The organism is Paraburkholderia sediminicola (assembly GCF_046026855.1).
GTDB lineage: Bacteria > Pseudomonadota > Gammaproteobacteria > Burkholderiales > Burkholderiaceae > Paraburkholderia > Paraburkholderia sediminicola_A.
Genome location: NZ_JAQQET010000021.1, coordinates 1 through 115,343 on the forward strand (window position 1 = coordinate 1; position 115,343 = coordinate 115,343).

Here is a 115,343-nt window from a genome sequence, read left to right on the forward strand (position 1 = left end):
GCAAAAAAAGCTGCGTCCGTACTGGACGCAGCTTTTTAGTGCAACGGTTGCCGGGACCGCCGCCGGGTCGATCGCGACCCCGCCATTACGCGGTCGTTCGTGACCCGGTCATTCGTGACCCGGTCGTTCGCGACCCGGTCATTCGTGACCCGGTCATTCGTGCCCCGATCGATCCTGATCCCGCCAATCGCTGCACGATTCGCTCACGACAACCGCGAAAGCCAGATTACTTCGGCAGCGAACCGTCCACGCCTTCCACATACCAGTTCAGGCGTTGCAGTTCCGGATCGGTCAGCGTCTTGCCTGCCGGCACCTTCACTGCGCCGGACTGGTCCTTGATCGGACCGGTGAACACGTCCCACTTGCCGCCTGCCAGCTCATCGCGCTTCGCTGCGACCTGCTTCTGCGCATCAGTCGAAATCGCCGACGTATTCAGGTCTTCAAGATTGACGGCCTTCTGCGGAATACCCCACCACACCGGATCGTTTTTCCACTTGCCGTCCAGTACCTGCTGGATAGCCGCGTTGTAATACACGCCCCAGTGCGCGACCACCGACCCGAGATGCGCCTCAGGACCGAACTTCTTCATGTCCGAGTCCCAGCCGAACGCATGCACATGCTTTTCCGATGCGGTTGCGAGCGTCGCGCTCGAATCGGTGTTTTGCAGCAGCACGTCGGCGCCCTGGCCGATCAGCGTTTCAGCGGCCTGCTTTTCCTTGCCCGGATCGAACCAGCTGTTGATCCAGATGACCTTGGTGTGAATCTTCGGATTCACCGAACGCGCACCGAGCGTGTACGCGTTGATGTTACGGATCACTTCAGGAATCGGCACCGACGCAACAAAGCCGAGCGTGTTGGTCTTCGTCACATAGCCCGCGGCGACGCCGGCCAGATACGCGCCCTGATACATGCGCACGTCATAGGTACCGAAGTTCGGTGCCTTCTTGTAGCCGGTTGCGTGCAGGAACACCGTGTCCGGGAAGTCCTTCGCGACCTTCAGTTCGAAGTCCTGATAGCCAAAACTCGATCCGATAATGATCTTGTTGCCCTTGTTCGCCAGATCACGGAACACGCGTTCCGAGTCGGCCGATTCCGGCACGTTCTCGATGCGGGTGATCTTGATCTTGTTGCCAAACTTCGCTTCCGCTTCCTTCGAGCCCTGATCGTGCGCGAAGGTCCAGCCGGCGTCGCCAGGATTGCCGAGATAGACAAACGCAACGCCCGGTGCGTCGGCAGCTTGCGCGGTTTGTGCGAGCGGCGCGGCGAGCGCCAGTGAGGCCGCGCCCCAAGCGAAAGCGGTCAGCAAATTTCTTCTCTTCATGTTCTCTCCTGTCGTGTTTGTCGATTGATTTGAAACGTGTGGTCGGTCATATGAAACGGCAACCCTGTCAGCCCGCCGAGAAAAACGGCTTGCCGAGCGATGCGGGTGCATTCAGACGAATCGTGTTCGGGTTGCGCGAAATCAGTACGAGCACGACGATGGTCGCGACATACGGCAGCATCGCGAGAAACTGCGTCGGCACCGGCACGCCGATGGCCTGCGCGTAAAACTGCAGGCCGGTCACGGCGCCGAACAGCAGCGCGCCAATCAGGAGGCGCCCCGGGCGCCATGTCGCGAACACCACCAGCGCGAGCGCGATCCAGCCGCGGCCCGAGGTGAGTTGCTCCTGCCACAAGTGCAGGTTGACGATCGAGTAATAACCGCCTGCGAGACCCGCCATGCCGCCGCCGAAGGCCACCGCGCCGTAACGCACGCCGACCACCGGAAAGCCGACCGAGTGCGCCACTTGCGGCGATTCGCCGACAGAGCGCAGCACGAGGCCGGCACGCGTGCGGTACAGGAACCACCAGATCACCGCGAACATCAGGAACGCGAGGTAATCGAGCGGTGTGAGGCTGAAGAATGCGGGGCCGAGCACCGGGATCTTCGAGAGCCCCGGAATGGTCCACGTGTCGATCGTGGCGCGCACGGCCGCCGACGTGTACGGCTTGCCGACATAGGCCGACAGGCCGATGCCGAAGATCGTCAGCGAGAGGCCGGTGGCAACCTGGTTGGCGAGCATGGTCAGCGTGAGGAACGCAAACAGCATCGACATCGCGAGACCCGCGCCGATCGCGGCGACCACGCCGAGCCACGGGTTACCGGTAATGGCGGTGACCGCGTAGCCGGTCACGGCGCCCATCAGCATCATGCCTTCGACGCCGAGGTTGAGCACCCCCGACTTCTCGGTGACGAGTTCGCCCGCGCCCGCGAACATCAGCGGGATCGCGGCGGAGACGGCGCTCGAGGTGAGCGCGCTGGCTTGTTGAATATCCATGGAGATCCGGCGAGAAAATCAGTGGGCTTGCGCGGCGACTGAGCGCCGGCGCACGCGATAGTTCACGAACAGGTCGGCACCCAGCAGGCAGAACAGCAGCAGCCCCTGGAACACGCCAGAGAGCGCCTGTGGCAATTGCATCGAGGTCTGCACCGCTTCGCCGCCGAGGTACAGCAGCGCCATCAGGAGGCTCGCGAGCACGATGCCGACCGGATGCAGCCGCCCCACGAACACGACGATGATCGCCGTGAAGCCGTAGCCCGGCGACCATGTCGCCTGCAACTGACCGATCGGACCAGCGATCTCACCCATGCCGGCAAGGCCCGCCAGGCCGCCGCTGATCAGCAGCGACGTCCAGATGGTTTTCTTGTCGGAGAAACCGGCGTAGCGCGCGGCGAGCGGCGCCAGACCGCCGACGTTCATCCGGTAGCCCGCGAAGCTCTTGCGCATGAAGAGCCACACACACGGAATCGCGATCAGCGTGACGAACACCGATGCGTTCAGCCGCGTGCCGCGCAGCCATTTCCAGTGCCAGTCGCCGGAAAATGTCGGATACAGCGCGTCGCCGCTGAACATCTCCGAGAGCGGAAAGTTCATGCCCTGCGGATCGCGCCACGGGCCGCTCACCAGATAGATCAGCAACTGCGTGGCCACATACGTGAGCATCAGGCTGACGAGAATCTCGTTGGTGTTGAAGCGGCTTTTCAGCAGCGCGGGAATCGCGGCCCACGCCATGCCACCGAGCACGCCGGCGACCATCATGGTCGGCAGAATCCACCAGCCGGTGGCCTGATCGAAGTAGATTGCGACACCGCTGGCGGCGATGCCGCCGAGCAGCATCTGCCCTTCAGCGCCGATATTCCAGACGTTGGCGCGATAGCCGATCGCGAGACCAAGACCGATCAGACAAAGCGGCGAAGCCTTCAGCAGCAGTTCGGACCAGCCGTTCACGCTGGCGAGCGGTTCAATGAAAAACGCATGCATGGCTTCGAGTGGATCACGGCCAACCAGGCTGAAGATCAGGAAGCCGATCGCGAGCGTGAGCAACGCGGCGATCAGCGGCACGGCAAGCTGCATCGTGCGCGAGGGCGTCGTGCGTGCTTCGAGTCGATACGGAAGAATCATGGGAGCGTGTGCTTATGTGTGTGCTTGTGTCTGGTTCTGGTGCTTATGGTGCTTTAGCGTCGATCAGCTATCCGATCGCGCATTTATTGGGTCAGGCATGCGCCGGCTGCTCCGCCGACGGCGCCGCGCCCTCGCGGTCGCCGAACAGGCCCGCCATCCAGCGGCCGATTTCCTCGGCGTTGGTCGCCCCCGTGGCACGCACCGGCGAGAGTCTGCCGCCTGCGAGCACCGCGATGCGATCGCAGATGTCGAACAACTCTTCCAGTTCTTCGGAGATCACCAGAATCGCCACGCCGCGTGCGGACAGGTCGAGCAACTGCTGACGAATAAAAGCCGCCGCGCCGACGTCGACGCCCCAGGTCGGCTGTGCGACCACCAGCACCTTGGGCGCCTGCAGAATCTCGCGGCCCATGATGTATTTCTGCAGATTGCCGCCGGAGAGACTTTGCGCCAACGCTTCAGCGCCACCGCAACGGACGTCGAAGGCTTCGATACACCGCTTGGCGAAGGCGCGCATCACGCCCGCCTTGATCCAGCCGGAATTCACCATCTGCTGACGATGCGCCGTGAGCAGCGCGTTTTCCGACAACGTCATTGCAGGCACCGCGCCGCGGCCCAGGCGCTCTTCCGGCACAAAACCGAAACCAAGCGCGCGCCGGCCGCCAGCGCCGAGACGACCTGCCGCCTTTCCGCAGATCGTGACAGCATCGGCACGCGTGCCGCGCTTTTCACCCGAGAGTGCCGACAGCAATTCGGCCTGCCCGTTGCCCGACACGCCCGCGATGCCGAAGATCTCGCCGGCATGCACGCCGAACGACACGTTATCGAGCGAGGTGCCGAACGGGTCGTCGCTCTCCACCGACAACTGCTTCACGTCGAGCAGCACGTCACCCGGCTTATGTTCACGTCGCGTGTAATCCGGCAGCGAATGGCCGACCATCAACTGCGCGAGCGACGCATGCGTCTCTTCTTTCGGCGTCACGTGACCGGTCACGCGGCCGCCGCGCATCACCGTGGCGGTGTCGCACAACTCCTGGATTTCGTCGAGTTTGTGGCTGATGTAGAGAATGCTGCACCCTTCTGCAGCGAGACGCCGCAGCGTCGCGAAGAGCTTGCGGACCGCTTGCGGCGTGAGCACCGAAGTCGGTTCGTCCATGATCAGCAAACGCGGGTTCTGCAGCAGGCAGCGCACGATTTCGACGCGCTGCCGCTCGCCCACCGTCAGGCTGTGCACGTGACGTTGCGGGTCGATATCAAGGCCATAGTCGGCGGAGACTTCGCGGATACGCCTCGCCAGCGTCTTCAGATCGAACGGTTCGTCGAGCGCGAGCGCGATGTTTTCACCGACCGTGAGCGTCTCGAACAGCGAGAAATGCTGGAACACCATGCCGATGCCGAGCTTGCGCGCCGCAGCGGGGCTCGCGATCTCGACCGGCTGGCCTTCCCATTGGATCTCACCGGCGTCGGGACGCACCGCGCCGTAGATGATTTTCATCAACGTGCTTTTGCCGGCGCCGTTTTCGCCGAGCACGGCATGGATTTCACCCGGCGCGACGATCAACGTGACGTCGTCGTTGGCGCGTACGGCCGGATATTGTTTGGTGATGCCATGAAGCATCAACCGGGGCGCCGCCTGTTCCGGCCTGTTTGCCGGCTGCGCGGCGGCGCCGTCGCTATAAGAAGAGTCGCTCATGTGATTCCGTAGTACGTCAGAGACTGCCGGTTACAGCGCGTCCGCCCGCCCTGTCAGCGAGCGATCCGTCACCACAACCGGATGACAATACCTAAATCGACCGGCCCAGTCGAGCCGTCAAAATTCCCCGCAAACCCCCGTCGCAGCGTGCTCTGCGGGTATCCCACTCTTGACGTGGCTTTGTGTTCATATTAAAAGCCATATATACCCACGCCCGTTCGATCAGCCAGAACATATATTTCGGAGAAGTCATGAGTCAGCAACGCGAGGCGATCGATACGTATCTATTACGCGTCTTGCACACCCTGTTGATGGAACGCAGCGTCACGCGCGCGGCCGTCAAACTGAATCAATCGCAACCCGCCATCAGCGCGGCCCTGCGCCGTTTGCGCGACATCACCGGCGACCCGCTGCTGGTGCGCGGCAAATCCGGCATGGTGCCGACCGAGTACGGCCTGCGCCTGCTCGAACCGGTGCAAAACGCGCTGCGCGAGATCGAACGCATCAAGTTCCAGCAGCACAACTTCGACCCGGCAACCTCGATCCGCTGCTATCGGATCGGTTGCCCGGACTACCTGAACGTGCTGTTCGTGCCGACGGTGGTCGAACGCTTTCGTCAAGCCGCGCCGAACGCGACGCTCGAATTTCACTCGCTCGGGCCGGCTTTCGACTACGAACTCGCGCTCGAGGACGGCAAGCTCGACACCGTGGTCGGCAACTGGCCCGAGCCGCCGGAGCAGTTGCACCTGTCGAATCTGTTCGTCGATCAGATCGTCTGCCTGATGAGCAACGCGCATCCGTTCGCCAAACGCGGCGGGTTGACGCTCGACCAATACCTGAATGCCCCGCATCTTGCGCCTACTCCTTACTCGGTGGGCCAGCGCGGCGCGATCGACGTGCATCTCGCGCGCGAGCGCTTAAAACGTCATGTGGTCGTTACGTTGCCATACTTCAATCTGGCGCCCTACGTCCTGATCAAGTCCGATTTGATCTTCACGACCACGCGCCTGTTTGCCGACTACTACGCCAAGTTCCTGCCGCTGACCGTGGTGCCCGCACCGCTCGACTTCCCGCCGATGCAGTACTACCAGTTGTGGCACGAACGCGTGCATTACTCCGACGAAGTCCGCTGGCTGCGCAGTCTGGTTGCCGAAGCCACCAAGACGTTGATCGACAAGCCTTGATCTTTGTGCTGCGGTCTGTCGGCATCCCGTTTTTGTGGATGCCGACAGACCGCCTTCTTCTGTTTCGCCCTTATTCCGTCGTTACTGCAACGTTACGCTGCCGCTTCGTAAAGCGTCTTCGCCAACCGGTTGTGCTGCTCAATGACCGGTCCGAGCTCCAGCGTCGTCAACTGACCATTCTTCACCACCACCTTGCCGCCGATCACGCTATGGCTCACCTGCGACGGCGCGCAGAACACCAGTGCCGCGACCGGATCGTGCAATGCGCCCGCAAACAGCGGCTGACGCAGATCGAAGGACACGAAGTCCGCCGCCATGCCCGGCGCCAATGCACCGATGTCGTCGCGATTGAGCACCTTCGCGCCGCCTAGCGTCGCAATCTCCAACGCTTCACGCGCGGTCATCGCGTCCGGCCCGAAGCCGACCCGCTGCAACAACAGCGCCTGGCGCACTTCCGCGACCATTTGCGCACCGTCGTTCGACGCCGAACCGTCCACGCCCAGGCCCACCGGCACACCGGCAAGCCGCATCCGCTTGACCGGCGCAATCCCCGAGGCGAGCCGCATGTTCGAACACGGACAATGCGCGACGCCGGTGCCGGTGCGGGCGAACAGTGCAATGCCCGCGTCGTCCAGTTGCACGCAGTGCGCGTGCCATACATCGTGACCGACCCAGCCGAGGTCTTCCGCATACTCGGCCGGCGTCATGCCGAACTTCTCGCGGCTGTATGCGATGTCGTTGACGTTCTCCGCCAGGTGCGTGTGCATCGACACGCCGTAATGCCGCGCCATCACCGCCGATTCACGCATCAGGTCGCGGCTCACCGAGAACGGCGAGCACGGCGCCACCACCACGCGCAACATCGCGTAACGCCCTTCGTCGTGGTACGTCTCGATCAGGCGCTGCGTGTCCTTCAGGATGTCCGGCTCACGCTCGACCACCGAATCCGGCGGCAAACCGCCATCTTTCTGCCCCACGCTCATGCTGCCGCGCGCTGCGTGAAACCGCATGCCGATCCGCTGCGCCGCGACGATGCTGTCGTCGAGGCGGCTGCCGTTCGGGTAGATATACAAATGGTCGCTCGAGGTCGTGCAACCGGACAGCAACAGCTCGGCCATCGCCGTCAAGGTAGAGACTTCGATCATCTCCGGCGTGAGGTTCGCCCACACCTTGTAGAGGTTGGTCAGCCAGCCGAACAGTTCGGCGTTCTGCGCAGCGGGAATCGCACGCGTCAGGCTCTGATACATGTGGTGGTGGGTGTTCACCAACCCTGGAATCACCAGATGGCCGCGCATGTCCAGCACTTCGTCGGCCGTTTGCGGCAATTCCGCGGTCGGTCCGACCGCGACGATGCGGTTGTCCTCGATATACAGACCGCCGTCGCGCAGTTCGCGCCGGGCGCCGTCCATCGTGACCAGCACGTCAGCGTGCTTCACCAGCATCGTTTTTTTCGGCTTCGTAGCCGCCTGCTCCATCGTCATTCGTTTCTCCGCTTCATTGCTTCCGTGCAAAGCCGTTCGAACGCGATGTGACAGCACGCCAACCGTGCCGCCGCGTCCCGTCGAACGCCGTTGGCCCGGTTACCCAGCGCATTTCCGCCGTCTTCGGGGTGTGCCGCGCTTCACTCGTGTTTGCTGCAGCGCACAGGTGTAACCTTCGACGGCCAAAATAATGCTGACAACTCGCGCCAGTGCGATACCCAACCTCACGCTGCCGATATAGTGGGCCTTTTTTGGCGCCGGTACGATCGAATCGCACGGCAATAGTCGAACAAATCGACTCGATGTGGCTTTCAGCAGGCTGTCTGTCATGCGCCAGGTATTATCTTTCCTATCTCGCGCGCGCTTAGGTGAACATCCTTTTTACAATGGCTGCCACGGCGCTCGCTTCAATTCGCCGACGGGTATGTAGCCACTGACGTGGAGCCTCGATCCGCCGCAACGTATTCTGGATCGGGCCGCCGCCGAAACCTCGCATTCACATAAGGAAAATTGCGAATGGGAAAGCTCACTACCCACGTGCTCGACACCGCGAACGGCCGTCCCGGCGCGGGCATCAAGGTCGAACTCTTTGCGCTCTCCGGCGACACTCGCCACGCGCTCAAAACCACCACCACCAATGACGACGGCCGCTGCGACCAGCCGCTGCTCGAAGGCGACGCATTGGTCCCGGGCGAATACGAACTCGTGTTCGGCGCCGGCGACTACTTTGCATCGATCGGCACGAAGGTGCCGGAGCCGCGTTTTGTCGACCGCGTCGTGTTGCGCTTCGGCGTGGCCGATGCCGCTGCGCACTATCACGTGCCGCTGCTGGTGTCGCCGTGGTCGTACAGCACCTATCGGGGCAGTTAAGCTGCACCGAGCGTATCGATAGGCGTTGGAGGAAGACGAGGTTGAAGTCGCGCTGGATTTGCGAGCGCGCCCGATTGCACTGTGCGGATCCTTGGAGACACCTGCGAAGCGCAATCGAACGCGAGCGACTCGACCCGAAGTTCCAATAAAAAACGGCGCTGTGCGAACTGAGCGCACCGCGTCTCTCACCCCGCAGTCTGCGCAGCGACACCGTGCATGCCGACAACCCATCAACCGGGTCCCGAAGGCGCAATCAAGGCACAGGTGTCGTTGCGCGTACAACGAATCAGAAGTGGAGGAGTTTCATGGAAGGCTTTATCACTGACTGGCTGAACCTGGCATTGCGCTGGTTTCACGTCATCGTCGCCATCGCCTGGATCGGCGAATCGTTCTATTTCGTCGCGCTCGACAACAGCCTGAAACCGCCTACGGACCCGAACCAGCGCAAGCGTGGCGTGTTCGGCGAGTTGTGGCACGTGCACGGCGGCGGCTTCTACAACATGCAGAAGTACACCGTCGCGCCGCCGGAAATGCCGGACGATCTGCACTGGTCCAAGTGGCCGTCGTACACCACGTGGCTGTCGGGCGCGAGCCTTTTCACGGTGCTGTATCTGCTCGCGCCGTCCACGTACCTGATCGACAAGAACGTGCTCGACATGGGTCCGGTGGTCGCGGTTGCTTCGGCGCTCGGCTTCCTCGCTGCAGGCTGGATCGTCTACGACTCGCTGTGCCGTCTGCTCGGCAACAAAGACAAGGTACTCGGCATCTGCGTCGGCGTTTATGTGGTGATCGCGGCGTACCTCGCGTGCCATATCTTCGCGGGCCGCGCGGCTTACCTGATCATGGGCGCGATGCTGGCAACGATCATGTCGGCGAACGTGTTCTTCGTGATCATCCCGGGCCAGCGCAAGATGGTTGCCTCGATGCTCAAGGGCGAAACGCCGAACCCGATCTACGGCAAGCGCGGTAAGCAACGCTCGGTGCATAACACGTATTTCACGCTGCCGGTGGTGTTCGCAATGCTGTCGAACCACTACGCGATGACATACACGAATCAGTACAACTGGGTCGTGCTGCTGATGATCATGCTGGCCGGCGCGCTGATTCGCCAGTTCTTCGTGATGCGTCACCGTGGCCAGGTGCTATGGTACTTGCCGCTGGTGGGTATCGTGCTGATGTTCGCCGCCCTCTTCTCGACAATGCCGAAGCCGGTCGTGCCGCAAGCACAAGCTGCGAATGCGCCGAGCATCAAGGTGGCCGATATTGCGCCGGTGCTGCGACAGCGCTGCGTGGCATGCCACTCCGCTCATCCGACGATGATGGGCAGTGCGCCGGCCGGCGTGTTGCTGGATACGCCTGACGAGATCTCGCAGAACGCACAGCGGATCTATCAGCAGGCGGTGACATTGAAGGCGATGCCGCTGGGCAACGTCACACACATGACCGACGACGAGCGGATGAAGATCGCCGCGTGGTTCGAAGGCGGTGCAGTGAAGTAATGAGCTCGCCGGGTGCGTTGCCCGGCTTGGCAAAGCAGCATGAAGCGGGCTTTTCGCATGAGCGGGAAGCCCGCTTTTTTGTTTGTCAGTCAGGGTTGCTTATTAAAAATGATAATTAAAATTGTAGCCCAAGAGATACAAATTAAAGTAATTTTGAGAAATTGTAGCCCATAAGGTACAAAACAATAAAACGATCTGTGCCTCATGGGCTACAATATGTACTTACAATTGAAAATTTGATGCCCTGGGGCTACAAATGACCAATCTCGCTGACGTATCGGACATGCTGAAGGCCGTTCGGCGCGAAAGCCGCCTGTCGCAAGAGGAATTGGCCCACCGCGCGGGCGTGGCTCGCACCACCGTCGCGCGTATGGAAACGCTCGCCAAAAACGATATGAGTGTGTCCGTGCTTGTGCGTCTGCTCGAAGCGGCCGGCTACGACCTCAAGTTTGTCGCGCACGGTCACGGGCGCACGCTCGAAGACATCCTGGCTGAACAACGCATGCCGGACACGGACTCATGAGGCTCGACGTTCAGGTACAGGGCAAGCACGTCGCTACGCTGTTTCGCGAGCGCGACGACTACGTCCTCAAATACGATCGTGACGCAACGGCGGCCGATTTCATCAGTCTGACCATGCCGGTACGCGAAGAAGCCTGGCGCTGGCCGCGCGACCTGCATCCGTTTTTCCGGCAAAATCTGCCGGAGGGCTACCTGCTCAATCTGATCCGCGAGCAATTCGGCCCCTTGCTCGACGGCACCGATCTGTCGCTGCTTGCCGTAGTCGGCGCCATGGGGATTGGCCGCGTCACCGTGACACCCGAAGGCGTCGCGCCGGGCACCGAACTGCAACCGTTAGACGTGCAGGACATCCTGCACGGTGACAACACCGCCGAACATTTCGCTGCGCTGGTTCGTGAATATGCGCGCGCGGCCATCTCGGGTGCCGTGCCGAAGTTCATCGCACCTCAAACTGAAGCTTCCAGCGCATCCACACCGACGCCGCTCGGCAAACCGACAATCCGAACCAGCCGCCACATCGTCAAAGGCTCCGACGACAGCACGCCGTTCCTCGGTTTCAACGAGTTCTACTCGATGCGCGTGCTCGAACGGCTTGGCGTAGCGCCGGTCGCGCGCACGCAGATGTCGGACGATGGCCGGGCGCTGATTGTCGAACGCTTCGACGTCGATGCGCATGGGCTGCCAGCCTATGGTGTCGAAGACATGTGCGGCCTGTTAGGTTTGCCGCCACACGAAAAATACAATTCGACCAGCGAAAAAATGCTCAATGCCGCGCGAGCCTACCTGCTCGACCGTGACAGCATGCGCCAGCAACTCGAGCATCTCGCCTGGCACTTGCTGACAAACTACGTCGTACGCAACGCGGACTGCCATACGAAGAATGTCGCGCTGCTCTACACGTCGGTGGATGACGTCGCATTCACGCCTGTCTACGACATCGTCACGACGCAGGCCTATCCGCGTTTCGCGGCCAATCCGCCGGGCCTGCCGATCGACGGCCGTAAGACCTGGGCGGCCGGCAAAACGCTCGAGCGATTTTTCAACACGCGCATGGGAATCGCGCCGCGGCAATACACGCAGATGGTCGAAGCGTTATGCGACTCGGCCGTCGCTGTCGGTCACGAGTTGATTGAAGCGGCGCGCAACGAGCCGCGGTGGCACCACGTCGCGAAACACATGCTCCACGCCTGGGACGACGGCATGGCATCGCTGCGATCGCTGAAGAAAAGCCTGCAGTTCAAAGGACTCAAACCGGCAATCGAAGCCGCGGGGTTCTCCGCGCCGGAGCCGGCGGAACGTGCGCGCGAAGTGATCGGGCACTCACCGCTCTTAGGCAAGCGTAGCTGAAAGATCAGTTGCCCCTGCCGTCGCCTTCCTTAAAAGAAAAAAGCCCACAGCATGTACTGTGGGCTTTTTTACAACCAACCGGCTCAACGTACTACGTTAAAGCAACGACCTCAAACGGTCACCGCACTCAACGCATCTTCAGTGAGCCAAAGCGACTCGGCCAGATCCTGCTCGTTCAGGTTCAACCCATCGCCGCCACGATCGACGACGATAAAGTCGCTCACGTCGCCCAATGCAATCAGCGGATGGTGCCAGACACCCTTCGCATAGTTCACACCTTGCCAGCCGCTCGTCACAAACGCACGGATCTGAGTCGGGTCCAGTTCGCCCGCCGGCGCCACGACCACCAGATACGGCTTGTCGTTCAGCGGCACAAAGGCCTGGCTACCCAGCGGATGCCGTTCAAGCATCTTCACTTCGAACGGCAGCGTGCGCGGCTGACCGCGAAACAGGTTCACCAGCGTACGGCCGTTCTCGTCGGTCACGTCCACCTTCGCGAGATCGTGATAACGGATCGTGGTGCCGAGGTTGATCGGAATCTGCTTCGCGCCTTCGAGTTCGATCACGTCGCCGAATGCGGCGAACGCTTCCTTTGTCAGCGGTTCGATAGCCAGCGTTTTCATTATGCGAGCGTGCCCCACAGACGCAGACGCGACACGCCACCGTCCGGAATGATGTTGAAGCGCACGTGCGTCACCGGACCCAATGCAGCGATTTCGCTTTCGAAATAGTGCTGGTTGTCCATCTTCAGCTTCTGCTCACCCAGCAGCACCGGCCAGAACATGGCCTGCGTGATCAGCGAGCTGTCCGTGCCGCCCGTTACATACGCGGCCTGGATCGAGCAGCGATCCGGATAGTTGCCCTTGAAGTGAGCCGTATCGACTTCGATCTTCTTGATCACACCCGGTTGTGCCAGCGCGACGATCGCCCAGTCATTTCCCGGTTCACGGCGGCGACGCGTTTCCCAGCCGTCACCCATGTTTACGCCGCGGCCCGGCATCAGAATCGTCGACGCTGCACCGAAGTGCTGGTTGTTCGCCGCGACCAGATACGCGCCGTTTTCCATCGCGGCCAGATCGAACTGCTCGGTACGGCTTGCTCCTGCCCAGTCGACTTGCGGCTGGCCATACACACGCAGACGCGCAATACCGCCGTCCGGGTAGATGTTCACGCGCAGGTGCGTGTAAGCGTTCGCGTCGCTGACTTCGTGATAGTGATGGCTATTGCCTTGCAGCGTGGTCGACGGAACGATTTCGGTCCATTGCGTCGACTGGTTCGGTACGCCGTCCACGACTCGCGCACCCTCAACCGAAGCCGCCGGCGGGAAATTACCCGTGAAGTGGCTGGTGTCGAGATCGAGACCCTTGATCACGCCCGGACGCGCGAGCTTCACGACGCACCAGTCGTAGCCGTTCGCGCGCTTGCGGCGCGTTTCCCAGCCGTCCATCCACTTACCGTTGTCGTCGTACTTGCCCGGAATGAAGACGGCCGGCTCCGGATTCAGCATGCGATCCTTCGGTGCGAAGAAATCGTCGCTGGCCTCGAGCGCCTGTGCGCCCAGACGCGGGTCCGCCAGATTCACATAGCGGCGCGTGAATTCCGGTGCGTTGGGGTCGAGAATCGGGAGTGCCATCTTTGTCTTCCTTAATGTTTGCTAGTGCTGAAAAAACGTTTCGGTTCGAGGTCCGCGACGCGTAGTTAAAGCCTTACGCGTCGACCAGGTCGTCGAGCCGGAAACGTGCGATGCGGTAGATCTGATCGAGGCTGGCGCGCAATTCATCCGCGCGGCCGTTGTTCACGCGCGCCTCGAAGTTCGCGATGATGCCGTGGCGGTCGTAACCGCGCACCGCGAGGATGAACGGAAAGCCGAACTTCTCGCGATAGGCGCTGTTCAACGCCACCAGCCTGTCGAATTCTTCCTGCGTGCACTGGGCAAGGCCAGCGCCGCTCTGCTCACGCGTGGATTCGGCCGTCAACTCGCCGCGCACCGCAGCCTTGCCGGCGAGCTCCGGGTGGGCGTTGATCAACGCCAGTTGCTTCTCTTCACCGGCAGTCTCGACGATGTACGACATCTTGCGATGCAATTCGTCGATGCTGGCAAACGGCCGTTGCTGGGCGGCGATTTCCGCAACCCACGGCGAGTGCTCGAAAATGCCCGACAGCGCCGCGACGAACGCGTCGGTCGAGGTGCTGTTGAGTTGGTCCAGAGTGTATTGCATCGCCTTCATGCCGCTGCCCCGCGGTTGTTTTGTTGGTAAGGGTGATGTTCGCGCCAGTGCCGCGCGATATCGACGCGCCGCGTCACCCACACGCGATCGTGCTGTTCGATATGGTCGAGAAAACGTTGCAATGCGCGGAAACGCCCGGGGCGGCCGAGCAGGCGGCAGTGCATGCCGATAGACAGCATCTTCGGTGCTTCGTCGCCTTCTTCGTACAGCACGTCGAATGCGTCGCGCAGGTACGTGAAGAAATGGTCCGCGGTGTTGAAGCCTTGCGGGCTCGCAAAGCGCATATCGTTAGTGTCTAGCGTGTACGGCACGATCAGTGAGGGGCTCTTTGCACCGCCCGTCACTTCGACATCCATCCAGAATGGCAGATCGTCGCCGTAGTAATCCGAGTCGTACAGGAAGCCGCCGTGTTCGGCGACCAGACGATGCGTATTGGGACTGTCGCGGCCGGTGTACCAGCCGAGCGGCCGCTCACCCGTAATGCGCTCGATCGCTTCCATGCCGAGGCGCATGTGTTCCGCCTCTTTTTCCGGCGACACGTCCTGGTAGTGAATCCAGCGATAGCCGTGGCAAGCGATCTCATGACCGAGCTCGACGAAGGCGCGCCCCAGATCAGGATGCCGTTCGATCGCCATGCCGACGCCGAACACCGTGAGCGGCAGGCTGCGCTTTTCGAATTCGCGCAGGATACGCCATACGCCTGCGCGCGAGCCGTATTCGTAGATCGATTCCATGCTCATGTGACGAGCCGGATAAGACGCCGCGCCAACGATTTCCGACAGAAACTGCTCCGAGCCCGGATCGCCGTGCAGCACGCAATTCTCACCGCCTTCTTCGTAGTTCAGGACGAATTGCACCGCGACGCGCGCTCGACCCGGCCAGTTCGCCTGCACCGGGTGGCGGCCGTAGCCGATCAGATCGCGTGGATAGTTCGAGTCGAGTGGCATGGTTTGACGAAAGCGTGATGACGGTACGTAAAATTCGCGTAGAACTCACGTGACATGCACGTGGGGTTTGCGTGGCGTTGCATGCGTTTGCGTGCGTTTGCGTTATTACGGCATGCCGGCGCGGGCGAAAACAGGCCTGAACAGCGGCACCAGAAACAGTAGCAAATCGTGTTCGGGTACCAACGCCGAGTGGGACCAGTGTAGCGAAAACACCCGGGTGCGCCCATACACCCGGGCAGATAGTGCGTGTCAGACGGGATGTATGTGCGAATCCGGTCCCACTGGGCGTTCTGTGGTGTTTACCCGCAGTAAACCGGTCGAATTTGCACTTTCCACGGCGCTTGCGGCCGAATCGCGAGGCGGCCGGGGATTTGGGTCCGCATCAGCCGGACTGAAGGCTTCCAGCGCGCCGTCGTAGCGCTTGGCCAGCGGCCGGGCATAGTCACCCCGCTTGGCCGTCGACAGCCGTAGCGCGACCAGCGCCTCGGTCCATTTGACTGCCGCCGTCACGCCCTCGATCACCGGCGCGCCCAAGGCATCTTCAATCTCCGCGCACAACTCGGCCATGCCGGCGCAACCGAGCACGATCGCATCCGATCCGTCCTCCTCCAGCGCGCGCCGGCATTCATCGAGGATGATGCGGCGCGCCGCCGAGCCGGGCTTGTCCAGATCGAGCACGGCGACGTCGGTGGCGCGCACGTTGCGGCAGAACCGCTTCATGCCGTAGCGCTCCGCGAGATGCCACGCCATGCCGCACGTGCGCGCCAGCGTGGTCACCACCGAAAATCCCGGCGCCAGCACGCTTGCCGCATGCATCGCCGCTTCGGCAATGCCGATCACCGGACCGCGCGCCAACTCCCGTGCCGCGTACAAACCGGGGTCGCCAAAGCAGGCGATCACGTAACCGTCGCAGCCCTCGCGCTCACCGGCGATGATCTCGGCCAGCAAGCCGGGCGTCGCGAGCGCTTCGTCGTAATAGCCTTCAATCGACGGCGGCCCCATCGTGGGATTCACCGCAATCACTTCAGTGCCGGGCGCGGCGACTTCGCGTGCGCAGCGGCCCATGGCGTCCGTCATGCGTTGCGTCGTATTCGGATTGATCAGTTTGATGCGCATATCGACTCCTGTTGCAGCACGGGCTCAGCGAGCCAGCACACGGTAGAACACTGCACCCAATCCAGCCCCGATGAACCACGAAAAATTGGCTAGCCCGTCGAGCGTCGGCACCATCACGCAGATCACCGCGATGAGCGCAGCCGGCAACAATGCAGCCACGGCTCGGTAGTTGACACCGTTGGTGTACCAATATGAACCAGCCGGCGAAACCGAGTAGAGATCATCAAGCACGACCTTCTGACGCTTCACGATAAAATAATCAACGATCAGGACACCATACAAAGGTCCGATGAAGCTGCCGAGCACATCGAGCGTGTAGTGAATCACAGCCGGGTTATTGAACAGGTTCCACGGTGTGATGAAAATCGACGCCACGGCCGCGAGCATGCCGCCCGCACGCCAGCTAATCAGACGCGGCGCGACGTTCGAGAAGTCGAAAGCCGGCGAAACGAAATTAGCGACGATATTGATACCGATGGTTGCGATCGTGAAGGTCAATGCGCCGAGAATCACCGCGGTCGGATAGTCGATATGGCCCACCGTTTCTACCGGGTCCGTGATCAATTCGCCAAATACCGGCAGCGTCGCCGCGGTCGTGATCACCGTCACCAGCGAGAAGGCGAGGAAGTTGACCGGCAGGCCCCAGAAGTTACCGCGCTGCACACTGCGAAAGCTCTTGCCGTAGCGGGAAAAATCGCCGAAATTCAGCATCGGTCCGGAGAAGTACGAGACCACCAGTGAGATTGCCGTGATCATCACCGGCACCACTTGCATGCCGTGGTATTTGACACCGCCCAGGTTGATGCCGATGTTTCGCCATCCTGCGCGATACACCATGTAGCCCGCGAGAATGAACATCACCACGTAGACCGCCGGACCGGCGAAGTCGATGAACTTCTTGATGGTCTCCATGCCGTGCCAGAACACGAGTGCCTGCAAGACCCACAGCAACATGAAACCGGCCCAGCCCAAGGTGGAGAGACCCATGAACCCATGGTGATGCACATCCGCGTACGGCAACAGTTGCGGAACGAACTTCAGCACCACGATCACCAGCGCGCTCGAAGCCAGATAAGTCTGGATTCCGTACCATGCTACCGCGATCAAACCGCGAATCACGGCAGGGATATTCGCGCCGAGCACACCGAACGTCGCGCGGCAGGCCACCGGATAAGGCACGCCGTTCGCCTGACTCGGTTTGGCAATCAGATTGCAGAGTACGTTGACAATGGCAATGCCGACCAGCAGCGCGATCAGGACCTGCCAGCTTGTCAGCCCAAGTGCGAACAGACTGCCCGCGAACACATAACCGCCGACGCTGTGCACGTCCGACATCCAGAACGCGAAGATGTTATAGGCGCCCCAGGTTTGATGGCGCAGCGGCGCGAGGTCTTCGTTGTACAGCCTCTCGCTGTAGCCTGCGGGCATCGACGGATCGCTGGGCGCGCCACCGTCTCCGTAAGTGGGAATGGCGGGATTGCCGGGCGCTACACTAAACTGAGCCATGTTTCCTCCTTGGGATAGGGACCATCGATAGCAAATCGAAGGACGTTGCATCGGCCAAGCCAGTTGCCTCTCCTCGATCTGGAAACAGGAGGTTCGAACCGACCAATTGACCGTGCCGCGGATGTCTCTGTACTTGATGTACTTGTGGTTATCGCACCGCCTGTAGCCGCGGATTCCCGGCGATGCGTTACTACTCCAAGGCTGTCATCCCATGACGGCCACGCGTGCGCAAGCCGGCAGCGCTCACGTCGAGCCGCCTTGCAACGCCTGATTCGGTTCAGTGCGGCGCGCACCAGCAACGAGCGCGCACCGGCCGCCTGCCTCAGCCTGGCGCGGACTTGGGTCCAGGTGCTTCCTTCGGTGCGCCGTTGAGTGCACCGAACACTTCATGCAGATCGGCCGCGCCACGTGCGGGGCGGTCCAGCATCTTCAACTCGACGCTTTGCAAATGGCGCGACATAAGTGCCGCCGCCTCTTTTGCATCGCCGGCGTCGAGCGCGGCGAGAATCGCTTCGTGGTCTTCGAACGAGCAAGGGCTGCGTCCGAGCGACTCGTATAGTGCCGAAATCAGCGTGGAGCGCGCCACCAGTCCGTTCAGGCAATCGCACAGCACCGTGTTGCCGGTGAGCCCGGCCAACTCGGTATGGAACTCACCCGACAGGCGAATCCATGCCGGAAAATCACGTGTTTCGAACGCTTTGCGTTCGCGGCCGATCATGCTGCCGATGCTCTTCAAGCGGCGCATGCCATGACCGCCGCAAATCTTTTCAACCACAGCCAGTTCAATAATCCGACGCATTTCGAACACTTCATGCACTTCCTGCAGCGACGGACTAGCGACGAACGCTCCACGATTCGGCTCGAGATCGACGAGATGATCGGTCGCCAGTTGCGCGAGCGCCTGCCGGATCGGGCCACGCTTCACACCGAATACTTCGCACAACTGTGCTTCTGTCAGTTTCGCGCCAGGAGCGAGCCGATGCTCGAGGATCGCGGCGCGGATGCGCTCGGCGATCGCTTCGGGTTTCGAACCATTCGCGGCTGCGGAGTCTGTGTCGGACATGATGTTCGTCTCTGTATGTTGGTCATCATAGGATGGACATAAAGATTGTCAACAATTTTTGCTTTGAATTTCGACAATCTACGTCGTTGGCCTGAGCTGCGAGTCCGCGGACACGCCGTGCAGGCTATGCTCAGCTTTACTACCAGTTTAATTAATCTATAGGGTGGCCGTCTATTGGAGACGATTTTTGTCAACAAAGTGGGAGACCTTCATGGGACTGATCTACTAGGAAGCGCCTTAATAAATTGACCGTTAGTTGCGTTATTGATTCGAAAAGAAAGCGGACAAACGCCCGCTTCATTGCCCCCCGCCGTTTCAGGCGAGGGTCGGATAGCCCGATAACGTCAGTTTGAATCCATGCGCGTGGGCGACGAGGTGCGCGTCCGCGCCAACCGGCAGCGTCAGCATGTTGGGAATGTGGCCGAATTGCAGACCGGTGATGACCGGAATTCCAATCACCGACCTCACCTGCTCGATCATCGTGTGCAGGTCGTAGCCGTTGTCGTACTCGTACGATTTACCGCCGGAGAAATCGCCCAGCACAAGCGCCTGCTGCTGCGCGAGAATGCCCGACAGGTGCAACTGATAAAGCATCCGCTCAAGCCGGAACGGCTGCTCGTTGACATCTTCGAGGAACAGAATGCCGCCCTGCACTGGCGGCATGTACGGTGTGCCGATCAGCGAAGTCAGCACTGCCAGATTGCCGCCCCACAACATACCCGTGACGTCGGCAGTCTGCGCTTGCGGCGCATTGCTCGTCACCGTCATGGTCGGCCTGGTCAGCGCGGACCAGAAGTGCTGCATGGTGAATTCGCTCAGATCTTCCGCGCCAAAATCGCTCATCAACATCGGGCCGCCGAAAGTTTTCACACCGGCGCGCGCCAGCAAAGCAAGCTGTATCGCGGTGAAATCGCTATGGCCCACCAGCGCAACCGGCTGATCGGCCAGCCGCCGTTGCAGCCCTTCGTAGTCGAGTCCGTGCAGGATACGCGCCGCGCCATAGCCACCACGCACGGCTAGCACGATGTCGGGCAACTCACGCGAGGGGTCGGCCAGCCGGTTCAGATCGGCGGCACGCTCGCCGTCCGTGCCGGCGAAGCGCTGGTAGCGGCGCCTTGTCGCCTCCACACCCTCAACGCGATGCCCCTGCGCATGCAAGCGATGCAATGCGCGATGCAGCACCTCGGCATCATGCGGATATCCGGACGGCGCGATCAACTCAATGGTGCGATGGACGGTCATTGGCAAGACCTGTTGGACGTTGTTGTTTTAGAGCGGCTCGGCCGATCCCGGTTCGCGGCGTGCTGCGCTGTGCGCTTCGGAGTCGCCGGTGCGTGCTTCACCATGCACTTCGACATGCGCTTCGGGGTGTGCTTCGCTGCTTGCTACGGGGTGTGCTTCGCCGCTTGCTTCGCTGCCTGCTACGACGTGTGCTTCGCCCCGTGCCGCCACGCGTGCCGCACGGCTTGCGCGCCGCCGCTCGGCAAAGAACGATTTGAGCGCGTCGCCGCATTCGGTTTCGAGCACACCGCCCGTCACTGTGGTGTGGTGATTCAACTGTGGATTCGCGAATGCGTCGACGACACTGCCGCACGCGCCGGTTTTCGGATCGCGCGCCCCGAACACGACGCGGGCGATGCGTGCGTGCATGATCGCACCGGCGCACATCAGGCAAGGTTCCAGCGTCACGTAAAGCTCGCAACCCGGCAGACGGTAGTTTTCGACGGCTTGCGCGGCTGCGCGCAATGCGATCATTTCCGCATGCGCCGACGGGTCGTGCGCACCGATCGGATGGTTGAACCCTTTAGCGATGACTTCGTCGCCCCGCACGAGAACCGCGCCAACCGGCACTTCGCCTGCGGCGCGGGCTTCTTCTGCGGCAGCCTGGGCGAGCGCCATGAAGCGACGATCGCGCTCCGAGACAGGCGGCGGTACGGGCGATTCGTCTGGTGTGGGTGTATCGATCAGCGTAGTGGCGGCAGCCGTGGGAGTCAGATCACTCACCACGGGTGCTGGAGTATCGGGACCAACGGTTCCGGCCTGAGCAGCCGAAAGTGTGACCGCCTCGGTCAATTCACCAGAGTCGCCCGGCTCCGGACCCGGCGCGGCGGGACGGGCAAGCGGCTCGCTCACTGCGAACCCGCATCGGCCATATTGAGGTTGCCGGCACGTTCCGACAGCCGCTCGGCAATGCGGCGGCAGTATTCGCGCGGCAGGACCAGCGGGCCGCCGCGCAGCGATTCAAGCGCCATATAGAGCGCCAGCATGCGCGCCTGAAGACGGCAGCGGGTGGCCTGATCGCTCACGGCATTCAGATCCGCTTGCAGGTCGCGCAAGGCGCGCAGCTGCTCGACAGCCGGCGGCACGAAGCCCGCATTCTTCAGAATCCGGTTGGCGACGCGCACTTCCTCAGGGACAAGTGCATCGTCCTCCAGAGGCAGCGGCGCACCCGCGCCCGGCAAATCATCGAACTCACCGCGCGCGGCTGCGGCGGCAATACGCTGTTCGACTAACGCATCAAGCAATTTCATCTGCAGTCCACTACGTTGCGGCCCAAGCATTCTATCAGGGAGCGCGCGCCGGTTCTGGCTGTCTGACCGACGAATCCCCCTGGTTTTCAGATTTTGCGTATTTGAGGGACACCTGGCGTGGATTAGGGTGGAGGGTTGCCGGCGCCGACGCTTCGTGCCGCAAAAAACTTACAATCATCTTTCACCATGCAGCGCAAAAACGGCCGCTCACAACTGCCCTGCTCCTTGAATTCCATTTAAGCCATGCAATCCGGAACCACTAACCACCGCTTCGACACTGCATTTCCCGCTTGCGCCAGACGCTTCGATCCGTGCCCCATCGTATCGGCTGCACGACCTCAAAATCCCGCTTTCAAGCGATATCTACGCGTGGCATTGGCGGCGTTTGCGATGTCGGCCGCGTTATCAGGCTGCGGCGTGTTCTGCGGTGGTGCGGGCGGGAGCGGTGGCGCATTCGCCGGCGGTTGCGCGACCGGCATGCGATTCTAGTCCAGCGCACCTCAACGCATGGGCTTCACGACAACCGCCGCGAAGCCAGTACTACGGTCATCCGGCCGCCAACCGCCAGCGCGCCAGAACGACATGTCGGGTCCGTCCGAGCAGGCTGTGGACCAGCGCAAACTCGCGCACATTCCAACTGACGGCCTCGACAGGACGCTTCGCGATCCAGGGCATGCCATAAGCGAGAGTCACGTGCGGGGTGTATGAGGTATTTGACGAGACCGCACGATTCCCAAATCCAGCGTCTTGCAATGCCACTGCAAGTGCCTCATGAAGCGTGTGGAGCCCAACGACACCCTCGCCTCCACTCAACACCAGCGGCCCCGGCCGTGGCCTCAGCGCAAAACTGAGGGCATTGTCGAACTCGACGCTAAAAGGCGCCATCCTGATCGACGCGGCCGCGCTCATGGCCGCATCTACCCGCGCCGACGGCAAACCGCCCGCGAAATTCCCGAGGTGCAGCAACGTGACGTGCAAACGGTTGGCCGCGAGAGGCTTGCTCTTCGAGCGCGTCTCCCCGCAGAGCTGTTGCGCCAGCTTCGAGATGCTCGCCGCAGTATGCGCATCTGGAAAGACGGCGAAGAACAGGCCGTCTGTCGGCACAGGTGGCGCCTCGAGTCCGGGCAGCCAGAGTTGCTCAGGCATGGCGCGCCTGAATCGGTGACGCAAACATTTAGAAGAATCCCCTCTCATCGATGTCGGCTTGCCCGCGCATCTGAAAATTTTCGCAGATCGACGGCACGACGCTCACCACGTCCGTTCACGCCCAAAAACGTTGCACTCACTGGGCGCACGCATACGCATACGCATACGCATACGCCCAATACTGTACATTCATACAGTAGTGTCGGCAACGTGGAATTTGCAGACGGTACAGTCGCGACGGTCGTAACGCGCGGCACCACGGCCACTCAACGCGGCGCTACTGAGTGAGAAAGTCCGTCTGGGGACGATTTGGACGCGCCGTTCGAAGTGGAAGGCGGTTGCGCGATCGCGACTTGTCATCCGTCGTTCGCGCTGAGGCAACAGGGCAGGACAGTGATAGGCGTCGCGGGTCGCTCCTATCCCGCATCACCGTGCGATTTCGACCGCGGGCTCAACCAGGAATGGAATCGACGTTAGCAACGCGCCCGCGCTCTCACAAGCATAAGTGCCCACGCAACACCCCGCCCCGGCAAACCCTCAAATCAACTCCATCTTCGAGGTCAGGTAAGTCAGCTCGATCCGGTTCGCCACGCCAAAGCGCTTACGAAGTTTGCGCAGGTGGTAATCAACGTTATGCGCGCTCGTGTCGAGTCTTCTGCCGATTTCCTTATCGGATGCGCCTTCGGCGATTCCGGTCAGCAGTTTCTGCTCGAATACGGTGAGCCCGTGCGCTGCGTGTTCGCGCGCTGCTGAGATCAACTTCGGCGAGCCGAACTTATGCACCGACAAACCGATCGACAACGCCTGCTCCACGGTGGCCCGTGTGATCCATTCGCGACTGCGGCGCGGCGCCGTAAAGCTCATGAAGGCGTGCAGCCGCGTGCCCGGCATCGCCATCGAATACATGATCCCGCTGCACATGCCGTCGTCGCGCATGGTGTGCAGAAAGTCGTCGAGTGCCTCGGGTGGAGCCGGCACATCTTGACCGCTATGCCCGCGCAAGTTGCGCAGATCCCACACGATCGCCATATTGCAGCGGCGTGCGCCGAAGGTGCGCGGATCGACATCCACGTGATGGCGATCCACATACTCGCCGCGATAAGCCGAGGGCGTGAACGCCTCGTGCAAAAAGAGCCGCTGCACGCCTTCGCGGGAATATTCGAGCGCGAAATAAGCAAACGTCGAGAAGCCCGTCAGATGTAGCAGGCTCGCGACGATGCGCGTGCGCTCCGCTTCGCTCTGCGCACTGGCCAGCATGTCGGCCACGCCGAGGCGCGGCGCATCTTTCTGTTCGACTGCCGCCGGTTTCGAGTCGTTGTACCAGACCACCGGAATCGAATTCGCGCGCTGCATCGCGCCGCGCGCAACGCTCCCGGCACCCGCAGCGCTCGCCGCCGGCAGGATGTCAACAGGGTGATCTTCGCTTAGCGCAATGTCGGACATCGGTTCCTCACCACGGCGGCGCAGCGACGCAGATTTCGCTCGGTACGAACTACGGCGCGAAAAATAGCGACGAGATGAATGGAAGAAAAACGTTGCGGCGCGCAGGGTTTTTAAATTGCCGCTGATCGTTCGTGAAACATATCGTAATATCAATGCCGAACGATAGCGCAAGCAAAGCGCGTGTGGAAGAAGCAATAAAAAAAGACCAGGGATGTGCCGGGGTTTGATTCGTAGTCCACTAGAAAAAGAGGAATCCCACCCCAATGACACCGTCAGACGGCTCTCCCGTGGTCGAATGGTTCTCGCAAGCCGATGTGCTTGCCTACCTGCAGCCGCATCACAATGCAGGTGTCGCCCAGGACACTACGAAAAATCGCACGCCTGATCATTTCGTTTTTACCGACCTCATTACCTCAGCCGGAAAATTCGACCCATCCCTGATCGACTTCAGCGAATATCGCACGCAGTTGCGAGACGCAGGCTTCAGCACCTTGAGCTACGGCGCCTTCGAAATGATCGGCCGCCGGGTGCTACACGCGCATCTGCTGCGCGACCTCGCGCCGGTCTCGTTCGCGCAGCCGTACTTCGAGGGCATGTGGTATGAGGTCGATCCACGCTTCGCCGAAGTGCAGCAAAGCGGTTTCCCCGTGGCGTGGCGGCTCGCCCGCATCGACGAAGACGCGCAACGCAGCGGCGACCGGCGCAAGCTCGCACTCGTCGCGGCACTGCGCGCGCATGCAATGAATAGCGGCGTGATCTTCAGCCTGTCGGCCCCGCAACTCGGTCTGAGCGTCGGTGTCGGGCTCACCTCCGAACTGCACGACTCCGACTGGATCAACGATCGCGTGATCGGCACGGCGCTCGCTGTCAGCCTCGCCGTGCATCGCTTCGCGCAGCCGTTTCTCGAGGACCGTGTACGTGCCACGCGCGTCATCGCGCTAGAACCCGAACAGGAAGCGGTCCTCCGGCGGCTCGTGCAAGGCCTGTCCGATCAGGAGATCGCCGACGCACTGCGGACCTCGCTGCACAAGGTCAGTTATCACATCCAGATGCTCGAACGCATCTTCAACGTGCAGAACCGCGCGCAACTCGCCTATCTGGCCGCGCGGCGCGTCGTAGTGTAGGCCTCTTTGCGACGGCGCTGCTGCGCCGTTTGGGCGTTTCGTAGTCGGGCGCGCCACGAACCGCCAAAGTGTCCCGAACGCTACGAGGTGCCCCCGATTCTCTCCTGACTGTCCCCGCTAAACTCGATCGCAACCGGATACCTGAGGGCGTCGGCTTGCGCGTGCTCCACGCAAGCCGTCCCGCTCTGTGCCGAGCGATGCACTCGCATCCACGCAACGCCGACGCAATGCGTTGCGTGGTCCCGAACCGGATACACGGCCGGGCTATAAACCAGGGAGTCGATACTCGACGATGGCAGATCTGAAGGCGCTTCCGCGCGACTGGCTGCGGCTATTTCCGGCTGGCGCAAATGCGTCCGGCATGCGCCGCGCCGCGTCGCCACGCGCCGATCTGTTCCTCGCGGCGTTCATTGTCGCCGTGATCGCGCTCTTCATCCTGCCGCTGCCGCAAGCCGCGCTCGACGGAATGATTTCGCTGAACCTCGCGATCAGCGTCGTGTTGCTGACAGTGTCGACCTATGTGCCTTCGGCGGTGAGCTTTTCGTCGTTCCCGGCACTGCTTCTGTTCACGACGCTGTTTCGCCTCGCGCTGAACATCGCGTCGTGCAAGCTCATCCTGCTGCACGCGAACGCGGGGCATGTGATCGACGCGTTCGGCCGGCTCGTCGTCGGCAACAACGTCGTCGTGGGTGGCGTGGTCTTTCTGGTGATCGCGGTCGTGCAGTTCATCGTCATCGCGAAAGGTTCGGAGCGCGTCGCGGAAGTCGGCGCGCGTTTTTCGCTCGATGCGATGCCAGGCAAGCAGATGAGCATCGACGCCGATCTGCGCGCCGGCATCATCAGCGCCGAAGAGGCGCGCGAGCGGCGCGAAAAGCTCGAGCAGGAATCGCAATTGCACGGCGCGATGGACGGGGCGATGAAGTTCGTCAAGGGTGACGCAATCGCCGGGCTCGTGATCGCGTTCATCAATATCGTCGCGGGTATCGCGGTCGGCACGCTGATGCACGACATGAGCATCGGCGAGGCGCTGCAGCGTTACGCGATCCTGACGGTGGGCGACGGCATGGCGTCGCAGATTCCCTCGTTGCTGGTATCGATCGCCGCCGGCATCGTGACGACCCGCGTCGCGACGCGCGACGCCCGTCAGCGTCAGTTGGGCGAGCAGCTTGGCGAACAACTCGGCGCGCACCCGCGTGCGCTGCTGATCGCCGCGCTCGTACTCGCCGGTTTCCTGATCGTGCCGGGCTTTCCGAAGTGGTCGTTCGCGCTGATCTCGGCGGCGCTCGGCACCTTCGCGATCGTTCAGATGAAGCGGCGCACCACGGCGCCGACCTTCAACCTGATCAGTATCACGGGCCGCGTCGGCGACGCGCAAGGCGAAGGGCAATCCGCGCGTGTGACCCATTCGGCGGGCGTCACGTCGCTGATCGCGGTGACGCTCGCGGCGGACCTGCGCGGCGCGCTGAACCTGGCGCAGTTGCAGACCTCGCTGTCGAGCGCGAAGGCGCGGGTTGACGCGGACATCGGCACGGTGTTTCCACGCATCTCGCTCGCCGACGACGAAACGGCGCCGGACGGCACCTACCGGATCTATCTGCAAGACGTGCTCGCCGCGCACGGTGCGCTCAAACCCGGCTGGTTCCTGTGGGATGGCGTGTCGCCGCTGCCGGAACAGGCCGAGCGGCAGCCCGCCGAAGCATTTGGCCCGTTTACAACGGCGTTGTGGATCAAGGGCGACACGGCGCAAGCCGAAGGCAAACCGCTCTCGAGCGAAGCGGCGCTCGGCGCGCATGTCGAACAGATCGTGCGGCAGCATGCCGACGAATTGCTCGGCATCCAGGAAACCCAGGCGCTCGTGCATCTGGCGCGGCGCGACCATCCGGAACTGGTCGGCGAACTGACCCGGCTCGTGCCGCTGCAGCGCGTCACCGAAGTACTGCGCCGCCTGCTCGCCGAACAGGTACCGATCCGCAATCTGCGCGTGATCTTCGAAAGCCTGATCACGTGGGCGCCCAATGAGCCCGACGACGTGATCGCGCTAGTCGAGCTGGTCCGCATCGACCTACGCCGGATGATCACCGACCGGCACGCGGGCGCGGCGCGCCAGCTGCGCGTCGTGCTGTTCGAACAGAACCTGCAGGAACGCATCGAGAAAGCGGTGATGCGTACCCGGCAGGGCAATTTTCTGGCGCTGCCGAGCGGCGTCAAGCAGGACATCTGCGAGCAGGTCCGCGCGATCGTCAATGCGTCGAGCGCGGCGCCGGGCGCGCACGGCAATGCACGGCTCGCGGTGATGATTGCGCTCGGCGCGCGCCGCTACGCGAAGTCGATTCTGCAGCCCGTACTGCCCGATCTGCCGGTGCTGTCGTATCAGGAGATCGAAGAGGACGTGCAGTTGCATACGGTGGGCTGGGTGAAAAATCCAGCCGACGACGGCACGCCAGGCGCGGGCGCCGACGTGCGGACGGCAACGGGGGCCACGCCATGACGAGCTCCACGATTCTCGACTTGACGCAGCAGGCGCTGATGCTGGTGCTGCTGCTGTCGCTGCCGATCGTGCTGGTCGCCACCGTCACGGGTCTCGCGGTCGCGGTGCTGCAAGCCGTCACGCAGGTGCAGGACGCAAATCTCGGCATCGCCGTCAGGCTGGTCGCCGTGATGGTTGCGCTGGTGGTGTTGTCGGGATGGCTGGGGGGCGAGGTGCTGCGCTTTGCGCAGCAAGCGCTGACGCGATTGTTTGTTTCCACAACAGGTGTTTTCTGATGCGCCGACGTGCAGTTCCGTTCTCCTTCGACAGGCGGCGTGCGCAAGCCGCCGCGACGCTGCTGTTCGCTACGGCCCTCCTCTCCATGTCGCTGTTCGCGGCGCTGTCGCAGCCCGCGCGCGCGGCCGAACTGCGCTGGCGCAACCGGCCCTTTACCATCGTCGCGAATGGCCGCAAGATCGCCGACTTCATCCGCGAGCTCGCGTCGTCGCAAGGCGTGACGGCGGTCGTCGATCCGAAGGTGGACGGCGTCATCAGCGGCCGCTTTTCCGGCACGCCGCAGCAAACGCTCGACACGATCTGCTCGACCTACGGCCTCACGTGGTACTACGACGGCTCGTTCCTGTACATCGATCCGGCGGATCAGTCGCAAAGCCAGGTGATTCCGATCCCGCCGAATTCGGCCGGCGAAATCGGCCGCGCGCTCGAGACGATGCAGATCACCGACAAGCGCTTCGCGCTTGTCATCAACGACCGCGCGAACAGCATCTATGTGTCCGGTCCGCGCCGCTATATCGAACTGGTGCGGCAGGCGGTCGGCTCGGTCGGCAATCCGTCGTCGAACGGCCAGCTTGCGGACGTGCGCGCATTCCGGCTGCACTACGGCTGGGCCTCCGACTTCACCGTGAACCGCTCGGGCAAGGAAGTCGTGATCCCCGGCGTCGCGACGATGTTGAAGCGCCTGTACGGCAAAGGCGGCAACCACAGCAACACCATGCCGGTGAATGCGACGCTCGGCGCGGCCGCACGGCAAATGAAGCTCGGCTCCGGCGTGACGATCGCGGTGCCGCGTATCGAGTTTCCCGATATCGCGGGCGGCCCGTCCGCCAACAGCGGCTACGGCGCCTCGGGTCTGTCGACGGATGGCGTGAGTCCGTTCGCGAACAACGCGGGCGGCGGCGACACGCTGCCGCAGATCGAAGCCGATCCGGCGATCAACGCGGTGCTCGTGCGCGACCTGCCGGGGAACATGTATCGCTACCAGTCGCTCATCAACGACCTCGACGTGCGGCCGCGGATCGTCGAGATCAATGTGACGATCATCGATATCGACGAGAACTCGCTCGACAGCCTGGGCATCGACTGGCGCCTGCATACGTCGCATGGCGACGTGCAGATCGGTAACGGCTCAAGCCCGCTGAACGGCAACACGCAATACAACGGCAGCGGCAACCCGCCGCTCACGTTCGGCGTCGGCACGAGCGAACAGGGCCAGACGGGCACTTTCCTGCCAACCGGTATCGCGCTCACCGCTTCGATCGGCGGCTCGTTGCGCGACTATCTGCTGACCCGCGTCAACGCACTCGCGCAGAACGGCAACGCGGAGCTGCATTCGAAGCCGAAGGTGCTCGCACTCGACAACACCGAGGCCATCCTCGAAAACCTCACGCAGTTCTACGTGCAGGTGCAGGGCTACCAGGATTCGTCGCTATACAGCGTGACGACCGGCACGAGCATCAAGGTGACGCCGATGATCGTCGACGACAACGCGGCGCAGCCCGCGAACGTGAGCGCAACGCCGGGCGCAAACCCGGAAAGCGTGATGATGTCGATCGACATCCAGGACGGCAATGTCGTACCCGGCCAGTCGGTATCGAACATCCCGGTCATCCAGCAACGCAACATCGTCACCAAGACGATGATCGATGAAGGCAAGAGTCTCCTGATCGCCGGCTTCAACAACGACCAGGTCCAGATCAACAAGAGCGGCGTGCCGTGGCTGTCGAACATTCCGTGGATCGGCAACCTGTTCAAGTACACCGACAAGACCGGCGACCACATGGAGCGTTTCTATCTGCTCACGCCGCGCGTGGTCAGCAACGCGTCGATGTATGCGCCGGACGGCGCGCCCATCAACCCCGGCGCGGGCAGCACGCCGGATGCGAACGGTATGTCGATGTACCGGCCGCCCGACAACGATATCGCCGTGCCGCTCACGCCCAAGCCGCTGCCCGGCTCGCGTTTCGGCCCGCCCCTGCCCCCGCCGCCGAAAGACCCGGCGTCGCAGCCGGCAGCGACGCAAAGCAGCGCCCAGCCAGGATCGCAAGCCGGTGCGCCGACCAGCCCGCCAACAGGATCGCAGGATCATGTCTTCAACCACCCTTGATCCGCACCGCACCGCGTTGAACGCGCCACCCGCGCCTGCGCAGGATGCCGCGGCGTCGCCGTGGAACCTGTGCTTTCTGAGCGGACCGATGTACGGCCGCACGATGTCGCTCGCGCGCGGCGCGAACTGGATCGGCACCTCGGCCGACTGCGAAGTCATCCTGCCCGATCGCGAGATCGGCGCGAAGCAGGTGTGCCTGCAGGTCGGTGCGCTAGCCGTGACCGTGCAAAACGTCGGCACGGAAAGTAGCGCGCCGGTGCTCTTCAACGACGAAGCGCTCGCCGCGGGCCGCCGTTCGCTGACGCCCGGCGACGTCGTGACAGTCGGCTCGATTCGCCTCGGCATTGCCCGCAATGCGCAGGCTGCCGCCGCGCTGCCCGCCGAAAGCGAGAAACCGTCTGCTGAACACGACACGGTGTGGCCCGGCTGGCTGGCCGGCGCGATGCGCCGCGTCGGCAGCCGCCGCTTCGTGCTGGTGCTGGCCGCACTGTGGCTCGGCGTGGCGCTGGGCGCGCTCGGCTACGGCCTGGTCGCGTGGTCGGGCAGTCTGCCCTGGCAGCAGGAATCGGCGCTTGCGCGCGTGCACCGGCTGCAGCAGGCGTTGCGCGTCTATCCGGAACTGAGCGTGGCGCCGCGTGACGACGGCGCGCTCGTCACTGGCTACGTGAAAGACGGCGCCGAGCGCGACAAGGTCGCGCAGATCGTCGCCGGTGTCGATAACGCGGCGCTCGGCAATCTGTATGTGGTGAGCGACCTGCTCGCCACCGCGCAAACCTATTTCAGCGATACGCCCCTGACCGTGTCGTATCTCGGCCGCGGCAAGATCGAACTCAGCGGCGACGCGCCGCGCACGCAGGTCGCACAGCGCATCCAGAACTACATGAAGGACGCGCGCCCCGCGCTCGAAGTCGTCGATCACGTGCATTACGACGACCCGGCGGCGCCGACGCACACCGGCATGCTGGGCGGCGCCGGTGGCATCCCCGAGATCGTCACCGTGTTCGCCGGCGACGGCGACCAGCGCTACATCGAGACCGCCGACGGCAGCCGCTATTTCGAGGGCGCGAAGATGAAACAGGGGCCGACCGTCGTATCGATCGGGCCGGATGAAGTGGTGTTCGACAGCGAAGGCCGCCGGATCACGATGCCGCTCGGCGGCAGTCGCGCCGGCGCCCCAACCGCGACACCGGACGGCGCCTCGACCGCGCTCGTGACGGGCGGCGCGGCGGCCGGCGTGGCGTTGCCGGCGGCCGGCTCGGGCGCGCTTCAAGCCAGCACGGCGGCACCCGCCTCGCTGGCGCCGAATGCCTCAGGCACACCCGCTTCAGCCGCACCGACGCGTGCGGCTAAAGCGCCGTAGGAGCAGCAGCACAGGTATCAACTATTCGCGTGCGGCGCGCCACGAGCGGCGCCTCACGCCACCCGACGCAGGCCGGCGCGTTCACCCGCAGCGCGGCGGCAGGCGAAAGCGGCGTACGGCATAAGGCCGTGCTGCCGAAGTCGTTGTTCACGCACCAAGGAGCTACACATGAGCACAACTCAACCCAGCGGCCCCGTCACCGATACCGGCGCCGTGCAGGACCAGGCCAACCAGTTGATCGAGGCACAGACGAAGCTGACCGAAATCCAGTTCCAGGTACAAAGCTCGACGAGCACCTTCCAGACCACCGGCGCGGTGACGTCGGCAGCCGGGACGGCCGCGTCGCAGGCAGCGGAGCATATCGGTTCGGCAGGCCGCTCCTGAGCCCGGGCGCTGGCCGCCCGCGCGTCGCGGGACCGCACCCGCCGGTGACAGTCATCGGCGGCGGGGTCGCGCACGTGCAGAGCGGCCGGTTGCCCGCGCTGTCCCATGCTATCCATAAGGAGAGCAGATCATGAATGTTTCAGGTGTCGCACCGCCCGCCACAGCAGCGCTCGCAAGCGCTGCGCAGACGGCTCAGACTGGCGCGCAGAACAAGCCCCAGGATGGGGCGCAGATCCGCCAGTTCGACGGCCTGATGCAGCCGTCCGATACGCATGCAGCCAATGCGTCGGCGGCAGCCGGCCAGCCCGCCGCGCCGGGCACGCCCAACGCCCCCACTCAGGCGGCGCAGACCGTGGCCCTCCAGTCGCCCACCACGGCAGTGCAGATGACGCCGCAGACGGCGCCCTCGTCGCTCGTCGAGCGTTTGCGCGATTTCACAACCGATCTCGACACGCGCTATTCGAAGCTGCAAAACCATCAGGTTCAGATGCTCACGTCGATGACGCAGAACGCCAACGATCCGATGATGGCGATGGCCCAGGCGATGGACTTCCAGTGGAGCGCGACGACCACGATCTCCGAATATCAGTTGAGCCTCGCGGTCGCCCAGGCAACCAACGGCTTGACCCACTCGATTCTGAAGAACCAGGAATGATGGCGCACCGTTTCACTAAGGGTTTCGGACGGCTCGCACATTGCGCGCGTGAGCACACTTCGCGCGCGCCATTCCGTCGTTGCGTGGCGCGCGTGGTGCTCGCCGGCGCGCTCGTGCTGCTGGCGGGCTGCCAGAAAGAGTTGTACTCGAGTCTGTCCGAAGCCGAAGCCAACCAGATGATCGACGTCCTGGGCGACGCCGGCATTTCGGCGTCGAAAGACAACGACGCGCGCGACGGATCCGACCAGCAGTCGTGGCAGGTCGAAGTGTCCGAGAACGACCTCCATGCCGCCTTGTCCGTGCTGCGCACCAACGGCCTGCCGAAGCCGCATTTCGCGAGCATCGGTGAACTGTTCCAGAAGCAGGGGCTGGTCTCCACGCCCGCCGAAGAGCGCATGCGCTATCTGTACGGCGTGTCGCAGGATCTGTCACGCACGCTGCAGGACATCCAGGGTGTCGTCATCGCCCGCGTGCAGGTGGTGATTCCGGAAAACGATCCGCTCGCCGACAAGATCAAACCGTCTTCGGCCGCGGTGTATATCCGCTACAAACCGGGTGTCGATCTGCGCGCGATGGCGCCGATGGTGAAGGACCTCGTCGCGCACAGCATCGAAGGATTGCAGTACGACAACGTATCGCTGTTTTTGCAGCCCGCGGCGGAACAGGCCCCGCCCGTCAACGGCATTAGCAGCGCCGTGAACGACATCGTGCGCCTGCGCTCGCCGCTCGGCTGGCTGGTCGGTGCGCTGATCCTGTTGACGCTCGCGGTGATCGCGCTGTCGGCCGCGCGGCGCGGTATGTTCGGCGGCCGTCTTGCCGGGCTGCTCGGCAGCGGCCGCGGCGGCGAAGCGGGTACGCGCAGCATGCGCGCGAGCGGCGCGCGGGACAGTGCCTAGCCCCCGCCGACGCCGTATGCGTGCCGCGCGTCGCGCCCCGCCCTTGTCGCTCTTGTGGCCGGCAACGCCATGGAGCGCTGCATGAGCACACCGTGGCTGCACGCACTCGACACGCCCGCGCCGCCGCGGCGCGTGCCGTTCTACCGGATGGTGTGCGAGTTCAACCTGCGCCCTGACCTGTACCTGCACGTCACACGCGTGCCGCCGGAGTGGCCCGCCGCCTACCGGCAACTGTCGCGCTTCGGCGATGCGGGCCGGCGCCTGATCGCGCGTCATCTGCTCGACGCGCAGGCCGTCGCGCGGCTCACCGACTTCGACGCCGCGACCCCGCTCGCACGGCTTGCACTATTGCCGGGCGCCGCGCTCGAACAGCTCGCGACGTACGCAGGTTTGCTGCTGCACCGGCACTGGCTGCGCGACGCGTTGCAGGTGCGCCGGGTGCGCGCCGAAATCGTCGCGAAAGTCGGCGCGGATGCGTTGGCGCTGACACTCGAACGCGCGCCCGAATTCGCCACGCTGGGCGACACGCTCGAGCCGTGGGCCGCCGATCCCGCCGTCCTGCCGGCATTGATTCGCGCGCGCGGCGGACGTCTGGTCGCCGACTTCATCGCGGCGGCCGGCGTGCCGGTCGAGCGCCGCGTGCGCCTGAAATTCAATCGCGCGATCGACGACGAAACGCCCTATCTGCTCAATCACGCACAGCGCGACCAGTTCGGCGAGCTGCTGTTTCTGTTTCTGATTCCCGAGAGGTTAGCGACATGGGATTGGCTTTTCTGATTACCAGCGACAACCTGCAATTGCTGTCTGAACGCAAGGTGCTCAAGGAACGCGAATACGCGGCACTGCTCGATGCATCGGCGGTAATCGCAACCGCGCGCGAGGAAGCCGAGCGGATTGTCGCCGCCGCGCAGCGCGAGTTCGAAGCACGCCAGGCGGCCGGCTATGAAGAAGGTCTGCGCCGCGCGCAAAAGGAATACGCGGCGCAGACCTATAGCCAGGCGTTGTCCGCGGCGAAAACCATGGAGTCGATGAAAGATTCGATGGCGGAAATCGTTGTCAAGGCCGTGCGCGCGATCGTCGGCGAAATGAAACCGCAGCAGCTTTACGAAGCCGCGCTCACCCGCATCATGCCGCTCGTGCGCGACGAAGCCTTTCTGATCGTGCATGTCGCGCCGGGCCGCAGCGACGAGATGAAGGAGGCGCTTGCCGGGGCATTCGCCGGACAGGCACTGTCGCAGAAGATCCGCGTCGTCGAAGACGCGCAGCTCGCAACCCGGGCCTGCATGGTCGAAACACCGTCCGGGCGTATCGACGCGAGCCTCGATCTGCAAATCGACGCGCTGCGCCAGGCGATCCGCCGCGAACCGCTCAAAGGCGCCGCGCGATGAACACCTATAGCGGCGGCGCCGCGCACCCCGAGGACGACGACGACGCGCTATCGCTCGACAGTGGCAGACTGGTCGGCGATCTGGATGCAGGACTCGCGTTTTTCTCGCCGGTGTCGGTGCAAGGACGCGTGAATCATGCGGTCGGGCAGATTCTGAACGCCACCGGCATCCGCGCGCGGCTCGGCGAAATCTGCGAATTGCGCACGCCCAATCAACCGACGCTGCTCGCCGAGGTGGTCGGCTTTTCACGGCAGACCACGCTGCTCACGCCGCTGGGCGAGGTCGCCGGTCTGTCGCCGGAAACCACCGTCGTGCCGTCCGGGCGCGAACATATGTTTCCGGTCGGCGCGGCGCTGTTCGGCCGCGTGCTCGACGGCCTCGGCCAGCCGCTCGACGACCGCGGCCCGGTGACCGGTGCGGCATGGGTATCGACCCAGCAGTCGCCGCCCAATCCGCTGGCGCGCCGGATGATCGACACGCCGTTCGCAACCGGCGTGCGGGTGATCGACGGCCTGATGACACTCGGCGAAGGACAGCGCGTGGGTATCTTCGCGCCCTCGGGCGTCGGCAAGAGTACGCTGCTTGGCATGATCGCGCGCGGCGCGAAGGCCGACGTCAACGTGATTGCGCTCGTCGGCGAACGCGGCCGCGAGGTGCGCGAGTTCATCGAACATGCGTTGTCGCCCGAGGTGCGCGCGCGTTCGATCCTCGTCGTCTCGACCTCGGACCGGCCGGCGATGGAACGCGTCAAGTCTGCGCTCGTCGCCACCGCGATCGCCGAGCATTTTCGTGATGCGGGCAAGCGCGTACTGCTGCTTGTGGATTCGCTGACGCGCTTTGCGCGCGCGCAGCGCGAGGTCGGCCTCGCGAGCGGCGAGCCGCCCACGCGGCGCAGCTTTCCGCCGTCGACCTTCGCGGTGTTGCCGCGTTTGCTCGAACGCGCGGGACAAGGCGCCACGGGCTCCATCACCGCGCTTTACACCGTGCTGGTGGAAGGCGATGAAGAGTCGGACCCGATCGCCGAAGAAGTGCGCTCGATTCTCGACGGCCATATCGTGCTGTCACGCAAGATCGCGCTCGCCAACCGTTATCCTGCGATCGACGTGCTCGCGAGCCTGTCGCGCGTGATGCCGCTCGTGACCACCGCGGCGCATCAGCGTGCCGCGGGGCGGCTGCGCGAACTGCTCGCGAAGTATCAGGAGATCGAACTGCTGGTGCAGATCGGCGAATACCGTGAGGGCAGCGACCGGCTCGGCGACCTCGCGCTGCGCGCCCGCGATGCGTTGAGCGCCTTCTGCGCGCAGCCCGCCACCGAGAACGCCCCGTTCGATGCGCTGCTCGCGCGTCTCACGCGCCTCGCCAACGATCATGTCTGAAGCCGACGATGCTGCCGTGCTCGCCACCCTCGCCCGTCTGCGGCGGGTACGCGAGATGCGCTCGCAACTGGCGCGCGTCGCGGCCGCGCGTCAGCAAGGCATCGCCGCGCAAAGCCGGCGTGCACTCGACGACGCGCAACAGCGCCTGAACCAGCAGATGGCGCTCAAGGCGGCGATCCAGCAGCGCCTCGTGGACGGTGCGGCCGGGCACATTCCTGCCGGCTCGGCCCGCGCCCTGCAGGAAGCGGCCGCCGACACGCGCACCGCGAATCTGCAGATCGGCACCGCCACGCAATCGGTCGAACAGGCCAACACGACCCACGACGGCCACGAAGCCGAACTCGCGCAACTGCAACGTGCTGCAAGGCGCGCAAAAGCCGCTGAAGACAAGCTCGAGAAAGCCGGTGAAAAAGCGCAACGCACGCTCGCCGCGCGCATCGAACGCGCCGCCGAAGAGGTCGCGGACAGTCACGCAATCCGCGGTTTTTCATCTGCGGCGCCTTTCGCGAGCGCCGCGGATCATGCAACGGCTGCACAGGCTGCCAGGCCTGTCGCCGAAGAAGAAGTCCCGCCACAATCCGACGCTCCGCCCTTCCCCCACCCCAACACCCGATGCTAGATCAGGCGCAGAATTTCACCGACATCGCCGCGAACGCGAGGCCGATCCTCTTCGTGATGCCGCGCCTCCTGCCAATCATGCTGATCGTGCCGGTCTTCAACGAGCAGATCGTGACGGGCCTCGTGCGCAACGGTCTCGCGGTTGTGATCGCCGCGTTCGTCGCGCCGGTTATCGACCCCGCGCAGATCGTCGATCTACCATTCCTGATCTGGTGCCTGCTCGCCGCGAAAGAGGCGCTGATCGGCATCCTGCTGGCCGGCGCGATGAGCGCGGTGCTGTTCGCGATCCAGGGCGTAGGCTATCTGATCGACTTCCAGACCGGCAGCGGCAATGCGGCCTTCTTCGATCCGATGGGCGGCCACGACGGCGGCCCGACCTCGGGCTTCCTGAACTACGTCGCGATTACGCTATTCGTCACGGCGGGCGGCCTGCAGATGATCGTGCAACTGTTCGCGCAGTCCTACACATGGTGGCCGATCGGCGCGCTGACGCCGAACCTGTCCGCGGTGCTCTCCACCTTCATCCTGCGCCAGACCGATGCGGTATTCGTGTGGATGGTCAAGCTCGCCGCACCCGTCGTGATCGTGCTCGTGCTGGTCGAAGCGGGCATCGGGCTGATCGGCCGCGCGGTGCCGCAACTGAATATCTTCACGTTCTCGCAGCCCGTGAAGAGCGCGCTCGCGATGCTGATGATGGTGATGTTCATGCCGCTCGTGTATGCGTCGCTGCACGCGCAGTTGAGCCCCGACAGCGGCATGATCGCGCTGCTGCGGAGTTTGCTGCAAAGCGCGCCGTGAAGCCACTTCCGTCAGGACAGACACAAAAGACGCACACACCATGGCCGAAAAGAGTCAGCAACCCACCGCCAAACGGCTGCGCGAAGCGCGCGAAAAGGGCGACGTACCAAAAAGCGCGGAGACGATTTCGACCGCGGTGTTTGTCGGCGTCTGTATTGCGGTGACGGCGGGCGGTGCGCAAATTTTCGCGTACGTGCAAGCGCTGTTCCGGCTCGTGTTCGAGGCGAGCGGCGCTGCCGATCCCGGCGCGCGTATCGCGGTGCTGCTCGACGGCGCCGCGCATGCGTGGCTGCAGGCGTCGCTCGTCTTTGTCGGCGTCGGCTTTGCCGCCGGCGTGCTCGCGGGTTTCGTGCAGGTCGGCGGCGTGATGGCATGGAGCCGGCTCGTGCCGTCGCTCGGACGCATCAATCCGGCTGAAGGGTTGAAGAACCTATGGTCGCTGCGCAACCTCGTCAATCTCGCGAAGATGCTGCTGAAGACCACGCTGCTGATCGCCGTGCTCGGCTCACTGATCTACGCGTCGCTCGATCCCTCGGTGCAGTCCGGCTTCACGCGGCCGCTGTCGATTCTCGCGCTGCTCGCGCATCTGCTGGTCATGCTGTTCGGCTGGGCCGCGCTCATCTTTATCGTGATGGCGTTGATCGATATCGTGCATCAGCGTTTCGAGTTCAGTCAGAAGATGAAGATGTCGATCGAGGACGTGCGGCGCGAACGCAAGGAAGACGAAGGCGACCCGCATATCCAGTCGCGGCGCCGCATGATCGCGATGGAAATGCAGCTCGCGTCGCTGAATGACAAGATCGGCTACGCCTCGGTGGTGGTGTATTCGTCGCGCGTGGCGGTGGCGCTCTATTATGGAGGACTCGGCACGCTGCCTTGGGTACTCGCGCGCGGCGAGGGCGAAGTTGCCGAGCGAATCGTCAAGCTGGCGCAGACTGAACTGAGGCCGACACTCGCAAACGTCGGGCTCGCTGAAGCGTTGTACGAAACGACGCGTGAGAACGGCACGATCGAAGCGCACCATTTCGAAGAAGTGGCGCGGCTGCTGAAGTGGGCGAAAGGCACCGGCTAGCAATGGGCCAGGAGCCGGCCCGACAAACGGGCGATGATCGCCCTGCCCGCTGCTCGCTGCTCACCGTTCACCGCTGGCTTCTGGCTTCTGGCTTCTGGCTTCTGGCTTCTGGCTTCTGGCTTCTGGCTCCTAGCCGACAATAATCAACTGCCCCGGATCGATCGACGCCGGATGTTTCGCCACCGACGGATTGAGCTGCAGAACCTCATCGAATGCCATTGCGTCCTGCCGGTTGCGCGACATCTTCTGCTGGTCAGCCGCCGGAACATGCGCGGCGTCCAGCAGCGAACGCCGGTTGCGATCGGCAATCACCCACAACGAATCACCCTCGACAACGAAGTACTGCTTCGGCTGATTCGACGGCGGAGTCGCGGACGGGGTGCCGGTCGGCGCCGGTTGCGTGGACGACGTCGAACCAGGCGCGGGCGCCGACTTCGATGACGACGGCGATGGCGACGTCGAAGTCACACCAGCCCCCGGAGTCGGACTGACCGACGGCGCCGTGGGCACGCCCGACGGCAGCAAACCTGGCGCCGGGCTGGCGGACGCCCCCGGCTGCTGCAGATGCTGCGTATTGCCTGGATTCTTCGTGTTCTGACTCGACCCGCCGGACAGGAAGCTCTGAATCAGCGTGCCCGCAAAAATACCCACCGGCGCGAGTGCCAGCACAGTCGGGAAACGCTCCATGCCCGGCGTCGCGTTAGGGAACTGGGTGTGCAGCCGCCCCGCGCCGAGAATCGTCGCGGAGGTGATCGCGAGGCCGCCCAGTACCGGATGCCCTTCGCCGATCTGCACGATGGCGCTCGCAAAACCGGCCGCCGAGGTCACGTAGTCGCTGGCCGCATCGACAAAACGGGTCACGCGGCTGCGTTTGTCGGCGTTCACCTCATGCGCGTTGCTGAGATAAACGAGACTCGTGTAAGTCATGCCGAGCGATGCCCCGAGCGTCGTCAACACCGGGGCGAGCACGCCGTGATGCGCAGTAATGGTCGCGATGTTGGTCGCAATCGTCGCCGAGTAGCCGACGATTGCGGCGCCACGCCCGATCAGGCCGACCGCATGACGCGGGCTGCCGTGATGCAGACGCTTCAGCGACGTGCCGCCCACCACGCCCTGCATCTGCGCGAGCATATCCGCCGCGACGGCTTTCGTGTGCGTGACCGTGTCGTCGAATGAAAGCTGGCCGTCGTTGTTCATCGCCCGCAGTTGCGCGGCTTTCAGCCGGCCTTCCTGCGCGATCAGCGACAACTGATTGACGCGCGCTTCGTCGAGACTGTTCGCGCCCAACTGCGAGCGCAAACCGCGTTCGAGCCGGCCGACCACCGCGTCGAACACGCGCGGGTCACCGTTTTTCAGACTGGCGACCGCGCCCTGATGCAATGCCTGAAACACCCGGCCCGCCCGCGTGCCGACGAACAGCGAGGTCGCCGTATGGTGCAGCCCCTCGCTGCCGAACGTATGCAACAGGTTGAGCGAATTGCCGCCGAGCACCAGTGCGGACGGCGTACCCACCGCGATCAGACCGCCCGAGCGGAGCCGGTTGCGCCAGCCGCGCGCGCGTGCGTGCACGCGCAGCGCATGCAGTTCGGCCTCGGCGCGCTGTTCCGGTGCAATCGGCTGCGGGCTGAGTTGCGCCGCGGCTTTGCGGCTTGCGCTGATCGGCTTGGAGCCATCGTTGCGTAATGCCGGATCGGCAACCACCGCGCGCCAATGCCCGGCCGGGTCCGCCGTGCCCGCCTTTTTCGCGGACAACGTCTTCACCTGCGGTGCGCTCACATGCGCGCCGATCTCATTCTTCCAGCGAATCGAGAACGCGCGCGCGAGTTTTTCGGTGCGGCCGCGCGGGGGGTTGCCACTGGCCGTCCAGCCCTTCTCGGCAGAGTCGATCGTCGCGAGGCGAGCGCGGTTCAACAACGCGGTTGTGTTGCCCTCGTAAAGCTGCCGATGCAGCGTGTCCAGTTGCTCCGGCGTCATGCCCTGAGCACGGCCGAGCCGTTCGACTTCGGTGAACAGCAACTGATGCTGGTCCGCAAGCGCCTGCGGACTGACGCGTTCGAACACGCGCGTGAGCGCATCGGCGCCATGCAGCCGCGCGAGCTTACCGGGCTCGCCGTGGTAGTCGACGATCAACTGCGCAAGCGCCGTAGTGAGGTCCTGGTTCGCGATAAAGTCGGCACCGTGCGTGCCGTACGACAAACCCATGTGAACCCATTCCAGGCTCGGCCGATCGAGCACGGCCTTCAGCAACTCCACATGACCCGCGCCCGGCACGGATTCGGGCACCGAGTCCCAGCCGTGGAACGTGACCATCACCGTCGGCGCGCGGCTCTTCGGATTGTCTTTCGCCCACTTGTCGAGCGCGCTGAAGGTCCGCACGAAGTCGTGGTACGTGTCGTTGGTGCCCGCCTGGAAGCGCTGGTCTTTGCCCGACACGAGCGCGCGCGACGGCGCGGTCTCAAGACGGATCGCAAAGCCCGCTTCCGCCGCCTCGTCGAGCCAGCGATGCAGATGATGCAGATCGTCGAGCGCGAGCGCCTCGCCGCCGGACCCCGCGGCCGGCTCGATCACGCCGTTTTCGCCGTCGAAGCTCGCGCTCGCCTGATCGCCGAGCGCTCGCACTTCTCGCAGGAAGGCCGGGTCGTGCGACTGTCCGAGCGCGGCCGCGAGCGAATGCGGATCGACCACGAGCGAAACCATCGGCATCACGCCGCCATACCGCCTGATCTGCGCGGTCATCAAGGCGGGATCGTCGCGCAACGCAAAAGCGCGCGACATCGGCGCGATGCGGTCCTGAATGGCCGGGTCCGAACGCACGAACATCTGGATCATGCGCAGGTCCGCCACGTTGGCGACGCCAAAGCGGCGCGCCAGGGTCTTGATCGGTATCGGCGCAAAACGCGACGGCGTGGTCGGGACGTCACGCGCGACGTAATGCCTGTTGCCGAGCGACTTCCACATCGTCGGGTCGGCCATCACCGTCTGCCGCCCAGCGGCGTTCAGTTGGAGCTGCTGGTCGGCCGGCCCGCGGCTGCGCGCGTTGAACGCCTTGATGCGGCCGAGTTCGGGGAACCAGCGTTCCAGTTTCGCCGCGCCATAGCGCAGATTCGATTCCACCACCGTGGTGGTCGACAGACCCGGCTGATACGGCTCGATCTGCAGCGACGCCGCTGCGGCGGCACGCGCCGTACGCTTTTTACCGCCGTTACCGCTTTTGTTCCCCGCCTGCAATTTCTGGGTGAGCGTATTGATTTCACCCTTGACGCCGTCATAGGTCGCCTTGATGCGGGTGGCCAGCGCCTCGAACTCCGGCGAATTCTTGCCGAGTATGTCCGCCTGCTTCCATTGTTTCTTCAGCACCCGCGCCCGTTCGTTCAATGTGGCAAGCCGCGTCGGCGCCGTATGCGCCAGAAACTCATCGGGCTTCAGACGCGTCAACAGAAAGTGCACGTTGGCGCCATACTGACCCCGGCCCACCGGCATTTCGTCGAGACTGACACCCGGCTCGTTGACATTGCTGGCTTGTTCCCGGTTGTCGAACCAGCGCAGTTCGCTGTCGCGTGTGGCGATGATTCCACGCGGTGTCCCGAGCGTTTCGGCAATCGGGCCTTCCGTGTCATACACGTAGATATAGTGCTCCGCTCCGATGCTTTTCTGGTCGATGGCGCGCAGCAGATGCAGTGCGTTATGGCCGCTGAAGTCGATCACGCTCATCGGCTTTTCCGGCGACGGCAGCAGATTCAACTCGACCAGCGGATTGCTCTCGCCAGCCGGTTGCGTGGGCTGCGCGAGCGCCTGCTGCCGACGCAGCAGGGTCACGGCCTTACGCGCCGCCGTGGAGACCCGCGACGCGCCGTTGCGCGCCCCTTCTCTGCCTTGCGCGAGCCTCAACTGCCCGACGTCGCCCGCCTTACGGCGCGGCTTCTTTTCCGGCTCGGCCGAATTCTTCTTCTCGGCCGGCTCGAAGCCGCCGACCCGCGCGACCGCCGCCGGCTCGCGATCGCTGACGATAAAGCTCACACCGCGCCGGCCCGCGCGGCCCACCGGAATGCGGCCCGCCCGGCGCCGGAACGCCGCGCCCAGTTCGTGTTCGGGGATCACAGTGTCGGCAACCGGCGTCGTCTCGTGATAGATCCATTGGTGAAGCGCATTGCGCTCGGCATAGCCGAGCACCTTGCCGGTTTTATTCTCGACTGCGTAAACCTTCTGTTGCGCATCGACTGCCTGTGCGGCGAGCTTGGGACGCTTGAAGCGGGGCGCGTCGGCCAACGCGGCAACGTCCTGTGTCAGTTGCGAATCGATCGGCTTGCCGGATGCGGCCACCTGCCAGGACTGCTTGTCGTTCGACGCCTCGATCTTTGCCGCGCCGCCAAAGCGCGCAAGTTCGTCCGCGGCGACCGGCGATACGTAAAAATCGTACTTCGCGCGTTCGGCAGCAGCATTGGGAGCGGACTGGTTCAGCGCTTTCGTCAGTGCGCGTGGCACGTTTTTGCGCTCCAATGGCTGCGGCTTCGTGAGCTTGCCATGCTCGTCAGTTGCAAGCCCGGCCACGAACTGCGGTTGCGGATGCTCCGCGTCCGCAACTGGCCTCGCTCCTTGCTTCGCGACCAGAATGTGCGCGCCGCGCCCCGCTTGTCGGGCCAGGTCCTCGAGTTGCGGCACGTGCGCGCCGTCGATCCGGCGCAGCGTCCGCAGGTCGTGTTCGTCGAGCCATGCCGCCGCGCGCGCTTCGTCGGGTGTCAGTGCGGGCGGCTGGGCAGCGGTAGCCGTAGCCGGCGTGTTCGGCGTGCCGGCATTCGGATTAGGTGCAGGCATCGCGTGCGGCGCGGCGCCGTTGGCCACTTCGGAGGCCTGCTGCTCATAGAAGGCCCGATAGCTCGGATGCCCAGGCAACGACGTGCGCACGTTGCCGAACACATTCGCAAGCCGTTCCACGGACGCGGGATCGTCTGCACGGGCACGGCCGTATTCGCGTTCGATCGCATCGGGTAGCTTGATCTGTGTACCGATATCGACGCGCCCATCGGTTGCGGCCTTGATCTCGTCGCGCACAGCGAAAGCGTTCAACTGTGCGCGTGCTTCCGCGCGCAGCGCGCTCTGCGCGAAGGCTGGTGTACTGCTGTAGTCGAGTGCGAGCTTGCCTTCAATGGCCTCGACCGCATGGCCCGCTTCGTGCGCGAGCACATAAACCATCGCGCCGGCCTGCTGGAATTTGCCGTCGGTGACGATACGCCGGTTATGCGCGTCGACCTTGCTGCCCTCGCCCGCGCGTCCGCGCACGACTTTCCAGCCGTCCTGTTTCCAGAGCCGCATCTGTTGCGTGAGCAGTTCTGAATGGCCGATCAGATCGAGCGCCGCGCGCGGCAGCGGTGCGCCGCCAAAGCGCATGCGAATCCGCGTAATAAGCGAGGGCTTTTGCGAGAACGCACCGGGCTGCGCGATCTCTTCGGCGTCGGGGTGCGCGAGTTCGATTTCGCCGCTATCGACGCCCGCCTGCACACTCTGCTGCACAGCGTCGATGTCGTCGAGCGTACTCAGATTGCGCAGCCGGTCGTTAAAGCCAACCTCGCCCGGGTCGCTGACCAGCACGTCGCCGTCGCGCGTGATCATCGCCTGGAAGTCGATATCGATCTCGTGCCGCGCGACCACGTCGCGAATCTGCTGCAGATGGGCGAGCCCCTGGCGCGAGATACGCGCCGGCAGTTCGCCGTCTTCGATTGCATGGGTATGCATGATGCCGAGCGGCCGGTACAGCACCGCGACGCGATTGAATGCCGAAAACGGACCGCTCATCGACAGGGTGCGCAAACCGAAACGGCGCAGCACCGCGAGCGCGTTCAACTCGGCCTCGGCCGCCTGACGATGGAAGTCGGCATCGTAGCGCGGGCCGCGTTCGAGGACGCCGAGCGCCGCATCATGGCCAAGTTCGAACACCATCTTCTCGGCACCGTAACCGAGCACAGCGCCGGCATGCTGTTCTGCATCGAGCCGCTGCGCCGGATCCCCGTCACGGTAGACACCGCGCCCGTCGGCGGCGAGCTCGCCCAGGTTCGGCGCGCCGAACGGCGCCGGGTCATAGCGGGTTAGCGCGCTGGCGTCGAGCAGCGTACCGTCGGCGGCGATCGCTTCGGCCGGCGGCACGTAGATCGGCTGTTGCCACAGATTCGCGAGTTCCGCCGCATGCTGCGGACTCGCGTGGCGAGCGGCGAGAATCACGCGCACGTCGTCGCCGGCAAACGTGCGGCCGAGATCGAGTGTGAAGCCGCGCGCGTCGACAGGTACGCCGTCGAGCAACAACGTACCGTCCGGCGCGGTTTCCGCATGCACGACGATCAGATCGCGATCTTCGTTCTTCGAAGCGCGGCCCGATGGCTCCCGTTGCAGCGTGCTCAGGTCCGGCACGTCTGCACCGAACGGCGACGCATGATAGGCACGGGCACGTGTCCACTCGATGCGCTCGGGGAATGAGGCGGTGTGGCCGCTTGTGTCGGCTGTGTCGCCCGCGTTGGCGATATCGCTGGTGTCGCTGACGTTGCCGGGATCGCTGGTGCGGGCCTGCGCCGTGGCCGCGGGCGTAACAGGTGCGGCCGGCCTCCCGGCGTCATCCGGCGTGCCGACGCGTGCGAGTCGCGCTTTCGCCAGCTCGATGTAATCGTCGATCATCTGCAGGCTGGTCGCACGAGGCTGCGCGCCCTCAGTGACCGATTCGAAGTCCGCCAGATAAAACGTCCCGTCGCGGCTGATCAGAAACTGCAAATCGCCGATCGCGACATTGCGCTCGACCATCCAGTCGCGCGTCGCGCTAAGGCTTTCGATCGACTTCGCATTAAAGAGGCTCGTGTCGTACACGGGTGTGCTCGGCGCACGCTCCCCATGCATCTCGGTCTCCCGTGTCAGCGGCCGGTCGGCGGCACGATATGAATCCATCACCAGCGCATCGTGCCCGTGGATACGCGCGACGCCGTCGATCCGTGCCACATACGGCGCGCCCAGCGCCTGGAGCTGCTGTGTCTTCGCGATCATGTCGTGCGGATCGTCGACCACTTCGGGCTCGTCGATATCGTCTTCGAGCCGCTCGATCGGGTCGAGCTCGCGATACACGACCACCGTCTTGTCGCCGAGCTGCAGCGCGGTCTTGTACGCGCCGATGCCGCGCAACTGCCCGAGATGCGCTTCGGGGTCGATCTGATTACGCGTGCCATCCGTACCGGTCACATGAAACGTGCCGCTTTGCGCATCGAACTCGACAGGCCCGTCGAGGCCCGAGCGGATCGGCCCGGGCGTCAACATTTCCCACTCGGTCGGCGCATCGATGCGCGGCGCGAACACGTGCACGCCGGTGATATCGGCGAGCTGCTGGGCACGCGCGCGCGTCACGTCACTCGGGCGCGAGAACGGCAACGCGATGGGGTCGCCGCCGCCCTCGAGGCGGCTGGAGAAGAAGCGGTCGTCGAGCACAAGCCGGTGCGGTTCGGTGTTCAGCAATTCCTCGGCAAAACTCAGGCGCGTGGCGCTCTCGAACGGCGAGCGCGCGAGCGCCCGGTCAAGACCCGCGTCAAGCGCACGGCCGTATGCTTCCAAGCCTTCGCGCGTCGTCGGCAATGGCTCAGGCACGTTGGGGCCTGCGCCGGGCTCGTGAGACTGCGGCGCGGGCATATGCCGCGCGGCGCGCGTCGGGAAGCCTGCCGGGTCTGGACGCGCGCGGTCATACGCTTCGTTGTAGAACTGCGCATACGTCTTGCCGGACGTGCCCGAGACGGGCGCTTCGGCGAACGCTTGCGTCAGACGCTCGACCGTGCCCGCGTAGTCGTCGGTCGGCGCCCATGCATCCGCCTCGCGCTGGATCGCGTCGGGCAGGCGCACGTGCGCGGCGATATCGCCGCCGCCCGCCATGTCGATTTCGTAGCGCGCTTCAAATGCGTTGATCTGCGCGCGCGCTTCGGCTTCGAGCGCTTTGCGCGTAAAGCGGCTGCGGCCGCTGTAATCGAGGCCGCTATTGCCATCGATTGCCTCGACCGCATGTTTTGCTTCGTGCGCGAGCGCATAGGTCATGCTGCCCGGCTCACGCAAGCCGCCATCGAGTGTCACGCGTTTTTTCTTCGCGTCGATCCGGCTGCCGCGACCTTCCCGGCCGACCTTCACACGCCAGCCTTCGTCGTTCAGCATACGCAGTTGCTGCGACAGCGTGCCCGACTGCTGGGCGAGCGCGCTCACTTCATTGGGCAGCGGCGCGCCGCCGAAGCGCATCTGCAGACGCGCAAGCAGGCCGGCCTTGTTGCTGTCAGCGGCCGGTACGGTTTCTTCCATTTCCGGATGTGCGAATTCGATGCCGTCGGTGTCGGCCTTCTCTGTCTCGGTCGGTTTCTGGCTATCGCGGGCCTTGCCGGCAGCCTGGGTGTTGGCGTCTTCGTCACTCGTGCGGCTCGGGTCTTTCGGTACATACAGACCGTTGCGATAGGTTTGCGGCGCATCGGTCGCGCGCGGCGCCTGCGCATCGGTGTGCGCCTCCGAACCCGCGACGTACAGACCGCTCTCGCGCAGCGTGAGCCCCTGTGCATCGGCTGGTGCACGCGGCGCGGGATCGAAACGGATAAAACCACTGGCGCCGCGAATCGTGCCGTCGGCTGCGAGCGTGTTGCGTGGTGCGACGAAAACCGGCTCATTCCACGCGTTCGCGAGCTCCGGTGCAATCTTCGCTTCCTCGCTGCCTTCGATCAACACAATGGGCCTCGCGGCGGGCGTCGGGGACAAACGCGCCGCCGGTGCCGCTTCGCTTTCCGAGAGCGGTTGCCCGTCCGGGCCGAGCAAGGTGTTGCTGCCCTTGCTCGCATCGTTGCGCACGACGTACAGCGTGCTGCCGTCATAGTCGCGCGGCTCGATCAGCGGTGCGCGTGTCAGCGGCTGGCCGCCCGGCGCCCCCGTGTCGGTTTCGGGTGCAAACGGCGACGCCTCGGTGGCGTTGAGCGCGGTCCACGCGACGCGCTGCTGGAAGGTCGTCGGACGCGCTTCGTCCACACCGTTTCCGGTGAGCGGATCATTCGCACGCCGCCATACGATTGCGTTGGTTTCGCTGCTGCGGCGATTCGCGCTGTCCGTCAGATGCGCTTCCTCGTTGGCCTGCTGACTACGCTCGCGGACTTCCGTCGAGCTGCGCAGTCCCTCGCTCATCGACTGCGCGGCGCCGACGGTGCTCTCCGTCAAGCTCGTCTCTGCATTCTGCGTAGCCTGGCGCGTCAGCGGATCGGTGGTGTCACTGGCGAGCGGCGTGGTCGTGCGCGGTGCGGTGGGTTCGACCGGCTCGCTGCTGGACGGCGTACCGGCATTGCGACCGGCCAGTTGCGCCACTGTGGCGGCCACTTCCTCCGGTGTTTTCAGCTCGCTGGGACGGCTGAGAGACAGATTGTCCGACAGCTCTAGGCCACCGGATTCGCCAACGGTGACGTGCTCGCCCGTGTCGTACGAAGTCAGCTTCACCTGCCGCAGCGGACCGCTCTTCGTCGGATCGACGACCGAAATGCTGCCATCATCGCCGAGCACCGCCGATGCGCCCGTTTCCTTGCCGCGGCCCGTATAGCCGTCCGCATTGCCGCGATTGAGCACACGTACCGCCATGCCATCGTAAGTCAGCACCTTGTTGCCGACTTGCAGCGTACCGTCGCTGCCGACCTTCACGGTTTTACCGTCGAGCGTGGCAAGATTGCGATTGAGCGTCAGCGCGTCGGTGCTCGTATTGGCGAGGCGCTGCACACGCACGGACTGATCGCCGAGCGTCAGATTGGTCTGGCCGTCTTCGGTGCGCGCCGCAAAGTCCAAACGGCTGCGCACGATGCCGGTCGAGGTTGCCTTCAGTACGTCATGCCCTTTGACCAGCGCCACGTTCATCACGAGCGACGAGACATCCTGCGCGATATTGCCGTGGCCCGTCACGACGTCGTAGCTGAGCTGTCCGCCGGCCTCGACGGCGCCGCCGAATGCACTTGCCTTGGCGCCGAACTCCGCTGTCTTGTTGACGATGCTGGCCGCCTTGCCGGAGTCCGCGCCGAGTGTGGTCGCAGCCTTGGCGAATAGTTCGGTGCCGGTGAACTTCGTGACCGCTTTCGCGGCGCCCGCCGCGCCGACCGGAATCAGGTTGATATAGTCGGCGCGCGCGCCGGCGTCGAACGGGCTGATGGTGCGATCATGATCGACCCGGTTCGCGAGGTCGTAGCCGGAGTTCGCCACGGCCGCCGCCGACGCGCCATAGATCATGCTCGTGCCGATCACGTTCAGCGAGACGCCGAACGGCAGTCCGACGCCCGTCGCATCGAGCACGCCACCAGCCACGTCGAGCACGACCCCGCCGATCAGTGTGCCGAGATTCAGATTGCTCGCGCCGAGCGTGTGCAGCGTGCTTTCCCAGAAGCTGTCGTGATGCGCGGCACTCGACTTCACCTGCAGCACGCCGTTGTTGTAGCCGGTCGCAATATCCACCGTGCCGTCGGACGACAACTGGTTGTTGTTGATGTAATCGTCGATACTCGAATACTTCGCACCGCCGTCGTCGACATAGTGTGCGTCGCCGCCGTCCTTGTTCGTGACCTTGAACAGCGCGGTCGTCGTCATACCGCTGTCTTTCGACGCGTAGACGATAGGCAGGATGCTTACCTGAGCGTCGTTGCCGCCCACCTTGTGAATTTCGTTGTAGACGGTATTGATCGTCTTCAACGCGTCGCCGTCGTACTGCACGCCGTCCGCGCCTGGCTGCTGCGCGGTTTGCAGGCCGAGCGCCTTGCCGATCAGATTTTTCTGGTCAGTCGCGCTGGTCGCGCCGAAGTTATAAGCCTGACCCTTGTTGGTGCTCGCACTCGCGTTACCAAGCATCGATTGCGACAATTCGCTGCGATGCGATTCGTAAAACTGGTCGAGCGCCTTGGCGTAATCGGCCTTGTCCGAATCGGTCACCGGGTTCAGCAGATTGTCGCTGAGACCCGCATTGAACTGGTCGAACAGCACCTGGTCGTGCGCGCCGTCGGACATCAGTTGCAACTGGTTGACCTTGTTGTTCGCCGCGTCCAGTGCGGCGCGCGCATCAGACAACTGTTGGGTGTACGGATTGATCTGATACGGGCCCACCGATGTGAGCAGCAAGTGACCTGGTCCGCCATGCTGGGCGACATTGACGAACGGCCCGTCGGCCGCGCCGCCGTGCTGGCTATTCCAGGCGTCGTATTGCTGCTGGACCGTCTGCAAAGTGCTTTTCGCGCCGGTCTGATCGCTTTGTGCCGCATTCAGTGCGAGTTTCGTCGCCTGGTCGTTGACCGAATCGGACAGCCGCCCGTCTGCCGCATGTAGCGCCGACGCCACTGTTTTCAGGCCCTTGATTTCGAGCGGCGTCGGATCGTTGACCGCACACATCGTACGATGGTCGTACTGGTTCTGCAGGCCATTCGCGGCATCGTCGTATTGCGATGCGAGCGAGTTGCCGTAGGCGGCCACGAAGCTGTCGTGCGCGAGACCCGCCTGGGTCTTGTCAGCAGAAAGCTTCGTGTAGGCGTTGCCCAGGGTGACATCGACTTGCGGGTCGATGAGCTGCGCGTTCGGATTGGCCTTGTGCCACTGATTCGACGCGCTCAGCGCGTTGTTGTAGTCCGTCTGGTCCTGATCCACCTGACGGTTCGCGGACAGCATCTGCAGATAGCCGCCGCTCGTCTGCGCAGCCGTTTGCGCGCGGGTCAGCAGATTCTGCTGCTGGGCCACCGTCGTGGCCATGACCGTCGGGCCGAACTTGCCGGACACCGCGTCGAAGGTCTGCTGCACGTCCGCGACCTGCGAGGCGTCGCTCGCGGCGCTCAGGCAGGCGTTCGCGTAGTTGGCATCGGCGGCGGCGCTATTCAGGTTGGTCTGCGCCGTGCTGGCGTCGATGGCCGGCGGTGCGCTGACCTCGAGGCCGAGCGGCGCGAGCTTGTTGTTCAGGTTCGCGATGCTCGTTTTCATCGCGTCGCCATAGTCCGGGTCCGACGCATGCGACTGCAGTTGCGCATAGGCCAGATTCGAATTGGCAACGTCGGCACTGTAGTGGCTATTGGCTTTGGCGAGTGAAGCGTCGGCTTTTTGCCAGGCGTCGTAGGCCCCCAGTTGCTGCGGCGTTTTGCACGCGCTGGCAGGCGGTGGATTCTTCGGATCGAAGCCCGGCATCAGCTTCTGCAGCGCCGTAGTCGCATTGTCCGCAGCCGTCTGCGCGGGCGCGATCGCCCCCTTGTCGGAGTCGGCCTGCTGCGCATACGCGATCATGTAGCCGGCGTCGGTCGTCACCTCGAGTTCGCGCCCCGCTTTCGCGGTGGCCGTCTGGGCGTTGGTGTAGTCGGTCTGCGCGCTCTTGAGGTCCGCCGCGCTCGTCGTCGGGTCCGATTGCAGGTTCGTCAGCGTATTCAGCCTGGTCTGCTGATTCGTGACCGCGTTGTCGTATTGGGTTTGCGAGTCCTGGATCGCCGCTTGCGCGGCCTTCGTAGTCGGGTCGTCGACGGTGATGTCGGGCGGCGGCGGCTGATACTGGCCGGCGAGCGTCTGGATCAGCGTGTTCGCGGCGCTGATGTCCTCGTTGGTCGGCTTCGACGGGTCGGAGTTCGCGTCGACCTGCACCGTGATCTGCGGCGGCATGACCGGCGTTTGCGAGCCAGTCTGACCTTGTGTCTGCGGGGGTTGGGGCGTGGGTTTGCTGAGCGTCTCGTCGAGAAAACGCATCCAGTTGACGCCCATGCCGACGCCGTCGATTTCCAGCATGCAAATCTCCCTGCCATCCAGCCTGTGCGCAGGCGTTGGGCGTGCGCCGCCCAGCGCCGCACAGGGCACTGATGCGAGTGTACGAAGCCAGCGCACCCTGGACACGGCGGGATCTCGTAGGCCGGCGCACGGCCTGGCGGACTTGCGTGACGCGGGCTACGAAACGATGGGGTTCAGCCGACGGGCCGCGCGCCGTGAGGGTGCTCCCAGGCGTTCGTACTGATCGTTGAGACGGCTTGCCGTTCGTGGACCGCGCTAGTGCGAATCCAGGCAGCGCACGCACAGCGCGCGTATCTGCGCGGCACTCAAGCCCCGGCATACGGTGACGAGCGGGTGCGCGTGACACGATGGCGCGCTGCGTTTCATGTCGCTGACCGGCTTGAACTGCGGCTGTGCAAGAGAAGCTTGAACCGACACCGCCACGGATTGCGGTACGCTCTGGCCGGGTCGATAGAACGCGTTCGCGCGTGCCGGTTCTTTCGCGTCACGCACCACCGGGATCGGCTCGATCCCCCCACGTAACGCATCGCGGCGCGCATTCACCAGGACCTGACGCACATAGCCGGTGGAAAACCCAGTGGTGAAATTGCCGCTGTAATAGCACGACAATGCGGCGCGCAACGCGGCCTGCTGATCGAGGGACGCACGGCTCGAACGGCTGAAGCATTCGCTCAGGATTTCCGCCCCGGCGCGCAGATTGCGGCACGGTTCGAAAAGCGTCGCCGGCGTTTCGCCGTACTTCGCGAAATTGCGGTTGTTCACCTGCGAGAGACCGACGCTATAGCTGTAGCCGAGCGTCTCGAGCTCGCGCACCGTGGCAAGCGCTTCGGCCAGCGACGCCGGCTGCCGTTCGAGATGCGCGCCCACCACGCCGATCGCGAACGGATTGAAGCCGGATTCGGTACGCACGAGCGCGGACAAGGTGTAGGGGTCGACGTTCGGCGCGCAGTCACGGGCGAGCTGCGTGAAGCCGACGCGCCGGTTTGTCGGCGTCGCACCGGCCGCGTCTGTGACTACGCCGCTTGCTATTGAAACGGGCAACAGCGCAGCCAGCAGCACGCCCACGAGCTGCGCGCCATATCGCCGCCACGCACCCGCGAACGGCGCGACGAACGCCAGGCGCGCCAGGCGTGTCATCCCGCCACCCTGTACGACAGCACGAGGCCGTGCACGAGCAGCGACCAGCCGTCGAGCGCAACGAACAGCAGGAGCTTGAACGGCACCGAGATCGTCGTCGGCGAAATCATCTGCATGCCGAGCGCGAGCAGAATGTTCGCCACCAACAGATCGACCACGATAAAGACGATGTAAATCACGAAGCCGATCTGGAATGCCTTGGTCAACTCGGCGAGCGTGAAGCTCGGCACAAGGACGAGCAGGTCGTCGTTCTGCAGACCGTCCGCGCGATTTTTCGGCCAGACGCTCGTTGCCGTTTTCACGAAAAATTCGCGGTCGCGCAGCCGCGTGTGCGCGACGAGAAAATCCTTGATCGGCGGCAGCGCGGCATCGGCGAGCGCGCCCAGGTCCGCGGTCGATAGCTGCGCCGAGGCGTTGAAGTTGCGCGCCTGCAACGCGTCGCGAATATTCATACCGACGGGCGCCATGATGAACAATGACAGGATCAGCGCGATACCGTTGAGCACCATGTTCGGCGGCACCTGCTGAATGCCCAGCGCCGAGCGCAGCAGGCCGAGCACGACCACCAGCTTCGTGTAGCTCGTTACCATCAGCGCCGCGAATGGCGCCACGCCGAGCGCGACAATGACGGCGATCAGCGAAACCGGATTCGGCAGATTACCCATCCTGCCGCTCGCGTGGCGCCTGGGCGGCCGGCGGCGTCAGCGTGGTGACGCGCACGCCGAGCTTCTGGCCGACCGCAATCAGATGGCCGGTGCCGACCAGCATCCCGTTAGCGACGATGTTGATCACGCTCTGGTTGATGCCCTGCTGCAGTTCGATCACGCCACCGGGTTGCAGCACACTGAGCTCGCCGAGCGGCATCGTGCAGGACGGTAACTGGAAGGTCACTTCGACGGCGAGCCCGTCGAAGTGACGCGCGGCCGACGTCGCGGCGCCGCTCTCCTCTGGACTGGCCGGCTGCGTGCGCGGGGCTTCGGACGATTGCGAAGGTTCCAACGGCATCTCCCTGATTCGTTCAACGACTAGCCGGTTGCCCGATGGGCGGCCGGTGATTTCCCACGCCGGTTCAGCGGGGACACGCGCGACGCACAGCAGGCTCTGGCCCTCCGCGCGCCAGTGTTCGATCGCGATGATGTCGCCGGCCAGCACGTCGGCCAGTTCCTGGGCCGTCAGGCTCGTGCGGCCGAGTTCGAAAGCGAGCGGCACAGGTAACACCGCGAATGCCGCTGCGTTTTTCTGCGCCGCGACGGCGCGCGACGCGGCGAAGCTCCCGGCCGCTTGCGGTGGCGCCGCGAAGAACACGCCGAGCGCATCGGGCGCATCGAACAGCAGCGCGCCGTGGCAACGCCACTCGTTATCGCTGCGGCGCAATTCAAAGCGCAACGTGGCAGGCGCACTGCGCAACCTCGACGACCCGGCGCCGTTGGTCCCCTCGGGATGCGACCCGACACTCGCGTCCGACCCGGCGGCCGGCGGCAATAGCTCGACACGCTGACGGGTCAGCGTTTGCAGCGTGGCGACGAGCGGTGCGCACAGGTCCGCGAGCAACGCCGCACGCAACACCGCCGGCACCGACGGGTCCGCGGCATCGCCCAGCCATGCCGCCTCGGCCGACGGGTCGATCCATAGCGTGCCGTACGCCGGGCCGACGACAAAGCGATACGCGTTCGCGTCGAGCACCGGCTCGGCATCGACGCGCCATCTCACCTGATAGTCGACACCGCCGAGCGTCAACGGCAAGGGCGCGAGGGCCGCATAGGCGTGCGTCAGTCCGCTCGCCGCGGCGGCGGACAGCCGCAGCAGATACGGCGAAGTATCGAGCGCGGTCGCAGCCACCGACGGCGCGGGGCTGGCTGCGGGCCGGCGGATCGCTTCCGGGTCGGCCATCACCTGATCTGTACAGTCGTCGATGTCGGCTCGCAAAAGAGGCAGCGCATGCACGGCGGGATCAAGTGGATTCGCGGGTTGACTTAATGGCGTGTCGGCCGGACGTCCCATTTCACATGGGATTGGGCAGGCTGGTTTGACGATTTTATGGGGCTTGGTTCGGGGATGCCGCGCGGGGAATCGTAGTTCTGGCGGTTGGCGGGGTGTTGCGGGGAGGGTTGGCTACGAAGAACTGCGCCGCCGGCACGATCGATTTCAACCACACTGACCGCAAGCCGGCGACACTGACCCGTTCAGGGAGTCTGCAGCGCGCCGTCCTTCAGGCGCGTTTGTGTCCACGTCGTCACGGTGTTTTCGCACGGATATTTCGCGGCCTCGGTTTCGTCGATATCGACGCCCAGCCCCGGTTTTTCATTGGCATAAACGTGCCCATTCCTGAACGCGGGCAAGCCTGGGAAAACATCCAGCAACGCCTCTCGCGGCCCTTTGAGTTCCTGGATCACGAAGTTAGGCGGCTCGGTCCCCGACCATTCCTGCACGCCGAAATTGCGTGCGGCGAGATCGATATGGATGTTCGCCGCATGCGCCAACGGCGACATGTCGCCCGGACCGTGCCATGCGGTCCTCACCCCGAATTGCTCGGCAAATATCTGCAGCTTGCGTCCTGCCGTAATGCCACCGATCTGGCTGAGATGCACGCGGATGAAATCGATCAGACGCTCGGTAATCAGAAACCGCCATTCGTACGGGTTATTGAAAAGCTCGCCCTGCGCCAACGGCGTGGTCGTTTTGGCACGTAATTGGCGCATCCATTCGCCTTCCTCGAGCGCGATCGCATCTTCGAGAAAGAACAGTTCGTACTGTTCAAGCTCGCACGCGAAGCGGATCGCTTCCACCGGCTTCAGGCGTTCGTGCACGTCATGGCACAACTCGACGTCAAAACCGACTTTGCTGCGAATGCCATCGAACAGCTTGAGCGTCTCCCGCATGTATTTCCTGCTGTCGAGATACACGCCGTCCGCGGCGCCTTCAGGCGCGCTCGCGGGCGCCTTGCCGAAGTCGCCTCCGCCATAGCCGCCGCTTTGGCAACGAATATGCGTAATGCCCTGCTCGCGATACTTCTGGATGTTCTCGCACAACTCGCTCAGATCGCGGCCATCCGCATGGCGATAAATCGGCACGCCTTCGCGGCACTTGCCGCCGAACAGTTGATAGAGCGGCATGTTCGCCATCTTGCCCTTGATGTCCCACAGCGCCATATCGACACCGGAGATCGCGTTGTTCTCGATCGCGCCGTTGCGCCAGTACGCGTTCTGATGCATCAGTTGCCACAGTTCTTCGATCGCCTCGGCATCGCGGCCGACCAGCAACGGCCGCAGATATTCCTCGATGAGGCACTTCACCACCACATGCCGGTAGGCGAACGTCGCGCATCCGAGGCCCACCAGGCCGGGCTGGCTGGTCTCGATCTTCACGACGATCAGGTTGATGCCTTCCGGCGCGGTCAGGATGACCTTTACATCGGTAATCAGAGTTGCCATGTTCTATCTGCCAAAATCGAATCAATGAATCGGACGCGCGTTGCCAGGTTCTTCGTCAGAATGTGATCTGCACCTTCATCTGTGCGCTGCGATCGGCCGCGAGATCGAATGCTTCGATCGCGCGCTCGATCGGCAGCGTGGCGGTGATGATCGGCTTCACGTCGATGCGGCCTTCCTTGATGAGCCGCGCGGCCAGCGCATATTCACCGTGAAAGCGAAACGCGCCCTGCAAACGGATTTCCTTGCCGACCAGCGCATTGATCGGAATCGGCACGTCGCCGGTAACGCCGACCTGCACGATGGTGCCGCGCGGACGCAATGCCGGGATCACGTCCTTCAGCACTGCCGCCGCACCGGTACATTCGATCGCGATATCGAAATAGCCCTTCTCCGCGGTGAATTCATCCGCTTTCAGACCCGGCTCAATCGAGACGTTGAGCGTGCGGGTCGCGCCCATTTCCGTGGCTTTCTTCAACGGCGCGTCGTGGATGTCGGTGGCGACCACTTCGAGCGCGCCGGCATGGCGGGCGGCCGCCACGACCAGCGCGCCGATCGGGCCAGAACCTGTCACCAGCACGCGCCTGCCGGTCACGGAGCCGGCCTGGCTGACCGCATGCAGCGCGACGGCCAAAGGTTCCGCACAGGCCGCCTCGCCGAGCGAAACCGCGGTCCCGACCGGCTCGCATTGATATTCCTCGGCGGCAATCAGCTCGCGAAACGCGCCTTGACTGTGCGGGACTCGCATCGCGCTGCCGTAGAACCACATGTCCGCACAATGCTGCTGTTCTCCGGCGAGACAGAACTTGCAATGTCCGCACGGGCGGCTCGGATTCAGCGCAATGCGATCGCCTGGCTTGACGCGAGTGACCTTGGCACCAATCGCCTCGACCGTTCCCGCGACTTCATGACCGAGCACGATCGGTTGCTTCACGCGTACGACGCCGAAGCCGCCATGCAGGTAATAGTGCAGGTCGGACCCGCAAATTCCGCCGGCGCCGATGCGAACCAGCACCTGGTTCTCCCCGATGTCCGCCACCTCGACGGCCTCGATCCGCAAATCCTTTTCTGCGTGCAAAACGCAGGCGCGCGCTTCCATAAACGACTCCTGTTTCAATAGTTTCGTTGATCCCGAAGATCACGCCACGTCACGCGAATCATTCGGGCAACACGATACGTTCGACCTTGCCGACGATAAATGCATAAGACAGCGCACCGATGAGCGCCAGGGACCCGATGAATACCAGCGCCGACTCGAAATGTCCGTCCTTGACCAGCATGCCGATCACGATCGGCACCGCGACGGCCGAGAGATTGCCCATGAAATTGAACATTCCGCCGGTAAGGCCAATCAGGCTCTTCGGCGCGAGCGCCGAGACAAACGCCCACGTGATCGACGCCATGCCGTTACCGAAAAAGGCCAGTGACATGAACAGAATGATGGCAGTCTGGTTCTGAACATAGTTGGCTCCAACGATCGATGTTGCGAGCACCAGCCCGGAAATGACCGGCACCTTGCGCGCAAAGCCGACCGAGAACCCGCGTCTAAGCAGAAAATCCGATAGGAAACCTGAACACAGAATACCGACATAGGCCGCGAGGAACGGCACCGACGCCATGAATCCCATCTTGATGGTCGTCATCCCGCGATACTTGACGAGGTAGGTCGGGAACCAGGTGAGGAAGAACCACAGGATCGATGACAGGCAAAACTGGCCGATGAACACGCCCCAGATATTGCGATTCTTCAGCACATGTCTGAAATCGGCCCAGCCGCCTTTTCGGGCCCCGCCCTGCTCGCCTGCATCGACCAGACCGCCACCGTCCCGGATGTAATCGAGTTCGGCCTCGTCGGCCTTGCTGTCCTTCGGGTCGCGATAAAAAATAAACCACACCATGCTGTACACGACACCTGCGGCGCCCGTGAAGAACAGCATGCCGCGCCAGCCGAACGTCGCCTGAATATAGACGAGCAGCGGCATGAAAAACGCGATGCCGACAAACTGCCCAGAGGTGTAAAACGCAATCGCAGTAGCGCGCTCGCGCTCGGGAAACCACGTGGTGACGACGCGGTTATTGATCGGATACGAAGGCGCTTCGAACGTGCCGAGCAGCACGCGCAAACCGAACAGCGCCGAGAAGCCGTTCACGGCCGCCTGCAGGCAGGTTGCCACCGACCATCCGCACAGCAGGATTGCATACAGGATGCGCGGTTTCACGCGATCGACGAGCATGCCGCCTGGAATCTGCAGAATCGCGTACGACCAGCCGAACGCCGAGAAAATCAGCCCGAGCTGCACAGGACTCAGATTCAGGTCGCGTCCGAGCAGCGGAGCCGCCAGCGAAAGATTGCTGCGGTCCATGTAGTTGACGGCGATGCCGAGGAACAGCAGGAAACCGACGACGAAACGTTTTTTCGTGGCTTTGGTCGCGACGGTAGATCGCGCCGGCCCGGTGCTCAAGGTGGGTGTGCCCTGGAATTTCATCAGCAGTCCCTTTGATTGGGTAGCCTGCCGTACCGGCAGGCAGCTCGCAGCCCTGCCCGGATTGAAGCGCCGGGAACGCAGGACTGGTACGTGCGATTCATTGCGTTACGTACGATGCAACGACAATGAAGCGTCACGTTTCGCGTGCTCGTCAGCATTCGCGGGCACGGTGATCATCAGGATGACCGAGAGCAGCAAACCGACCGCCATGAAGATGTACGAAGCCGCCGGGCTGCCGGTCGCGCCGTTCAGATAGCCCACCACCCACGATCCGAGGAATGCGCCCAGCGCGCCGCATGCGTTGATAAGGCCGATCGCACCGCCCAGCACGTTGCCCGGAATCAGCTCCGGCACCAGTGCGAAGAACGGGCCATACGGCGCATACATCGTGGCGCCTGCAATGACCAGCAAAGCGAACGAGATCCAGAAGTGCGAGCCGCCGACCAGATAGGAAGCGACGAACGCAATCGTCCCGACGAGCAACAGCGGCCACACGAACAGCTTGCGGTTGCGCGTCTTGTCCGACAGCCACGACGCGAGCAGCATCAGAATGATCGCGGCGAGATACGGCACAGCCGCGAGCCAGCCGACCGAGACGATATCGATCGTCGAGGCGGCTTTGAGGATCGACGGCAGCCACATGATGAAGCCGTACACGCCAATGCTCCACAGTGCGTGAATCGCGCAGAACTTGATCACGATCGACGAACGGAACGCCGCCTTGTAATTACGCACCGGCGCGATATGGGCTTGCTCGGCCGTCAGGCGTGCTTCGAGTTCGGTCTTTTCTGCGTCGCTCATCCAGGGTGCGTCGGCCGGACGGTCCTTCACCGTGAACCACCAGACCACCGCCCATGCGATTGCCGGCATGCCTTCGAGGATGAACATCTCGCGCCAGCCGAAGCTGCGAACCAGATAGCCGGACACCACCGACATCCACAGCACCGTCACCGGATTGCCGAGAATCAGGAAGGTGTTGGCCCGCGAGCGTTCGCTGCGCGTGAACCATCGGCTGATGTACATCAGCATCGACGGCATCACCGCGGCCTCCACCACGCCGAGCACGAAGCGCAGCACCATCAGCATAGGAATGTTGCTGACCATGCCGGTCGCCCCCGCGCACAGTCCCCACAGAATCAGGCTGAAGAAGATCAACTTCTTGACGCTATTGCGTTGCGCGTAGATCGCACCGGGCACCTGAAACAGGCAGTAACCCAGAAAGAACAGCGAGCCGATCAGCGACGACGTACCGTGCGAGATGCCGAGGTCCCTATCGATTCCGGCTGCGGCGGCGAAGCCGTAGTTCGCGCGGTCGAGATAGGCCAGGCTATACGTGATGAAGATGATGGGCATCAGATACCACCATCGTTGAGTTGCTACGGGTTTGACGCTTTCCATGATGTCTCCGGACCGGTGTGGCGCGCGAACTATCTGATGCGAGCGGCTGTTTGTTCTGCTCTACTCGCGTGGATCTGCATTTAAAGAACGGCCAGCCAACCGCCGTCGACGTAGATGATCTGGCCGTTCACATAGCTCGACGCCGGCGAAGCCAGATACACCGCCGTACCGACGAGTTCTTCCGGCTTGCCCCAGCGTTGCGACGGATTGCTGCTCTTCACCCATGCGTCGAAAGCAGCATTCTCGATCAGCGGCTTGTTCATGTCGGTCAGGATGTAGCCCGGCCCGATCGCGTTCGCCTGAATGTTCGAGGCCGCCCACTCGGCGCTCATGGCGCGGGTCAGCATCTTGATGCCGCCCTTCGCCGCCGTATACGCGCCGACTGTCGCGCGCCCGGCTTCGCTCGTGAGCGAGCCGATGTTGATGATCTTGCCGCCCGTGCCACGCGCGATCATGCGTCGTGCAGCCTGCTTCGCGACGATGAAAGCGCTTGTCAGATTGGTGTCGATCACGCGCTGCCAGTCGCTCAGTTCGAGTTCGACGAGCGGTTTGCGAAACTGGATGCCGGCGTTGTTGATCACGATATCGACCTGCACGCCGTCCTTGTCCCACTGCGTGAATGCTTCGGCTACGGCGCCTTCGTCGGTGACGTCGAAGGCGCGGCCTTGCGCATTGAAACCCTTATCGCTCAGACGCGCGGCCGCTTCGGCGACCGTGTCGGCGCGCGTACCGTTCAGGATGACGTTCGCACCGGCTGCAGCCAGTCCCTCCGCAAGCGCGAAACCGATGCCGCGCGCCGAGCCGGTAACGAGTGCCGTGCGGCCGCTCAGATCGAATAACTGTGTCATGGGTTTTTCCTCTCGATGTTCAGAAACGAGGCGCGAGTGCGCCCCTCGCGATCGTGATGACGGTCGCGATGAAATGGGTTACGGGGGTCGCTACACCGGTTGGTCGTTAGCGGTTCGGTTCAGCACCGCGCGATCCTCAAAGTCCTGCTCGGCGCGCCTGATGAGCGTGAGCACCGCCGCTTCCGCCGCCTCGGGATCGCCCTTCTCGATCGCGACGCACAGTGCCTCGTGCATCGGCAGCGAACGGGCCGGTCCTCCGGCGATTTCGGAGCTGAGTTCGAAACTGGTGCGCAGGATCGCCGACAACGCGTTCTGCATCTGCTGAACGAACTGGTTGTGGCAGGCGACAAGGATGGCGCCGTGAAAAGCGAGATCGGCGGGAACGTACTCGCCGTGGCCGGCGACCGCGCGCTCCATTGCCTTGAAAGCCCGCCGGACCGCACTGCGGTCTTCGTCAGTTGCGCGTTTCGCGGCAAGCCTGGCTGCGTTCGGCTCGATGATCATGCGCAACTCCATCAGATCTTCGATGAGGCCAGGCTCGACGGCGCCCGCACGCGCACGCCACATGATCACGTCCGGGTCGAACAACTGCCATTGCGCGCGCGGCAGCACCACCGTGCCGTAGCGGCGGCGCACCTGCAGCATGCCCTTCGCGGAGAGAGACTTCATCGTCTCGCGGATGGTGATGCGGCTCACCTGCATCTGCTCGGCCAGAACCGGCTCGGCGGGAAGAATGTCGCCTGGCATGAATTTGCCTGAACAGATCTGCTCGCCCATCTGATTCAGGACCTGCCTGTGCAAAGTCGCCACGATTTGCTCTCTATGTCATACGTATGATGTAGAAAGATAGGCGTGAGGAGGTCTGGTGACAATTCGGGTTGACCCTGAGTACGGGCCTTCGGGGTGGGCTGGCCACAGCCGGGCGGCCGAGCATCAGTCCGCCTTCCGGACTTTCCGTTATTGACGTCAAAACCACTCTCAAGCACGAAGACTGCCGCGGTCTGTCGCCCAGATCTTCCGCGCCGCGCAGGTCGCGGCGCAGGCAACCTCACGCTCGACGCGGCATGTTTCTATATAGCGACGGTCCCGCCCGTACTCCTCTTATGCTCGGGTCTTATACTCGGACGTATGTGAGAATTTCCTATCAGATAGCAACATGACGACGTGCGCGAGAGACAGTCAATGATGTCGAGTGTCTTCGATTTTTCGACCGGAGAACTGAGTGTTAGCACAGGGATTGTGCTCGCGCCCGGCCGCACGACCGTGTCGGATTTGATCACAGCAGGTTGGACGACACTGGACACCCGCAACGGTTGGGAAACCTTCAGCACCGACACGATGATGATCTGGCGACACTCGTTTGCGGTATCGGCCCGCTTTCACGAAGGGAAGTTCGTAGCGATCGACTGCCTTTGGAAAGATGGAAGCATTCGCAAACAGGACTGGTCGGCGACAGATGAGGACCTCATTCGTGAAAAAAAGACGTTATCCAAACTGATTCTGTCTGAAGCTCAGACGACGCCCGTTGCCACCTCGCAAGGTGTGGATACGTTTGCCTTCACCTGGGGGACAATATCTGTACGCGCGGACCCGCGGTCAATGATGGTCCTGCTCTCAATTGCGTATTCGGTCGGCATCTGAAACCAGTGAACTTATCGGGCGTCTAAAAACCGGCCATTGCCGTCATTCGAAGATCGGCTTTGTCCGACGGCTGCACTGCGCTTTCCGGACATTCGCAACTCGACGGCGGTCAGGGCCAGCCTTTTCGAATTCGGAAACGCGCTTACTATCCCCAACCGCTAGTCAGTCTGTCGTCCTGGCTCGGCGCCGCAGCGCCGAGTGATGCAGAGTGATCCGTTCGTTAATTCGGCAGGCGCCTCGGAAGATCCGTAATGCGCGGGCCACAGAATCGGGCGTTTCCGAGGCATGATGCAAGCGCCTGCTCGCCGAACCATTTCTGCGTGTCCAGGTTGTAGTGCACGCTGCCGTCTCCACCGCCTAACGTGCCGCCCTGGAAAATACCGAAGCCGGGCGGCTGTCCATTCCAATCCGGCGACTGGGACGCATCGGTGAAACTGAAGATACGAGGATTCGCGTCGACTAAGCCGCCGAACACTTTCTGCATCGACGCAAGCGCGGCGGGATTATAAGGCGCGACCGCGTTGGTGACGTTGTCGTAAGCAGTCGACAACGGCTTCACGATCAGCACCGGGAAGGTCGAACCCACCGCCGCAAAGAAACTGCTGAAGAGGTAAGCGTAATTCTGCGGCGCGCGATGAATCGTCGTTGCGTTGCCGGCCGAATTCAGCGGTGCGGCTTCTGCCTCCCACTGGTTCCATTCCAGGCCGAGGATACGTGGCTTCTTGCCGGTCGCCAGAATCTGCTTCAGTCCCAGATACATCATGCGGCGCGCGAACGGCGCAAGCGCATACGTCGGCGTCTTGCTTGCATCGAGCATGGGTTGCCAGAGATTAACGCCATGCACCGTCCAGCCGCAGCAGCCGCTGAACGCATCGTCTGCGACGTCCACGCCCTGGCTGCCCCAGCCGATATGAACGATGTACAGATCGGGCAGCGGCTCGCCTGCATTGATCGCCGACTGCCACGCATACGCGGCGAAATCGGCGGCATTTCCACTGCCGCCGTAGTAGCCGAGATTCATGTCGGACGACGTGCTGTCCGACCAGTTTACCCACGACACGTGATCGATCGCGGATATCGGTTGGGTAAATGGCGCACCCGACCCGTCGGCGTTACCAGCGATGTTGCCCCAGCCGTCGTTGCGGATGCCCCATACATTGGGTGCCGGCATCCCGCCGGTGCCCGCGCCGGCACCCGAAGCTCCCGACAACGTCAGATCCGCGGGCAGGCCGTTAAGACCAGCACTGTTGCTCTGCCCCATCACGAACAGGACCGCCACTTCGTCGTGCCGGAAGCGCGCTCCTTTGTTCCACGACTCCGCCGCTACGGCATTCGGTTGGGCCGTCGTGTCGGCGGCAACGCACACCTGCACCGCACTCGCAGCCAAGACGAGCGGCAGCGCAATCCGCATCAGGAAGTTCTTCATGCCTGTCTCCAAGGATCGCCGGTTCACTGTTTGACCGGCTGGCTGACTGGCTGGCCCACGCCATCGATGTCGGGACCGTAGTTGCCGGAAATCACAGAGAACTTGACGGTGTTGGCCACACCGGCTTTCAGCGGGACCGTAACCTGAACACTCGACAGGATCGGAAAATCCCAGGTGCCTTCACCAGGAAACTGCACGGGAACCGGTGGGCCATTGTTGACGCTCACGCTCATTGCACGAGGCGAACCGCCACCGTCGTCTGCGCTGATATACACCACGGGGACCGCATACTCGCCATCGGCAGGCGCCACGATTCCGTTGAACTGGAGGCTCGAATCCGAGTTCACAAAATTGCCGACCTTTGAGTGGCCACTGCATATGTTGCATGCCTGGACTGCCGCATCCTGAATGATGTTGGTGGAACTTTCCGCTTCATAGGCGACGGGCGGCAATGCGGGTTGCGGAGCGGCGATCAGCGTCACCTTGTCGATCGACGGTGCGCGGTGCCCCTTGTCCGGAAGAGCGAAATTCAGCGTGTTGCTTCCCGGCACGAACGGCATGTACAGCGTGACGGTGCCCCGGGCCTGTCCGGTTGTAACGGGCAACTGGATCGTCGTGAGTACGCTGCCGTTGAGAGTCAACGGCACCTTCAGCGAAGACGTTCCTTCGTTCCGGTACGTCACGTCAATGTACCCGCCCGTGTTTGCATTCACCGTATAGCGTGCTACGCCGTCTCCATGTCCGACCGGTCTGGCCGGGTGGATTTTCGATGCATCGTCCACGCCGGCGATGGTCAGCATGACGGAGCCGCCAGCCGGAACAGCGGACACCGTGTACCCGGACGAGTGCGAACCAAGATCCTTGTGCGCCCAGATATCCCGCACGCTGGCCGAAGCCGCGGGGTCCAGCCCGAGATCCTTCCAGTTCACCGTGATCGACGCGGCAGACCCGGTCGTGTTGAGCAGCACTACCGCACGGCGACCTTGACCGGCGAGCAGCTTGGCCCACACGCCCAGACCGCTCTGCGGCACCGCTACCCGGATCGCCTGAAGGCCACGCGGGTCCTGATCGACGGCGAGCACCTCCGGATTGGTCAGCGTCGCCATCGTTGCCGGACTGACCGGCGTGGTGAGATCGAGACCCAGGATAAGCGGCGCACCGGAAATGGCCCACAGGCTCATGTGCGTCTGATCCTGCGCGGCGGTCAGACCGAACCCGGCAAGCATCATGTCCGCATCGTTATAGACACCCGTATGTTGGGCTTCCGGAAACAGATTGCCGTAGAAATTCTGGTTCACGATTCTGGAAAAATCAGGCGTGCTTTGATGACCCGGCGTGCCGGTGTCATAGGTGATGTCCTCGGTCGTTCTCCACAGGTCCGCGACTTGCCCCCAGTCATACGATCTGCCTGTCTTGTCGGTGTGAAAACTGTTCGGATTGATGCTGTAGACGATCTGCCGATTCACGCCGGCACCCGCACTATTCAGCGCATCGCGCATCTTCTGGAACCCGGCCACCTGATCGTCGACGGTGCCATCCGGCGAGCACCAGTCGTACTTCACGTAGTCGACGCCCCATGCCGCGAATGTATTGGCATCCTGAACTTCATGCCCAAGACTGCCCATCGGGTTGGTGTGTCCAGGGTACAGATTGTTACGCTGAGCACAGGTTTCGGCTGCGGGCACTTCATACATGCCGAACTTCAGACCTCTGGCGTGAACGTAGTCGGCCAGCGCTTTGATGCCGCTGGGAAACTTCACGGGGTCGGCGACGAGGTTGCCTTGCGCATCGCGAGATGGTGCGAACCAGCAGTCGTCGACGTTGATATAGCTGTAGCCCGCTTTCATTAACGGACCATCTTTCTTCAGGCCGTCGGAGATAACGTCCGCGGCCGTTTTCACCAGATCCTCGGTGATGTTGCAGCCGTACGCATTCCACGAGGCCCAACCCATAGGCGGTAGCGCAATCGACCCTCGGGCCTGAGTTTGCGATGACGCGTCTTGTGCGGAAACGTTTGCGGAGTTGGCCGCGACCTGCGCGACGCTCGCGGCGTTGGAGGAACCTTGCTGGTCGCCTCCGCAGCCGGACAAAACGAAAGCCATCATGATGCTCGCGAAGAACAGATACACCTGTGTGCGACCCAGGATCTTCATGATTTTCCTTTGCTGAGAAATGAAACTGGGACTTCCGGGTAGATGCCCATCCCTGCCGTCGTGCAGGCCAGATCGACACCGTTCTTGCTGCCCGACCACAACGTGATTTCGTTCAGATAGAGTGCCTTCCGTTTGCCCGCGCCGCCGGCCATCGCGCCAAGTCGCCCGTTCCCGACCGGCAGGCCTTGAAACCGGATGCTGGACTCGACGGCAGACGAGTCGTATCGAAACAGCAGTGCCTGATCGGCGGAAACGCGCGCGGCATCCGCCCGCGTCGAAGCGTTGGCTGAATCGCAAGCATTAGAGGGAACTGAAAAGGGATTACCGGTGGTGCCGGGCGAGTAAAGAGTTGCAGCGCCGGCACGTACTGCAACCGGGAGGATGACAGTAGCACTGCCTGACTTCAGCAGCTTGCGACGCTTTTGACTGATGGAAATTTTCATCGTGTCTCCTGCTGGAAATTTATGCTGAATCCACTAATGAATATTTAGTTCAAATATGCACGCGTAAGGATTGGTCAGACATTAGGTTTTTCCCCTGGTACCGTGTTTCAAATGGTGGGATGAAGATGCGGGCGAATTGATATTGCTGGGGGCGTGTATATGGATCGGCATTTGCGACATTTAGGAACCCGTATTTTTATGAAATACGAGACCGCGTGCGGAGAAAGCGGTCGTTTCAGTGGGTGCGATACGTTCCTACGCAGCCCAGTCCCTGCCAGTCCCCAACACACATCCCTGGTTCTCTTAAGCGAATGAACTGCTGCTGCGCCGGCCTACGTTTGGACGGCTGTTAGCCCCGATCCGTCAGAAATGAGACTGCGTTATCGGTATAGCCGGTTGCCGTGCGCGTAGCCCGCGCATTGATATGCGCGTACAAGCCCCTCCTGGACTGCCGTTCGGCCAGAGCGCGTTCAATCTATGAGTATTGTGATTGGCTGATACGCGCGGCGTCCCAAAATTTCCTGTCGCGTTGCGATCTACGTAATTTGTCCCGATTCGGGCGCTGTGGGTGCCTTGAATGCATCGGGATATTCGTGACGAAACCAGTCTTTCACCTGATCGTGATTGAGTGCAAAGAATTCGCGCGATCGCGGTATCAGGACGAAACCGAAAGCGAGCAGACAGGTGGCGAGACCGAAGCATGTATAGACTTTGCCCACCGCCCAATGCGTGAGCGCCACGCCTGCGATCATCGGTCCAAGCATGCCCGCAATCTGCGTGGTCATCATGCTGGCAGCGAGAATGCGCACGCGGAAATTCTGCGGGATAGCCAATGAACGATGAGTCGCACCAACCAGTCCCATCGATGCATTGGCGAAACCCACACATGCAAGCGCCAATACGAGAACGATGGGTGAATAAGCCCAGCCCGAAGCAGCAAGTGCTAACCCTTCACACATAGCGGCCCCTACGCGGACATTGAACCGGCCGAACCGGCTGACTAGTGCGTCAGAACCACGAAAGCTGCCGAGTAGCAAACCGATTGATAGGGCCGCTTCGCAACCACCTAGCCAGAGGCCCGACAGTCCGAGTGATTGAACTTTGAGCGGGATCAGCATGCCGACGGCAGGGCCCTGGAATATCCAGACGAGGAAGTTGACAAGTGTCCAGCCGCGTTCCAACGGGACGATCCATTTAGCATGCAGTCCGGCGCGCAGGTCCTCCCACCAGCGGGCTAAACCGCGATGGCGTTCGCGATGCTGAGACTGGGATGGAAGCTGCCACGTCACGTAGGCAGCGACGCCAAGCAGAATGCCGTTCATCCAGAATGTTGCAGCGATACCGCCCAGGGCCAGTGTCGCGCCAGCTAATGCTGGACCTAAGGCACGGCCAGCCGCTTGCGTCGATTTACGAAGACGAAGCGCTTCGGCCAAACGATTCGCCGGAACAAGTTCAGCCGAAATGGTGGCGCTGGCCGGATCGATGAAAGCTTTCGCTATAACGGTGACCACGCCTAGGCAGATGATGAGCGTAAGTCGGTAGTCGGACAGCGAGGCGAGCGTAGCGAGGGTAAAAGCGACGGTCATCAAGGCGCAGACACCCCATGCAATCTGCGGTCTCTTTGCGTATCGATCACCAAGTGGCGAAAGCAGCGGCATTGCAAAAATCGTGGTGATGGCAATGCTTACGCTGTAGATCGCAAGGTCATGCGCGCCGCCCTGATGAACGATCCACCAAGGGAGCGTGATATAGCCAACCATGCCTGCCAGGACCGTCAGAAGATCGCTGAAAAGCAGACTGGCAAGAGCGGGGGCGATTGCGTTCAGGCGCGATTTGATTCCCCGAGACACCGCTTTCTCCCCTGTTGAGTTCGATGATGCTACCTCAACATTTTTCCCGTAGCTTAGGTGAACATGGCCAGACGCCGGTGTTTCACTAGTGGGATGATGAACGGTCGATCTTTTGCCTGGATGATTTCGTTCGGGACACAGATTTGCCCAATCTTTGAAAAAAAGTAGTTCAGGAATGTCGATTTAGCCCTATCTCCAACGTCTAGTAGGTGAGCGACGGGATTGCGTATCCTGCACTCAACGAGACATCCAGCAAAGGAGAAATCACCATGGCCCTTCCACTGACTCCCGTTATCACCGTCTTTGAACGGTCGCCCGATCGCGGCAAAGGACTGGCGCGTGACATGCGTGTTCGCTGGGCGCTTGAAGAAGTGGGCCAACCTTACGAGGTTCGTCTTGTTTCGTTCGGTGCAATGAAGGAGCCCGCGCATCGAGCGCTTCATCCTTTTGGGCAGATTCCGACCTATGAAGAAGGCGCTCTTGCCCTGTTCGAGTCGGGGGCGATCGTGTTCCACATCGCAGAGCACCATGCAGTCCTGCTACCTGAGGATGCGAATGCCCGGGCACGCGCGATCACATGGATGTTTGCCGCACTCAACACGGTTGAGCCGCCGATCCTCGATCTCCAAACCACCAGGTTCCTGGAGGGCGACAAGAGCTGGTACGAGCAGCGCCTGCCTATCGTCGAGGATCGCATTCGTGACCGGCTGGGCGAGCTTTCCTATCGCCTTGGCAACGCCGACTGGCTCGACGGTGCGTTCAGCGCGGGCGACCTGATGATGGTGGCGGTGCTACTCAGGTTGAAAGCATCGGGTCTGCTGGACGAATATCCGAACCTCGCCGCCTATGTCGCCCGCGGCGAAGCGCGGCCCGCCTACAAGCGTGCTTTCGAGGCGCAATTGGCGGTTTTCACTGGCAAGCCACCCACCGGCTGATTAAGGTCCGCTCAGGGCTCAACGCCGTCATTGAGCTTCGCCACGGCCTGCGCGGATACTTCGCGTTTATTGCGCCGTGGACACGCATTTCCACCGCACTTCGATCCTTGCGAAGTTGAACGTCGGCTAGTGACGAAGGTGCTTCGAGTGCAGTGCTGCAGGTTCTTTTACCTCACAGGTAATCGACGTGCGTTGCGCCCGCGGCGAACATAGGTAGCATCGAAGCTGTCGATCCGAACACACCTATGCTACGGAGCGCTACCATGACTGCATACGCTGTTGCCCACCTGAACAATGTCGATCTGTGCGCCGATGTCGTCGAATACCTCGAGCGCATCGACGACACACTTGAGCCGTTTGGTGGCCGTTTCGTCGTGCACGGCGCTCGGCCCGACGTGTGCGAAGGCGAGTGGCACGGCGATCTGATTATGGTTGCGTTTCCCGATCTCGCCGCCGCGCGTGCCTGGTACGGATCGGACGCGTATCAACGAATCCTGCCGTTACGCCTGCAGCATGCAAGCGGGTCGGTGATCCTGATTGACGGCGTAGACGAGCACCACAAAGCGACTGACATACTGGCCTGAACACGGTGTGCTTGCAGCCGTGGTCACCTATCGACGCCAGGTTAACGCAAAAGCGGCCACACGCGTTGCGGACGACAATTGCCCCACAGCGAACGTCCGCTTCGGCCGAATTCCGGCCCGCCCACTTTGCCGTACCCGCAGCCGCGGTACCTTACGGACTCAAGCGGTGCATATAACACACCAAGGCTGCGCGAGCAGAAGGCGTGTTGCAGATGAAGCAGCGACGCCGGACTGAAAAAAGGAATCGCCGAAGCATTCGCGGCGCACCCAGGCCTTGCGCCGTTCACGCCACCACACCCAGAAGCCAGTCAGCCAGGGCTTATGCTCGATCGCCCTTCCCAGAAAGACCAAAAATCGCCTGCAGTGCAACGACGCGCGCCTGTGCGAACACCATGCCTTTCCATGCGTCGTTATCGCAATAGAAGACGTCTTTCAGGTCCCGTCCGATCTGCTCCGACTGTTCAGCAGAACCGTCCGGATGCCGATGCAGCCAATGGTCCGCGCGTAACGCATGCAAGACCCGCGACGTCTCATAGGTTCCAAATTCGAGGCCCAGCGTGGTCTTTTCGACTGTCGGGAATCCGTCGTAGACGGTATTCACCAACGGCCCATCGATAACGGCCGAAACTGACCGCGGGTCGACGATCTGTTTGACATCGGCGCCCCACCAGTTACGCGCTCGCCGCAGTTCAGGCATGTCGTCTCTCATGAAGATTTTCTCGCCGTGACCATGGGCGCCGAGACCGGTATGGATGTCCACCCACGCCAACCGATCGTAGTTGGGCAGGTGCGCGCCAAGAATCGCATTGACCTCGCATGTGCTCCAGCATCGCGAACTTCCGCCGTAGAACATGCCGTCAGGCACCTCGTATTGCCCCTTCGTCGCGGTCTCGCGCAACTTGTGCTCGCCATGCTGCCGGATGTAGCTGGCAAGCGCGTCGTTATCGGCATCCGTTGGCGGCCACGTCTCGGGCAGGAGCAATGCGTCGAGTTCCCTGTAATCCGGGTTGGCACCGACAGCAGCGTTGAAATCAGTGCAGTTGCGATTCAGGTCGACATTGTCTTCGTTCACTCTGCGCAGATGCGCAAACCCATAAGGATTGACAGCGTGAATCAGGAGCAGCGCGACCGCCTTATCCCGTAGTTCGTCCAGAAAATCGGTGTCGTTCAGCAAGCCGACCTGACATCCCGATCCACAAAATCCCTCCACGCCGTGCGTTCCAGACGTTAAGACGAGCAGTGACCTGGCGTTCTCGGGCGAGAACAGGGCTGAGTCGATCGAAAGCGCCGCTCCATCGGGCCCGATCTTGTGCGGGTGAAATACGCGCCCAACGGTCATGCCCAAGGCTTGAGCCGCCTTGATAAATTTTTCTCGCGCTTCGACGTATGTGGCTGAAAAATAATTCTGTACCGCCATTTCCAGGCCTCTAATTTTTGTGTGAAAGTTGAGCGATGAAGTAATTCCTTTGCTCGCTGGAGGATATTGCCGGGTCGTTCTCGCTCGTTCCGCCCGCCCGTAAGCCGGACGCGAGAAAGACTCGAACCAGCTATGCCGCATCACCCCCGGGTCCATCAGTGACCCATCTGCGTGTCCGCAAATGGATCGTCTGTAGCAGGCCACAATGATCTGCCCGCCTTTGCATAAAGCCGGGTGGCAAAGTCTCTTTCGAGCGCGCCTGGCGCATCGACGTGAATAATGTCTTTGGCGAGCGGGGCAAAGGCCGCGTGGAAGTGATTGAGGGACTTCACGACAATGATTTTGAACTGACTCGGATCGAGTCCCAATGCGACGATGAATTCAGGGTGGAAGACCTGCGTTCGATGCGTGTTCAGAATCAGATTGACGTTACCGGTGCTGACCCATGCTGCGTCGCCGATACTGATGGGGACGAGGCCGAATCTCTGCGTGATGCCGGACGCGATCCGGCGCACGGTAACGTCCAGATCCAGCGGCTGGCCCGAAGCGGCACCGACTTTTCCCCCAATGCGAAGTTTCAGTCTCGCGCCTTCGCCGGCCTCCTGGCAGAAACGGACGGCAACCGGATCCCAGTACAGGGCGCTAATGACATTGTCGATGCCCCGCTCCAGGATTCTCTGCAGAATAAAAGTCGAATCGCCTGGTGCACCGCCGCCTGCGTTATCGGACACATCGGCAAGAACAATCGGCCCCTCGGCGGCGGCGCATGCGAGATCCAACGCTTCGTCTATCGATTTGAAAACCGGCGTCAGGGCTGCGCGTTTGCTCCAGACTTCCTCGCCCAGTGCCGCGGCCACGGTAGCGGCCTTCCGTTGGTCACCGTCGGCGATCACAAGCATCTTGGCGCCGACGCCCGCGACATCTCCCCATGGGAAGCCATGCACGAAAGACACGGAGAGAATGCCATCGGCGCCTTCCATCGCTGTCATTCTTTCGACGAACTCGCGCAGAGGCTGATCCTGCGTCCTGAAGATGCCTAGCATCCGGCAATCGAACATCGCCATTTGGGGCCTGACTTTACCGGCTACCGTGTCGGCAATGAGTTCGAAGAGTTGAGCCGCACAAATTTCGATATCGACGTGCGGATACTCCTTGTACGTCACGATTGCCGTCGCCTTGTCGAGCATAAGCGGGGTGAGGTGAGCGTGCAGATCCAGTTCCACTCCGATCGGCAGGTCGGGCCCGACAACATGCCGGATATGGCTGAGCAGATCTCCTTCAACGTCGTCATAGCCATCGGCCACCATTGCACCGTGCAGCGCGAGGATAACGAAGTCGACTGTGCCGGCCGCCTTCAGATCGGCAACGATCCTTTCCCGAAACTCTTCATACACGGCGCGGCTGGTAATGCCGCCCGGTTCCGCCACCGCGCAGAGACTTTCGACCGCCGTCCAGCCGCGCGCATAGGCCATCTCCTTCCAGGTTGCAAGCTGGGCAGAGCAGCAGTTCAGTTGACGCTGCGTGGCGTCGCCATAGGCGAGCAATAACTGCTCGAAGCTTTGCCGCCCGGTGGGGATAGGCGAAAAAGTATTGGTTTCGGTGTCGAGCCCGGCCATGAAGAATTTCATTTTGTCTCTTTCGATGATTGTCATCAGGCCGGGGGGTGCCCTGCCAGTGCTGCCCATTGTACAGAACGATAAAAATATTTCCATTTAGGAAAATTCCCCTACCTCAAACCACATCAAGAGCCCGTGGCGTGCGGCCAAACTCACCGATCGCGGCCGGGATGATGCGTTTTCCCAGGTTGTCCAGGACGGCTCAAATACCCATTTTTGAAAATCTTTTTCTTTTTAGGATAATTTTTGCTACCTTGTGCACGTGGCCCAGTACAAGGAGCTGCATAAATCCGGCCGGGTCACTCCAGCCAGTTGAATCGAGACCATGGAATTCAAGGAGGAGACCCATCGTGGGTACAAAAACCAAGCAGAACAGGCCCCCGCAGAAAAAACGTAACAACGGTCGCGCTGTCGTGCGGCCCATGGGCGGGCGCTATGCGTCGATGCTCGTCGGGCCCGCTGTCGGACTGACGGTACTGTGTGCACATGCGCAAACGGTTCCCGCCAATCCCACGCCGGCTTCCGCACCCGTCGCAGCGAGCGCCACGAAAGCAACGGCGCCGGCCACACCTAAAGCGCCCGCCAAGGCCGCTGCGACTGGCGACGTCACGACCCTGAACACGGTCGAAATTACGGCGAACCGGCGCCGGGAGCCGGCGCGTGAAGTGCCGATGCAAGTGAATGCGCTGAGTGCGCAAGAACTTCAGCGCAAGGGCGACGCGTCAATGCGCGATTACCTGACGAAGGAGCCGGGCGTATCCCTATCCTCGGTGGGCGCGGGCAATGCCCAGATCACCATGCGCGGGATCACGACCGGCACGGACATCTCGCCTACAGTCGGTGTCTACGTCGACGAAGTGCCGTTTGGCTCCAGCACGATCTATGGGTCCGGCTCACAACTTTCACTGGACATGGGGCTGCTCGACCTCAACCACATCGAGTTGCTGCGAGGTCCGCAAGGCACGCTGTACGGTGCGGGCGCAATGGGCGGGCTGCTGAAATATGTGACAAACGAGCCGGACACCGAAGGCGGCATCACCGGTCATGCAGGCATCATGTTCTCGGGCACCGACCACGGCGGCCTCAACCATACCGAGAGCGCGGTGGTGAATGTGCCCATCAAGCAGGATGTCGCCGCCCTGCGAGTCAGCGCATTCAACCAGCAGGACGGCGGTTACGTGAACCGTGTCGGCAGCGATCCGGAAAAAGGCGTGGACGGCGCCAGCACCCGCGGCGGCCGGGCATCCCTGACCGTCACGCCAACCAACGCACTGACAGTGCGCCTGACCGCGACCACGCAGCAGATCAAGCGCGATGGCACGGCGTCCGTCGACTACAACTTCTACACGCGGCAACCGGTCTACGGCGACCTTACCCAGAACCGGCTGGTCGATGAACCGTTCGACCAGATCATCGAGCTTTATTCCGCGAACATTGAGTACGATTTCGGGTGGGCACGCCTGAACGCTATTTCGGCCTATCAGACCATACGCTCCAGCCAGACCAGCGACGATTCGTCTGTCTATCCTGGCATCCTGAACGCCCAGTTCGGTGCGCCACTGTTTCGTACGGCTGCCGCGAATCTGGCTATCTCAACGGATAAGTTCACTCAGGAATTGCGCCTCACGTCCCCGGCCAATCGCAAGCTCGAGTGGATCGCAGGGCTTTTTTACACAAGCGAACGCACCAGCCAGAATCAGTCTCTCACCGCCACTGGGCCCACGACATCGCTCAATCTGCTCACGAATCAATTTCCGTCGACCTACAAGGAATATGCAGCCTACGGCGATCTGACCTATCACTTCACCAGCCGATTGTCCGCAACCGCCGGTTTGCGGATTGCCCATAACGATCAGACATTCAGCGCCATCGCGTCGGGCCCGCTTGCCGGTTCGGGGAATCAGCCCGGTCAGTCAGCTGACACGAGCAAGACGTATCTCTTCACGCTCGGCTATCTGGTCACGCAGAACAGCAGCCTGTACGGGCGGATTGCAAGCGGCTACCGCCCGGGTGGTCCGCAGCCGAGCTATCACGATCCCGTCACTGGGCAAATGTCGCCGGGAACGTTCAACCCCGACACGCTGACCAGTTATGAAGTGGGCTACAAGGCCGATTTCCTGGATAAGCGCGCGTCGCTCTCCGTTTCGGCATTCGATATCGAATGGAAGAACATCCAGCTCAATACGATCATCAACACGCTCGGTGTGGTAGCCAATGGCGGTAAAGCCCGTTCGAGGGGACTGGAATTCTTCGGCACGCTGAATCCGACTCCGCAGTGGCATCTGGGCGCGGGCCTCACCTATCTCGACTCCCGGCTCACCCAGGATGTGCCGGGCATTGGGGCAGTCTCGGGCGACCGCCTGCCAAATACGCCGGATTTCTCGGCCACGCTCAATCTCGACTATCTCTTCAACGTCGCCTCGTATCGCGCCTACGTGGGCGCGACCGAGGCCTATATCGGGCCACGCAACTCGAACTTCCCCGGAAGCAAGACCGCGCCGAACTTCAACATGCCGGGCTATTTCACGACTGACCTGCGTGCCGGTATCGATCTGCGCAAGGCAAACGTCTCGTTCTTTGTTCATAACCTGTTCAACAGACGCGGCATGCAAGCAGCGGGGAGCTCCTTCGTTCCGCTCGGAGGCCCCGCCTCGGTTATCTTTATCCAGCCTCTTACAGTCGGCATGCAGGTTGACGTGCCGTTCTAAAACGGATCATGGGCGCGGAGATTGCCGGCGTCTCCGCGGTGGCGCGGCCCGCATCGTCGGGTCGCGCCACCATACCGAACGGTGGTGCGCTCCGCCGCCAGTCACACGAGTTACCCATTCGAGCCGGCGTCACTGAGATAGTCCATGCTTGAATCCAACGATTTGTTATCCGAACTAAGATCGCGGAAACCGCTGCTGTGGCTCAACCCGAACGTCGGTCGCCCTTTGCCGGCGAACGCGCCCACGGCGGACCAGATCACAGAAGCCGGGAACCGGCTAGCGCGCTGCGAGCCGTTGATGGCGCAGCTGTTTCCCGAACTCCGCGCGACCGCGGGGAAGGTGGAGTCTCCGCTGGTGCGCGCCGACCCTCTGCAAGCCGCACTGACAGATCCGGGCAAGCCTCAGGGCGCGTGGTTCATCAAGCGCGACGATGCGCTGCCCGTGGCAGGTTCCATCAAGGCTCGCGGCGGTTTTCACGAGGTGCTGGCACTGGCCGAGTCGATCGCCATCGAACACGGCCTCGCGGATGCGACCAGTGATCGTCGGCTCCTCGCCTCACCGCCAGCACGCGCGCTGTTTGCGCAGCACACGGTCACGGTCGGCAGCACCGGCAATCTCGGTTTGAGTATCGGCGTGATGGCGGCGGCGCTGGGGTTCGAGGCCGTCGTGCACATGTCCACCGACGCGAAACTGTGGAAGAAGGAGCGTCTGAGGCAGCGTGGCGTTCGGGTCGTCGAGCACGAGGGCGACTATGCCCAGGCCGTTGCGGGCGGACGCGCGCAGGCGCTGGAAATGCCTCGCTGTCATTTCGTCGACGACGAAGGTTCGTTGATGCTGTTTCTCGGCTACGCAGCCGCGGGCCGCCATCTGGCCAGGCAGCTTGCCGAGGCGGGCCGCATCGTCGACGCAGAGCATCCGCTCTTCGTGTACATCCCGTGTGGCGTCGGCGGTGCGCCGGGCGGCATCACCTACGGTCTGACGGCCTTGTTCGGCCCGCATGTGCATTGCTTCTTCGCGGAGCCCGTGGCTTCACCGTGCATGCTGGTTCAACTGGCGGCCGGTTGCGATGAACCCGTGTCCGTGTATGACATCGGCCTCGACAATCGCACGGATGCCGATGGACTCGCGGTCGGGCAGGCGTCGTATCTTGTCAGCCCGCTCATGGCCGCGCAGCTCGCCGGCGTATTCACCGTCAGCGACGACGAGCTCTACACGCAGTTGCACGTGGTCAAACGGACCATGGAGATCGAGCTTGAACCGTCGGCCGTGGCGGGCCTCGGCGGTCCGGCGTGGCTGAGCGAGTCGGCCGCCGGTCGTGACTACTTGCGTGCCCGCAATCTCGACCTGAGCGCCGCGACGCACGTGATCTGGACGACGGGCGGATCATTGGTGCCACCTGAGGAGCATCGGCGCTTCCAGGCTCGCGCGAAGGCGCCGGGCGCCATTCACGGCTAAGAAGTCGGGCCACGTTCGCGTCGGCCTCCTTCTTCAAGTCTTCAGACGATGCCCAGTGACGCGTTCGATATGACACGGATGCAGTTCAGCCGCAAGTTCCCGTCCTCCGACGCCCCGCTGGGCGACTGCCTGTTCCGCTCAATTAAAAGCGAAGTCGATCGCGCGACCGAGCGCCGGCCACGGTGCAAGCCCGTGTCCCTGTTTGGGGAAGACCGCGTAATCCTCAACCTGATAACCGTTCGATCCGCGCAAGGCTTGCAATCTTGCGGTGAGCTCACGCGCGTTCTCGACCATCCGGTTGCTGCGAACGCGAGCGTCGAGCTCGGCCTGAGCCATAGCGAGCGCGGCCGGGACCGGGGTCGGCGTCTCCTCCTCGCTACCCATGGTCACGAGCACCCGTGGACTGACCGTGCCGGCGCTCACCGCAGCAGAAAATTTTTCCTCATTCGCCAGCACCGCTTTCTCGCTCCACCAGATCGACGGACTCGCCGCGATAAAGGTTCGAAAAGCGCTCGGTTCGACGAATAACGCGTGGAGAACAGCCAGACCGCCCAGCGAATGCCCGAAGATCGCCTGGTTCGAGCGGTCGATGGAGACCAGCTCCGCAACGCGTGGCTTGACCTCCGTTTCGATCGTCGCAAGAAAGTCGTCGAGACCGCCAACCCGGTCCGGTGTCAGGTTGAAGCCCGGTATCTGCTGCGTAGCAAGGACTTCGACACTGACCGGCAAGCTGAGGTCGTACATTCGCTTCAACCCGAAGGCGTAGGACATCGACGTCAGTTCATTCAATCCCGGCAACGCCCCAAGCGGCTCAATGGCCTTTTTGATAAAAGCAGGATCGCTGGGATAGCCGATACCCACGACAACCACATCATGCACGTTGGCGCGAACAGCTTCCATGGCGCTCGCGAAATAGGCGTGCGCGTCGAGCACATAGAGCACCCGGTAGCCGCGTTCAGGCGCCGGTAGCAACGGCAACGCCACGCTGATCGAGTATTGATGGCCATTAACCCCGGAAACAAAATCGATTTTCCGGGTATTGGGGATCGAAACAGGCTGAGCTTGCGTCATACGCTTCATCTACCTCAATGATTGGTTAGGGTCTGCACAACGCAGACTCCATCGTGCTGCGAAACAAAGTGACGGACTCTGATCCCGTCACTGGCATTCATGATTTCGTGTGTATTCCTGGCGTTCGCCGATACCGGCGCGAGCTCAGCCTCCCTGTTTCCGCTCGAACGAGAGATTCCTGGTGCGCGGCAAGTTGATCTGGAATCCTGTCATTCGCCCGCCTTGCTTCGAAAAACTGAACGCGGCGCACCACCCCATCACGGAGGGCGCGAGACATGCAAGCGTCTCGCCCAGACAAATCAGCTCGCTCTCGGCTTGCCCATACGCATCGCCGCAGCGAAGCACGATGCGTTCACCGTCCCGGGCGATAACGGCTGTGCAGTCAGCGTCGGCGCTGTAGTACCGGCCCGTGACCGCTTCGACGAAAGCTTCCGCGTCGGCGGTGTCCCTCGCAACCTTTCGATAGACCGCGGATTGTCCGCCGAACCGGATCGTCAATTCCCGGCTCCTGGCCGCATCGTCCAGCCCGAGATCGACCTCACCCATGCCTACGGCTGGCAAGATGACCCGTCCGTCAGGTGCTTTTCTCAACGGCACCCCTTGCGGTGCCCCGCACATCGACAGCTTCAGCACGCCCTCCTCATCGACCAGCCCGTAGATCATGCCGGTGTCCGTTGACCACCAGTCGCCGAGCAGGTCCTTGTAGTCGGCCGCCGCGATCGTTGGCGCGCGGTCTCCCAGATGGTCGGCGAGGATGAGATCAAGTGCCTGCTCGGCCAGCTTCACCGGGCTGCACGCCGGTGCGCCATTGGCCATGATCACGATGTCGAGCCCATGGTCGGGCGCCGTGAGCATCTGGCTCGACGCGCCGATTACGCCGCCGGAGTGATGCACGACACGCACCCCCCGATAGGACTCGACCACCAGGCCCATCGCATAACTTCCGACGGCTCCGTCTGGAAAAGGTACGAGCCTGGTCAGCGCAGTCCAGGTTGCGGCCGCGCCGAACCGGTCTCGTGTCCGAAGATGTTCGGTCCAGCGCAGCATGTCGTCGACCGTCGAGACGATGGCGCCTTCGCCGCGATTCTCCTCCGAAGGAAACAGGCCGCGCCGCCAGCCACCGCCCGGCGCCGGCGTATGCATCGTCGCAATGCCCGGCGTGATGCTGTAATCGCTCGGGATCGCCTCGGTATCGAGCATCCCCAAAGGATGGAACAGCCGCTGCTTTAGCTGGGCTTCGAACGACGCACCGCCCACCCGCTCGATCGCAATCGAAACCAGGTGATAGCCACCGTTGTTGTAAAGCATCGTGTCGCCGGGCGCGAAGTTACGACCCGTCTGGCGAACCTGCGTGGCGAGACCCGTCCCTACCGGCGGCACCGCCAGTCCACGGCTTAGGATGCCGATGTCCACAAAGCAGCGCGAGCCGCCGCGGTGCAGAAGGAGTTGCCTGAGCGTGGGGTCGCCGCCCGGGCCGGTGAGTTCGGGAATGACGCTTCGGATCGGCGCGTCGAGATCGAGTTTGCCTTCCTCGACCAGCAGCAGGGTCAAGAGAGCGGTGAAGTGCTTGCTGATCGAGGCGATCCGCATGCGCGTGCCCGGCGTGTTGGCCACCGCGTGCTCCAGGCTGGCGAGCCCAAGGCCGCGCCGATACAGCAGCTTGCCGTGCTGCGCAATGCCCACCACCAGGCCTGGCGCATCACTGCGATTGAAAGGGGCAAAAAGACCGTCAAGGGCACTGCTGACATCCACCTTCAACTCCGGACCCACCATAGCGCTTCTCCACAGATTTGCCGCCATAGCGGCGCGATAGTCATTTTTTCCAAAATGGACATTCAATGCACTCGAATGCCCAACCCGGACTGGGACTCAGCCTGCCTGTTTCCGTTCGAACGAGAGATTCCGCGTTCGCCCTGAATTGATCTGGAATCCGCTCATTCGCCCGCCTTGCTTCGAAAAACTCAACGCACAGGACCATCCCGCCAGGGAGGGCGCAGTGCATGCAAGCGTCTCGCCCAGACAAACCAGATCGCTCTCGGTTTGCCCGTAAGCATCGCCGCAGCAAAGCACGATGCGTTCACCGTCCCGGGCGATCACAGCTGTGCAGTCGGCATCGGCGCTGTAGTACCGGCCAACGACCGCTTCGGCGAAGGCTTCAGCGCTCGCGATGTCTCTCGCGACCCTTCGATAAATTGCGGATTGCCCGCCGAATCTGACCGTCATCCCATCGCCGCGCGCGGCTTCGTCCAGCCCGATTTCGACATCGCCCATGCCCGCACCGACGCCCCGCGCAACCGCCCGGCCGTTAAGTCCTTTCTCCAACGGCAACCCCTTCGGACTGCCGCACAGCGACAGCTTCAGCACCCCCTCCTCGTCGACCAGCCCGTAGATCATGCCGGTGTCCGTTGACCACCAGTCGCCGAGCAGGTCCTTGTAGTCAGCCACCGCGATCGTAGGCGTGCGCTCACCCAGACGGTCGGCGAGGATGAGATCGAGTGCCTTCTCGGCCAGCTTCACCGGATAACACGCCGATGCGCCATTGGCGATGATCACGATGTCGAGCCCGTGGTCGGGTGCCGTGAGCATCTGGCTCGACCCGCCGACCACACCGCCGGAGTGATGCACGATTCGCACCCCCCGATAGGACTGGACCATCAAACCCAGTGCATAACTTCCGGCGGTTCCGTCAGGAAAGGGGGCAAGCCCGGTCAGCGCAGTCCAGGTCGCGGGCGAGCCGAACCGGTCTCGTGTCCGAAGATGTTCGGTCCAGCGCAGCATATCGTCGACCGTCGAGACGATGGCGCCCTCGCCGCGGTTCTCCTCCGAGGGAAACAGGCCACGCCGCCAGCCACCGCCCGGCGCCGGCGTGTGCATCGTCGCAATGCCCGGCGTGATGCTGTAATCGCTTGGGATCGACTCGGTATCGAGCATCCCCAAAGGATGGAACAGGCGCGCCTTTAGCTGGGTTTCGAACGACGCACCACCCACCCTTTCGATCGCAATCGAAACCAGGTGATAGCCGCCGTTGTTGTAAATCATCATGTCGCCTGGCGCAAAGTTGCGACCCGTCTGGCGAACCTGAGTGGCCAGCGCGGTACCCAGCGGTGCAATCGCCAATCCGCGGCACAGGAATCCGATGTCGAGATAGCAGCGGGAGCCGCCACGATGCATCAGGAGTTGCCGGACCGTGGGATCGCCGCCCGGGCCGGCGAGTTCAGGAATGTAGCTTCGGATCGGTGTGTCGAGACTGAGTTTGCCCTCCTCGACCAGCAGCAGAGTCAGCAGAGCGGCGAAGTGCTTGCTGATCGAGCCGATCCGCATGCGCGTGCCCGGCGTATTGGCCACTGCGTGCTCCAGACTGGCGAGCCCGAAGCCGCGCCGGTACAACAGCTTGCCGTGCTGCGCAATGCCCACCACCAGGCCCGGCACATCGCTGCGATTGAAGGGGGCAAAAATCTCGTCAAGGGCACTGACATTCACATTCAACTCTTGAACCACCATGACGCCTCTCCACAAGACATAGCGCCAAGGAGGCGCAACAGTTAGTAGTACGTTGGAGAAATTTCCAACATAAAATAATTTGCAAACCGCACAAAACCGACAATATGAGAATCTCGGCGAAGGCGCCAGTCTAGCGGCTATGGCCGCGAGCACTCACTGGCCATATGACCTCAACGCTTCCCCGGCGAAACACAATGATCTCGTCATGCAGATTGAGCGTCGGGTCGCAATGACCCGGCACCAGCAGCAACTGGCTGCCCAGCGCAGGTTTGACGACGTCGCGATTGAGCATCTGCACACTTCCATGTTCGTCGTTCACGACCGTGTAGTGCAAGGTGCTGCTTGCGCCATCATCGCCCCAAACCGTCGGCAAACCGGAATCGACGGCGAGAGACTTGAGTCCCGCGTCGACCACCACGATCTGTCCGGCCTCACTATTGCCAACGCTGATCACCGACGCGGCGAGAAACAGGCTGTGTTCGAAACGCAGTGCGTCGGTATAAACGTTGCGACCGTAGTCCCCATCCATGAAGGCATAGGAACCGGGCTGCACTTCGGTGTAGACCCCACTGGCGAGATCGAACTCGACGCTGCCACTGCCGCCGCCCGTGACAACCGCGCAGACCACACCGTCACGGCGGAGTGCGTCGACGACCTCGGCCGTGCGAGCCGCGGCGCCCGCCGAGGCATCACGCCGCTCGGCATAATCGCGGATGTGCTGGATACCGCCGTGATACGCCTGCAAGCCTTTGAACGTCAATTGAGCGTAGGCGGACATCACCTCCAGCAATTGCAACACCTGCCTGGCATCGGCAACACCGCAGCGGTTCTGGCCGACGTCAATTTCGACGAAGACATCGATACGGCTGCCGTGCACGGCGGTTGCCGCCGCTAACGCCATCACCTGATCCGGGTGGTCGACACAAACGCTGAAGCGCCCATGCAGCGCCATCCGCGCCAGCAAGTCCAGCTTCGCCGAACCGATGATTTCGTTGCTGATGTGAATATCCGTGACGCCGGCATGAAGAAAAGGCAGCGCTTCGCTGACCTTCTGGCAACAGATGCCAACTGCACCGCGCTGGATCTGCGCGAGCGCGATCGCCGGGCATTTGTGCGCTTTGGCATGCGGACGCAACGCTACGCCGGCCGCATCGGCTCGCGCCTGCATGACGTCCAGATTGCGCTCGAACGCGTCGGCGTCCAGCAGTAGCGCGGGTGTATCGATGCTTGCTATCGGATTCCCCGGACTAGTTGCCGGTAGAACCTGGATATTGTGAATGCTGCTCATAGTTCAATGTAGATCCAGTCGGATCGAGTGGTCGACCGTTGACGGACTCGCTCGCGAAATGCCAGGCTGCCGACGCCTGGCGACGCAGCCGACATAGCGTGAGCGGTCCGGGTAAATAAAACTCAAGCGTTCCGAGTTGGCTCGGCAACCTGCCCGGACCTGACTCGCACGACGTCTTCATGGAGTGGCCAAAGGTGCTGCGCGAGGCGCGAACGAGGAAACGATGCGACATCGGCTGAACTCAGTCCCGGGCTATCGACAGTAATGATTGCCGAGGCCAGGGCCTGGAACCCTGCCCGGAAATGGTTGGAGCTTTTGAGCGCAACGATCTTGCGGCACTTCACGTCGATGCCATGAAGCAGCAACATCGCGTGATCGAAGGTTTGCGTCGGACGCGAGATAACAATAACGTCGACGCCCTCGATGATGAGCCTGCACGATGTCCCGACATCGAATTGAAGGCCCTCCAGCATGGACCCTGGAAGACTCGTGAAGCGGCCGTCGGTAATGGCTTTGACATACGCTAGCGCAACGATGGGGGCGCCTTGCATCTTGCCGAGCTTCCCGCCGAGTTTGACTTCTATCGTCGCGCCGACGCCGGCACGCTCAGCTTGTTGCGCGACTTCCGGGTCGTGAATCGCCACGAAGCATGCGGTTTCGGGCGGAAGCTGCGCGTGCAAAAGCGCCCGCAACAAATGCGTCGCATCGCCAGGCGCGCCGCCGCCCGGGTTGTCCGAACTCTCGTTGATCACAACCAGACCTGACTCGACCGCAAGGGCCTGCCTGACGCCCTCCTCCGGCGCAAGGACCTTGGGCCTGAACGCCTCCCGGTTCGCCCAGATCCAGTCGGCAACTTCGCTGGCGCAGCGCTGCGCGAGGTCAAGGTCGCCATCGGTCGTACACACCACCGTGAGGCACGGCGCGGGAATATCGGCGTACGGAAAACCATGGAACCAGGAGCAATCGATCACCCCCGGCCGTTCACCGATACGCGCGCACAAATCGTTGACGTCTGCCGCGGGCAACCCGGAATCCGTGCTCATGACGATACCCAGCATGGGCAACTGGTGAATTGCAGTGACCGGCCTGATCACCCCGCGGGCTGTCTGGGCCAGCAGCTCGACAGCCTCGACGCCGCGCTGAAGGAGGTCCGTATGCGGATAGAGTCGGCACGGCAGCGTCAGATCGCCAAAGACACGCATCTGCTCGGTCATCTGCCCGTGCAGATCGTAGACAGATGCGATGGGCACCTCATCGCCGACCAACTCGCGTACCGCCGCGAGCAGGTCGCCTTCGAGATCGTCGATCCCCTCCACGACACCCGCTCCGTGCGGCGCCATCAAGACCCCATCAACCGGGAGTGCATTGCTGATTCCGGCGAGCACAGATCGCTTCAGGTGCTCGTAGACACTCGCGTCAATGGTTCCGGACGGCCACGCGAAAGCCACTGTCGAATAAACCAATTCGATCCCCGACGCGGCGGCCGCTTCGATATAGCCGCCTACCGAACGATTGGTTCCCGCGTACTCCGCTTCAACTTCATCGCCACTGACACACCTGAAGCCGGATAGCTGGGTGTGACCCGTGAACTCCGTCGCATAGGTGTTGGTCTCGTGGCAGATCCCGGCGACGACAAATCTCAGGGTTGAGGGTGCATTATGCATTGGGGGCCTTTTTCGTAATATCGATCATGCACTACGCGATGCGAGCTTCCACAGTCGAGCCAGCGTGGCCGCTTCGCCATTGCCGGCGACGGCGTCAAATGCATTCAGCGCTTTCCCCTTTTGACCGGCCAGGTAGTAAGCAATGCCAAGATGCAAGCGCGCTTCATTCGGATCCGCAAGGCCGCCTTTCGCAAGGCCCGTCTCGATCAAAGCTATGCCTTCCTGATTTTTCCCCGAGAGCGCCTCGTTGAAGCCAGTTTCGACCAACGCAGCGCCGTTGCCTGCCGTAGCGGCCGGCTGCGGCTGAGCCGCCGCTTTGGTGGCGAGGTTCCTGAGCCGCTCGCCGCGTCCCGCATCCGCGCCTTTGCCCAGCACACCGGCATTGAACCCCTGGTTCACCACACTCAATGCCTCCGCCCCGTGCCCGGCCAGAATCGCGAGCTGCGCCATCTGGATGTAGTCACTTGCACTACTCAGATTGTTTGTGGCTCGCTTGAGACGATAGACATCGAGTTCGAATCGTCCCGCGAATTTTGGATCTGCCTGCAGGCGGCCGAGTAGCTCGCCCCAATAAGCCGGTGTCGGATAATATTTAACGAGTTGTTCCAGCACCGCTGTGTAGCCGGCGTTGTCGTCCTGCTTCTGATAACAACTCGCCAGCAGTTTCAGCGCGTCAGCGTCAGGCGCACGCCCGGCGCGCATCTCCGCATCCACCGCCGGCCGGAGGATTTTTTCTGCTGCACCGGGGTTGCCCGCCATGTAGTAAGACTGCGCGAGCAGCGTTTTCATATGCTGATCGCCCACCCCCGCGCTCTGATAACGCTGCCCCCATTGCACGGCCTGCGCATAATTTCCCTGCTGATAGGCGAGACTCGCCAGAGCCGCCATCATCTTCTGCTGCTCCGCAACCGGCTGGCGGCCGCTCTGGATCAGAAATCCGTAATCACGCGCGGCCACTGCGAGGTCGCCGGCGGCAACGGCTGCCGCGCCGCCCATCTGTGCAATAACGTCGCTTTCGTATTGCGACTTGCCGGGCACGGCCTCTGCCTGCGCGACGCTCGCCAGCGCATCCTTGTAGCGTTGCGCCTGGTACAACGCACGCGCAGTCTGCAATGGTCTGGCTACTTCCGGCCGGAGGGTCTCGGCCGGAAACGCCGACTTGCTGACGAGCACAGCGCTCACCCCGATCGCTAGAAACAGCCCACGCAGCAAAGCGGACGACATGCGTCCAGAACTAAGTCCACGACTCATTTTCCACCTATCCCAGACGTTCCTACTGCATGAATTGCTCATTGCCGACGAGCGCGATTTTGGTGACGCCCTGCCGTTGCGCCGCCGCCATCACAGCAGCCACGCGACGGTATGGCACCAGCCGGTTGGGTCTGAGATGCAGCTCCGGCTGCTCCGCTTGCGCCGCCACCGTCTTAAGGTGCTGATCGAGATCCCCTAGGTCCGCAAGGGGCGCACCATTCCAGCTGATGGTGCCGTCGAAATCCACGTCAACCTCCACCACCGGCGGCGGAGCCTTCACGACGGGAGGTGGCGTACCCACTGGCATATTCATCTTCACCGCATGAGACTGGATCGGGATGGTGATGATCAGCATGATGAGCAGCACCAGCATGACGTCGATTAATGGCGTCGTGTTGATCTCGACCAGTACTTCGGGTTCCTGATTACCACCCGCCGGAATGTTCATTCCCATTTCTGCCTCCTCACCCGCCGTGCGCAACCGGATTCGTAATGAAATCTACCTTCGCGATACCCGCTCGCTCACACGCCACTACGACTTTGCCGACGTATTCGTAACGCGCATTCTCGTCACCCCGGATCTGGACCTCGGGCTGCGGCTGCTGTATCGCGACCTGCTTCAGGCGCGCCACCAGCGTCGGCATATCAATGTGCTGCTCCGACCAGAACACGTCGCCGTCGCGATTAATCGCAAGCACGATGTTCTTCGGCGTGGTCTGCAACGGCTGGACCGTCTGCGTCGGCAACCGGACGTTCACGCTATGCGTGGCGACCGGAATGGTGAGCAGGAAGATGATGAGCAACACCAGCATCACGTCCACCAGCGGCGTGGTGTTGATCGACGACATCACCTCATCGTGCTCGTCGCTGCCTTGTCCCGCACTCATGGCCATGATCTGCTCCGCTTACGACGTTGCTGCCTTCATGGATCGGCGCGAGGACGCGTCGTCAGGAACGGAATACGAAGAACCCTTCGTGACCGTGCCCGCACCGCTCAGGAGTACGGTATGCAGTTGTGCGCCGAAGCCGCGCACCCGCTCCATGACGGCCTTGTTGCGGCGTACGAGGAAGTTGTAGCCGAGCACCGCCGGCACGGCAACCGCGAGACCGATTGCCGTCATGATGAGCGCTTCACCCACCGGACCCGCCACCTTGTCGATCGACGCCTGTCCGGCAATACCGATTGCCGTCAACGCGTGGTAGATACCCCAGACCGTACCGAACAGACCCACAAAAGGCGCTGTCGAGCCGACTGTCGCGAGAAACGCGAGACCATCCTGCAAGCGATTGGAAACAACCGTGGTTGCCCGTTCGATCGACACGCTGATCCAGGTGTTGAGATCGACTTTTTCGAGCAGCGCCCCTTCGTGATGGCGACTCGCTTCGATCCCGCTGCCCGCTATGAAGCGAAATGGGCTGGCTTCGTCCAGTTGCTGCACTCCGGCTTCGAGGGACGGCGCATCCCATACCTTCTCGTCAGCCGAACGCGCACGACGGTTGGCGCGGAATTGCTCGAAAAATTTGGTCACCATGATGTACCAGCTGCCCATCGACATGATCACCAGAATGACGAGCGTGGCCCGCGAAACAATGTCGCCGCCCTTCCACAGCGCATCGAGCCCATACGGATTCGACACCCCTTCGGTCATTGCCACCGGCGGCGGCGGAATGGGCTGGTCGGTCTGCTCTGCCGGCGCTTGCACAGCGGGCGCGGCGCTCGTCTGTGCGCTCGTCTGTGCGCTCGGCGTGGCGGCCGTGCTGCTGGCGGACTGCGCATAGGCGGTCCCCGTTGCGCTCAGCAGTGCCACAGAGGTCAGGGCGAAAATTGCGCTTGCCGCAATGGCGGCCAAACTCGGGTTCTTCATGTCATCACTCCAAGATCGTTCTTCATAGACCTGGCAGGTAGCGCCCGCCAGCATTGCTTGACGTTGCCTTCAATTCAGATTGAACGAGAACGGTACCTGTACACGAACGTCCTCTCCTTGCGCGACACAGTTGAACTGCTTGACTGCGTTCACTGCGGCCCGATCGAGAAGGGGATCAGCCGACTTCACAACCTGCACGTCCTGCATGTTTCCGCGTGCGTCCACCACGAACTCCACCAGTACGTCCCCCGTAATGCTGTTGCGCTGGGCTTCACGCGGATACCGCATCGACTGCCTCACCTGCTGCGAATTCGGGCAAACCACCCCCACTTCCGTGTGCACCGCATGCGCAGGCGCTGCCGCAACAACCGGCGCGGGCATGGGCGAGGATTGCGGCTGAGGCGTGGCCGATCGCTGCGCCAGCACCGGCTGCTGCGCTTGTGCGGGAACCACCACTTCAGGGGGCGGAATGAACGGCGGCGGGGGCGCGAATTTCGGCGGGGGCGGCAAGATGATCGCCGGCTTGGGCGCAGGCGGTCTCACCTCTTCGACGATTCTTGTTTCGATGGGCTTGCGGATCACCTCAATCACCTTCGAGGCGAGACCATTCACCAGAATGTAGATGAGCGCGACGTGTAGGAGTGCCACAAATCCGATACCGCCAACGCGGCTGGCGGAATAGTGGCGCTGACCAGCGTATTTCATTTGTCCCTCCTCCAAGCACCCGCGCCTTGCTGGCGCTCCCCGGGTGTCATTTCTCATATCTGTCCACATCGCAGCCAGACCGTTATCGCTGCGTGACTCACACATTACACCAACAATTTTCCAAATAGAACATTTTTTTCCACAATGAATAATTTAGGACGTAATGTACGTGTAATGAAAATTTTTGGCATACTGGTCGCTTATGCGGAAAACACCTATGCGGAAAAATCTTGCTACCCACGATCCATCCAGTCTGAGCAAGCCCGGCCAGACTATTCGCGCGCTGCGTAACAAACTTGGGCTGACATTGCAGGAAGTCAGCCAACGCACCGGGCTCGCCATCTCAACTATCTCGAAGCTCGAGATGGGACGGGCGTCCCTGTCCTACGAGAAGCTCTCGCTTGTGAGCGCCGGTTTGGGCGTCAATATGTCGGAGTTGCTTGGACTTCTCGGCGAAAGCCCGGGCAGTGAGGCTGCCCCGTCGGTGCCGGGCAGACGCATCATTCAGCGACAAGGTGAGGGCGTGGCCGTGCGGACTGGCCCCTATGTGGAGACGTTCCTTGCCGTGGAGTTGCTGAACAAGCAACTGGTACCGCTGATTGTCGACGTGCGAGCCCGCACCATCGAGGAATTCACCGACGAATTCGGCAGCCTGATCAGGCATTCCGGCGAGGAATTTATCTACATGCTGGAAGGCGAAGTCGAGTTCCACACAGAGTTCTATGCTCCTGTGCGGCTTAAGCAAGGCGAGTCAGTCTATTTCGATAGCAGCATGGGACACGCGTTTCTTGCAGCATCTGAGGGTCCGTGCCGCCTTCTGTCGGTGTGCACAAGCGCGGAGCAGCGCGTCATCGAGCAGCTTCAGAAGCAGGAATGACCCGAGGTTCTTTGCGCTAGCAAAGGGCCCTGGTTGCATCTGACTCAGCAACGCTCAACGCCGGCTAGACGACGCGATTCAGCCGGGCGGCCGCCCGGCCTGCATGAAGTTTCGCTCTCGCGTGTTTTCCCCTCACCCCTCAAAAGGGTTCTCAACGCGCGGCCAGTAGTTGAGACTGCGAACGCGGTACGGGATATTGGCGAAATCAGGCGTTAATGCCCCCGGTGCCGACACGTAGAGCACTTCTCGTGCAATCGGCGCAAATTCCGCATGGAAATGTTGCGAAGATTTGACCACGACAATGCGCTTGCTCGCGAGATCGATTCCGAGTCCGGTAAAGGCAGTTGGCGCAATGGTTTGTTCGCGCACCGTCATCAACACGATGTCAATGTTGTCATCCGTCGACACCCACGCCGCCGAACCCAGCGGGCGCGCCATAGCGCCCATGCTTTGATGATGTTCACCCGCTAGCGCGCGCACCGTGACCGTCAAATCCAGCGGCTCGCCGGAACTCACCCCCAACTTGCCGCCGATCCGAAGCGTAAGCCGCGTACCGACACCCGCTTCCCTGCAGACCTGCACCGCGCCGATGTCGTACATGCAGCCAAGCGCTACGTCTGTGATACCGCGCTCGACGAGCCGCCGCAGAATAAACGTGCTGTCGCATGGCGCGCCGCCACCCGGATTGTCAGCGAGATCGGCAAGCACCACCGGACCGCCGTCGCCAGTGAGCGCGCGGTCCAGCGCGTCGTCGATCGACAGGTGTGCCGGGCGTGCCGCTTCACGCATGTCCCACAACTCCTGGCCTAGCTGCGCCGCGATGCGCTGAGCCGTGGCTTCATCGTTGTCGGTGATCACCCAGATCCTGGCGCCCGTCTCCGCCACATCTCCCCATGGAAAACCATGGCCGAACGACACGGACAATACGCCGTCCCTCCCTTCCAGTGACTGCATGCGCTTAACGAAGCCGATCATCGGTTCGCAGGTGGTATGCCATTTACTTACCATGCGGCAATCGTGGACCGCGGTCACGGGACGCACGCGCCCTTCCGCAGTCGCCACGGTCAACGCAAACACCTCTCGCAGCCGCTCGATAATGTCCGTATGGGGATATTCCTTGTAGCAGATGATGACGTTTGCGTTGCGCTGCATCTGCTCGGTAAAGTGACAATGCAAATCGAGCTCCACGCCGATCGGCACCTCGTCGCCGACCAGTGTGCGAACGGCCTCGAGCAGATCTCCTTCGCAATCGTCATAGTGTTCCGCGATCATTGCGCCATGCAATATCAGCAGCACGGCGTCGACGGGAAGCGCCGCGCGTAGATCCGCGAGAATTTCCTCGCGAAAACTCTCGTACACGCACTGCACGGTACGCCCTGCCGGTTGCGCCATCGTCGACAGGCTCTCGACTATTTCGTGACCCTGCGCGGCCGCAAGCCTGCGCAATTCGGCTATTCCCACCCCGAGCCCGTCCGGCGCCACCTTGCTCGCATCGCCGTGATAAATCCCGAATGCCTCGTAGCCGCCAAGTCCGGTCGGACTCGGCGCGAAGGTATTCGTTTCGGTGATCAGCGTTGTGGTGAAAATTTTCATTATTTGCGCCCCTGGGTCGCGTTATCGTCAGTCCGTGCGAAATGCAGATTCATCGAGCGGGTGGTACTCAACCGGAAGCTGCACACCCGCCCCGCGTCTTCCCGCTCGACGACCAGCACCGCGGGCACGCTCAATTCCCCGGGCTTAACGGAGGTTGCAGCAACGTCTCGCGATATCACCTGCAGTTCGCTACTCCAGCCGCTGCGCACACCCCTGACGGCCAAGCTGACCTCGCTGCCGTCGAAGCTGATTGTTCCGCTCGCGGCAAGATCGTTCGACACGTAATTCCCAATAAACCCGCTAGCAAATTCCGCGACAGGCGGCGGAACATCCGGCAGGCGCACAAGCCGATCGACGTGCCCGCAATTGGACAACTCCATGACCGGCGCATCGCTCAGCAGCGACGTCGGCACATGGCGAAACGAGAGCGGCCCCATGCCGGGAAACGTCACGCCATACCGGCTTTGGTCGGCGACCACCGGCAACGCTATCGAGTTGAGCAGATTGAAGCCAAGCTCGCCGTTATCGTCGAGTATTTCGACGAGCGTTCGCGTGTCCTGCGACCAGTAACGCCCGAGGAGTCCGGCGAGCTCCACCGTTTTGACGCGTGGCGGTGCGGCCTCCAGTGCGTCGTCGCCAAGCAGCCGGTCGATCACCTGCCACGCAAGCTCTGTTGGACTGACCGGAGCGCCGTTGGTGATCACGATGATGTCGAGTGCGTGCGTCGGCACGGTAATCATCTGCGAAGCTCCGCCGGCCACCGCCCCGGCATGGTGGATCACCTCGACACCCCGGTATTTCTCCCGCTCCAGCCCGAGGCAGTACGTGCCCACCACACCGCTCGAGTAACGGGCAGGCGACAGCATCTGCGCCCAGGTGGCCTCGCTGCCGATCCGCTTCGTGCCGCGCAAGTGCGCGAGCCATATGAGCATGTCGGCCGCGGTCGAGACGATCGAGCCTTCGCCCAGTAGATCTTCCAGCGGCAGAACACCGCGACGATAACTGCCGTCCGGCTGCGATACGTGCGGTGTGGCCCTGCCCGGCACCACGGTGAGGTCGCTCGGCACGGAGTCGGTATCCACCATGCCGAGCGGTTCGAAGATACGCCGCTTCAGGAAGGTTTCAAACGCCATGCCACTGGCGCGCGCGATAGCGATCGACAGTAGATGGTAGCCGCCGTTGCAATACGCCATGCGCTCGCCAGGCGCAAAGTTCGCGTCCTGTTGCAGCAGTTGATATCTGAACGCGTCGCCCTTTTCCATCATCGCGCCGACGTTACCCAGCACGCTCAGATCCAGGTAGCACCGGTATCCACCGGTATGTGTCATGAGCTGGCGCAGCGTCGGTTCGCCAGCGAGGACCGGCAACTCAGGGATATAGGCGCGAATGCTCGCATCGACATCAAGCTTGCCGTCTTCGGCGAGCAACAGTGCTGCGAGACAGACGAAGTGCTTGCTGGTCGAGCCGATGCGCATACGCGTGCCCGGCATATTCGCCACGGCCAACTCCACGCTCGCGAGCCCGAAGCCCCGCCGGTAGAGCAGCTTGCCATGTTGTGCAATGCCAACTACCAGGCCCGGCGCATCACTGCGATTGAATCGCGCAAAGATGTCGTCGAGGGCACGCACTCGTGAATCTGGATCTGCGTCCGCCATCGGTCTCCTCCACAGGTCATCGCACCCCACCGGTGCAATGGCACGCAGTATATTGACCAATTTTCCAATAAGTCAATTTTTTCTAAAAAAGATAAATTCCGTCTCAACCGAGGTGCCGCCGGCATTGTTCGCGACACTCGCAAAACCATCGCATTCCGCCACAAGCCCCGCCTGACGGGCACAACACCTTGATGAACAAAGGTCTCGCAGTCAGTCGTTGACTGGATTGGTCGCCGATGTGGCAGTCACGGAGAAAAGTCCAGGCGTATTTTCCATATTGTAAATATTTTTCTTATTTGGCACTATGCAGAAAACCCACCGTGCCGACATCGGCCGGCCGGGACACTTGCATCCCAGGATGCCTAACAGGAATTGGCATGTCATCTACTTCGAATTCCAGCCGCGGTATCAGTCTGATACGCCTGGGCGGATACGGCGCGGGCGGATCCGCCAACGCGCTCGCCGCTACTCCAGTTCCCATGCTGCTTCTGTATTTCCTCACGGAATACGTGCATCTCGAGCCATGGCTTGCCGGGATGATTCTGGCGGCCCCCAAGCTGTGGGACGTCCTCGTCGACATGCCGATCGGACGTTATTCGGACCAGTTGGCGTTGCGCGCGGGCGGCCGTCTACGCGTCTGTATCTTGAGTGGGCTCGCGCTGATGGTGCTTCTGCCCCTAACCTTCTTTCACCCCGCGATCACTTACAAGCCGCTGCTTGCCGCGTTTTATGTGCTGGTCCAGATTCTGCAAGCGACCTGCTATACAGTTTTCGGCGTTACTTTTCTCGCCCTGGCCGGTGACCTGGCGGCGGATTCCCTCCAGCGCAACAAATTCCTCACGGTAGGGAACCTCGGCGCCGCCCTCACTACGATTGCTCTCGTGGTTTGCGTACCGGTCCTGATCCGTTTCGGTGGCGGTGGCGAGCGGGGCTACCTGACCATGACCCTGGTGATAGTGCTTGCGATGGCGTTTATGTACGCCTGGTTTTACAGCGCAGTTCGCAACGCCCCAGTTCACCCCGCCGCATTGTCAGAATCCTCCGCGGAAATGTCGCTGCGTGACGGCATCGTTGCTGTCCTGCATAACCGGGCGTTTCTTGCACTCATTATCGTGATCATCGCGCTCGGTACAGCGGGAGGCTGTCTGAATTCCCTGATTGCCTATGAAAATCAGTATCTGCTTGGACGCCGCCCCGAGGACCTGTTCCTGCTCGCGGGACCGGTGCTGATTGGCGGCCTCCTCGGTCTGCCGCTTGCCGTTCCGGTACTGCGCCGCCTTGGCGACAATGGAACGCTACGGATAGGCTTTCTCGTCACCGTTGCCGCATTTATCGGCTACTGGGCCGGCCTTGCCACTGGGCTGATACCGGTGGTCATGGTGGCCGGAGCGATCTACGGCATCATCTGTTCGGTAGCGGGGGTGGCCTTGACGGCCGCAGTGCTCGACACCGTGAAATCGTCCACGGGAGGACCCTCTCTTGGGCTTTACCTGGGCATGTTCATGTCCGCGCAAAAACTCGGCCTGTCACTCGGTGGCGTAGTCTCGGGCGGCCTCCTGTCGCTCATCGGCTACCACGCAGGTGCGCCTGCCACTGTCGAACTCCATCACCGCATTGCCCTGTTGGGCCTGGTGGGTCCTCTGGTTCCCCTGCTGATTGCCTGTGTCGCCATCTGGATGTTTGGGGTCTATAGCCAGCCGCCTTTGACGCGCAACAATCCGGTCGACTCCTGCGCCGAAACCTTCTGAGCTATACCGGGCAATGCGGAAAGCTAATGGCATTAGACGCTCGCCACCGCTAATCGCGGCCGTCGGCGCGTCGATCACCGAGCAGATCGCCAACATGCCGAATCGCATGGGCGCTGACATGAAACGAATCATAGGGAACGACCGATGAAGTTCGATACCATCGTGCTCGGCGCCGGCATAGTGGGTGTGTCGGTGGCCGCGCACCTGCAAAAACGCGGCCGGTCGGTTGCACTGGTGGACCTCAGGCAGCCAGGCAACGAGACCTCATTCGGCAACGCTGGACTGATTCAACGCGAAGGTGTCTATCCGTATGCATTTCCGCGCGGATTGCAGACCCTCTTGCGTTACGCACGCAACCAGTCGACCGATGTCCGGTACCACCCGGACGCGATGCTCAAGCTCGCGCCTTTCCTGTGGCAGTACTGGCGCAATTCGCACCCACGCCGCCATGCGGCGATCGCCCGCTCCTATGCCACGCTGATCGAACACTGCGTGACCGAGCACCGGGCGCTTGCGCAAGAAGCCGGCGCGAGTTCTTTACTGCGTCCGATCGGCTGGATGAAAGTTTTCAGAACGGCAGCCAAACAGGACGAGGAAACGAGGCTTGTCGAGCAGTGGCATCGTGAATTCGGCGTCGAGTTCGATTCACTCGACGCCACGCGCTTACGCCAGATTGAACCGGATCTGGACACCTCGTTGCTAGGTGGGGTCCGATATGTCGCATCGGATTCGGTAAGCGATCCCAATGCACTGGTAACCGCCTATGCAAGGTATTTTGAGCAACTAGGCGGCCGCTTTTTCATTGGCGATGGCACGACACTCAAGGACAAGTGGGCGGTGAACACCCATGAGGGGCTGATTGAAGCCACATCTGTCGTCGTGGCGATGGGGCCGTGGTCGGAACAGGTGACCTCGCGGCTGGGTTATCGCTTGCCGCTGGCCGTCAAGCGTGGCTATCACATGCACTATGAAGCGCAACCGGGAGCGCGCCTGAACCATCCGGTGCTCGACGTCGAGCATGGTTACCTGATCGCCCCAATGAGCCGCGGAATCAGGCTGACCACAGGCGCCGAACTGGCACGCCGCGATGCGCCCCGAACGCCCACGCAACTGAACGCCGTTGAACCGGTTGCACGCACGCTGTTTCCGCTTGGGGCGCGTATCGACAGCGAACCATGGATGGGAGCACGCCCTTGCACGCCCGACATGATGCCGATTATCGGACCCGCAAGACGTCACAAAGATCTCTGGTTCGCATTCGGCCACGCCCATCACGGATTTACGCTGGGCGCCGTCACCGGACGCCTGGTTGCCGAGATGATTACTGGAGAATCTCTGTTGGTGGACCCTCACCCGTTTCGTGCCAGCCGGTTCAGCGCATGAGGCTGGCAGTCGCGGAGACCAATGGGTTAGAACTGCGGCGTGAAAGCGGCAGGGGAAAGGTTCCAGGAGACACCTGTTTCCTCTGCCGGATGTAAATGCGTTACCGCCGCATATAGGCCCTGCTGGTCGGCCACCTTATCGATTTTTCGGCCGGCTTACGACTTGAGAGTGCAGATCGCGAACCACGTAATGCGGGCATATGATGCCCGACCGTGGCGATTCAGTTCTGCCGACTATGAGACCGCGGTTGAGGAACATGCACGCTCGGAACATCGGCTGGAGGGCCCGGTCGTCGAGGCGCTTTGGGATGCAGCGCTCGCGCCCGCGCCCGCGCCCGCGCCCGCGATGCAGGAGCATGGCCTGGCGTTTGCGGAAGAAGGGTTGAGCGACGAGTTGGTGAGAGATCTGAAGCGGTAAGGGTTCGGAATACGCAGCTTGTAGAGGCGGCGGCGCGCAAGGCGCGATGGCAAAAGAAAGAAGTATGGACCGCTCATTACCCGGTCACAGCCGCAAAGCTGCGTGAAGATCCTCGCGCTCGAACGCGCTCGCTATGCGCCCGATCTCTGCCTGCTAGCCGCCCACTTCGTGGGTAACACCCTGCGATAACTTCCTCACGACGTTGCCCGAACACATCGGAACTCGCTTGAGAAACAGCATCCCAAAGATATATTCCTTAAACTCGGAAGCGTCCGTCTTGCCGCGCAGGATATCGGCGACTTTGAACAGCTGGCGCTTCAGTTGCGGCAAAGTCAGAGGCATTAAAAACCCGGAAAGCGTATTGAATAGTATTGATCTGGTCGTTACTTATGCATGCACGGCAAGACGAAAGGCAGCTTCCATCTGCTGCTGTTCTCTGTGAGAGATTGAAAGAGAATCGGCGATCGTCCGCCACTGCGAAACAACATGAATCTGGTTCGAGATAATCTCTTCGACCTGCTCAACGGAAACTCTGAAGTAAGGCGCAACGGACTGTGCCAACTCCAGATCCATCGCGTTGTCCGACTCGCTGATATTGAGCTTCAGCCCGTGGGCGCGGGATACCGGGTTCATATCGAATGCGGGAGAAAGCGCCCACCCCTGTCCCTGTTCGAGCAAGAAACCGTGGTTGCGCAGATGGTCATCGGTATTGGACACGAGCAGATTAAAGACAATGCGCGACCACAGCTCTCGCAGATCGGCATCGGTGCTCGCGCCGTCGGTCATCAACACCTGCGCGATTTCCAGGTAGCTGGCACCTGTCGAAGCGTCATCACCATCCTGATGGCCGGTCAGGTTCATCGCGGAGGCAAAGTGCCGCCGCCGACCCTGCAACGTACGATCGAACCGTTTAACCAGGAAGGTGTGGTGAGCACTGCCGAACCGCCGGACCAGCGCATCGGACACGTCAAGCCCGCAGGCCCTGGCCAAGGTGTACACCACCATTTCCCAGGCTCCGACGTCATGGTCGTCCCGCACACTGGGAAACTTGGCGATCCAAAGGTGTCCTGTTGGATCGACCACGCTGGCCTTGGGACGTGCGCCCCCTAATGAACCGCCGGGTGCGATCAGCATGCGCAGCCATTCGTCGGCTTCGCTCGCCGTATTGTCTTCATCGCGTTCGAGGGCCAGGCTTGCGGCCTCTAGCGCGCGCAATTGTACAAACGGAGGCGCTGCAATGTCGTGCTGATCGTCCAGGAACGGGCCTTCGTCGTCACGCCGAAAGCGCAGCGCACCGACGCGATATGCGTCATGAACGCCCATCAGGTAGTCCGGTTCATAAAGCCGCGCCTTGGGATCGGCCCGGCCGGCGCGCTGCGCCCGCTCCAACTGCCGGCGCATCAACAGGCGCCCCCATCGATCCGGGCTGGCGTCACTGAATGCACCAAACGTCTCCTGTCCCTGTGGCGGATACTGTCGGCCCGTGAACCAACCGAGCCGCGGGTCGAGCTTGAGACCGGCCATATCTGGCCGATTCAGCACTTCATCGTCGAATTCGTATTCGAAGACTTCCTGGGCGGCAGCGGGGTGCGTGTAAAGCCTGCCTAACCTCAGAGGCTCGGCAAGGCCGTCCCAATCTCCATAGACGGCAATCAGCCCGTTGTTCATCTCGCCGGCCCCTTCTTGTCCGGCCTGGGAATCTTGATGAGAGAGGCCAGGTTGTCTGCACTGACGAACGTGTCATCTGCCGTCCAATTGCTCGCGACGGAGTGCTCTGTCTTTTCGGAGGGAGCAAACGTAGAGGCCCGACGCTTTGGCGCCGGGGGTGCAATTTGCTTTGTAGCGCGAGATCGCCTTGGCAGTGCTGCATCCTGCAGGTTTCGGCCGAGGGGGTCGTCCTTCAGCAGGAGATCCAGGTCTTTGTCCGCGCCCAATACCTGCATGACGGCCAAATAGGCGCCTATCGTGACCCCGGAACTGCCCTTCTCCAAACTCCGCAATGTGACTGGCGTCATTCCCGCCCGTTCCGCGACCTGCTTGCCGGTCAGGCGCCGACGCAGGCGTCCCAAGCGTAAACGCTCCCCGAGCTGCTGCAAGCGCAGCTCGGTCCCAGGTAGCAAGGGAGCGGTTTTTTTGGCCATAAGAGCAATATTACTACTCTAATCGGCCAAAATGGAAAGAATATTATGCCTTTATTCCCACTCAATCGTCGCCGGCGGTTTCCCCGAGATGTCATAAACCACCCGGTTAATCCCGCGCACTTCATTAATGATGCGATTCGACACATGCCCCAGCAACTCGTGCGGCAGATGCGCCCAATGCGCGGTCATGAAGTCCAGCGTCTGCACCGCGCGCAGCGCAACGACGTACTCGTAAGTCCGGCCGTCGCCCATCACACCGACGCTCTTCACCGGCAGGAACACCGCGAACGCCTGGCTCGTCAGGTCGTACCACGACTTGCCAGTTTCCTTGTCGATAAAGGTGCGCAGCGTCTCGATGAAAATCGCGTCCGCACGACGCAGCAGATCGGCAAAATCCCGGCGCACTTCGCCGAGAATCCGCACGCCCAGACCCGGGCCCGGGAACGGATGGCGGTACACCATTGCCGGCGGCAAACCGAGCTTCACGCCGAGTTCGCGCACTTCGTCCTTGAACAGCTCACGCAGCGGTTCGAGCAGCTTCAGATTCAGCGTCTCGGGCAGGCCGCCCACGTTATGGTGGCTCTTGATGGTCTGCGTCGCCTTCTTGCCCTTGCCGGCCGATTCGATCACGTCCGGATAGATCGTGCCTTGTGCCAGCCACTTCGCGTCGGTCAGCTTGTTGGCTTCGGTCTGGAACACTTCGACGAATTCCGCGCCGATGATCTTGCGCTTCGCTTCCGGGTCGGTCACGCCGGCCAGCTTCGACAGGAACACTTCGCTTGCGTCAACGTGAATCACCTTCACGCCGAGGTTTTCAGCGAACGTTGCCATCACCTGCTCGGCTTCGTTCAGGCGCAGCAGGCCGTGATCGACGAACACGCAAGTCAGCTGGTCGCCGATCGCGCGATGCAGCAGCGCCGCCGCCACCGACGAATCCACGCCGCCCGACAAGCCTAGAATCACATGCTCTTTGCCCACCTGCTCGCGAATCTTCGCGACAGCTTCGTCGATGTAGTGGCCCATTTCCCAGTCGGGATTCGCGCGGCAAATCTGCAGCACGAAACGCTCGAGCATCGCGCGGCCTTGCACGGTGTGCGTGACTTCCGGGTGCCATTGCAGGCCGTAGAAATGGCGTTGTTCGTCGGCCATCGCCGCGATCGGGCACGATTCCGTCGATGCCATCAGCTGGAAGCCCGGCGGCATTTCCAACACCTTGTCGCCGTGGCTCATCCACACCTTCAGCATGCCGTGACCTTCCGGCGTGGTGAAGTCGCTGATGCCTTCGAGCAGGCTCGTATGGTTGCGCGCGCGCACCTCGGCATAGCCGAACTCACGCAGGTGGCCGATATCGACCTTGCCGCCGAGCTGCTCGGCCATCGCCTGCATGCCGTAGCAAATGCCGAGTACAGGCACGCCGAGTTCGAACACCGCTTGCGGCACGCGCGGCGTATCCGTTTCGGTGACCGAGCTCGGGCCGCCGGAGAGGATCACGCCCTTCGGCGCGAAATCGCGAATGAACGACGCATCGACGTCGTACGGATGAATTTCCGAATACACGTTGGCTTCGCGAACGCGACGTGCAATCAGTTGGGTGACTTGCGAACCGAAGTCGAGGATCAGGATCTTGTCATGCATGGCAGCGGACGGAGTCAAAAGTGAACGGATACGGGATGCCGCGCACGAGGCGCGGCGTTGAATTCAAAACGGTCCACGTGGGGACGATCGAACATGAAGCGTAACGATGAAGCGCGTTGGACCCGCTGGCACTTACCAGCGGCGCGCACGAACGGAATCCGGTAGCTTCGGCAGGCGTTCTGGCGCTCGAGGCGTCAGTCATGAGTCAGCCATGAAACGGCGGCCGGGGCGCACCGGGCGCATCGGCAGCGGAGTTGCGAGCTTCGTCGCGCGCGGCTGCAGCCTCGGCCCGTGCGGCGCGTTCAGACGCCGTCAGGCCCGGTTCGTCGACCTCGGGATGAAGCGGTGCTGCCGCAACAGGACTCACGGGCCGTGTGACCGGCATGACAGGCTCGACTGCCGGTTCGGCGCGATAGACCGGAAAGCCCGCCGTGACGGAAGCGGGTTCGCGCCGGTTGGCCGCATCTTTCGCGGCATCTTTGGCGGCCTGTTTTTCAGCACGCTCGGCAGCGGCGGCCTCAACCAGCCGCACCTTTTCGCGCCGCCGCACCGCGCCCGACAGGCGCACACCGCCCAGGCCGATCACCAGCAGCACGACACCGGTCAACACAGCGATGATCTGCCCGAAGCCGGTCAGTGCCGGCGTATGCAGCCCCAGCAGCCAGACCAGCATCAGCACGCCGGTCAGCCAGTTCACATGGCCGACGACCTTGGCAACCGTCGACGTAAGCGAACCGTCGAGCGACGCGTGCAAAGCGAGCCACGCGAGCCCGATCAGCGCCACGCCAAACCCTTGGCCGACCAGAGCCGGCTGGGTTTGCACCAACAGCAGCGCGTTGTACAACGAAGTCCAGGGCGTCAGCAGAAACAGCAGGCCGAACGCAAGCAACAACAATGCATCGAGGATGAGTACAGCGCGCAGCAATGGCTTCATTGGCGTTTAGTCCACGTGGTAGTTGGGCGCTTCCTTGGTGATCTGCACGTCATGCACATGCGACTCGCGCAAGCCCGCGCCCGTGATCTGCACGAACTCGGCCTTGTCGTTCATCTCCGGGATCGTGCGGCAACCGCAGTAACCCATGCTGGCGCGCACGCCGCCGATCAGCTGGAACAGGATCGCGTTGACCGAGCCCTTGTAGGCGACGCGGCCTTCGATACCTTCCGGCACGAGCTTGTCGATGTTCGCGGAGTTGTCCTGGAAGTAGCGGTCCGCAGCACCGTCTTTCATCGCGCCGACCGAGCCCATGCCACGGTACGACTTGTACTGGCGGCCCTGGAACAGGAACACGTCGCCCGGCGCTTCTTCGGTGCCGGCGAACATGCTGCCCATCATCACGGAGTTCGCACCGGCGGCCAGCGCCTTGCTGACGTCGCCCGAGAAGCGCACGCCACCGTCGGCGATGACCGGCACGCCTGTGCCCTTCAGCGCTTCGGAGACATTGGAAATCGCGGTGACCTGCGGCACGCCCACACCGGCGACGATCCGCGTCGTGCAGATCGAGCCCGGGCCGATACCGACCTTCACGCCGTCTGCGCCGTATTCGACAAGCGCCTTGGCTGCCGCAGCGGTAGCGATGTTGCCGCCGATCACTTCCACATGCGGGAATTTCTGCTTGACCCACTTGACGCGCTCGAGCACGCCCTTGCTATGGCCGTGCGCCGTGTCGACGACGATCACGTCCACACCTGCCTGCACCAGCAGTTCAACGCGTTCTTCGTTGTCTTCGCCCACGCCGACCGCAGCGCCTGCCCGCAGCTTGCCGTGTTCGTCTTTACACGCGTCCGGGTGTTCGGTTTGCTTGGTGATGTCCTTGACGGTCATCAGGCCGCGCAGTTCGAATGCGTCGTTAATGACCAGCACGCGCTCGAGGCGGTGGCTATGCATCAGCGCCTTGGCTTCGGCGAGCGGCGTGCCTTCCTTGACGGTGACGAGGCGCTCGCGCGGCGTCATGATGTTGCGCACCGGCTCGTCCAGACGCTCTTCGAAACGCAAGTCGCGGTTTGTGACGATCCCGATCAGCTGCGCGCCTTCGACGACGGGGAAGCCCGAAATGCCATGCTGGCGCGACAGCGCAATGACGTCGCGCACCTTCATTTGCGGCGGCACCGTGATCGGATCACGCACGACGCCCGATTCGAAGCGCTTGACCTTGGCCACTTCACGCGCCTGCTCCGCCGGCGTGAAATTCTTGTGGATGATGCCCACGCCACCCATTTGCGCCATCGCGATCGCGAGACGGGCTTCGGTGACGGTGTCCATAGCGGCGGACACAAGCGGCATATTCAGGGAGATGTTGCGGGTCAGCCGGGTCTTGAGGCTGGTGTCGCGCGGCAGAACATCAGAAAAGGCCGGGACGAGGAGCACGTCATCGAACGTGAGTGCTGTTTGGATCAGACGCATGGCAAATCCTATAGGCGCAAAAGCGAATTATACGCGATACCTCCCCGGTTTTCACTGCACTAACAGCAGCTTAGCGAATTTCGGGCGATTTTTTTCGTGACTTCGAACCCTCCGATTTCGCTTCTGCGTTCGCCTCGGGTTCGATCCGGTTTCGTTTGCGCGTTCGTGCCCATGGAGGCGCCATCCGGGTCACGCGGGGCAATTCGAAGGCTTCCGCGCAGCCGAATCGCCGCGCGGAAGTAAAAAAGCGCCTGAAAACGCCGGACAAAACCACTGGAATGCAGAATCAAACAAGACACCCCGCCAGCCAAACGGCTATTCTGCCGACCATTCCAGTTTTTCTTGCAGGGGCAGTCGATGCAGCGCGGTGTGGCATATGGAGTAATGGCCGGGGCCCTATGGGGCATGGTGTTTCTGGTGCCGCGCGTGCTGCCCGATTTTTCGCCGCTGCTGCTGAGCGCCGGCCGTTACACGATGTACGGCATCGTCTCGCTGGCCGCCGCGCTGCCAATGGCCCGCTCGCTCGTCAAACGCCTGACCCGCGAGGATCTCGGCGCACTGGTCAAACTGGCCTTGGCCGGCAACCTGCTGTACTACCTGCTGCTGACTGCGGCCGTCCATATGATCGGCATCGCGCCGGCATCACTGATCGTCGGCGTGCTGCCGGTCACGGTGACGCTGCTCGGCCGGCGCGATCATGGCGCCGTGCCGCTCGCCCGCCTCGCGTGGCCGCTCGCGTTGGTGGTGGCCGGCATCGCCTGCATCAACATCGACGTGTTCACGGTAGCGGACAGCACGCCAGTGAGCATCGCGACGAAGCTCCTCGGCCTCGCCTGCGCAGTCGGCGCGCTCGCCTGCTGGACCTGGTTCGCGGTCGAAAACGCCCGTTATCTGCAGCGACAGACGCATTTCAGCGGCAACGAGTGGTCGGTGCTCTGGGGCGTGGTGACAGGCGCGCTCGGCGCGGCATTGTGGCTGGTGGTCGCCGTCATGCCCTCTGGCGGCCTGCAGGCGCCGCTCGGCGACGGGCGTTGGCACACCTTCTGGATGCTGAATCTGGGCCTCGCAGTGGGCGCGTCGTGGCTCGGCAACGGGCTGTGGAATGCCGCGTCGAAACGGCTGCCGCTCACACTGTCCGGCCAGATGATCGTGTTCGAGACGCTATTTGCGCTGCTCTACGCGTTCATCTACGACCAGCGGTTGCCGCGTCCGCTTGAAACGGCGGCGATCCTGCTGCTGGTCGCGGGGGTATGCTGGTCGGTGCGCCAGCATGCAGACGACGATTCGTCTGGCGGGGCCTCGATAGACGGAAAAGCACAAGTTTCGGCGTCTTGACCTCGCGTTTTGACCCGGAGCAGTGATCCGGGGCCGTGACTCCGGGAACGCACGGCGCCACGCAACGGCAACGGCCAAGTCGCGCCCAACAGCCGCGCCACCCCTCTCCACGACACGCCTAGCGCGAATCCTTGTTCTGCCAGCGGCGCCCTTCGATCGAGCCCGCCTTGCGGGTTTTTTCGACGCGCCGTTGACGCGACAGCTTCGGATCCACCAGCAACGGACGGTAAATCTCGACGCGATCATGGTCGGCGAGCACTGCATCGAGCGGCTTGAGCTTGCCGAATACGCCAACCTTCTGCGTGCCCAGATCGATCTGCGGATAACGCCGCAAGATGCCGCTCGCGTCGAGCGCCTGCTGCAACGTGGCGCCTTCCGGCAATTCCACGGCGATCAGCGTCTGCTCATTAGCGAGCGCGTAGCAGACTTCAATCGACAAGCGCGCGCTCATGCCTTACCGTAGCGCTGATCGGCGCGCTTCACGAACGATTCGACGAAGGTGTTGGCAATGTGGCTGAACACCGGCCCAATGATCTTCTCAAGAATGATGTTGGTAAATTCGTAGTGCAGCGCGAATTCAATCTTGCAGGCATCCGCGCGCAACGGCGTGAAGCGCCAGAAGCCGGTGAATTTGCGAAATGGACCGTCCGCAAACTCCATATCGATGCGCGTGGGCCGCTCCATGCTGTTATGCGTGGCGAAATGCTGCTTGATGCCCTTGAAGTTGATATCGATCTTCGCCTCCATGCCGGTTTCGTCCTGGCGACGGATTTCGACTCCCCCGCACCAAGGCAGGAAGTTGGGGTAATCGGCGACGTCGGTGACGAGGTCGAACATCTGTTCCGCCGAATGGCGGATCAACACGGTTTTCTGGACATCTGCCATAAATTGAACAGCGCGTGGCAAGGGTGGACAAGCGCCGCGGGCTTTCCTTGCCCCGCTTTGCTAAAATCGTGATTTTAAACGAGTTGGGCACTTTCCATTCATGAGCATCATCGACAACAGAAAAGCCTTCTACGACTACTCGGTCGAAGAACGCTATGAAGCAGGGCTCGTGCTCGAAGGATGGGAGGTCAAGGCGCTGCGCGCCGGGCGCGGCCAGATCAAGGAAGGTTACGTTGTTATCAAGAATAACGAACTGTTCCTGATCGGCACGCACATCAGCCCGCTGCCCGAAGCCTCGACCCACATCCACCCGGACCCGGTGCGCACGCGCAAGCTGCTGCTGCACAGCGAGGAAATCAGCAAACTGATCGGCAAAGTCGAGCAGCGCGGCTACACGCTCGTGCCGCTAAACTTCCACTACAAAGGCGGCCGCGTCAAATGCGAGATCGGCCTGGCCAAGGGCAAGAAGCAGCACGACAAGCGTGAGACTGAAAAACAGCGCGACTGGGAACGCGAGAAGGCACGCCTGATGCGTTCGCCGTCGTAATGGTGGTCTTCAGGCTTGATCCGCGACCTGGCCTGACTCCCGCCGCGTAATGCGCGGATTTGCCGCGCTTTGCTAGCCCGGGCAGTTCCCTGGCAAAAGCCGCGATTCACGCCAAAACTAACGAAAAATGGCCCGCTTATTTTGCGGGCCATTTTTGTCGGCAAGGAAAAACGTCAATCAACGCACGTCCGTCGCGCCCTTCCCCTTGTTCACGATGGTCAGCGCCGACGCAATCATCGAACTCATATCCGCCAGGTTACCCGGCACGATCAGCGTGGTGCCCTGCTTCGCCAGGTTAGCGAATGCGTTCACATACTGCTCGGCCACCTTCAGGTTCACCGCTTCCATCCCACCGTTCGACTGGATGGCCGCAGCAATCTTCTGAATCGCCTGTGAGTTAGCTTCCGCCACCGCCAGAATCGCCGCTGCCTGCCCCTGCGCCTGATTGATCGCCGCCTGCCGTTCGCCTTCGGACTTCTGGATCGATGCTTCTCGCCCACCCGAGGCGATATTGATCTGCTCCTGCTTACGCCCTTCGGATGCCGCGATCAGCGCGCGCTTCTCGCGCTCGGCGGTAATCTGCGCCTGCATCGCATGAAGGATTTCCTTGGGCGGCGTCAGGTCCTTGATCTCATAGCGCAGCACCTTGACGCCCCAGTTCGACGCAGCTTCATCAAGCGACGACACAATGCTGTGGTTGATGAAGTCGCGTTCCTCGAAAGTCTTGTCGAGTTCGAGTTTGCCGATCACCGAGCGCAGCGTGGTCTGCGACAACTGCGTAATCGCGAACACGAAGTTGCTCGAACCGTACGACGCCTTCATGGGATCGGTGACCTGGAAATACAGCACGCCATCCACCTGCAGTTGCGTGTTGTCGCGCGTAATACACACCTGGCTCGGCACTTCGAGCGGGATTTCTTTAAGAATGTGCTTGTACGCAATCCGGTCGACGAACGGAAACGCGAAGCTCAGGCCCGGCGTCAACGTGCGGTGATAGCGGCCGAGCCGCTCCAGCACCCACGCATGTTGCTGCGGCACGATCTTGAGCGTCTGCGCCGCTAGCACGATCACGATGATCAGAAGCACCGCCCCGACGATGGTTGAATCCATTACTGCCCTCCGGTCCGTAGTTCGAATGGTTGTGCGTGGTTCTGCGCACGCGTTGGTGCATGATTCTGTACACGCGCTGGCGCGTGCTCAGGCCACCGTTGCCTTGGCTTTCTCCGACCGGCTGGCCACGACGACGAGGCAACTGCCGCGCATCTCGGCGATTTCATAGAGCGGCGCGTCTTCGGGTTCGCCGGTGGCCAATTCGACGTCCCATGCAGCGCCGCGATAGTTGGCGCGCGCCCGGCGCTCGTGCCACGCCGGCACGGTCAGCGTCTGACCGATGTCCAGATTGACGTCAGGGTTCTTCGACGCCTCCTTGCGCGTTCTGCGGCCAAAGCGCGAGCGCCTGAGCAACAGGACGGCCGCCAGCGCCACGACCGCTGCGATCGCGAACTGCAGGTCGGCGGCAACCCCCGCCAGTTGCGCAATGGCAGCCACAATGCAGCCCAACGCGATCATCAGCAAATAGAACGTGCCGCTGATCAACTCCAGCACGACAAGCACACCCGCCCCGATCCACCAGAACAATCCACCTGGCGCCACGTCGACCTCCACAAAACAAAACACCCCGGATCTACCGGGGTGTTTATAGCACGAAGCAGGTGCATTTTACCGAACGGTGCTGCACGCTTTTACGTGCTTTTGACGTATCGCACCGTCCTTTATGCAAGCCGCTTATCGGGCACCTGCCTCGCGCATATTTTTACTTCGCTTATTGACTTCGATTACTTCGTCAGCGATTTCGCCAGTTGCTGCCACGTCTCGATGATCGAGTCCGGGTTCAGCGAGATCGACTTGATGCCTTCATCGGTCAGCCATTGCGCAAAGTCCGGATGATCCGACGGGCCCTGGCCGCAGATACCGACGTACTTGTTCAGTCGCAGACACGTGTCGATCGCGCGCTTCAACAGGAACTTGACGGCCGGATCGCGTTCGTCGAAATCGACTGCCAGCAGTTCCATGCCGGAGTCGCGGTCGAGGCCGAGCGTGAGCTGCGTCAGGTCGTTCGAACCAATCGAGAAACCGTCGAAGAATTGCAGGAATTCTTCAGCGAGAATCGCGTTCGACGGCACTTCGCACATCATGATCAGGCGCAAACCCTTCTCACCGCGCTTCAGGCCGAACTTCTCCAGCAGCCCGACCACGCGCTCCGCCTGCTTCAACGTGCGCACGAACGGCACCATGATCTCGACGTTGTCGAGGCCCATCTCTTCACGCACCTTCTTCAGCGCGATGCACTCCATCTGGAACGCTTCGGCGAAGTCGTCAGCGATGTAACGCGATGCGCCACGGAAGCCCAGCATCGGGTTTTCTTCGTCCGGCTCGTAACGCGAACCGCCGATCAGCTTCTTGTACTCGTTCGACTTGAAGTCCGACAGACGCACGATCACGGGCTTCGGATAGAAGGCCGCCGCGATCGTGGCGATACCCTCGGTCAGCTTGTCGACGTAGAACGCGCGCGGCGATGCATGGCCGCGCGCCACGCTTTCCACGGCCTTCTTCAGGTCCTGATCGATGTTCGGGTACTCGAGAATCGCCTTCGGGTGAACACCGATGTTGTTGTTGATGATGAACTCGAGCCGCGCCAGACCCACGCCTGCGTTCGGCAGTTGCGAGAAGTCGAAGGCCAGTTGCGGGTTGCCGACGTTCATCATGATCTTCACCGGAATCGGCGGCAGTTCGCCGCGCTGGACTTCGGTGATTTCGGTTTCGAGCAAACCGTCGTAGATCTTGCCTTCGTCGCCTTCCGCGCACGATACCGTCACCAGCGCGCCTTCCTTCAGCACGTCGGTGGCATCGCCGCAGCCGACCACGGCCGGCACGCCCAGCTCACGCGCGATGATCGCCGCGTGACAGGTACGGCCGCCACGGTTCGTGACGATGGCCGCCGCGCGCTTCATGACCGGCTCCCAGTTCGGGTCGGTCATGTCGGCGACCAGCACGTCGCCCGGCTGCACACGGTCCATTTCCGACGGATCGTGAATCACGCGCACCGGACCCGCGCCGATCTTCTGGCCGATTGCACGGCCGGTAGCCAGCACGTTCGATTGGCCCTTCAGCTTGAAGCGTTGCTCGGCCTTGCCCGCAGCCTGGCTCTTCACCGTTTCCGGACGTGCCTGCAGAATGAAAATCTTGCCGTCGCGGCCGTCTTTGCCCCACTCGATGTCCATCGGACGCTCGTAGTGCTTTTCGATGATGACGGCGTATTTCGCGAGTTCGATCACGTCTTCGTCCGTGATCGAGAAGCGGTTGCGCTGCTCGTGCGTGACGTCGACGGTCTTCACGCGGCCTTCTTCGCCAGCCTTGGTGAATTCCATCTTGATCAGCTTCGAGCCGATCGAGCGGCGGATGATCGGGTACTTGCCTTGCGCGAGCGTGGTCTTGAAGACGTAGAACTCGTCCGGATTCACGGCGCCCTGCACGACCGTTTCGCCCAGCCCGTAGCTCGACGTGATGAAGACGGCGTCCTTGAAGCCCGATTCCGTGTCCAGCGTGAACATCACGCCGGCCGCACCGACGTCCGAGCGCACCATGCGCTGCACGCCTGCCGACAATGCGACTTCAGCGTGGGTGAAGCCCTTGTGGACGCGATAGGAGATAGCACGGTCGTTATACAGCGACGCGAACACGTGCTTCATGCGATCGAGCACGTCGTCGACGCCGACCACGTTGAGGTAGCTTTCCTGCTGACCCGCGAACGATGCGTCCGGCAAGTCTTCTGCCGTTGCCGACGAACGCACGGCAAACGACAACTCTTCAGGCGAGCTGTTTTGCAGGGTGTCGAAGCCTGCGCGGATAGCCGCTTCGAGGCGCGGCTGCATCGGCGCGTCGATGATCCATTGACGGATCTCTTTGCCCGCTTCGGCGAGCGCCTTCACATCGTCGACGTCGAGCGTTTCGAGGCGTTTGGCGATGCGTTCAGTCAGATTGTTGTGATGCAGGAAGTCACGGAAAGCCAGCGCCGTGGTGGCGAAGCCAGTCGGTACGCGTACGCCGGCTTCGGCGAGTTGACTGATCATCTCGCCAAGCGACGCGTTCTTGCCGCCGACAATCTCCACATCGGTCATCCGCAACTGCTCGAACGGAACTACATATGCCTCTTCCTTTGCGACGGTAACTGCGTTAGTCATACAAGCCCCTAAGTGTGAAAGAAATTCACGGCTGTGCAAGTGGGCTTGAACGCGAGACGCTCATTGGAAGCGTGATCTCGCGTCTTGCACAACCTGTTGGAGAAGCAATCGCTGCAAATGGTCGCGGGGGCCAAAAAGCGCCGGATGCACGACGTAGAAAGCGGTTGAACGAAATTACCGATCGATCCACCCTAATCTTTCAATTTGCCGCTAGTTACCGGCGCAAAGCGCGGCGTTGACCGACCGTTCACGGTGAGTTAGACGCCAATCGCCCGCAATTGCTTATCCAACAGGTTGCCGCTATTCTACCGTGCCGACTCTCAAAATGTGACAGTCGGACGAGAATTGCGCCTCGAATCGCGCCCCGGACCGGCTGACGGGCTTTTGCGAGGCCCCGCCGCCATCCGGGCGCAGTTGCGGTGCCCACGGCGCGCTGAAATGACGCTGCTGCAATCTCCGGTTAGCCACCGTGCAGCGACGTCAATGCAGCGATGTTTCATTCGAGCGCTTTTTTCCGCTCACGTTCCCCAGCCCACTGATGCCGCCCACCGTATTCATCGTCTCCGACGGTACCGGGATCACTGCCGAAACCTTCGCGCATTCGATCCTCTCCCAGTTCGACCAGAAATTCCGCCTGGTTCGTGTGCCCTTCGTCGACTCGACGGAAAAAGCCTACGCCACGCTAGAAAAAATCAACGAAGCGATCCTGCAGGACGGCCGTCGTCCGATCGTCTTCACTACGCTGGTGGACAGTGCGTCGAATCAGATCGTCAAAGGTTCGAATGCGCTCGTGCTGGACATGTTCCAGACCTTCGTCGAGCCGCTCGAACAGGAACTGGAGCTCAAGTCGAGCCACGCGATGGGCCGCGGCCATCAGAACGCGGATACTGAGGAGTACAAAAACCGGATCGAGGCGATCAACTTTTCGCTCGCGCACGACGACGGTCAATCGAACCGCAATCTCGCCGACGCCGACGTGATTCTGGTCGGCGTGTCGCGCAGCGGCAAGACGCCAACGAGCCTGTATCTGGCGATGCAGTACGGCGTGAAAGCGGCCAACTATCCGCTGATTCCGGAAGACTTCGAACGCGGCAAGCTGCCCACGCCGCTATTGGCGCATCGGCAGAAGATGTTTGGTTTGTCGATCGATCCGCAACGTCTGTCGGAGATCCGTAACGAGCGCCGGCCGGGCAGCAAGTACGCTGCGCCGGAAAATTGCCGTTACGAGATCAATGAAGCCGAAGCCATGATGCGCCGTGAAGGAATCAAGTGGTTGTCGTCGACGCATAAGTCGATCGAAGAGATTGCGACAACCATCCTGCAGGAGATCAAACTGGACCGGCCGGCTTACTGAGCGCAGCCTGTTCTGGAGATGCGCGTGGCGTTCAGATGACGGATGCCACGCCACTCATGTCATGCCGCTAAAGTCACGCGCGGCGCTGCTGGCGGCACTGTTCGAACACGCAGACAGCCGCCGCGGCCGCCACATTGAGCGATTCCATGCCGCCTGGCTGGGGAATCGTCACCCGCAGCGACACCACATCGCGCCAGGCCTGCGACACGCCCGCCCCTTCGTTGCCGAAGACCCACGCGAGCGGTCCGCTCAGATCGCAGTCGTAGATCGCCTCGGCACCGTGCGAATCCGTAATGACGATCGGCACCGCCAGGCGCTCGATTAGCGCCTGCGTTTCGACATCCTCGTGGATCTGCAGCAGAAAATGCGCACCCATGCCCGAGCGCAATACCTTCGACGACCATGCGTATGCCGTACCCGGCGCGCAAAATACCTGCTGAATACCGGCGGCCGCCGCGCTGCGCAGAATCGAACCGACGTTGCCGGCGTCCTGCACGCCATCGAGTACGAGGCAGGTTTCTTCGACCTTCGCCGGCAGCCGTGTGTCGAGTTTTTCGACCAGCAGCAGAATCCCGACACCGTGCACGACGTTCGACAACTGGCCAAACAATGCGTCAGGCAGCGTGACGATGTGCTGCTCGTCGATGCGCGACACGATGGCCTGCGCTTCGTCGTGGCGCAGCGCGCCCTCGGTGACGACGCACATTTCCGGCTGCCCGGCGACGTCGAGATAGGCGCTCGCGAGATGGAAGCCTTCGAGCAGCGCGTGGCCGCTGCGGCGCTGCTGATGCGTCGAGCCGGCCAATGCTTTTAGGCGCTTGTAGAGCGGATTGTCCCGCGAGGTGATGGCTTTCACAGGCAGCGAAGACAGTGAGAATGAGGAAAGAGTTGGCGACGCGCCGGGCCACACAGGGCGCTCAGGCGCCGTTGCGTTCGCCGAAGGCGTCGTCGTCGAGCATGGCGCCGGTGAGGGTGCCGGACACGACGATCACGTCGCCCGCAGGCAGCTTCAAACCCGTGCCGAAGCGCAAATGCGCTTCACGCACTGGCGCAAAGGAACGCCGATGATGCTCACAGGGTCCATGTTCGCGGAGCGCCGCCAGATGCTGCGGCGTGCCATAGCCGGCATGGGCGTTAAAACCGTAGACCGGATAGGTTTGATGCAATTCGAGCAGCATCCGGTCGCGCGTGACTTTGGCGAGAATCGACGCCGCCGAAATGCTCTTGACGAGCGCATCGCCACCGATCACCGCCTCGCTGCGAATGCTCAGCGTCGGGCAGCGATTGCCGTCGATTTTTACGAGTGTCGGCACGACTGAGAGGCCTTCGACCGCCCGCTTCATCGCCAGCATCGTGGCGTGCAGGATGTTCAGCGTGTCGATTTCCTCGACGGTAGCGGACGCGATGCAGTACGCGAGCGCCCGATCGACGATCTTGTCGTACAGCTCGTCGCGCTTTTTGGCGCTGAGCACTTTCGAATCGTCGAGGCCGCGAATCATCGGCTTCGACGGATCGAAAATCACCGCGGCAGCGACCACCGGGCCAGCCAGTGGCCCACGCCCGGCTTCGTCGACCCCACAGACGATGTCATCCGGCGTCTCGAAGTCCATGCCGACCTGCTGCGCCGCAGCACCTGCAGCGCTCGCAGCCTTGCGGCGTGGTCCGCGCGCCGTGCTCACGGCCGCGCCTTCCGATTTTCGACGACGCTCGCCACGACTTCCGCCGCACGCTGCGCGGTGTTCTGCTTCAGCACGTGATGCATCTCCGTGAAGATTTCCGTCAGCGTGCGCCGGTTGGCCTCGTCGCGCAACTGTTTCAGCGTAGCTTCGGCAAGCGCTTGCGGTGTGGCGAAGTGCTGCAGAATTTCCGGCACCACAAAACGTCCCGCCAGAATGTTCGGCAGGCCGACGTACGGCAGATAGCCCTGGCGGCGCATGATCTGGCCGGTCAGCCAGGGCACCTTGTACGAGATCACCATCGGCTTCTTCAGCAACGCGGCCTCCAGCGTCACTGTGCCGCTCTTGACGAGGATCGCATCGGCCGCCGTCATCGCGATCTGCGACTGGCCGTCTGTGATGGTCAGTGCGAGACCGGGATGCGCATCAACCAGCGGCCGCAGCATTTCGCGCAGCGCGGGCGTGGCCGCGGGCATCACGAAACGCAAACTGGGCTCCTGGTGCTGCATCATCTCCATCGCGGCAAAGAACGTCGGACCGATCAGATCGATCTCCGAGCGCCGGCTGCCCGGTAGCACCGCGATAATCGGACCGCTTTCAGCAAGGCCGAGCGTGCGGCGCGCGCCGAGCGTATCGGGTTCGAGCGGAATCTCGTCGGCAAGCGGATGGCCCACGTAGGACGCCGCGATGCCTGCCTTTTCCAGCAGCGCTGTTTCGAACGGGAACACGCACAGCATGTGGTCGACCGCCTTGGCGATCTTCTTGATGCGCCCGCCCCGCCACGCCCAGATGGACGGACAGACGAAGTGAACGGTCGGAATACCGGCTTCGCGCAACGGATGCTCAAGGCCGAAGTTGAAATCGGGCGCATCCACGCCGACGAACACCGACGGCGGTTCAGCCAGCAGTTGGCGCTTCAGTTCGTTGCGGATGCTGAGGATTTCGGGAATATGCCGCAGTGCCTCGACATAGCCGCGTACCGTCAGTTTTTCCATCGGCCAGTGGGCATCGAAGCCCGCGGCGATCATGCGCGGGCCGCCGATCCCATAATACTGGGTACCGGCGGGCAGACGGCTCGCGAGGCCGTCGAGCAGTGACGACGCCAGCAGGTCGCCGGACGGCTCGCCAGTCACCATCGCGACACGCAGCGGAGTCGGGTTCAATGCCATCGCTTAGCGGATGATGCCGCGTTGCGACGCTTCGACGAACGCGAGCAGCGTTTGTACCGGCGCATCGCCATCGCCACCCGCGGACGCGAGTTCGCGCAACTGCACCTTCGCGTCTTCGAGCGACAGGCCGTTCTTGTACAGCAAGCGGTACGCCGAGCGCAGCGCCGAAATCGCGTCCGCGGAGAAACCGCGGCGGCGCAGACCTTCGACGTTGATACCGTGCGGTTCGGCCTTGTTGCCGGCAGCCATCACGAACGGCGGGACGTCCTGCACGAGCGCCGAAGCCCCGCCCAGCATTGAGTGCGCACCGATGCGCACAAACTGATGCACGCCCGACATGCCGCCGATGATCGCGTGGTCGCCAACGATCACATGGCCAGCCATCTGCGCATTGCTCGACAGAATGACGTTGTTGCCGACGTGACAGTCGTGCCCGATGTGCACGTAGGCCATGATCCAGTTATCGTCGCCCAGCGTGGTGACGCCCGAGTCCTGCACCGTGCCGGTGTGGATCGTGGTGAATTCACGGATCGCGTTGCGATTGCCGATCACGAGCCGGGTTGGCTCGTCCTTGTACTTCATGTCCTGCGGACGGCCGCCGACCGATGCGTAGTGACCGATCCGGTTGTCTTCGCCGATCGTAGTGTGACCTTCGATCACGCTGTGTGAACCGACCGTGGTCCGTGCGCCGATCGTCACATGTGCGCCGATGACGGCATACGGTCCGATCTCGACGGATTCGTCGAGTTGCGCGCCCGGTTCGACGATCGCAGTGGGATGAATCCTGCTCATGCGTCCTCGCTTCTGATTCTGTTGCGTTGTCTGGATGGGCGTAGCCGGAAGCTTGCAGGGCTTGGGATAAGCCGCTGACTGCCCGGGAACCGGCTTAAACGTCTTTGTCCGTGTGCCGCACCGCGCACATCAGATCGGCTTCCGCCGCCACGGCACCATCCACTTCGGCGCGCGCCTTGAACTTCCAGATGCCGCGCATATGACGCTCGAACGTGCAGTTCAGGATCAACTGATCGCCCGGTTCCACTACGCGCTTGAAGCGCGCGTTGTCGATGCCCACGAACAGGTACAGCGTGTTCGACGGATCGCTCGGCTCTTCCGAAAACGTCAGCAAGGCCGCCGTTTGCGCGAGTGCTTCGAGAATCAGCACGCCGGGCATCACCGGACGGGTCGGAAAGTGACCCTGGAAATACGGTTCATTGATCGACACGTTCTTCAACGCTTTGATGCTCTTATGCGGCTCGAGTTCGAGCACCCGGTCAACCAGCAGAATCGGGTAACGATGCGGCAGCAGCGTGAGAATCTTATGAATGTCGAGATTGATTTTTTCGGTGCTCATGGTGTTTCTACTCACGCATTGACTGCGCGATGATGACTGCAGATGCTGGTGCAGGTGGGTTGGTAACGCGTGCTGCCGGCGCTTGCCGTAACCCGGAGGCCATGCCACCCGGTCACGGCAACCGACTTTGCTCCTGATGCTTGCCCGCTATTTTACGCGGTGCCGGCAGGTTGCCCTACGGTTGCTCTGCGAGTCGGCCTGATATTCAGGCTTTGTCGCCTGCGGAATTACTTGCTGCGTGGGCCGGCTTGCTTGCCGAAGCGGCATTTTCGAGCGCCTTGATACGGTCGCGGAGTTTGTCGATGTTACGCAGCAAAGCGGCGCTCCTGTTCCAGTCGGCATGGTTCACAGCCGGGAAAGCGCTGGTGTACATGCCGGGCTTCAGCAGCGACTTCGACACGCCCGACTTCGCCGTGACGATTACATAGTCCGCCAGCGTGACGTGACCGGCAATCCCAACCGCGCCGCCGATCATACAATGACGGCCGATCGTGGTGCTGCCCGCGATGCCCGCACAGCCGGCGATCACCGTGTAAGCGCCGACCTTGCAGTTGTGGCCGATCTGCACGAGATTGTCGATCTTCACGCACTCTTCGATGATCGTGTCGGCCATGGCGCCGCGGTCAATGGTGGTGTTCGCGCCGATTTCGACGTCTGCCGCGATCGACACACCGCCAACCTGCGGAATCTTCACCCAACTGCCGGTACGCGCATCGCCTTCGCCCACGAAATCCGGCGCGAAGCCAAA

Annotated in this window: 93 protein-coding genes (1 of these 93 running past the window's edge); 31 read left to right on the forward strand and 62 right to left on the reverse strand. The window is 62.3% G+C overall.

The features are described from left to right. Positions 1 to 226: 226 nt before the first annotated feature. The 4 genes from PQR40_RS22725 to PQR40_RS22740 all read right to left on the reverse strand — a co-directional run bounded on the left by PQR40_RS22725 (position 227) and on the right by PQR40_RS22740 (position 5,136). Positions 227 to 1,321: a BMP family ABC transporter substrate-binding protein gene (locus tag PQR40_RS22725; RefSeq protein WP_408509896.1), complete on the reverse strand. Its 1,095-nt coding sequence runs from the start codon at positions 1,319 to 1,321 to the stop codon at positions 227 to 229. 67 nt (positions 1,322 to 1,388) lie between these two features. Further along, on the reverse strand, positions 1,389 to 2,318 hold the full coding sequence (locus PQR40_RS22730) for an ABC transporter permease (RefSeq protein ID WP_408209637.1): 930 nt from the start codon (positions 2,316 to 2,318) through the stop codon (positions 1,389 to 1,391). Positions 2,319 to 2,336: 18 nt separating this feature from the next. Next, on the reverse strand, positions 2,337 to 3,443 hold the full coding sequence (locus tag PQR40_RS22735) for an ABC transporter permease (RefSeq protein ID WP_408509897.1): 1,107 nt from the start codon (positions 3,441 to 3,443) through the stop codon (positions 2,337 to 2,339). Positions 3,444 to 3,534: 91 nt separating this feature from the next. Beyond that, positions 3,535 to 5,136, reverse strand: a complete 1,602-nt coding sequence (locus tag PQR40_RS22740; protein ID WP_408223419.1) for an ABC transporter ATP-binding protein — start codon at positions 5,134 to 5,136, stop codon at positions 3,535 to 3,537. 251 nt (positions 5,137 to 5,387) lie between these two features. Between PQR40_RS22740 and PQR40_RS22745 the strand changes: the two genes are divergently transcribed. Further along, entirely contained in the window at positions 5,388 to 6,320 is a 933-nt protein-coding gene (locus tag PQR40_RS22745) for a LysR substrate-binding domain-containing protein (RefSeq protein WP_172176057.1), read from the forward strand. A gap of 92 nt (positions 6,321 to 6,412) precedes the next feature. Here the strand turns inward: PQR40_RS22745 and PQR40_RS22750 are convergent, their stop codons facing one another. Further along, the gene (locus PQR40_RS22750) at positions 6,413 to 7,801 is read right to left on the reverse strand and encodes an 8-oxoguanine deaminase (RefSeq protein WP_408509898.1); all 1,389 of its coding nucleotides are present in this window, start codon (positions 7,799 to 7,801) and stop codon (positions 6,413 to 6,415) included. Between the two features lie 516 nt (positions 7,802 to 8,317). Between PQR40_RS22750 and uraH the strand changes: the two genes are divergently transcribed. The 4 genes from uraH (at position 8,318) to PQR40_RS22770 (ending at position 12,039) form a co-directional block, all read left to right on the forward strand. Continuing rightward, positions 8,318 to 8,671, forward strand: a complete 354-nt coding sequence (gene uraH / locus PQR40_RS22755) for a hydroxyisourate hydrolase (protein ID WP_408223423.1) — start codon at positions 8,318 to 8,320, stop codon at positions 8,669 to 8,671. Positions 8,672 to 8,976: 305 nt separating this feature from the next. Then, entirely contained in the window at positions 8,977 to 10,170 is a 1,194-nt protein-coding gene (locus tag PQR40_RS22760; RefSeq protein ID WP_408509899.1) for a urate hydroxylase PuuD, read from the forward strand. A gap of 256 nt (positions 10,171 to 10,426) precedes the next feature. Beyond that, positions 10,427 to 10,693 (forward strand): type II toxin-antitoxin system RelB family anti-toxin, encoded by a 267-nt coding sequence (relB, locus tag PQR40_RS22765; protein ID WP_408223427.1) that lies wholly within the window; start codon positions 10,427 to 10,429, stop codon positions 10,691 to 10,693. Next, positions 10,690 to 12,039: a type II toxin-antitoxin system HipA family toxin gene (locus PQR40_RS22770; protein ID WP_408509900.1), complete on the forward strand. Its 1,350-nt coding sequence runs from the start codon at positions 10,690 to 10,692 to the stop codon at positions 12,037 to 12,039. Before relB ends, PQR40_RS22770 begins: the two co-directional genes overlap by 4 nt. Before the next feature lie 110 nt (positions 12,040 to 12,149). Here the strand turns inward: PQR40_RS22770 and PQR40_RS22775 are convergent, their stop codons facing one another. The 12 genes from PQR40_RS22775 to PQR40_RS22830 form a co-directional block, all read right to left on the reverse strand. Next, positions 12,150 to 12,662 (reverse strand): ureidoglycolate lyase, encoded by a 513-nt coding sequence (locus PQR40_RS22775; protein ID WP_408509901.1) that lies wholly within the window; start codon positions 12,660 to 12,662, stop codon positions 12,150 to 12,152. After that, positions 12,662 to 13,672 (reverse strand): allantoicase, encoded by a 1,011-nt coding sequence (gene alc / locus PQR40_RS22780; protein WP_408209660.1) that lies wholly within the window; start codon positions 13,670 to 13,672, stop codon positions 12,662 to 12,664. The genes PQR40_RS22775 and alc overlap by 1 nt, the downstream gene beginning before the upstream one ends. A gap of 73 nt (positions 13,673 to 13,745) precedes the next feature. After that, on the reverse strand, positions 13,746 to 14,267 hold the full coding sequence (gene uraD, locus PQR40_RS22785; RefSeq protein WP_408223433.1) for a 2-oxo-4-hydroxy-4-carboxy-5-ureidoimidazoline decarboxylase: 522 nt from the start codon (positions 14,265 to 14,267) through the stop codon (positions 13,746 to 13,748). Next, entirely contained in the window at positions 14,264 to 15,214 is a 951-nt protein-coding gene (gene puuE / locus PQR40_RS22790; RefSeq protein ID WP_408223435.1) for an allantoinase PuuE, read from the reverse strand. The genes uraD and puuE overlap by 4 nt, the downstream gene beginning before the upstream one ends. Before the next feature lie 249 nt (positions 15,215 to 15,463). After that, on the reverse strand, positions 15,464 to 16,330 hold the full coding sequence (locus tag PQR40_RS22795; RefSeq protein WP_408223437.1) for an aspartate/glutamate racemase family protein: 867 nt from the start codon (positions 16,328 to 16,330) through the stop codon (positions 15,464 to 15,466). A 24-nt stretch (positions 16,331 to 16,354) separates the two neighbouring features. Beyond that, on the reverse strand, positions 16,355 to 17,836 hold the full coding sequence (locus tag PQR40_RS22800; protein WP_408335846.1) for an NCS1 family nucleobase:cation symporter-1: 1,482 nt from the start codon (positions 17,834 to 17,836) through the stop codon (positions 16,355 to 16,357). A gap of 322 nt (positions 17,837 to 18,158) precedes the next feature. Continuing rightward, positions 18,159 to 18,899, reverse strand: coding sequence for a GntR family transcriptional regulator (locus PQR40_RS22805; protein ID WP_408509902.1), 741 nt, complete (start codon positions 18,897 to 18,899; stop codon positions 18,159 to 18,161). Positions 18,900 to 19,214: 315 nt separating this feature from the next. Continuing rightward, complete coding sequence (ldcA, locus tag PQR40_RS22810) at positions 19,215 to 20,141, reverse strand: muramoyltetrapeptide carboxypeptidase (RefSeq protein ID WP_408509903.1); 927 nt, start codon at positions 20,139 to 20,141, stop codon at positions 19,215 to 19,217. Positions 20,142 to 20,168: 27 nt separating this feature from the next. Further along, entirely contained in the window at positions 20,169 to 20,867 is a 699-nt protein-coding gene (gene tadA / locus PQR40_RS22815; RefSeq protein WP_408509946.1) for a tRNA adenosine(34) deaminase TadA, read from the reverse strand. Positions 20,868 to 21,028: 161 nt separating this feature from the next. Beyond that, the gene (locus PQR40_RS22820) at positions 21,029 to 21,430 is read right to left on the reverse strand and encodes a DnaJ family domain-containing protein (protein ID WP_408335855.1); all 402 of its coding nucleotides are present in this window, start codon (positions 21,428 to 21,430) and stop codon (positions 21,029 to 21,031) included. 546 nt (positions 21,431 to 21,976) lie between these two features. After that, positions 21,977 to 22,576: a 2'-5' RNA ligase family protein gene (locus PQR40_RS22825; RefSeq protein WP_408509904.1), complete on the reverse strand. Its 600-nt coding sequence runs from the start codon at positions 22,574 to 22,576 to the stop codon at positions 21,977 to 21,979. 537 nt (positions 22,577 to 23,113) lie between these two features. After that, positions 23,114 to 23,929, reverse strand: coding sequence for a helix-turn-helix transcriptional regulator (locus PQR40_RS22830; protein ID WP_408223839.1), 816 nt, complete (start codon positions 23,927 to 23,929; stop codon positions 23,114 to 23,116). A gap of 353 nt (positions 23,930 to 24,282) precedes the next feature. On the opposite strand from PQR40_RS22830, the gene PQR40_RS22835 reads away from it, so the two are divergent. The 14 genes from PQR40_RS22835 to PQR40_RS22900 all read left to right on the forward strand — a co-directional run bounded on the left by PQR40_RS22835 (position 24,283) and on the right by PQR40_RS22900 (position 38,561). Beyond that, positions 24,283 to 25,143: a helix-turn-helix transcriptional regulator gene (locus PQR40_RS22835; protein ID WP_408389080.1), complete on the forward strand. Its 861-nt coding sequence runs from the start codon at positions 24,283 to 24,285 to the stop codon at positions 25,141 to 25,143. A 292-nt stretch (positions 25,144 to 25,435) separates the two neighbouring features. Further along, positions 25,436 to 27,631: a type III secretion system export apparatus subunit SctV gene (gene sctV / locus PQR40_RS22840; protein ID WP_408509905.1), complete on the forward strand. Its 2,196-nt coding sequence runs from the start codon at positions 25,436 to 25,438 to the stop codon at positions 27,629 to 27,631. Then, positions 27,628 to 27,906 carry a type III secretion system export apparatus subunit SctS gene (gene sctS, locus PQR40_RS22845; protein ID WP_325043860.1) on the forward strand — a complete coding sequence of 93 codons (279 nt, stop codon included), beginning with the start codon at positions 27,628 to 27,630 and terminating at the stop codon, positions 27,904 to 27,906. The genes sctV and sctS overlap by 4 nt, the downstream gene beginning before the upstream one ends. Further along, entirely contained in the window at positions 27,906 to 30,014 is a 2,109-nt protein-coding gene (gene sctC / locus PQR40_RS22850; RefSeq protein ID WP_408509906.1) for a type III secretion system outer membrane ring subunit SctC, read from the forward strand. Before sctS ends, sctC begins: the two co-directional genes overlap by 1 nt. Continuing rightward, positions 29,995 to 31,374: a type III secretion system inner membrane ring subunit SctD gene (gene sctD / locus PQR40_RS22855; RefSeq protein WP_408223455.1), complete on the forward strand. Its 1,380-nt coding sequence runs from the start codon at positions 29,995 to 29,997 to the stop codon at positions 31,372 to 31,374. The genes sctC and sctD overlap by 20 nt, the downstream gene beginning before the upstream one ends. A 168-nt stretch (positions 31,375 to 31,542) precedes the next feature. Beyond that, positions 31,543 to 31,758: a hypothetical protein gene (locus PQR40_RS22860; RefSeq protein ID WP_408223457.1), complete on the forward strand. Its 216-nt coding sequence runs from the start codon at positions 31,543 to 31,545 to the stop codon at positions 31,756 to 31,758. Between the two features lie 130 nt (positions 31,759 to 31,888). Beyond that, positions 31,889 to 32,413, forward strand: a complete 525-nt coding sequence (locus PQR40_RS22865) for a hypothetical protein (RefSeq protein WP_408509907.1) — start codon at positions 31,889 to 31,891, stop codon at positions 32,411 to 32,413. Then, on the forward strand, positions 32,413 to 33,309 hold the full coding sequence (gene sctJ / locus PQR40_RS22870) for a type III secretion system inner membrane ring lipoprotein SctJ (RefSeq protein ID WP_408509947.1): 897 nt from the start codon (positions 32,413 to 32,415) through the stop codon (positions 33,307 to 33,309). The genes PQR40_RS22865 and sctJ overlap by 1 nt, the downstream gene beginning before the upstream one ends. Positions 33,310 to 33,390: 81 nt before the next feature. Further along, positions 33,391 to 34,086: a SctK family type III secretion system sorting platform protein gene (locus PQR40_RS22875; RefSeq protein WP_408223463.1), complete on the forward strand. Its 696-nt coding sequence runs from the start codon at positions 33,391 to 33,393 to the stop codon at positions 34,084 to 34,086. Further along, positions 34,068 to 34,697, forward strand: a complete 630-nt coding sequence (gene sctL, locus PQR40_RS22880) for a type III secretion system stator protein SctL (protein WP_408335875.1) — start codon at positions 34,068 to 34,070, stop codon at positions 34,695 to 34,697. Before PQR40_RS22875 ends, sctL begins: the two co-directional genes overlap by 19 nt. Further along, positions 34,694 to 36,073 (forward strand): type III secretion system ATPase SctN, encoded by a 1,380-nt coding sequence (gene sctN, locus PQR40_RS22885; RefSeq protein WP_408335878.1) that lies wholly within the window; start codon positions 34,694 to 34,696, stop codon positions 36,071 to 36,073. The genes sctL and sctN overlap by 4 nt, the downstream gene beginning before the upstream one ends. Then, a complete protein-coding gene (locus PQR40_RS22890) occupies positions 36,066 to 36,692 on the forward strand; it encodes a hypothetical protein (protein WP_408223469.1) in 627 nt (208 codons plus the stop codon). The genes sctN and PQR40_RS22890 overlap by 8 nt, the downstream gene beginning before the upstream one ends. Further along, positions 36,686 to 37,489 (forward strand): type III secretion system export apparatus subunit SctT, encoded by an 804-nt coding sequence (sctT, locus tag PQR40_RS22895; RefSeq protein ID WP_408223471.1) that lies wholly within the window; start codon positions 36,686 to 36,688, stop codon positions 37,487 to 37,489. The genes PQR40_RS22890 and sctT overlap by 7 nt, the downstream gene beginning before the upstream one ends. A gap of 40 nt (positions 37,490 to 37,529) precedes the next feature. Next, positions 37,530 to 38,561: an EscU/YscU/HrcU family type III secretion system export apparatus switch protein gene (locus tag PQR40_RS22900; protein ID WP_408335881.1), complete on the forward strand. Its 1,032-nt coding sequence runs from the start codon at positions 37,530 to 37,532 to the stop codon at positions 38,559 to 38,561. A gap of 129 nt (positions 38,562 to 38,690) precedes the next feature. Here the strand turns inward: PQR40_RS22900 and PQR40_RS22905 are convergent, their stop codons facing one another. The 10 genes from PQR40_RS22905 to PQR40_RS22950 all read right to left on the reverse strand — a co-directional run bounded on the left by PQR40_RS22905 (position 38,691) and on the right by PQR40_RS22950 (position 61,424). Further along, positions 38,691 to 51,317 (reverse strand): LWXIA domain-containing protein, encoded by a 12,627-nt coding sequence (locus tag PQR40_RS22905; protein WP_408509908.1) that lies wholly within the window; start codon positions 51,315 to 51,317, stop codon positions 38,691 to 38,693. A 255-nt stretch (positions 51,318 to 51,572) separates the two neighbouring features. Then, a complete protein-coding gene (locus PQR40_RS22910; RefSeq protein ID WP_408509909.1) occupies positions 51,573 to 52,454 on the reverse strand; it encodes a lytic transglycosylase domain-containing protein in 882 nt (293 codons plus the stop codon). Further along, the gene (gene sctR, locus PQR40_RS22915; protein WP_408223476.1) at positions 52,451 to 53,119 is read right to left on the reverse strand and encodes a type III secretion system export apparatus subunit SctR; all 669 of its coding nucleotides are present in this window, start codon (positions 53,117 to 53,119) and stop codon (positions 52,451 to 52,453) included. Before sctR ends, PQR40_RS22910 begins: the two co-directional genes overlap by 4 nt. Next, positions 53,112 to 54,398 (reverse strand): type III secretion system cytoplasmic ring protein SctQ, encoded by a 1,287-nt coding sequence (gene sctQ, locus PQR40_RS22920; RefSeq protein ID WP_408509910.1) that lies wholly within the window; start codon positions 54,396 to 54,398, stop codon positions 53,112 to 53,114. Before sctQ ends, sctR begins: the two co-directional genes overlap by 8 nt. 239 nt (positions 54,399 to 54,637) lie before the next feature. Then, positions 54,638 to 55,885: an enolase C-terminal domain-like protein gene (locus PQR40_RS22925; RefSeq protein WP_408509911.1), complete on the reverse strand. Its 1,248-nt coding sequence runs from the start codon at positions 55,883 to 55,885 to the stop codon at positions 54,638 to 54,640. Between the two features lie 55 nt (positions 55,886 to 55,940). Next, positions 55,941 to 56,981, reverse strand: a complete 1,041-nt coding sequence (locus PQR40_RS22930) for an L-idonate 5-dehydrogenase (protein ID WP_408509912.1) — start codon at positions 56,979 to 56,981, stop codon at positions 55,941 to 55,943. Between the two features lie 58 nt (positions 56,982 to 57,039). Next, positions 57,040 to 58,368: an MFS transporter gene (locus tag PQR40_RS22935; protein WP_408509913.1), complete on the reverse strand. Its 1,329-nt coding sequence runs from the start codon at positions 58,366 to 58,368 to the stop codon at positions 57,040 to 57,042. A 105-nt stretch (positions 58,369 to 58,473) separates the two neighbouring features. Next, positions 58,474 to 59,766: an MFS transporter gene (locus tag PQR40_RS22940; RefSeq protein ID WP_408509914.1), complete on the reverse strand. Its 1,293-nt coding sequence runs from the start codon at positions 59,764 to 59,766 to the stop codon at positions 58,474 to 58,476. A gap of 80 nt (positions 59,767 to 59,846) precedes the next feature. Continuing rightward, on the reverse strand, positions 59,847 to 60,614 hold the full coding sequence (locus PQR40_RS22945) for an SDR family oxidoreductase (RefSeq protein ID WP_408223487.1): 768 nt from the start codon (positions 60,612 to 60,614) through the stop codon (positions 59,847 to 59,849). A 90-nt stretch (positions 60,615 to 60,704) separates the two neighbouring features. After that, entirely contained in the window at positions 60,705 to 61,424 is a 720-nt protein-coding gene (locus PQR40_RS22950; protein ID WP_408223489.1) for a FadR/GntR family transcriptional regulator, read from the reverse strand. A 372-nt stretch (positions 61,425 to 61,796) separates the two neighbouring features. Here PQR40_RS22950 and PQR40_RS22955 point away from each other — a divergent pair, with 372 nt between their 5' ends. Further along, complete coding sequence (locus PQR40_RS22955; RefSeq protein ID WP_408509915.1) at positions 61,797 to 62,255, forward strand: hypothetical protein; 459 nt, start codon at positions 61,797 to 61,799, stop codon at positions 62,253 to 62,255. A gap of 220 nt (positions 62,256 to 62,475) precedes the next feature. Here the strand turns inward: PQR40_RS22955 and PQR40_RS22960 are convergent, their stop codons facing one another. The 4 genes from PQR40_RS22960 to PQR40_RS22975 form a co-directional block, all read right to left on the reverse strand. Further along, positions 62,476 to 63,681, reverse strand: a complete 1,206-nt coding sequence (locus PQR40_RS22960; protein ID WP_408509916.1) for a hypothetical protein — start codon at positions 63,679 to 63,681, stop codon at positions 62,476 to 62,478. A gap of 23 nt (positions 63,682 to 63,704) precedes the next feature. After that, on the reverse strand, positions 63,705 to 65,834 hold the full coding sequence (locus PQR40_RS22965) for an alpha-galactosidase (RefSeq protein WP_408509917.1): 2,130 nt from the start codon (positions 65,832 to 65,834) through the stop codon (positions 63,705 to 63,707). Next, entirely contained in the window at positions 65,831 to 66,277 is a 447-nt protein-coding gene (locus PQR40_RS22970; protein ID WP_408509918.1) for a glycoside hydrolase N-terminal domain-containing protein, read from the reverse strand. Before PQR40_RS22970 ends, PQR40_RS22965 begins: the two co-directional genes overlap by 4 nt. Before the next feature lie 536 nt (positions 66,278 to 66,813). Further along, positions 66,814 to 68,127, reverse strand: coding sequence for an MFS transporter (locus PQR40_RS22975; protein WP_408509919.1), 1,314 nt, complete (start codon positions 68,125 to 68,127; stop codon positions 66,814 to 66,816). Positions 68,128 to 68,396: 269 nt separating this feature from the next. Between PQR40_RS22975 and PQR40_RS22980 the strand changes: the two genes are divergently transcribed. Then, on the forward strand, positions 68,397 to 69,062 hold the full coding sequence (locus tag PQR40_RS22980; RefSeq protein WP_408509920.1) for a glutathione S-transferase family protein: 666 nt from the start codon (positions 68,397 to 68,399) through the stop codon (positions 69,060 to 69,062). Positions 69,063 to 69,325: 263 nt separating this feature from the next. Further along, complete coding sequence (locus tag PQR40_RS22985) at positions 69,326 to 69,646, forward strand: DUF1330 domain-containing protein (RefSeq protein ID WP_408509921.1); 321 nt, start codon at positions 69,326 to 69,328, stop codon at positions 69,644 to 69,646. 319 nt (positions 69,647 to 69,965) lie between these two features. Here the strand turns inward: PQR40_RS22985 and PQR40_RS22990 are convergent, their stop codons facing one another. Together PQR40_RS22990 and PQR40_RS22995 are read right to left on the reverse strand one after the other, a co-directional pair. After that, positions 69,966 to 71,063, reverse strand: coding sequence for a M14 family metallopeptidase (locus tag PQR40_RS22990; protein ID WP_408509922.1), 1,098 nt, complete (start codon positions 71,061 to 71,063; stop codon positions 69,966 to 69,968). A gap of 155 nt (positions 71,064 to 71,218) precedes the next feature. Next, a complete protein-coding gene (locus tag PQR40_RS22995) occupies positions 71,219 to 72,691 on the reverse strand; it encodes a M81 family metallopeptidase (protein WP_408509923.1) in 1,473 nt (490 codons plus the stop codon). Between the two features lie 338 nt (positions 72,692 to 73,029). Between PQR40_RS22995 and PQR40_RS23000 the strand changes: the two genes are divergently transcribed. Together PQR40_RS23000 and dsdA are read left to right on the forward strand one after the other, a co-directional pair. Then, a complete protein-coding gene (locus PQR40_RS23000) occupies positions 73,030 to 75,387 on the forward strand; it encodes a TonB-dependent receptor (protein ID WP_408335917.1) in 2,358 nt (785 codons plus the stop codon). Between the two features lie 144 nt (positions 75,388 to 75,531). Further along, on the forward strand, positions 75,532 to 76,842 hold the full coding sequence (gene dsdA, locus PQR40_RS23005) for a D-serine ammonia-lyase (RefSeq protein WP_408509924.1): 1,311 nt from the start codon (positions 75,532 to 75,534) through the stop codon (positions 76,840 to 76,842). A gap of 138 nt (positions 76,843 to 76,980) precedes the next feature. On the opposite strand, the gene PQR40_RS23010 is transcribed toward dsdA, so the two are convergent. From PQR40_RS23010 to PQR40_RS23055, 10 genes are all read right to left on the reverse strand, one after another. Further along, a complete protein-coding gene (locus tag PQR40_RS23010) occupies positions 76,981 to 77,913 on the reverse strand; it encodes an alpha/beta hydrolase (RefSeq protein WP_408509925.1) in 933 nt (310 codons plus the stop codon). Between the two features lie 144 nt (positions 77,914 to 78,057). Further along, complete coding sequence (locus PQR40_RS23015; RefSeq protein ID WP_408509926.1) at positions 78,058 to 79,686, reverse strand: serine hydrolase domain-containing protein; 1,629 nt, start codon at positions 79,684 to 79,686, stop codon at positions 78,058 to 78,060. Between the two features lie 96 nt (positions 79,687 to 79,782). Continuing rightward, positions 79,783 to 81,414, reverse strand: coding sequence for a serine hydrolase domain-containing protein (locus PQR40_RS23020; RefSeq protein WP_408509927.1), 1,632 nt, complete (start codon positions 81,412 to 81,414; stop codon positions 79,783 to 79,785). A gap of 130 nt (positions 81,415 to 81,544) precedes the next feature. Beyond that, positions 81,545 to 82,702, reverse strand: a complete 1,158-nt coding sequence (locus PQR40_RS23025) for a DSD1 family PLP-dependent enzyme (RefSeq protein ID WP_408509928.1) — start codon at positions 82,700 to 82,702, stop codon at positions 81,545 to 81,547. A 122-nt stretch (positions 82,703 to 82,824) separates the two neighbouring features. Continuing rightward, the gene (locus PQR40_RS23030) at positions 82,825 to 84,366 is read right to left on the reverse strand and encodes a M81 family metallopeptidase (protein ID WP_408509929.1); all 1,542 of its coding nucleotides are present in this window, start codon (positions 84,364 to 84,366) and stop codon (positions 82,825 to 82,827) included. Positions 84,367 to 84,390: 24 nt separating this feature from the next. Then, entirely contained in the window at positions 84,391 to 85,617 is a 1,227-nt protein-coding gene (locus PQR40_RS23035) for a tetratricopeptide repeat protein (protein ID WP_408509930.1), read from the reverse strand. A gap of 22 nt (positions 85,618 to 85,639) precedes the next feature. Continuing rightward, positions 85,640 to 86,071, reverse strand: a complete 432-nt coding sequence (locus PQR40_RS23040) for an ExbD/TolR family protein (RefSeq protein WP_408223571.1) — start codon at positions 86,069 to 86,071, stop codon at positions 85,640 to 85,642. 10 nt (positions 86,072 to 86,081) lie between these two features. Next, positions 86,082 to 86,510: an ExbD/TolR family protein gene (locus tag PQR40_RS23045; RefSeq protein ID WP_408223573.1), complete on the reverse strand. Its 429-nt coding sequence runs from the start codon at positions 86,508 to 86,510 to the stop codon at positions 86,082 to 86,084. Positions 86,511 to 86,522: 12 nt separating this feature from the next. Beyond that, positions 86,523 to 87,482, reverse strand: a complete 960-nt coding sequence (locus tag PQR40_RS23050; protein WP_408509931.1) for a MotA/TolQ/ExbB proton channel family protein — start codon at positions 87,480 to 87,482, stop codon at positions 86,523 to 86,525. A gap of 69 nt (positions 87,483 to 87,551) precedes the next feature. Further along, on the reverse strand, positions 87,552 to 88,187 hold the full coding sequence (locus PQR40_RS23055) for an energy transducer TonB (RefSeq protein ID WP_408223577.1): 636 nt from the start codon (positions 88,185 to 88,187) through the stop codon (positions 87,552 to 87,554). A 217-nt stretch (positions 88,188 to 88,404) separates the two neighbouring features. Between PQR40_RS23055 and PQR40_RS23060 the strand changes: the two genes are divergently transcribed. Continuing rightward, complete coding sequence (locus PQR40_RS23060) at positions 88,405 to 89,064, forward strand: helix-turn-helix domain-containing protein (protein ID WP_408223579.1); 660 nt, start codon at positions 88,405 to 88,407, stop codon at positions 89,062 to 89,064. Between the two features lie 132 nt (positions 89,065 to 89,196). Here the strand turns inward: PQR40_RS23060 and PQR40_RS23065 are convergent, their stop codons facing one another. Together PQR40_RS23065 and PQR40_RS23070 are read right to left on the reverse strand one after the other, a co-directional pair. Next, positions 89,197 to 90,657: a M81 family metallopeptidase gene (locus PQR40_RS23065; RefSeq protein ID WP_408509932.1), complete on the reverse strand. Its 1,461-nt coding sequence runs from the start codon at positions 90,655 to 90,657 to the stop codon at positions 89,197 to 89,199. Then, complete coding sequence (locus tag PQR40_RS23070; protein ID WP_408335950.1) at positions 90,657 to 92,312, reverse strand: serine hydrolase domain-containing protein; 1,656 nt, start codon at positions 92,310 to 92,312, stop codon at positions 90,657 to 90,659. Before PQR40_RS23070 ends, PQR40_RS23065 begins: the two co-directional genes overlap by 1 nt. 377 nt (positions 92,313 to 92,689) lie before the next feature. Here PQR40_RS23070 and PQR40_RS23075 point away from each other — a divergent pair, with 377 nt between their 5' ends. From PQR40_RS23075 to PQR40_RS23085, 3 genes are all read left to right on the forward strand, one after another. Beyond that, complete coding sequence (locus PQR40_RS23075; RefSeq protein ID WP_408223585.1) at positions 92,690 to 94,060, forward strand: MFS transporter; 1,371 nt, start codon at positions 92,690 to 92,692, stop codon at positions 94,058 to 94,060. A 144-nt stretch (positions 94,061 to 94,204) separates the two neighbouring features. Beyond that, positions 94,205 to 95,443 carry an NAD(P)/FAD-dependent oxidoreductase gene (locus tag PQR40_RS23080; RefSeq protein ID WP_408509933.1) on the forward strand — a complete coding sequence of 413 codons (1,239 nt, stop codon included), beginning with the start codon at positions 94,205 to 94,207 and terminating at the stop codon, positions 95,441 to 95,443. A 168-nt stretch (positions 95,444 to 95,611) separates the two neighbouring features. Further along, complete coding sequence (locus PQR40_RS23085) at positions 95,612 to 95,860, forward strand: DUF2399 domain-containing protein (RefSeq protein WP_408509934.1); 249 nt, start codon at positions 95,612 to 95,614, stop codon at positions 95,858 to 95,860. A gap of 153 nt (positions 95,861 to 96,013) precedes the next feature. Here PQR40_RS23085 and PQR40_RS23090 read toward each other — a convergent pair whose 3' ends face one another. The 6 genes from PQR40_RS23090 to guaB all read right to left on the reverse strand — a co-directional run bounded on the left by PQR40_RS23090 (position 96,014) and on the right by guaB (position 102,037). After that, positions 96,014 to 96,202 (reverse strand): type I restriction-modification system subunit M N-terminal domain-containing protein, encoded by a 189-nt coding sequence (locus PQR40_RS23090; protein ID WP_408223591.1) that lies wholly within the window; start codon positions 96,200 to 96,202, stop codon positions 96,014 to 96,016. A gap of 45 nt (positions 96,203 to 96,247) precedes the next feature. Further along, positions 96,248 to 97,528, reverse strand: coding sequence for a type II toxin-antitoxin system HipA family toxin (locus tag PQR40_RS23095; RefSeq protein ID WP_408509935.1), 1,281 nt, complete (start codon positions 97,526 to 97,528; stop codon positions 96,248 to 96,250). Next, a complete protein-coding gene (locus PQR40_RS23100) occupies positions 97,525 to 98,001 on the reverse strand; it encodes a helix-turn-helix domain-containing protein (RefSeq protein ID WP_408509936.1) in 477 nt (158 codons plus the stop codon). The genes PQR40_RS23095 and PQR40_RS23100 overlap by 4 nt, the downstream gene beginning before the upstream one ends. A gap of 51 nt (positions 98,002 to 98,052) precedes the next feature. After that, positions 98,053 to 99,636, reverse strand: a complete 1,584-nt coding sequence (gene guaA / locus PQR40_RS23105) for a glutamine-hydrolyzing GMP synthase (protein WP_408335959.1) — start codon at positions 99,634 to 99,636, stop codon at positions 98,053 to 98,055. A 205-nt stretch (positions 99,637 to 99,841) separates the two neighbouring features. After that, complete coding sequence (locus PQR40_RS23110) at positions 99,842 to 100,570, reverse strand: hypothetical protein (protein ID WP_408223603.1); 729 nt, start codon at positions 100,568 to 100,570, stop codon at positions 99,842 to 99,844. Positions 100,571 to 100,576: 6 nt separating this feature from the next. Continuing rightward, positions 100,577 to 102,037, reverse strand: coding sequence for an IMP dehydrogenase (gene guaB / locus PQR40_RS23115; RefSeq protein WP_408223606.1), 1,461 nt, complete (start codon positions 102,035 to 102,037; stop codon positions 100,577 to 100,579). A 357-nt stretch (positions 102,038 to 102,394) separates the two neighbouring features. Here guaB and PQR40_RS23120 point away from each other — a divergent pair, with 357 nt between their 5' ends. Continuing rightward, positions 102,395 to 103,372 (forward strand): DMT family transporter, encoded by a 978-nt coding sequence (locus tag PQR40_RS23120; RefSeq protein WP_408509937.1) that lies wholly within the window; start codon positions 102,395 to 102,397, stop codon positions 103,370 to 103,372. Between the two features lie 118 nt (positions 103,373 to 103,490). Here PQR40_RS23120 and PQR40_RS23125 read toward each other — a convergent pair whose 3' ends face one another. Together PQR40_RS23125 and PQR40_RS23130 are read right to left on the reverse strand one after the other, a co-directional pair. Beyond that, positions 103,491 to 103,823 (reverse strand): RnfH family protein, encoded by a 333-nt coding sequence (locus PQR40_RS23125; RefSeq protein WP_408223612.1) that lies wholly within the window; start codon positions 103,821 to 103,823, stop codon positions 103,491 to 103,493. Beyond that, positions 103,820 to 104,257: a type II toxin-antitoxin system RatA family toxin gene (locus tag PQR40_RS23130; protein WP_063496516.1), complete on the reverse strand. Its 438-nt coding sequence runs from the start codon at positions 104,255 to 104,257 to the stop codon at positions 103,820 to 103,822. Before PQR40_RS23130 ends, PQR40_RS23125 begins: the two co-directional genes overlap by 4 nt. Positions 104,258 to 104,357: 100 nt before the next feature. Here PQR40_RS23130 and smpB point away from each other — a divergent pair, with 100 nt between their 5' ends. Then, a complete protein-coding gene (gene smpB / locus PQR40_RS23135) occupies positions 104,358 to 104,804 on the forward strand; it encodes an SsrA-binding protein SmpB (RefSeq protein ID WP_408223615.1) in 447 nt (148 codons plus the stop codon). Between the two features lie 177 nt (positions 104,805 to 104,981). Here the strand turns inward: smpB and PQR40_RS23140 are convergent, their stop codons facing one another. The 3 genes from PQR40_RS23140 to ppsA form a co-directional block, all read right to left on the reverse strand. After that, entirely contained in the window at positions 104,982 to 105,914 is a 933-nt protein-coding gene (locus PQR40_RS23140; protein WP_408335965.1) for an SPFH domain-containing protein, read from the reverse strand. A gap of 87 nt (positions 105,915 to 106,001) precedes the next feature. Beyond that, positions 106,002 to 106,457 (reverse strand): NfeD family protein, encoded by a 456-nt coding sequence (locus PQR40_RS23145; RefSeq protein WP_408335968.1) that lies wholly within the window; start codon positions 106,455 to 106,457, stop codon positions 106,002 to 106,004. A 182-nt stretch (positions 106,458 to 106,639) separates the two neighbouring features. Next, the gene (ppsA, locus tag PQR40_RS23150; RefSeq protein ID WP_408223621.1) at positions 106,640 to 109,045 is read right to left on the reverse strand and encodes a phosphoenolpyruvate synthase; all 2,406 of its coding nucleotides are present in this window, start codon (positions 109,043 to 109,045) and stop codon (positions 106,640 to 106,642) included. Positions 109,046 to 109,583: 538 nt separating this feature from the next. Between ppsA and ppsR the strand changes: the two genes are divergently transcribed. Further along, complete coding sequence (gene ppsR, locus PQR40_RS23155) at positions 109,584 to 110,399, forward strand: phosphoenolpyruvate synthetase regulatory kinase/phosphorylase PpsR (protein ID WP_408223624.1); 816 nt, start codon at positions 109,584 to 109,586, stop codon at positions 110,397 to 110,399. Between the two features lie 73 nt (positions 110,400 to 110,472). Here the strand turns inward: ppsR and PQR40_RS23160 are convergent, their stop codons facing one another. From PQR40_RS23160 to lpxD, 6 genes are all read right to left on the reverse strand, one after another. Next, positions 110,473 to 111,255 carry a TrmH family RNA methyltransferase gene (locus PQR40_RS23160; protein WP_408509938.1) on the reverse strand — a complete coding sequence of 261 codons (783 nt, stop codon included), beginning with the start codon at positions 111,253 to 111,255 and terminating at the stop codon, positions 110,473 to 110,475. A gap of 61 nt (positions 111,256 to 111,316) precedes the next feature. After that, positions 111,317 to 112,078 (reverse strand): ribonuclease HII, encoded by a 762-nt coding sequence (gene rnhB, locus PQR40_RS23165; protein ID WP_408509939.1) that lies wholly within the window; start codon positions 112,076 to 112,078, stop codon positions 111,317 to 111,319. Further along, positions 112,075 to 113,244 carry a lipid-A-disaccharide synthase gene (gene lpxB, locus PQR40_RS23170; protein ID WP_408335974.1) on the reverse strand — a complete coding sequence of 390 codons (1,170 nt, stop codon included), beginning with the start codon at positions 113,242 to 113,244 and terminating at the stop codon, positions 112,075 to 112,077. Before lpxB ends, rnhB begins: the two co-directional genes overlap by 4 nt. A 3-nt stretch (positions 113,245 to 113,247) precedes the next feature. Next, positions 113,248 to 114,036, reverse strand: a complete 789-nt coding sequence (lpxA, locus tag PQR40_RS23175; protein WP_408223636.1) for an acyl-ACP--UDP-N-acetylglucosamine O-acyltransferase — start codon at positions 114,034 to 114,036, stop codon at positions 113,248 to 113,250. Positions 114,037 to 114,130: 94 nt separating this feature from the next. Further along, positions 114,131 to 114,595, reverse strand: coding sequence for a 3-hydroxyacyl-ACP dehydratase FabZ (fabZ, locus tag PQR40_RS23180; RefSeq protein ID WP_408209799.1), 465 nt, complete (start codon positions 114,593 to 114,595; stop codon positions 114,131 to 114,133). A 205-nt stretch (positions 114,596 to 114,800) separates the two neighbouring features. Next, a protein-coding gene (gene lpxD / locus PQR40_RS23185; RefSeq protein WP_408223639.1) for a UDP-3-O-(3-hydroxymyristoyl)glucosamine N-acyltransferase crosses the window boundary here: on the reverse strand, positions 114,801 to 115,343 show its final stretch. 561 nt of this gene lie beyond the right edge of the window; the window shows 543 of its 1,104 coding nt (coding positions 562–1,104); its start codon lies beyond the right edge, outside the window; it ends in the stop codon at positions 114,801 to 114,803.

Bases quoted from the DNA above. Each gene is read 5' to 3' on its own strand.
- PQR40_RS22725 (WP_408509896.1), bottom strand. From the start codon at position 1,321: ATGAAGAGAAGAAATTTGCTGACCGCTTTCGCTTGGGGCGCGGCCTCA.
- PQR40_RS22730 (WP_408209637.1), bottom strand. From the start codon at position 2,318: ATGGATATTCAACAAGCCAGCGCGCTCACCTCGAGCGCCGTCTCCGCC.
- PQR40_RS22735 (WP_408509897.1), bottom strand. From the start codon at position 3,443: ATGATTCTTCCGTATCGACTCGAAGCACGCACGACGCCCTCGCGCACG.
- PQR40_RS22740 (WP_408223419.1), bottom strand. From the start codon at position 5,136: ATGAGCGACTCTTCTTATAGCGACGGCGCCGCCGCGCAGCCGGCAAAC.
- PQR40_RS22745 (WP_172176057.1), top strand. From the start codon at position 5,388: ATGAGTCAGCAACGCGAGGCGATCGATACGTATCTATTACGCGTCTTG.
- PQR40_RS22750 (WP_408509898.1), bottom strand. From the start codon at position 7,801: ATGACGATGGAGCAGGCGGCTACGAAGCCGAAAAAAACGATGCTGGTG.
- uraH (WP_408223423.1), top strand. From the start codon at position 8,318: ATGGGAAAGCTCACTACCCACGTGCTCGACACCGCGAACGGCCGTCCC.
- PQR40_RS22760 (WP_408509899.1), top strand. From the start codon at position 8,977: ATGGAAGGCTTTATCACTGACTGGCTGAACCTGGCATTGCGCTGGTTT.
- relB (WP_408223427.1), top strand. From the start codon at position 10,427: ATGACCAATCTCGCTGACGTATCGGACATGCTGAAGGCCGTTCGGCGC.
- PQR40_RS22770 (WP_408509900.1), top strand. From the start codon at position 10,690: ATGAGGCTCGACGTTCAGGTACAGGGCAAGCACGTCGCTACGCTGTTT.
- PQR40_RS22775 (WP_408509901.1), bottom strand. From the start codon at position 12,662: ATGAAAACGCTGGCTATCGAACCGCTGACAAAGGAAGCGTTCGCCGCA.
- alc (WP_408209660.1), bottom strand. From the start codon at position 13,672: ATGGCACTCCCGATTCTCGACCCCAACGCACCGGAATTCACGCGCCGC.
- uraD (WP_408223433.1), bottom strand. From the start codon at position 14,267: ATGAAGGCGATGCAATACACTCTGGACCAACTCAACAGCACCTCGACC.
- puuE (WP_408223435.1), bottom strand. From the start codon at position 15,214: ATGCCACTCGACTCGAACTATCCACGCGATCTGATCGGCTACGGCCGC.
- PQR40_RS22795 (WP_408223437.1), bottom strand. From the start codon at position 16,330: ATGCGCATCAAACTGATCAATCCGAATACGACGCAACGCATGACGGAC.
- PQR40_RS22800 (WP_408335846.1), bottom strand. From the start codon at position 17,836: ATGGCTCAGTTTAGTGTAGCGCCCGGCAATCCCGCCATTCCCACTTAC.
- PQR40_RS22805 (WP_408509902.1), bottom strand. From the start codon at position 18,899: ATGTCCGACACAGACTCCGCAGCCGCGAATGGTTCGAAACCCGAAGCG.
- ldcA (WP_408509903.1), bottom strand. From the start codon at position 20,141: ATGACCGTCCATCGCACCATTGAGTTGATCGCGCCGTCCGGATATCCG.
- PQR40_RS22820 (WP_408335855.1), bottom strand. From the start codon at position 21,430: ATGAAATTGCTTGATGCGTTAGTCGAACAGCGTATTGCCGCCGCAGCC.
- PQR40_RS22825 (WP_408509904.1), bottom strand. From the start codon at position 22,576: ATGCCTGAGCAACTCTGGCTGCCCGGACTCGAGGCGCCACCTGTGCCG.
- PQR40_RS22830 (WP_408223839.1), bottom strand. From the start codon at position 23,929: ATGCAGCGCGCGAATTCGATTCCGGTGGTCTGGTACAACGACTCGAAA.
- PQR40_RS22835 (WP_408389080.1), top strand. From the start codon at position 24,283: ATGACACCGTCAGACGGCTCTCCCGTGGTCGAATGGTTCTCGCAAGCC.
- sctV (WP_408509905.1), top strand. From the start codon at position 25,436: ATGGCAGATCTGAAGGCGCTTCCGCGCGACTGGCTGCGGCTATTTCCG.
- sctS (WP_325043860.1), top strand. From the start codon at position 27,628: ATGACGAGCTCCACGATTCTCGACTTGACGCAGCAGGCGCTGATGCTG.
- sctC (WP_408509906.1), top strand. From the start codon at position 27,906: ATGCGCCGACGTGCAGTTCCGTTCTCCTTCGACAGGCGGCGTGCGCAA.
- sctD (WP_408223455.1), top strand. From the start codon at position 29,995: ATGTCTTCAACCACCCTTGATCCGCACCGCACCGCGTTGAACGCGCCA.
- PQR40_RS22860 (WP_408223457.1), top strand. From the start codon at position 31,543: ATGAGCACAACTCAACCCAGCGGCCCCGTCACCGATACCGGCGCCGTG.
- PQR40_RS22865 (WP_408509907.1), top strand. From the start codon at position 31,889: ATGAATGTTTCAGGTGTCGCACCGCCCGCCACAGCAGCGCTCGCAAGC.
- sctJ (WP_408509947.1), top strand. From the start codon at position 32,413: ATGGCGCACCGTTTCACTAAGGGTTTCGGACGGCTCGCACATTGCGCG.
- PQR40_RS22875 (WP_408223463.1), top strand. From the start codon at position 33,391: ATGAGCACACCGTGGCTGCACGCACTCGACACGCCCGCGCCGCCGCGG.
- sctL (WP_408335875.1), top strand. From the start codon at position 34,068: ATGGGATTGGCTTTTCTGATTACCAGCGACAACCTGCAATTGCTGTCT.
- sctN (WP_408335878.1), top strand. From the start codon at position 34,694: ATGAACACCTATAGCGGCGGCGCCGCGCACCCCGAGGACGACGACGAC.
- PQR40_RS22890 (WP_408223469.1), top strand. From the start codon at position 36,066: ATGTCTGAAGCCGACGATGCTGCCGTGCTCGCCACCCTCGCCCGTCTG.
- sctT (WP_408223471.1), top strand. From the start codon at position 36,686: ATGCTAGATCAGGCGCAGAATTTCACCGACATCGCCGCGAACGCGAGG.
- PQR40_RS22900 (WP_408335881.1), top strand. From the start codon at position 37,530: ATGGCCGAAAAGAGTCAGCAACCCACCGCCAAACGGCTGCGCGAAGCG.
- PQR40_RS22905 (WP_408509908.1), bottom strand. From the start codon at position 51,317: ATGCTGGAAATCGACGGCGTCGGCATGGGCGTCAACTGGATGCGTTTT.
- PQR40_RS22910 (WP_408509909.1), bottom strand. From the start codon at position 52,454: ATGACACGCCTGGCGCGCCTGGCGTTCGTCGCGCCGTTCGCGGGTGCG.
- sctR (WP_408223476.1), bottom strand. From the start codon at position 53,119: ATGGGTAATCTGCCGAATCCGGTTTCGCTGATCGCCGTCATTGTCGCG.
- PQR40_RS22925 (WP_408509911.1), bottom strand. From the start codon at position 55,885: ATGGCAACTCTGATTACCGATGTAAAGGTCATCCTGACCGCGCCGGAA.
- PQR40_RS22930 (WP_408509912.1), bottom strand. From the start codon at position 56,981: ATGGAAGCGCGCGCCTGCGTTTTGCACGCAGAAAAGGATTTGCGGATC.
- PQR40_RS22935 (WP_408509913.1), bottom strand. From the start codon at position 58,368: ATGAAATTCCAGGGCACACCCACCTTGAGCACCGGGCCGGCGCGATCT.
- PQR40_RS22940 (WP_408509914.1), bottom strand. From the start codon at position 59,766: ATGGAAAGCGTCAAACCCGTAGCAACTCAACGATGGTGGTATCTGATG.
- PQR40_RS22945 (WP_408223487.1), bottom strand. From the start codon at position 60,614: ATGACACAGTTATTCGATCTGAGCGGCCGCACGGCACTCGTTACCGGC.
- PQR40_RS22955 (WP_408509915.1), top strand. From the start codon at position 61,797: ATGATGTCGAGTGTCTTCGATTTTTCGACCGGAGAACTGAGTGTTAGC.
- PQR40_RS22960 (WP_408509916.1), bottom strand. From the start codon at position 63,681: ATGAAGAACTTCCTGATGCGGATTGCGCTGCCGCTCGTCTTGGCTGCG.
- PQR40_RS22965 (WP_408509917.1), bottom strand. From the start codon at position 65,834: ATGAAGATCCTGGGTCGCACACAGGTGTATCTGTTCTTCGCGAGCATC.
- PQR40_RS22970 (WP_408509918.1), bottom strand. From the start codon at position 66,277: ATGAAAATTTCCATCAGTCAAAAGCGTCGCAAGCTGCTGAAGTCAGGC.
- PQR40_RS22980 (WP_408509920.1), top strand. From the start codon at position 68,397: ATGGCCCTTCCACTGACTCCCGTTATCACCGTCTTTGAACGGTCGCCC.
- PQR40_RS22985 (WP_408509921.1), top strand. From the start codon at position 69,326: ATGACTGCATACGCTGTTGCCCACCTGAACAATGTCGATCTGTGCGCC.
- PQR40_RS22990 (WP_408509922.1), bottom strand. From the start codon at position 71,063: ATGGCGGTACAGAATTATTTTTCAGCCACATACGTCGAAGCGCGAGAA.
- PQR40_RS22995 (WP_408509923.1), bottom strand. From the start codon at position 72,691: ATGAAATTCTTCATGGCCGGGCTCGACACCGAAACCAATACTTTTTCG.
- dsdA (WP_408509924.1), top strand. From the start codon at position 75,532: ATGCTTGAATCCAACGATTTGTTATCCGAACTAAGATCGCGGAAACCG.
- PQR40_RS23010 (WP_408509925.1), bottom strand. From the start codon at position 77,913: ATGACGCAAGCTCAGCCTGTTTCGATCCCCAATACCCGGAAAATCGAT.
- PQR40_RS23015 (WP_408509926.1), bottom strand. From the start codon at position 79,686: ATGGTGGGTCCGGAGTTGAAGGTGGATGTCAGCAGTGCCCTTGACGGT.
- PQR40_RS23020 (WP_408509927.1), bottom strand. From the start codon at position 81,414: ATGGTGGTTCAAGAGTTGAATGTGAATGTCAGTGCCCTTGACGAGATT.
- PQR40_RS23025 (WP_408509928.1), bottom strand. From the start codon at position 82,702: ATGAGCAGCATTCACAATATCCAGGTTCTACCGGCAACTAGTCCGGGG.
- PQR40_RS23030 (WP_408509929.1), bottom strand. From the start codon at position 84,366: ATGCATAATGCACCCTCAACCCTGAGATTTGTCGTCGCCGGGATCTGC.
- PQR40_RS23035 (WP_408509930.1), bottom strand. From the start codon at position 85,617: ATGAGTCGTGGACTTAGTTCTGGACGCATGTCGTCCGCTTTGCTGCGT.
- PQR40_RS23040 (WP_408223571.1), bottom strand. From the start codon at position 86,071: ATGGGAATGAACATTCCGGCGGGTGGTAATCAGGAACCCGAAGTACTG.
- PQR40_RS23045 (WP_408223573.1), bottom strand. From the start codon at position 86,510: ATGGCCATGAGTGCGGGACAAGGCAGCGACGAGCACGATGAGGTGATG.
- PQR40_RS23050 (WP_408509931.1), bottom strand. From the start codon at position 87,482: ATGAAGAACCCGAGTTTGGCCGCCATTGCGGCAAGCGCAATTTTCGCC.
- PQR40_RS23055 (WP_408223577.1), bottom strand. From the start codon at position 88,187: ATGAAATACGCTGGTCAGCGCCACTATTCCGCCAGCCGCGTTGGCGGT.
- PQR40_RS23060 (WP_408223579.1), top strand. From the start codon at position 88,405: ATGCGGAAAAATCTTGCTACCCACGATCCATCCAGTCTGAGCAAGCCC.
- PQR40_RS23065 (WP_408509932.1), bottom strand. From the start codon at position 90,657: ATGAAAATTTTCACCACAACGCTGATCACCGAAACGAATACCTTCGCG.
- PQR40_RS23070 (WP_408335950.1), bottom strand. From the start codon at position 92,312: ATGGCGGACGCAGATCCAGATTCACGAGTGCGTGCCCTCGACGACATC.
- PQR40_RS23075 (WP_408223585.1), top strand. From the start codon at position 92,690: ATGTCATCTACTTCGAATTCCAGCCGCGGTATCAGTCTGATACGCCTG.
- PQR40_RS23080 (WP_408509933.1), top strand. From the start codon at position 94,205: ATGAAGTTCGATACCATCGTGCTCGGCGCCGGCATAGTGGGTGTGTCG.
- PQR40_RS23090 (WP_408223591.1), bottom strand. From the start codon at position 96,202: ATGCCTCTGACTTTGCCGCAACTGAAGCGCCAGCTGTTCAAAGTCGCC.
- PQR40_RS23095 (WP_408509935.1), bottom strand. From the start codon at position 97,528: ATGAACAACGGGCTGATTGCCGTCTATGGAGATTGGGACGGCCTTGCC.
- PQR40_RS23100 (WP_408509936.1), bottom strand. From the start codon at position 98,001: ATGGCCAAAAAAACCGCTCCCTTGCTACCTGGGACCGAGCTGCGCTTG.
- guaA (WP_408335959.1), bottom strand. From the start codon at position 99,636: ATGCATGACAAGATCCTGATCCTCGACTTCGGTTCGCAAGTCACCCAA.
- PQR40_RS23110 (WP_408223603.1), bottom strand. From the start codon at position 100,570: ATGAAGCCATTGCTGCGCGCTGTACTCATCCTCGATGCATTGTTGTTG.
- guaB (WP_408223606.1), bottom strand. From the start codon at position 102,037: ATGCGTCTGATCCAAACAGCACTCACGTTCGATGACGTGCTCCTCGTC.
- PQR40_RS23120 (WP_408509937.1), top strand. From the start codon at position 102,395: ATGCAGCGCGGTGTGGCATATGGAGTAATGGCCGGGGCCCTATGGGGC.
- PQR40_RS23125 (WP_408223612.1), bottom strand. From the start codon at position 103,823: ATGAGCGCGCGCTTGTCGATTGAAGTCTGCTACGCGCTCGCTAATGAG.
- PQR40_RS23130 (WP_063496516.1), bottom strand. From the start codon at position 104,257: ATGGCAGATGTCCAGAAAACCGTGTTGATCCGCCATTCGGCGGAACAG.
- smpB (WP_408223615.1), top strand. From the start codon at position 104,358: ATGAGCATCATCGACAACAGAAAAGCCTTCTACGACTACTCGGTCGAA.
- PQR40_RS23140 (WP_408335965.1), bottom strand. From the start codon at position 105,914: ATGGATTCAACCATCGTCGGGGCGGTGCTTCTGATCATCGTGATCGTG.
- ppsA (WP_408223621.1), bottom strand. From the start codon at position 109,045: ATGACTAACGCAGTTACCGTCGCAAAGGAAGAGGCATATGTAGTTCCG.
- ppsR (WP_408223624.1), top strand. From the start codon at position 109,584: ATGCCGCCCACCGTATTCATCGTCTCCGACGGTACCGGGATCACTGCC.
- lpxB (WP_408335974.1), bottom strand. From the start codon at position 113,244: ATGGCATTGAACCCGACTCCGCTGCGTGTCGCGATGGTGACTGGCGAG.
- lpxA (WP_408223636.1), bottom strand. From the start codon at position 114,036: ATGAGCAGGATTCATCCCACTGCGATCGTCGAACCGGGCGCGCAACTC.
- fabZ (WP_408209799.1), bottom strand. From the start codon at position 114,595: ATGAGCACCGAAAAAATCAATCTCGACATTCATAAGATTCTCACGCTG.